Consider the following 87112-nt stretch of genomic DNA (forward strand, 5'->3'; position numbering starts at 1 on the left):
CGGGCAAGTACAGGCTGTCGTTATCTTTATAACGAAGATGGATCATTTCCGTCGGCACACCCTGGATGTCCATGATCTTGAGGCCCTCGTAAATGCCGACGCCATGGAGCTTGTGAACGACGAAGTCCCCGGCCTTCAAATCGCCAAAGGTAACGGCATTAGCTCGCTGAGCGAGAGTGCCCTTTGTCTGATAGTCCCGGCGAGCTTTCTTGTGGCCCCAAAAATCCGAATCTCTAAGAAAAACGATTTTGTCTGGGTTAGATTTAACGGTTTCAGGCCAAGGCCCAACAAACAGATGCACAAGATTTGGATTTCTCGACTGGGCATCCTGACAGGTGGTCCAAGGCAAATGAATCAACTCAAAAACCTCTGTATCTAACTCGCACTTCTCCAGTAACAAGTTGATCCGACTGGCACTGCTTTGCGAGTGAGTACAAATAAAAACAGCAAAGCCATCCTCTTTAAGCTGGGTGATCTTTTCCCTGATGTAGGGGATTTGCTCGGCCGGCTTATTGAGCAGTGCAACGGCCTGCTTGCGGAACTCAGCCATGTCGGGTGCGGGGTATTCAATGATGTTGGCAAAATCTTCCTCTTCAGAGCTCCATTCTTCAGCAAGGTGTATTTTAGAAAAATCAATACGGCGAGTACCCCCGGGCCAGGGCGCTTGCTCCAGGCTGTCGTACAAATCTTCAACTGAAGGGCGGATAACAGCGGATGGAGAGCCTAAGTAGTCGGCCTTCATGGACTCGCGGGTTAAATCGTGATGGCGAGCAACTTCGAGGGGGTCGACAGTTGTCACGGACAAATCACAGCAGAAATGGTCTAAAGGAGATACTGCCTGAGGATAAAAACAGCGCAAAAGAAACTCCACTCCGGGGAAAAACTGACGCTGGGTGAGAGAGTGAAGGACCATTTCGATTTCGCTACTGTCAATCTCTCGGTCCCGAATGGTCGCCCGGTACCTAGCAATGACATCCTGGAGATGGTCTTCGTCGTAAACGATTTCCCGAGGGGGCAATAATACCATCTCACTAAGATCGCCGTCCTCGCTGCGTTGGGTTTCAGGATCAAACGGGCGAATGGATTCGACTTCGTCCCCAAAAAGCTCAAGTCGAGTGGGTTGGATGTGAAAGGGGGAGTAGATGTCCAAAATTCCGCCGCGAAGGGCATAGCCGCCGACCTCATCTACCACGCTGACATTTTGGTATCCAAGTAGACCAAGCTGTTTATAAAAGTCCGAGTCGAGAGACTGGCCCTTTCGAATCCGCAAGGTCCTACGCGACAAATCATCGAACGGGAGAGTCCTTTGCAAGAGGGCCATCACCGAGGAAACAAAGATCTGGCCGGGCCTAGCCTCTTGAGCCGCCGCCAGCCACTTAATCCTTTGCGCCGTCACCCTGGGATTGGGGTACAGATTATCGTAGGGACTAACGTCAAAACCGGGAAGGACATAAACAGGATGTAGGGGTGTAAAAAAGGTCAGTGCCTCAACGAAACGGACCACATCGTCGTCTGTGGGAAGGACCACCAGTCGGGCCTTCCCCCCATCCCAGGGAATTGAATCCGCGACCATGCCCGCAGCCAAGGTGTACGAGGTCGTTCCCACAACATGGAGATTGCGGGTGGAATCCTTTTCCCAGGCATGAGCCACCAGGGTCCCTAAACGAGGGTGCCAAGGTTCGGCGGGATTTGTCTTGGTACCCATTGCGGGACTACCAATTGATGGAGTTGGTACGTCCTTGAAATCCATTGATTTGATCACACTTAATTCACCGCACCAAAAATGCAACACATTTTCCAGAGCCGCTTAATGCAAGGCACCAAACGTCACTGGTTGGGGATCAACTGTCGATTGGGGAAGGAATGATATCTTCTTGAATCCATTGAATTATCTTGGCCTCTTTCGCCGCACTCTGTATATATAGAGGCTCAACAACCATGTCCTGTTTTTTGCTCGGAGTGTGGCATGTCACCCATGGTAACCATTCTTGTTCTTGGCGTCTTTGTCGCCCTTTTTGGAACAGCATTAATCGTAGTTTCATCCCTGTTGGGACCCAGACTTCCACAAGCAGAAATGAAAAAGCGGCCCTATGAGTGTGGGCTCGAAGGCGAGATTAAGAGCGACACCAAAGTTCCGGTGAAGTTTTACTTAACCGCCATTCTCTTTATCCTTTTCGATATCGAAATCATCTTCATGTATCCATGGGCGGTTGCCTACGGGGATTATCTTTCTGCCGGCAAGGGTGTTTACATTTTTATCGCCATGGCGGTCTTTTTGGCGGTGTTTATTTTTGGACTTCTTTGGGAAATCAAATCGAAAGCCCTGGAGTGGGAATAAATGGGACAAGACATATTTGAGATTTCAATCAACGCCATCAAGATGGTGTTGATTTTTTTAATGATGGTGCAAATTGTGCCCGTGTTGGTGTGGGTTGAAAGACGAGGCTCGGCCTTTATTCAAAATCGTTTGGGACCTAACCGAATCGGACCTTTAGGGTTGACTCAGCTTTTGGCTGACGCGGTCAAATTTTTGTTCAAAGAGGAGTTTCTTCCCGACAAGGCTCATCGCTTTTTGTTTTATGGCGCGCCAATTGTTGCGCTCATCCCAGGGGCCCTGGCGTTTGGATCCATTCCCCTTTCTATGCCGATTCAGCTGGAACCCTTTCAGCAGATGATTTTTGGATTCAATCTTGAAACCACCAAGAACTACACGTTTGCCTTTCAGAGCTTTGATATAGGTATCGGAATTGTCTTTGTCTTGGGCGTCTCATCCCTAGGAGCCTATGCGCTCCTCATGGCCGGGTGGAGTTCAAACAACAAGTTTTCATTGATGGGTGCCTTACGAGCCAGTGCCCAGATGATCAGTTACGAGTTGGCCCTTGGCCTGTCTCTGGTTGGAGTTTTGCTACTTTATAACACATTCACCTTCTCAGACATGATTGCCATGCAACAGGGGCCGCTTACTATCTCCTTTATGGGATCAGACAAGGTGGTTTCCTTTCTGCCAAATTGGGGAATCTTTTTTCAACCGCTTGGCGCCATCATCTTTTTTGCAGCCACCTTCGCCGAAACCAACCGCTTACCCTTTGACCTTCCAGAGGCAGAGGCCGAACTGGTCGCAGGGTATCACACCGAGTACGGTGGATTAAAAATGCTCATGTTTTATATTGGCGAGTATGGCCATATGTTGGTGGCGTCTGCATTGATGGTCACCTTCTACTTTGGTGGCTATAACATCCCGATGATTGAGCCGGGTCAGATTGTTGAGCACTTTGTTGGCCACGGATTATCAAATAATCAGGCCAATGTTTTGTCGGCTTTTTTGCTTCATGGAGTGTTTTTTATTAAGGTTCTGATCTTTTTATGGATCTTTATTTGGGTGAGATGGTCCTTGCCCCGTTTTCGTTATGATCAGCTGATGGATTTAGGCTGGAAGACCATGCTGCCATGGGCCCTGGGTAACACCATTGTAACGGCGGTGGTGATCCTGATTCTTAGAAACAAGTGGGTGCAATAGTGGAAACCAATATTCTGTTTTATGCTCTATCGACAGTTATTGTTCTATTTTCCTTTTTTATGCTGATTTCTGCCAATCCGGTTTATTCGGCTCTTTTTTTGGCGCTGACTATGATCGGTCTTTCGGGTGTGTTCTTTTTGTTAAATGCTTATTTTATCGCCGGCGTTCAGCTCATTGTCTACGCAGGAGCCGTGATGGTTTTGTTCGTCATGGTTCTCATGCTTTTTGATCTTAAAAAAGAGGTGGCGGCCTTTAGCCGGGGTCTTATGTCGGGGATCATTAAGCTCGTGTCCGCCGGCGCACTGTTTGGCCTTGTTGTGGGTGCAGCCAAACACTCCACCGAAATGATGATGTCGGGCCCACCAGAGGAAACTGCTGGTTTGGGCTATGCCGTTGAGATGAAGACCATCGCAAACCTGCTCTTTTCAAAATATCTATTGGCGTTCGAAGTTTTGGGAATTTTGTTGCTGTTGATCGCGGTTGGTGTTGTTGCCGTTTCTCGCTCCAAAGGAGGCACCCATGCTCGCCCTTGAAGGCCTAAAATATGTGGGGCTGAATCATTACCTGGTTCTGTCAGGAATTCTCTTTACGATCGGGATGGTCGCAGTTCTTATGCGGCGAAATGTGATCGTCATACTTATGGGCGTGGAGCTTATGCTCAATGCGGTGAATTTAAGCTTTGTGGCCTTTAGCCACTTTACCGCCAACATTCACGGCCAACTGATGGTGTTTTTTGTCATGACGGTCGCGGCAGCCGAGGCAGGCGTAGGTCTGGCCCTAGCTGTGACTGTATTCAGACGATTTAAAGAAGTGAACATTCGATCTTTTGAACAACTTAAAGGCTAAGGCATTTTAATGAAGACCACATTCCTTTTTGCCATCTTACTTGCGGCGCCCTTGGTTGGATTCCTTTTTAACGGACTTCGTTTTAGAAGCAAAAATGGCACTCTGGCCGGTACAGTGGCTTCGGCAGCAGCTCTGGTGTCTTTTGTGTGTTCGGCGGTGTTGGTTGCCAAGCTTGCGGGCCTTCCTGTTGGTGATCGAGTCCTCACCGCTCACTTTTTTGATTGGCTGGCGGTAGGCAGCTTTTCGGTGGGCGCTTCGTTTTTGGTAGATCAAATCAGCGCCATTATGGTGTTGGTTGTGACCGGGGTTGGATCTTTGATCCATGTTTTCAGTATCGGCTATATGTCCCATGACGAACGCCCGTCCAAGTACTTTGCATACTTAAACCTATTCCTGTTCAATATGCTTCTGCTGATTTTGGGTGACAATCTTTTGGTGATGTTTGTTGGCTGGGAGGGTGTGGGACTTTGTTCCTATTTGCTAATTGGCTTTTGGTTTACGGACAGGGAAAAGGCAGCTGCCGGCATGAAGGCATTTATCACCAACAGAATTGGTGATGCCGGGTTTTTGCTGGGGATCTTTTTGATCTTTGCCACGTTTGGCACGGTGACCTTTGCCGAGCTTCTGCCGATGCTTCCAGCTGAGGCAGAAGCCGGGTGGACGGGCCCAATTACCCTGGCCTGTTTATTCTTGTTTGTCGGTGCCACCGGCAAGTCTGCTCAGATTCCTCTATACGTGTGGCTTCCTGATGCCATGGCTGGACCAACGCCGGTTTCGGCACTCATCCACGCGGCAACCATGGTAACTGCCGGGGTTTACATGATGGTGCGCCTGAGTGGTCTGTACATTCTGGCCCCAAATGCCATGATGGTGGTGGCAATTGTGGGGGCCTTGACGGCCTTAATGGCTGCCACCATTGGTATGACCCAATGGGATATCAAAAAGATTCTCGCTTATTCGACCGTGTCTCAATTGGGCTATATGGTATTGGGTGTGGGTGTAGGTGCATTTATGCCAGCCATGTTTCACCTGATGACTCATGCTTTTTTTAAGGCCCTGATGTTCTTGGGTTCAGGAAGCGTAATTCATGCCATGCATGAGGAACAGGATGTAAGAAAAATGGGCGGACTGGCCAAGGCCATGCCCATTACCTATTCGACATTTATGATGGGTTGGTTGGCGATTATTGGTCTTCCGCCGTTTGCCGGCTTCTTTAGTAAGGACGAGATCCTTTGGTATGCCTGGAATCTGCCTGGAGCCGGACCCTTATTTTGGATTGTTGGTGTCGTGGGAGCTGCGGCAACGGCCTTTTATATGACGCGATTAATGGCCTTGGTCTTCTGGGGCAAAAGCCGAGTTCCCTCGAACATTCATCCTCATGAATCTCCACCAACGATGACTGTTCCTTTGATCATCCTAGGATTTTTGTCCGTTGTTGGTGGTTGGATCGGCATTCCCCACGTGATTTCGGCTGTGCTGCCGGGACATCCGCCAAACCTGCTTGAGGGTTGGCTTTCCCCTGCATTGGCCAAGCTTCCCCATGAAATTCACGGTACGGCATTGCTGGAGTGGTCCCTAATGGGGATATCGGTTGGACTGGCTGGACTGTCTGCCTGGTTTGCCTATGACTCTTACATCAAAAAACCGGATCGGCCGAAAACCATCACCGCCAGGATTAAGCCTGTCTATGAACTGGTAAACGGAAAGTACTGGGTGGATGAGTTTTATTTTGGACGTATCATCAACCCCCTGGTCGATATCAGTAAAGGCCTATGGGCGTACATTGATGTGAATTTTATTGATAAGGCTACTTATTCAGTTTCGGATCTGGTCAAGAGTGCCGGAAATGGAATTCGGGCGATGCAGAATGGTAACCTTCAGCATTATGCTTTAATGGTTGCCCTTGGTCTTGTCCTAGTCATGGTATTTGCTCTTTGAGGTGTTAAATGTTGCTGACGACTTTGGTATTTCTACCCCTTGTAATGGCATTGGTGCTGATGCTGATACCCAGCGAAAGAATGCTCAGACCGATGGCGTTGGGTTTTGCGGCTGTTGAATTTGTGCTCAGCCTGGCGCTTTTTCTTCGCTTTGACCCCGGCCTTGCCGGATTACAGCTGGTGGAAATGCATCCCTGGGTGAAGTCAGTTGGCATCAGTTACTTCTTGGGTTTGGACGGGATCTCCTTTTGGCTGGTTCTTCTCACCACCTTTTTAACCCCCATAACGATCTTGGGGGCATGGACGGCTATTAACAAACGGGTACGGGCTTTTTTGGTCTCCATGTTTGTGCTGGAAACCACCATGTTGGGCACCTTTGTGGCCATGGACGCGGTGCTGTTTTATACCTTTTTCGAGGCATCACTGCTTCCCATGTACTTCATTATCGGTATTTGGGGTGGCGAACGCAGGATCTATGCAACCTTGAAGTTCTTTATCTATACGATGGTGGGCTCCCTGTTCATGCTATTGGGGATTATCGCTTTGATGTTCTATGCCCAGGATCAGCTCGGATATATGTCGGCAAGTCTTGTCGACCTTTATAAACTTAAGATCCCCTTCGTTGCAGGCGAGTTTATATCCACCCAGACACTATTATTTTTTGCCTTTTCGCTGGCATTTGCCATTAAGGTTCCGGTTTTTCCATTTCATACATGGCTACCAGATGCTCACGTGGAGGCACCAACACCAGGTTCAGTTATTCTTGCTGGCGTGATGCTAAAAATGGGCACCTATGGTCTTCTGAGGTTTTCCATTCCCCTTTTCCCAGAGGCGGCGACCTATTACTCCTGGGTATTTTTACTGATTGGTGTGGTTGGTATCATTTATGGTGCTTTGGTGGCCATGGTTCAGCCAGACATCAAAAAGCTTGTTGCCTATTCCTCGGTTTCCCACATGGGCTATGTGGTGTTGGGCCTTTTTGCCTTTAATACGTATGGAATTTCTGGTGGTCTTTATCAAATGCTCAATCATGGAATTAGCACGGGAGCGTTGTTTTTGTTGGTGGGTATGATCTATGAGCGAACCCACTCAAGAGAGATCAGTCGCTACGGTGGTCTGGCTTCCGTCGCGCCAATTTTTACGATTGTTTTTATGATCATCACCCTTTCGTCTATTGCCGTTCCCATGACCAATGGATTTGTCGGCGAGTTTTATATTCTTTTAGGAAGCTTCCTCAGCTCCCGCTCCTATGCCTTTTTTGCCGTCTTTGGTGTGGTGCTGGGTGCGGCCTATATGTTGTGGATGGTGAAGAGAGTCTTCTTTGGTGAAAAAGGGGAAATCGTACAGAAATATGAATCGGCGGGACTGGATATTAACCTGCGGGAGTTTTTGGTTCTCGCGCCTCTGGTCGTGTTGGTTTTCTGGATGGGCCTTTTTCCCAACCACTTCCTGCGCTGGACAAAATCGAGCATCGATCATTTGCTGGAAAACCGTCTGAATTACGAACTACCGGTTGTCGATCATAAGGCAAAAAAGAGTCCCTTTGCCGTCAGTCAGGACTTCCCTTCGTCCAAAGACGGGGAATTGGAGCAATAAATGGACATTAATTTCAGCGTTGTTGATCTTATTTTAGTAAGCCCTGCGATTGCCCTGTTTATCGTAAGCTTGATACCCCTAAGCCTGAAGGCCTTTCGCGGCAACCGTGTTCCCCGGCCTATGACGGTGATCCTCTATTCCTATATTGGTCTGATTGCTGCCGCCGGGCTGGCTGTGGCGAATTATGGAGTGAACCAAACGGCCTTTGAAAAGGCCTTGGTTTTCGATGGGCTATCGAGCTGGTCAACCCTGTTGATTGTGGTGTCAACGGCCTTTGGATTGTTGTTTGCTAAAGAGAACTTGGCCACCAACACCAAGCAATTTAGTGAGTTGGTATTTTTAATACTCAATGCGGCAGTTGGCATGATGCTGGTGTCATGGGCCAATGATCTCATAATGCTGTTTATTGGTATCGAAGTGATGTCCTTATGCTTGTATTTAGCCGTGGCACTTAGTTTGGAGGATCGCCTGTCTAAAGAGGCGGCCTTTAAGTACTTTGTGCTGGGAAGCTTTGCCTCGGCGATTTTTCTTTACGGCGTGGCCTTTATCTTTGGCACCACGGGTAACACGTACCTGTTGGAGCTTTCGGAAATTGGCTCGGAACTCATTAGCACCAATCGGCTTTTCCTTTTTGGCGTGATCATGCTGATCGTGGGCCTTTGCTTTAAGGTTTCCATTTTTCCATTTCATGCCTGGACCCCTGATGTTTACCAGGGCTCATCAACACCAGTGACCGGATTTATGGCGGCTGGGGTAAAGGTGGCGGTGTTTGTGTCTTTCCTACGAGTTGTGGCCACTCAGATTCTCAATGGCGAAAGAGCCGAGGATTTGGTTTTCGCACTTGAGTGGTTAGCGGTATTCACCATGCTGGCGGGCAATATTGCGGCTATTTTGCAGAATAATCTCAAGCGAATGCTGGCTTACTCCAGTGTGGCCCATTCTGGCTATGTGTTGGTGGGCATTCTGGCTGCCGGAGTGGGTGATTTGGGGCATCTGGGGGCCTCGGGCGTGATGTTTTATGTACTTGGCTATGCGGTTATGACCTTGGGTTCTTTTGGTATCATAAGTTTGTTTGAAAAAAGCGAGAACTCAGAGCTTGAGGTGGCGGATCTGAAAGGGCTCGCAGTTCGCCATCCGTGGTTGGCCCTTTGTCTTGCGGTTTTCCTTCTAAGCTTGGCCGGAATCCCACCGACCGTGGGATTTTTTGGCAAGTTCTTCCTGTTTTCGGCAGCAATTAAGCAGGGCTTCTTTTGGCTGGCCGTGTGGGGAGTTTTGAGTTCGGCCATTAGCGTTTATTACTATTTGAAACCTATTGTTTATATGTACATGAGTGAAGGCGAAGCCCTGGAGGCACCCATTGGCCGTCAGTTTTCCAGGTTAGCAATCTTTGCCTGTGCCTTTTTGGTGATCGCCGTGGGTCTGTTCGCCAATCCTTTTTACGAAATGATTCGCAAGAGTGTGATTGGCTTGTTCTAAAAGGTTCCAGGTCCTCAACTGATATGCAGAGCAGCATAATAGATCCGAATGAGGGCTCATTATATTGCTCTGCATATCAGTTGAGGACCTGGAACCTTTTAGAACTTAGATATTGTACTGCCTCAATGTGGCCATGGCGCACTTGAAGCCAGTCCGGACGATCTTTGAGAGAACCTTGGGGTTCAAGCTGAAGTGATCGAAAAAGAACATTTCGTAGTCTTGTGGGCTGGGATGAATATAGATGTAATCCACGTCCGGCTTGTAGTTAGTCCGGGAAATCAAAATCTCCATGAGTTTTTCCCGATGCTCAGCCGGCATTTCCGCCTGACGTAAGTAGCCATTAACAGCATTGATGAGGCCCCGTACTTCTTGCTGGTGCTCAATATGTTTAGCGATCTTCTGTTGCACCACTTGATAGAGGGCTTGATTGGCAATCATGGGCATTCCGTATTCGTGGAGTGATCCCATTTCTTCATTAAAGTGATAGGGCTGAATCGAATAGGACGAAATTACCAGGTCAGATCCATGGTCAGCAGCGACGTGAGTGGAAAGGGTGTCACGGATCTCGCCATCGAAGAAGTAGATCTCTTTTCCCGAGCGATTGGTGATACCATACGGGGAAAAGACAGGGGGCAGGCTGGCCGAGGCCGCGACGGCCTCACTAATTTTGGCGTAATCTGCATACTTGATCGTCTTGTCTTTTTTGGTTTCTTCAAAGGCACCAAAGACAACCTTGCGCGAATGATTAAGCTGGGTTGCGACAATAAAGAGCTGAGCATTTAGGGCATGGAAATCATTGGAAAGAAGGACGTTGTCGCGCAAATAACGCTCAATATTATCGGTGGTGAAGATCCCATTGACCTTAACACCTCTTTTCAGAAAGACCTCAAGACCCCCTGAAATAATTGGCTTTTTACGAAACATCTTGGGCAAAATCCGGGTGGGATTGCCAGCCCGAATATTGAGGGAAAAAATATCGCGATAGGAGAGGGGCTTTAGGTAAGCTCCTGAAGTTTTCTTTCGCCATATGGGGGATTCCAGTCCGGCGCCTTGAGTAAAAGCGTGAATGATCGCATCCACATCATAGCCAGCGGCTAAAAATGTACTGATGACGGAGCCAGCACTTGAACCCACATAGGTTTGGAATGTGAGTGGGGGCTTGGGTGGGGCAACCTCATCAGTGTCCTCACCAGCATTTTTGAATCCTCCGGAAAACTTGAAGCCCTTTTCTCTAAGGGCTAGGCAGACCCCGATATGGAAGGCCGCGGCCTTCACACCGCCACCGCTCAGGACCAAAGATGGATGCTTTTTTTCACTCAGGCGCATAGCAAAACCATCCTAAACAAAATCCTAAGCTAGGGGAACTCTTATTTTGGTGACCAGCAAAATTGCCAATAAATTGCAGTATTTATGGGCCGTGACTAAGCTGATCAGCGGATCTTGGTGACTACCCAGGTGGTGCGGATGATCAGTCTGGCTAGGCCTAAGGATCAGGTCTGGCCATGCGACTGGAGTCCAGCCTGCCTAGGCAAGAATAGTCTCCAAGCCTAATCAGACAAAGGCCCAGAGATGAACAGCCTTGGCCAAACTTTCTTTACAAGCCCTTGTCCTATGGTAGATTTGACTAGTCAGAAGGGAGGTCATGTTTGACCAAGTCAGATTGGATCAGTTTATCAGACTACTCAGGGAAGTATAAAGTGAGCGTCTCCACCCTGAGAAGGCGGATAAAGGACAAATCAGCTGAGTACCGCTTTGATGAGGGCAAGTACTGGCTGCGTGACACCCCGTTGAAGAATCACTGTGTGAAGGAAAATAGCAAGGCTTCTATCGCCCCCCCACAAGGCGAAGCTGAGCTGGCTGCCAAGGCCATTCCTTCCGCGGATTCCACCCCCTTGATTCAGGATCTTCCGCTGAATCAAGGGGCAGACTCTTCTTCCCAGGTTTGGATGACGGCTCAGGCCCTTCTCCAGGAGATCAAAAAAGCCTATATGGTGATCCTTCAGGAAAAGGAAGAACAGATCATTCAATTGAAGGAAGAAGTAACAGATCTCAAAACCCTTGTTCGGGTGCTCGAGCAAAACAATGATCGTCTCTCCAAAGAAGCGGAGACAAAATCCAACACTCCCCAGCCGGGCTCGGGTGATTGGATGTTTTCCCTGGATAAATAAAAAGCGCCTGAGGTTAACAGGCGCTTAGAGGTAAGCAAATTTCACTCACGGAGGGTGAGTTCTACGCGGCAGAAGGATTTGCAGAAATCTTCTGTTTTTTGCCGCCTTTTCCTGGTTCCTTCTTCTTCTTGGCTTTTTTATCAAAGGCCAGAGCGAAGACTTCATCCAGGTTCTCGACAAAGATGAAATTCATCTTCTCTTTAAATTCACTTGGGATATCGGCCACGTCCTTCTTGTTCGCCAGAGGTAGAATTACTTTTGTGACCCCGTGGCTAAGTGCAGCCAAAGCCTTTTCCTTAATGCCGCCAACAGGCAGGACCCGACCAGACAAAGTGATCTCTCCAGTCATGGCAACATCTTTGCGAACAGGCGTATCTGTCATAAGACTGATCAAACAGGTCGCCAGAGTAACTCCGGCTGAAGGACCATCTTTGGGAATAGCTCCAGCAGGCAAATGCACATGGCATTCAAACTGGTCAAACCAATCGTCCTCAATTCCAAGTTCGGCATAATGAGATTTGGCGTAGGACATCGCTGCAGTCGCAGATTCCTTCATGACGTCACCCAATTGGCCTGTTAGGACCATGGAGCCCTTGCCTTTAAACTTGAGTGCCTCTACATAAAGGATTTCGCCCCCAGCCTGAGTCCAGGCCAATCCAGTACAGATGCCAACTTGATTTTCCTTAAGTTTTTCATCACGAAGGAATTTTGGAGCGCCCAGTAGGTCTGTGACTTTCTCGGCATCAATAACCACCTGATCCTTGAGTCCCATCACATATTTTTTGGCGACCTTGCGACAAATGGATCCAATTTCGCGCTCCAGATTTCTCAACCCAGCTTCGCGGGTATAGTGAGAGATCAGGAACTGAATACCTTCGTCAGTAAACTCGATATTCTCTTTGGTAATTCCATTTTGCTCAATCTGTCGATCAATCAGGTGCTTTTTGGAGATCAACACCTTGTCATTTTCGGTGTAGCCAGAGATATTGATAACTTCCATGCGGTCACGGAGTGCCGGGGGAACATTTTCCAATACGTTAGCCGTCGCAATAAACAAGACGTTACTGAGATCAAAATCTACGTTCAAATAGTTATCGCGGAAATTGGAATTCTGCTCAGGGTCCAACACCTCAAGCATAGCAGCACTTGGATCGCCGCGAAAATCCGACCCGAGCTTGTCGATCTCATCTAAAACAATCACAGGATTATTTGTCTTAACATGTTTTAGGGCCTGCACAACTTTTCCAGGCATGGCGCCGACATAGGTGCGCCGGTGACCGCGAATCTCGGCCTCATCCTTAACTCCTCCAAGGGACAGGCGGAAATATTCTCGTCCCATAGATCGAGCGATACTCTTGCCCAAAGAGGTCTTTCCCACACCCGGAGGGCCAGCAAAGCACAAGATTGGACCTTTCAAATCCTTGTCCTTCAGCTTTCTGACGGCGAGAAACTCAAGGATGCGATCCTTAACTTTGTGAAGGTCGTAATGATCTTCATCAAGTATGCGTTGTGCACGGTCAATTTCCAAATTGTCTTCGGTCGAGCGACTCCACGGCATTTCGACCATCCAGTCCAGGTAAGTGCGAACCATGGATGCTTCACTGGCATCAGGGTGCATGCGCTCAAGGCGGGCAAGTTGCTTAATGGCTTCAGTTTGAACTTCCTCGGGCATGCCGCAGGTCATGACTTTTTCGCGAAGCTCATCCAGTTCCTCGGTCTTTGAATCCGCATCACCCAGCTCATTCTTTATAGCACGCATTTGCTCGCGCAAAAAATACTCTCTCTGACTCTTGGACATTTCATCCTTGGCCGTATTGCGAATTCGAGCCTGCATCTGCAAAACTTCAAGTTCGTTGGCCAGGATTTCATTCACAAGCTTCAGTCGCTCTTTAGGGTCCTGGGTTTCGAGAACATTTTGGGCGTCAGAAACCTTCAGTCCAAGGTTTGACGCAATGAGGTCAGCTAAACGTCCGGGATCAGTCACATCATCTAATACTAATAGGATGTCTGGCGAAAGCATGCGGCCGAGAGCAATAATTTTTTCCAATTGCTCTTTCGCATTTCGAATCATGGCTTCAAATTCAATGGCCGTCCCAGCGGGACCGGCTTCATCTATCTTTTCGACTTCAACTTCAAAGTTGGGCTTGGATTTACAGTATTGAGTGATGCGACCCTTGGAAATACCTTGGATAAGGATTTTCACCCGTCCATCAGACAGCTTCCTCATGCGCATGATCATGGCGATGGTGCCTACCCGATAGATAGAGCTTTCTGTCGGGTTCTCCTCGGTGATCTCCTTTTGCGAGGCCAAAAAGATTAATCGATTCTTGGCGAGGGACTCCTCAACTGCACGAATCGATGATTCTCTGCCCACATACAATGGAAGAATCATGTAAGGAAAAACCACAATGTCCCGGACAGGAAGCATGGGAAGGTTTTTTGGTATTTCTATCACTTTATCATCGAAGTTCATATGGCCTCCGCTATGGCGGGAAACTACTTTGCTTACCTATTTTACTTTTCGGTTCACTAAGCCAGGTCTTTAAGGGAAAAAGCGCAGAAAAGGTCCGGAATTCACTGAAACAACGCAGGTTTTTTCATTTTTTTGGTGTTAAAATTTTGACGAGTCCAGGTCCTGATATAGTCTGTTAAGACTCATGCCGAGGGATTTCCATAAGAAATATTTCTCTGCGATATAAATTTAGATTTTCTTTTTGGCGTCGATTTTAGCGAGCTGTTTCTCGATATTTAACAGCTTTAGCGATCTTTCCCGCGTGGGCAGGCCCGCAGACTGGCTCCTAGAGCCATTAAGAAGCTCTGAGCGTTCCTTGATTAAGAAGTCTTTTTTCGGTGCCAGTTTACCCATACCCCAAAGCGTCTGAATCCGAATAGGTGAATTTGGACCAAAACCTAGCTCCAATCCCTAGAGGGTGTCACTACCACTCGCGGCAAAAAAAAGAGGGGCCTGTCGGCCCCTCTAAAGGAGGATCACATGAAAAAACACACTTCTCTTATCTGCCAAATCTCGAATGTGGGGACTCTCTCATCTCAGCCCCTTCGATGCTCAAGCGGGTCCAGGGAATTGCTAATAGACGCTGCGCCTCGATCGGCTCCGCGGTTTCCTCGCAAAAGCCAAAGGTTCCAGTTTCAATGCGGGCGAGCGCCGACTCGATCTCCATCAACTGCAGCCGCAGTCGATTCTGATTAGTGAGATATTGGTTTTCAGCCAGAGTCCTCATGGTTTGGTCAACTTCGTCGCCGCGGTCGTCACGATTTTCGTAATCGGCCCGGTTAATGCCAAACCTGTTAAGTGTCTCTGACTTTGCGGACAGTAGCCGCGCCTTGCACTCTTCAATGAGAGTAGCTGATAAACGTTCCATTTTTGCCCCTCCCTCTGTTAATGGGCTTTGTGCCGGCAGATCCGGACTCGCCTTCCGTTTAGGAAGGTGTTGCTATGACGCCAGAGGGGGGCTGGGCGGTTAAAAAGTCCTCGAAAAAATTGGTTGTTACGGAATTTTGGCTACTTACGTGCCTTTTTGGCCTGCCGCCACCGGCCGATTTGGCCCTTTTCGACCGTCAGGGGAACTAGTGGGCGCTCCACTTCACGGCTGCCATTCATAAACAAGGTGCCAAGAGAGCCCCGGAAGGTCTTTAGTTCAGCTAGACTTTCGGCAAGACCAACGCGAGTGCGCTGACCCTTTTCAATTAGCTCGCGAATCATCAGGCCGGCGTCGTAGCCTTGAGCCTCCAGGAGTCCGGGCTCCTCACGAAAAGTCTTGTGGAAGTCCCGATAAAAATTTGAGCGCTTAAATTTCGAGTCAGTAGAAAATACCCCATCTACAAAAATGGAGCCCTCAACAAACCGCTCTCCCTTGCGCACCAAACCCGAAGTGTTCCAAATATTAGTACCAAGAAGTCGTACTTCATTGACCTCCTGATAGGCCAACATTGGAGCAATTTGGCCAACGGCCGTTGTTCCATCGGGAATAAAAAGGGCGTCGAAATCAATAATCGGAGGCAATAACTCCCCAGGAGGCGACTTCCGGCCGCCGACAGCCTTGGTCTTTTTTTGCCATTCACGCAAAGCATGTTTGTATTCGTCAACCCGATCTTCCAAGTAGTAGGTTCCCACCAGGCGCTGGACCGCGCCGCTGAAGTCCGTTTCTTTTGGGTTATACGTCTGGGCAGCAGCAATCACTCCACCTCGGGCGAGAACCTCATCCCAAAATAAATTAGAGTACTCAACCCCATAAGCATCATTCGGATACAAAATGGCAAATCGTTTATGGCCAAGGTCCTCCATTGCGACCCGAACCAGCTGCCGCACCTGCATTTCACTAGTGAGAGCATTTCTAAACACTGTCGGTCCAATATCGGTAATTCCAGCCTTTTGAGAAAGAGCAATACTGGGCACTCCCAACTCGTCCGCCTTAGATGCCACTGCGACGGCCGTCTTTGAAGCCAAACTGCCAACCATGGCGATGACGTGGTCTTCGGTGACGAGCCTTTCCACAGCTCTTCTTGCTGCATCAGGGTTGCCCTCACTATCAATGACGGCTAACTTAATTTTTGAGGGCTGGGGACCAAATACCCCAAGGCCCAACTGAATTCCCCGTAGGGTTTTATATCCAAAACTTTCAGCTTTGCCGCTTAGGGGTAACACGGCCCCAACGGTGAAAGGTTCAACCCTTCGTCGGGCTTCAATCTGTTCAAGAAGGTGAGTGGCGCGCTCCGAGAGCTCAGTTTCAGGAGCCAACTCCACGGTCTCCTGAAGAAAATCCTTGGCCTTCCAAAAGTCCCGTTGCTCAAACAAAAGAACACCAATTCGAAGCACCGCAAAACTGCGAACGAAACCAAACTTCTTATCCTCAGCGACGATTTCCAAATCCTGATCACTCAAATGAGATTCGACATAGTCAATAGCGCGGTTCTTGAAAATTTCCCGCTCTTTGGGATCAGGCTCTTTCTCCGACAAATATATGAGTGCTCTCAGGGCATCAATTCGATCCCCGACCTCGCTGAGGACCTGAAACCGCAGGCGGTAGATCTCCAGTCGTGTTTGGTCATTGAGCCCCCTCATATCAAGGCATTTGTTCGTCAGACTGAGGACCTCATCGTAGCTTCCGGTTCTGGCCAAGGACTTCGCAGCTCCCAGCAGAGCATCGGATTCCCGAGGGCTAAAAATATCGCTGTTAACAACAGACATATAGGATTCATAGGAATTCCTAAAATCCCGCTTTTGGAAATAGATCTGACCCATCATCATATAGGCGTCATCGGCCACATCCGTATCCGGATGATCTTTCACAATCTTTTTGAGCTTGCCAAGGGCCCGGTCATGGGCGCCGGCGGCAACATCAATTTGCACCTTGGAAAGAGAATCCTGAACTGAGGGTGCTGCTTTGACCGGAGGCTTTTTCTTAGGAGCAACTGCACAAGATGCGACAATCACTCCAAGAGCGAGGGCGAGAAAAAAAATAGCTAAGTTATAGATACGTCTCACTGGCGAGATTTTAGCACCTTACTAATATTGGTCATAAATTCAGCTACAAGAGGAGATTTTTGCGTCAAATGCTTCATTTGTCCAATGACTTTCCGGTCCTCTTCCGACAGGTCTTTGGGAATATCCACAATGACTTTGATCAGCATATCACCTTGGCCATACCCACCAATGTCCGGGAAGCCCTTGTTTTTGAGACGAAAAATCTGTCCCGGATGGGTTCCTGGAGGAACACGCAGGCTTGCTTTGCCTAGTAGTGTCGGAATCTCAATTTGTGTTCCGAGGATGGCGTCCACAAAAGAGATGGGTAGGTCCATGAGAATGTTATTTTCTTCTCTGCGAAACAGGGGGTGGTCCTGCAAATTGACAATTACATAGAGATCGCCCACGGAGCCACCCTTTGGAGCCCCATCTCCTTCGCCGCGGAGCTTAAGTCGTTGTCCATTCTTCACCCCAGAGGGAACCGTGATAGATAATTTGGCGCTGTCTTCCTTTCCGCCACGTCTCCGAACAAATGAAATTGTTTTCTCACATCCCTTGGCTGCTTCTTCGAGAGTAATAGACAATGTGTAACGTAAATCGGCACCACGTTGGCGATCAAAGCCCCCTGGGGTCGGTCCACCACCAGGTCCGGCACCCTTTTTGCGGCCAGAAAAAATATCACCAAAAAAGTCATTAAAGATATCGTGAAAAGAGTCGGGGTCTTGAGAATTAAAGCCCTCTCCTCCATAGTTTCCACCAAAATCCCGGAAGCCACCAAAACCTTTGCCAAAGGGGTTCTGTCCATGAAAACCACCGGCCTGAGCGCCGACCTGTCCAAACTGGTCGTACATCTGGCGCTTTTTTGGATCGCGCAAGACCTCATAGGCCTCACTGACTTCCTTAAATCGATCTTCGGCCTGTTTATTACCGGGATTTTTGTCAGGATGATATTTGAGCGCAAGTTTTCGATAGGCCTTCTTGATGTCCTCAAGGGAGGCTGTACGAGAGACTTCTAAAACGCTGTAATAGTCACGCTTGGACAAAGTATTCCCCGCTTATTCCTAGTTTTCTTTGTTCGAAATCTCTCTGGCGACAACAACCTGGGCGGGACGAATCACACGATCATGAAGTTTGTAGGCACGTTTGAAAACCTGCGTGATGTGCCCCGGCGGTATCTGATTCGTTTCTTCGCTACTGAGAGCCTCGTGAAGAGTAGGATCAAAGGCCTCACCGCTGGGGTCATGCCCACTAACACCAAATCGCCCCAAAGTATTGCGCAGCTCTTCAGAGGTGAGCCGCACCCCATCGACGAAGCCATTCATGTTCTCTGGAGTCACTTCTGTCGCCAGCGCTCTATCAAAAATATCCAGCACGTCGAGTAATGCCAGAATGAGTCGTTCAGAACCATACTTAACGAGATCGGAACGCTCCTTGATCATTTGCTTCTTGTAGTTATCGAACTCAGCGCGAAGATAAAGATAATCGTTCTTCCACTGAGTGGATTCACCACTATCAGCTGAGCTAGAGTCAACGGGCTCATCGCCGATCATTTCAATTTCCATATCATCATTGAGGTCGTCCGCCCCATTTCTTGAGCCGGACCCCTTTTGGTGATCATCTGCCGACAACTTGGCCTCCTGAGGTTAATCTCACCATCGTAATAGCAAATATGGGCCGGATGAAGAGTTTGTCAATGCGTCAAAAGTCTTCCTTTATGCGGCCGGAATGTGGAAAATCCTCCTCAGAAAACGTCGTTTCCAAAAAAACTCTGTTGCTGAGGTGAACTCCTTGTTTGCTCAATGTCCAACCATCAGGCCCAGGTACAATCAGTTCCGACACAGAGGGCGACTGGAGCCTCCGGTGGACGAGCTCCAGCCCTTGGGCGCCGAACCTAGAGTTAAGGCCCTCTCTCAATAGGCCTTGGCTGCGCCGCAAGGATGTATGGCAATAGTCTGTAAGAGCCTCGTGGGCCTTGAGAATCTCGAACTGCTTTTTGGGCGGGTAGCTTAAAGGGGCCTGGGCCTCATAGGCCTCCATTGAGTTTGGATTCCAAAACCTTTGTCCATATGGCAATCCAGGCCTATACGAGTGAGCACTCAGGCCAATTCCCCAGTAGGGCTGATCAGACCAATAGAGAAGATTGTGTGCAGACTCCCGGCCTGGGCGACTGAAATTGGAAATCTCATATTGGAGGAGTCCCATGGTCGAGAGCCGCTCCTGAATCAGCGCAAACATCTTAATCTGTTTGTCGTCCGAAGGGCGATTGATGGCCATTGGGTGACCACTGGGGACCGTTAGGCAGTAGGCGCTTAAATGCGGCGGGTCATACTGTTGAACTATGTCGAGGTCAAAGGTGAGCTGCTCAAGACTTTGGTTAGGCAAGGCAAACAGCAGGTCAAATGAGTAATTCACCCCATGGTGAGCCAAGAAGTCTAGAGTCCTGTGAGTGTCCTGCGCATTATGCCGACGGCCACAAAGGGCCAGTAAGCCGTTGTCAAAGGTCTGGGCGCCAACACTAAAACGATTCACTCCGGCGTCGCGGTATATACGAAATTTTTCAACATCAACCGTCGCCGGATTAATCTCAATGGTAACTTCCGATCGACTCGACAGGGGAAAGCCTACGTTGGCAAGCTCATTTATAATGGCTACAATATGTTCGGCAGGAACAATACTTGGGGTTCCACCGCCAAAATACAAGCTGGCGAGTTCTGTGGAATCAAAGATCTTTGCTCGGGACCGGATTTCTGTCAAAACAAGTTGAAGATAATCCTCTGGAGGTCTGATTTCGCTCTGTTCAAAGGTGGTAAAATCGCAATAGCGACACCGCTGGAGACAATAAGGAATGTGAACATAAACGCCAAAGGCCATGGAAGGTATTTAATAGATGTTTAAGAAATTTCAATTGAAAAACGGTCTACAGGTTCTGCTTGTCGAGAGTAAAAAATCCCCGGTGGTATCAGTCCAAATGTGGGTCAAAACCGGGAGTGCCGATGAACTCAAAGGTGAGGAGGGAATCAGCCACTTTATCGAACATCTTTTGTTTAAAGGCACAAGGAAGTTTGGTGTCGGCGAGATCGCTTCAACGGTCGAGGGTTCGGGGGGAGAACTAAACGCCTACACATCTTTTGACCAAACCGTCTTTTACATCACCATATCAAAGCACTTCGCAGATACGGCCCTTGAGTGCATTTCTGACATGATGGGCTTCCCACTTTTTGATGAGGCTGAGATTGATAACGAACGCGAGGTGGTTCTAGAGGAGATCAAGCGCGGAAAAGACAACCCCCATAGGCAATCCAGCCAACTGCTTTTCAGTTCAGCATACAAAAAGCACCCCTATGGCATCCCCGTCATCGGCTATGATAAGGTGGTTAGTGGAGTTTCAAAGAAGGCCCTCCTCGACTATTACCATAGTCGTTACGTACCTAAGAATATGACCCTGCTAGTAATTGGCGACTTCGACAGTCAGGAAATGAAATCAAAAGTTACAAACTATTTTTCTGAACTAAAAGAGTACAGGCTTCGCAAATCACAAAGAAAGAAAGAGCCAAAGCAAGAGTCAGCTCGGGTCAAAGTCCAACAGACGGCCTTTGAGGAATCACTGCTAAATGTGGCTTGGAAGGTGCCGGGGATCAAACACAAAGACATTCCGGCACTTGAGGTTTTGGCCCTGGTCCTCGGACAGGGCGACAGTTCTCGCCTCACCCACCGGCTCAGGCTGCAAAAACCACTGGTCAACTACATAGGCGCAAGTTGCTTTACCCCCTTTGAGCCAGGTTTCTTTGCCATTTCTTTGTCCACGGCCAGAGAGAATCTAGAGGAAGTTCTGGTCGCCCTAAGTGAAGAGATCGAATCAATTCTCAAGGCTCCACCCGGAGGGGAAGAAATCCGTAAGGCGGTCGTGAACTTGGCAAGCGAAGAATTTTACTCAATGGAGACCGTCGATGGCATGGCCAGGAAGTTCGGTTCCTACGAGCATCTTTACGGAGACTACAAGTATTTCAATGAATTTATGAAGGCCGTATATGCCCTGACTCCCGAGGACATTCTGGCAGTTGCGAGAAAATATCTTAAGCCTGAGACCATGACGGTGACGATGACTACCCCACGGGGAGAGAAGGAAGCAGAAAAGGCCCTTAAGCGTTGGGCAAAAAAATTTGAAATCCCTAAGAAGGAAAGAAACTCAAGGGAAATATCCTACAAAAGGCCTCCTCGCCTAAAGTGGAAAATGTCGGCTTCAGCACCTGCGGATCCGGAGTTACCTGTTAAGCAGCAGCGAAAAGATGGTGTTCTTATCTTAAGAACCGCTCACGAAACTCCGGTGGTAAATCTCCGCTGCGGGTTTAGAGGTGGCTTGAGGCAGGAGCCAGACGGTAAGTCCGGACTGACGGAGCTGCTTTCCCGTTGCTGGGCAACATCAACGAAGTCGTACTCGGAACAGGAAATGTACAAGTCAGTTGAGTCAATGGCCGCGAGTTTGTCAGCTTTTGGCGGACGGAACACAGCGGGCCTCAGTCTTACGGCCATGTCGGGGTATTGGGACCAGGCCTTAGATCTTTTTGAAAGTGTACTGGTGGAGCCAAACTTTCCCGAGGAAATTGTCGATCGGGAAAAAATTGTCATGTTGGAGCATCTAAAAAATCGCAATGACAACCCTGCACAGATAGCGATCTTGCGTTATATGGAAAACATGTTCGGAGATCACCCTTATGGAAGGGATCCCCTGGGGGATGTTGAATCAATATCTAGCCTTACAAGTGAGGATCTCAATCGACACTATTCAAGAATGGTAACGAGAAAGAACTTTGTAGGTGTGTCCTCTGGAGATATGGATGGAAGCATTTTGAATCAGCGTCTAGACAAGTACCTCTCAGAGTTGCCTGCTGGAGATAAGATTCGCGACCACTACCAGTTTTCACCTAAAACGGAAGATGTAAGAACATTTGAGAAGAGTGAAAAGGAGCAAACGCACATTGTCTATGGATTTCCTGGCCTCACCTTTTCAGACCCGCGACGATATAGCCTACAGGTACTTCAATCTGTATTGGCAGGTCAGGGGGGGCGACTGTTTATTGAACTTCGAGACAAGGCCTCACTTGCCTACTCCGTGGCGCCCTTGAGAATGGAGGGGCTCGATGCTGGATATTTTGGAGCCTACATTGGTTGTTCCCCTGAAAAGGGCCAAAAGGCCATTCAAATGATGGAAGCTGAATTCAAGAAACTTTGTGAGACCACTGTTGCTGATCAGGAGCTGGACAGGGCCCGGCGCTACCTGATTGGTCGTCACGACATAGATTTGCAAAAGAACTCAGCAGTGACGGCGGCAATCTTGTTTGATGAGATCTACGACGTCGATTTTAGGGAGACGTATAAATACGCGGAGAAAATTAATGCGGTCACGGGAGAAAGCCTGCGTGACTTGGCTCAGTTTCTGTTTCAACAGACCTCGGTCATCAGTGCGGTTGGAAGGGAATGCCCATGGTGAGACGCCATAAGGCTCGATTATCTGAAAAATAATTTGTCTCAATGTTTGCGGCCCGGGGTGTTTCAAAATGAAGCAAATCCCGGGTCCTTGGACCAGAGTGAATCGGTCAGACGAAAAAAACCTAATGATCTTGGTAAAATAGAAGTTGATGTGTGCCGAAAGTCTATAGAGGGATGTTTGACCTCCAGGACTGCGACCAAGGAGACTTCCTATGAGCGGCGATCACAAGGGCCCCAAGCCGGACCTCATCACTTCATCAAAGGAGTATTTTGATGAGGCTGTAGGTACAGCCTTGCAAGAGAGACGAGTTCAAGCATCGGTTCCCGCCCGAAGCTATTTGGTCGATCTCCTCGACTTCTACTTGCAGACCGAGAATCTCTTTGAGGAGTCCCCCGAGACTGGCAAAAAGAAAAGTAGCACCTTGGCCGAGATGTATTTAACTGCGGTGAACTCCGAACCAAGCCTTAAGGTGGAAATGCTCAAAAGACTAGGGGACATGAGTCTGTACATCAGCGGGTTTTTTGGCGAGTCGCTCAAAAGAAAGATTGTGGACATTGATTATTATGCCGACATCGGTGGATCAGCCTATGGAAGTCTGGCGAGTATGACCGCTATCGACGAGGTGGCTGAAGTCTACCACGATTTTTCGCATAGGTTCCTTGAGTACGTGGATGTTTTAACCTGTATTAGTGAGAAGTCTTTTGTTGTAAGTCAGGCAGACCTGCTGAGGCTTTATGACCGGTATGTCCTAACTGGATCAAAGCAGGCTCAGGACGAATTGAATGCCAAGGGTCTGGTTGCCCCCACCCCATATGCAAAGAAAGTCATTCGCCAGTAAACGGCTGGTATCCATAAAGAATCCTGTTCTCTCTGATAGACCTTTGGGGCCACATGGGCTAACATTGATCTATGTTTAACATGGGATTTACAGAACTGATTGTACTTGGTGTATTCGCACTGATTGTTATCGGGCCCAAGCAACTTCCCGAGGTGGCCCGAGTCGTCGGCCGCATGATCAATGAGTTTAAGCGAGCCACTGGAGATTTTACGGCATCAATCAGTAACGTTAAGCATCAGGCCAATCAGTATATGCAAAAAACTGAGGATAGTATTCGAGATCATGTTGAAATTGCTAAAAAGGAGATGGCTGAAGCAGCAAATCTCGCTCGTGATGAGGATCTAAACCAGGACTTTCACCATGGAGAACCTGGGGAAGAAAGGTTTCATGCGGATGACAACACCGCACCCCAGGAAAGCGATCCCCCATTGGCGTCCTCGCCAGCAGGGAAGGACAAATCTAAAAAAGATCAGGTATGAATCAGGGCCAAGTGGAACCAAACAATCAATCTCTCGTCGATCACTTGACTGAACTGAGGACGCGATTGGTTTGGTCGATAGTAGCGATTTTTGTAGGCTTTCTCGTCTGCTGGGTATTTAGTGATCTTTTGTTTGATATTGTGCGCAGGCCCATCGCCCCCTACCTTAAGTCGACGACGGGGGGGCTGGTTTTTACTGCTCCCATGGATAAATTTCTCGCCCACATTAAGGTGTCACTGCTTGGGGGGGCCATTTTAGCCTGCCCCTTTTGGATGTTTCAGCTGTGGAAATTTGTGGCTCCTGGCCTATACGATAAAGAGAGAAAGTACGCGGTCAGCTTTATAGGATTTGGCACGGTTCTGTTTTTGACGGGCGTGAGTTTTGTCTATTTCGTGGTCTATCCAATGGCATTTAAGTTTTTAATGACTTTTGGTGGCGAGACGGATGCCCCGATGATTACGATTGGGGAGTACCTATCCTTCTTTGTCACCACCACCCTAGTTTTTGGTGTGGCATTTGAAATGCCGGTCATTTTGGCCATTTTGGGAATGATGGGGATTGTCTCGGGGGATTTTCTCGCCAGGTACCGCAGGTATGCTTACGTCTTGCTTGCGGCGATGTCCGCCATCTTTACTCCGCCAGATGTCCTCAGTATGCTTTTTATGATGGGCCCGATGCTGCTGCTCTATGAAATTTCAGTGCTTCTGGTTAAGATGCTCGCGCAAAATCAAGATAGCCAAAACTCCTAAAGAGTCAGAGTTTCTTTGTATTGGCCAAACACCTGGCGAAGAGCGTCCGAAATTTCCCCTAAGGTGACCTGGTTTTCCACGGCATCGATAAACACGGGCATTAGGTTGTCTGTTCCCAGAGCGGCATTGCGAATTTTCTCCAGATGAGAGTCGACCATTGTTTGGCGTCGGGAGGCTTTGAATTTTTTAAGGCGGGCGATTTGTTCGTTGGCCGTATCTTCAGAAATCTTTAAGGTTTCGATTGGGGCATCGATATCCTGCACAAAATCATTAACACCAACAATAATCTCGCGCCTGGCTTCAACATCCAATTGATACTGGTAGGCCGAGTTTTGGATTTCGTTTTGAATCCAGCCTTTCTCGATACAGGAAACCACGCCGCCCAGACCTTCGATTCGTTCGATGTAATCGTAAGCACGTTTTTCCAGGTCATCGGTCATGGATTCAACAAAATAGCTGCCGGCCATCGGGTCAATCACATCTGTGACGCCGGATTCATGGGCAATAACCTGCTGGGTTCTAAGGGCAATGGTCGCCGCACGCTCAGTTGGCAAGCCAAGCGCCTCATCCATACTATTAGTATGTAGGCTCTGGGTGCCGCCAAGAACTGAAGCAAGTGCTTGCATGGTCACGCGCACAATGTTGTTTTCGGGCTGTTGAGCCGTCAGAGTAACGCCAGCCGTTTGACTATGAAACCGCAGCTTCATGGACTTAGCATCTTTCGCGCCAAATCGTTCTTTCATAATCTTGGCCCACATACGCCTGGCCGCACGAAACTTGGCGATCTCCTCAAAAAAATTATTATGAACGTTAAAGAAAAAACTCAGTCGCCCAGCAAATTGGTCGACGTCGAGGCCACAATCAACAGCGGCCTGAACATAGGTGATGCCGTTGGCAAGAGTGAACGCCAGCTCCTGTACAGCCGTTGCACCGGCCTCGCGAATATGATAGCCGGAAATACTTATGGTGTTCCATTCAGGAATATCTCTTCCACAGTAAGCGAAGATGTCGGTGATAATCCGCATACTGGGCTTCGGTGGAAAAATATAGGTTCCTCGTGCGATATATTCCTTGAGGAGGTCATTTTGAATGGTGCCCCTCAGCTGGCCTAAGGCGACACCCCTCTTGCGGGCGACAGCTGCATAGAGAGCAAGTAAAATTCCGGCCGTGGAGTTGATGGTCATAGAAGTTGAAATTTTATCCAGCGGAAGACCATCAAGGAGGATATCCATGTCTTCGACGGAAGAAATGGCCACACCAACCTTGCCGACTTCACCAGTCGCCATCAGGTGATCAGAGTCGTATCCCATCTGGGTGGGAAGGTCGAAAGCCACACTCAAGCCAGTGGTGCCGCGCTCAAGAAGCATTTTATATCGATGATTGCTCTCGCGGGCGGAGCCAAAGCCGGCATATTGTCGCATAGTCCAAAGGCGACCCCGGTACATTGTTTCCTGAACACCGCGGGTAAATGGAAACTCTCCGGGGGCAGAGTTGTCGCCCGCCCCCTCTTTGTCTGGACTCCAAGAGGACTTGTCGTAGTAAGCGTTTAGCTCAATGCCACTGGAGTTTTTAAATACAGGCTTTCTCTCCCGGGATCTATCGCTCATGATTCAAAGCTGATCAGGACAGTGCCTGCCTCAACGTTGTCCCCTTCTTTAACGTGGATGGACTTAATCTTAACGTCACGGGGTGCGCGCATCTCATTTTCCATTTTCATCGCCTCCATAATTAGGAGGGGCGAGTCTGCGGCGACGTCCTCACCCTCTGCGCAGAGGATATTGACAATTTTTCCAGGCATTCCTGAGTCGAGAGAAGCGCCGCCTCCAAAATTCCCGCCTTTTTTAAGGCTCTCATGAAGCAGCTTTTCCTCGTTAAAGATTCGCACAGTCCGGAAGGAGCCACGAGTGTAAACATTGTATTCGGTGTCGTGTCCAACCACATCGACCAAGTAGGAGCTATTGTTAAAGATCAAACTGATTGTGTCGTCAGCTCTCTGATAATCTAACTTTGGAATTTCGTAGTTGATCCAATCCTGATCCTCGGCCTTAATTGAGACCTTCCATGTGGTCCGAGTTTCATTGACGTTAACTTCGTATTTTGTGTCATTTGATTCGGCTTCAAAATACATGATTACACCCTCAATGATTTTTGTCGGCCCACATCTTTCCATCTGCTAGCCAGGTTAAAGTCGCTAATGTCCCGAGACTTACTGTCCTTATAGGCACTAATGGCTGCCGAAATGAGGAAGACGTGCTCGTCGACAAACATAAAAAGCTGGCGCTGTCGTTTACCTTTGATTTCTTTGTCGATAAACTGAGTCGTATAGGTGCCATCCAAAAACGTCGGATGGTCAAGAATGTTCTTATGAAGAACAATATTGCTCTTTACCCCAGTCAGCATGAACTCAGCTAAGGCTCTTTTTAGGCGGCGAATACACTCTTCCCGACTGTGTCCCCAAACAATGAGTTTGGCGATCATTGGGTCGTAGTAAATTGGGATTTCGTAACCAGGATATGCATAGCCATCTACCCGGACGAAGGGTCCCTGGGGGATTCGACAGCGGCGAATCTTGCCTGGGCACGGAGTGAAGTTGACTGGGTCTTCAGCGCAAATCCGGACCTCAATGGAGTGCCCTTTCTGAGTGATCTCTTCCTGCTTAAAGGAGAGCTTCCTTCCCGCAGCAACAAAGATCTGCTCCTGGACCAGATCGACTCCAGTGACCATTTCGGTGATCGGATGTTCAACCTGAAGGCGGGTATTCATCTCCATGAAGAAGAACTCTTTGGTGCTATTGTCAAAAATAAACTCGACCGTTCCGGCGCCAACGTAGCTAATGGTCTCAGCGGCGCGAACCGCGACGCGACCCATTTCCTCCCGGACCTCTTGTGGTACGGAAATGCTGGGGCTCTCCTCAATGATCTTTTGATTTCTGCGCTGAACAGAACACTCGCGTTCAAAAAGATGAACGACATTACCATGTTTATCTCCAAACACCTGAATTTCAATGTGCTTGGGGTTTTGAATAAACCTCTCAATAAAAACACGATCGTCGCCAAAATAATTTTTGCCTTCAAACTGACAGGCACGAAAGGCGCTGGCCAGTTCATCGGGGCCATGGGCCACGCGAATCCCTTTTCCGCCGCCACCGGCAGAAGCTTTGATCATTACCGGGTAACCAATGCGTTCAGATTCTGATTTGGCATGATCCAAGTCCCGAATGACTCCATCGGACCCAGGAACCGTTGGCACCCCGGCTTCAATCATCAAATCACGGGAAGAGAGCTTGTCCCCCATTGCGATGATATTGTCTGGGGTGGGTCCAATAAAGGTGATGCCCGCCTCTTCAACCTTTCTGGCGAAGTCGGCGTTTTCACTCAAAAAGCCGTAGCCCGGGTGAATGGCGTCTGCGCCACACTCTTTAGCCACGTCAATGATCTTGTCGACAACTAAATAGGACTCCTTACTCGGCCCAGGCCCAATCATATAGGCCCTATCGGCGAGGAGGACGTGAGCACTGTTGCGATCGGCCTCGCTGTAGACGGCAATGGTTTCAATACCCAGCTCCCGACAACACCGGATCACTCGAATGGCGATTTCGCCACGATTTGCAATCAAAACTCGCTTAAACACCATTTCGTTCCCCCTCGGATTATAGCGGAATGTTGCCATGTTTTTTCGGCGGATTGGTGTCTCGCTTGTTTTTTAACATTTCAAGCGAATCAATAATTCTCTTTCGAGTCATGGCAGGCTCAATGACCTCATCCATATATCCCAGCTCGGCTGCGACATAGGGATTGGCGAAGGCGTCTTCATATTGCTTGGTCAGGCGTGCCTTTTCGGCAACAGGATCAGAGGCGTCTTTAATCTCCTGACGAGAAATGATGTTCACAGCTCCGTCCGCCCCCATCACCGCGATTTCAGCCGTTGGATAGGCCAGATTAATGTCTCCCCGCAGGTGCTTGGAGGACATTACGCAATAGGCTCCTCCATAAGACTTTCGGGTGACGACCGTAATCTTGGGAACGGTGGCCTCAGCATAGGCATAGAGGAGCTTAGCGCCATGAGTGATGATGCCATTCCACTCCTGATCGGTCCCAGGCAAAAACCCAGGAACGTCAACAAAGGTCAGGATCGGGATGTTGAAAGCATCACAAAAGCGCACAAAGCGGGCAGCCTTAATACTGGCCTGAATATTCAAGCAACCAGCCAACACCTTCGGTTGATTTGCGACAATGCCAACGCTGCGTCCATTGTATCGGCCAAAGCCAATGAGAATGTTTTGGGCGTAGTGTTTTTGAATCTCGAGGAAGTAACCCTCGTCGACAGTCTTCTGGATGATATCCAGCATGTCGTAAGGTTTCTTGGAGCTGTCAGGAATAACACTGTTCAGCGACTCGTCAATTCTGTCAGGCCGGTCAGTCGTTGGCAGAATTGGAGCGTCATCAAGGTTGTTTGAGGGGAGAAAATTAAGCAGTTCGCGGATCATCAGAAGACAATTGCGATCATCTTCGGTGGCAAAGTGGGCCACGCCCGACTTTGTACTGTGGGTTGAGGCTCCACCCAGCTCCTCTTTTGTAACATCCTCATGAGTGACGGCCTTAATGACATCGGGCCCGGTCACAAACATGTAGCTGGATTCCTTAACCATAAAAATAAAATCAGTCAGACTGGGGCTGTAAACAGCTCCTCCCGCACAGGGGCCCATAATCGCACTGATTTGGGGAACAACGCCTGAGGTGGTTACGTTGCGAAGGAAAATGTCGGAGTAACCGCCCAGGGCTTCAACACCCTCCTGAATTCGCGCCCCGCCGGAGTCGTTGAGGCCAATCATTGGCGCACCATTTTTAACCGCCAAATCCATGACCTTGCATATTTTGTTTGCCTGTGTGCGGCTCATGCTTCCACCAAAGACCGTGAAGTCCTGGCTATAGACGTAGACCAGCTTGCCATTAACACGACCGTATCCTGTAACCACGCCGTCGCCAGGAATCTTTTTTTCGCCCATGCCAAAGTTGTCACAGCGATGGGAAACAAAGCGGTCAATTTCAACGAAGCTTCCAGGGTCCAGAAGCACATCGAGGCGCTCCCTAGCCGTCAGCCGTCCGCCCTCTTTGTGTTTGCCAATTCGGTTTTCACCACCGCCCTGCAAGGCGACTTCGTTTTTGCCTTCCAATTGCCGTAGGCGTGTAGCCGTTAGCGAATCAGTCTCCACTTGCTCCATTCGTTCTCCCCCTCTTATGGGTAGTGGCGCCCGTACAATCTTGGGAATGGAATCGTCTCGCGGACGTGGCTCAGGCCACAAATCCAGGCCACAGTACGTTCAACGCCGAGACCAAATCCCGCATGTTGAAACGTCCCGTAGCGACGAAGATCCAAAAACCAAGCAAAATCTTTTTCATCCAAGTCATGTTCCTTGATCTTTCTTTGCAGAATCTCAAGGCTGTCTTCCCGTTGGCCACCACCAATTATTTCCCCATAGCCATCGGTTGCCAACAAATCGCAACTCATGCTGGAGCCCGGCTGATCAGGGTCTTCTTTCATGTAAAAGGCCTTAATTGCAGAGGGATAGTGGTGAACAAAAACAGGCTTTTCGTGCTTGGAACTGATGATGGTTTCATCAGTTCCGCCAAAATCATCACCAATAACAAAGTTGGGATTTTCCTTTTTAATAATCTGGGCTGCTTCATCGTAGTGAAGGCGCGGAAAAGGTGCCAATACCTTGGCGAGGCCAGACGTGTCCCGCTCCAGGACGGCCAATTCATCTGCCCTATTCTTGATAGTTCGCTGAACAATGTACTCAACGAACTGTTCAGCCAGCTCCATGTTGTCGTAAAGGTCGTTAAAAGCCACCTCGGGTTCAACCATCCAAAACTCGATCAGGTGCCGGCGGGTCTTGGATTTCTCAGCTCGAAAGGTGGGGCCGAAACAGTAAACCTTGCCGAAAGCGGCAGCGGTGGCTTCCATGTAAAGTTGCCCACTTTGCGAAAGGTAGGCCTTTTCATCAAAGTATTGAGTTTCAAACAGCGTCGACGTTCCCTCGCAGGCACTGGGGGTGAAAATCGGAGCATCTGTCAGAGTGAATCCTCTACCGTCAAAAAAGTCACGAATGGCACCGATTACTTCGGCACGAACTCTCAAGGCTGCGTGCTGTTTTCGCGAGCGAATCCACAGGTGACGATGAGACATTAAATAATCAGTGCCGTGTTCCTTGGGTGTAATGGGGTAGTCGACCGAAGGGGATAGAATTTCAAGCTTGGTGGCACCCATTTCAAAACCTCCGGGGCTGCGTTTTTCTTCGCGCACCGTACCCGTGACTTTGACACAAGCCTCTTGAGTCAGGTTGGCAAAGATCTCGAAAGCCTCAGGATCACACTCACCGCGAAAATAGATGCATTGGCAAATGCCGGTGCCGTCGCGAAGGAGGAGAAATTTGATCTTCCCGGAAGACCGAGTGTTATGGACCCAGCCGCGTAGTTCGACGGTTTGTCCAACATGGTCCTTTAAATCTGAAATATACGTCTTCATATGCGCCAACTGCTCTATATAATGGGTGATTTTCAACAAAGTAAGATTCCTACCATGCCAAATCCGGCAAGATCACCCAAAAAAGAGGCCATTTGTGCGCGCATTGGACGCAACGCAATATCTTAGGGGAGGATCGACATAATGGCGTGGCCGATATCTAGGCGTCCCTGTGAAGAATTTCGATAAAGAGCATCGAACTTCACTGTCGACAGCAGAATTTGTCTGATTTCACTGGCCGAGGCCTGGGGGCGGGTGCTCCAGATAAGGGCCGCGGTCCCAGCCACAAAAGGAGTTGCCATGCTGGTGCCTGTGGAGGACCGATAGCCACCTCCAGGTACTGTGCTGACGATTCGAGAGCCAGGTGCAAACAGGTGAACTCTCGAGTCCCCGTAGTTGGAGTGGTCAGCCATCAGGTCAAGATTGCCTGTAGATCCGACGGTGATTTGGGCAGGGTAGTTGTAAGAGGCGGGGTATTCCTTATCAACGTCAATGTTAGTAGACCGGTTGCCTGCAGCGGCCACGAACAAAATGTTATGGTTGGCAAGTGATGCAATCTTTTCGCCGAGAATTTGAGAGCATGGCGCCCCACCCCAGCTGGCATTGATAATTTTGGCTCCCATCTTGACCGCATAATCAATGGCGCGAACCGCATCGCCGAGGGTGCCCCCTCCAGTTGCATCGATAAAAGTCAGAGGGAGAATGGTGGCACCAGGCGCCACGCCCTGGACATGACCTGTTTGATGAACAATATCCGAGTGTTCGGCGGCAATAATACCGGAGACATGGGTGCCGTGAAAGGAGTTGTCGTAGACATGAGGAGAGTTGGCGACAAAGTCATAGCCAGAGACATCATCAATAAAGCCATTGCCGTCGTCGTCTACGCCATTTGAGGATTTGTCTTTTCCGGACGGATCGAGTCCGGACTCGCCGGGGTTTTTGTAGACGCGACCAGCGAGATTGGGGTGGGTGATATCCACGCCAGAGTCAATGACGGCAACCAAGATATTATCGCCGCGGACGTTCTTTTGCCAGGCGACGGAGGCATCAATGCGTTGGGTTCCCCAGTTGTCAGGGTAATCATACAGACTCGATGACTCCAGCTCAGCGTCGACGCGAACAACCTGATCCGCCTCAACAAAGTCAATCTTCTCCAGCTGTGGCTCAACAAAATCATCAATGAACTGAGCCCTTGAACTGCCGGCCTCAGTCGTCACGTGGCCGTTGCGCCAGCGAACAAGATACTGCCCAGGTACTGCTGTGGCCTGACATTCGTTGGCCGTTTTAGGAAATACGGTCTCACCGGAGCGAGGTTTGTCGCATCCGGTGAAAGCCGCAACAACAACTAATTGGGCAACAAAAATGTAAGCACGAGTGACATCCATGTCCAACGTTCCCCCTCCGTGGAGATTCTCGCACCCCCTGTATTATTGTGGTTATCCGGGCCCAAAATGGTTAGTCCGGATCCAATGAAATCGAGAATAGGAGAGGGTTTCTTCTAAACTGGACCTAGGCTGGATCTGGGCCATAATGACTGCTTTGGGTCCCTATAAGTGAGGGGTTTTAGGGCAGGGACAAGGACCAGGATTGGACGGCCTTTAAGAATTTCTGTCGGTGATGAATATCATTAAATAGGACGTCATCAATCACAGGAATTCCGGCTTTGAGCAGTTGGACCTCCTCAGCAAAGATGCCTGCACCCTGGCCGATGGGACTGCGAGCTGTATCATACGCTTGTGTATCATGCAGTCCGCAGCTTGGTGATCTGGACTTAAAGACAAATCCGCATACATTTGGGTGATTCCCAAAAAATCGATAGGCAGCCTGCCGCAGGCGAGTGCTGTAATCCACCCTGTAGTCACAGCGGAGGCGGGCCGATGGTCTCTGTGTAGGAGCGAATACCAAATCAATTGGCTCACGGGGAGTGGGCAGGCCAATGTCGACTTCCGGGCACACGGCAATCAACTCGAAGCCCTGCTCTTGCAAGTCAATCACGTGTCCGTTTTTTCTATTGCCCCCATCGTAACGGACGTTTTCACCCAAAAGGCAGCTGCTTACGGCGATTGAAATGGTGTTAGTGACAGTTGATCCCCTCACCCCTAAGCAATCCTGGCCAAGAGTTTTGCCAATTCATTTTTTGCAGAATCAACGACGACATTGGCGTCAAAGAATAGGTGTTGAGAGCTTCTCACCACCGCCTCTCCATGAATAAAAACGTCGCGCACGTCTCGACCGCTGCAGGAGTATACGAGGGCCGAGTAGGGGCTTTCAACCGTAGCCACGCTGGGGTGGCTACGATCAACAATAACGATGTCGGCCAGTTTTCCAGCCTCTAGGGAGCCAAGGTCCTTTTCACGTCCAAGGGTTCGGGCCCCTGCCAGCGTAGCCATCTCAAAAGCCTGTTCCGCCGGCAAGCTTTCGGGGCCAAACTTAGGCTTTTGAAGGAGGGCCGCGAGTCTCATCTCCAAAAATGGGTCCATGGTGTTGTTACAGGGGGCTCCATCGGCGCCAAGGGAGACAGTCATTCCTGCTTCTAGATAGCGCGAAATCGGAGCGATGCCACTGGCAAGTTTAAGGTTTGAGCTTGGACAGTGCACGAGCTTCGTTTTGGTCCCCACCATTTTTCGAACTTCGCCTCCGGTCAGGTGAACGCCGTGAACGATGACCGACTGGGGGCTGAGGATGCCTAGGTCATAAAGAAAATCGACGTTACTGCGTCCCGTTCTCTTTTTTACCAGAGCAATCTCATCTTTGTTTTCCGAGGCATGAGTGTGAATCAACAGGTTGTGGTCTTTTTGCAGCTCGACCGAAGCGCGGAGAATTTTTTCTGTACAAGAAACCGCAAACCGTGGGCAAAGTGCGTATTCGGTTAGGGAGTTCTTCTGATGCCACATTTTGATAAGTCGTTCACACTCCTCAAGTGACTCTTTGGTTTCCATGTAAAGAGGACCTGAAGTGCTTTTTAGGTCGGCGAGGCAGTTGCCACCCCAGTAGCGCATTTTTGATTGAACGACGGCTTCAAAGATGGCGTCCGTATGACGGGTTGAGGCCATATCGAGGATCGCTGTCGTGCCCAGTCGTTGCATTTCCAGCAGGCCGACGACAGCAGAAGCATACATGGAATCATCGTTGTGAGAGGACTCAAAGGGCCAAATCTTCTTCTGCAACCAATCGAGAAGGGCCATGTCGTCGGCCAATCCGCGAAACAGCGCCTGGCAAAGGTGGGTGTGGGTTTGAATCAGTCCCGGGATAACAAAGCACCCATGGGCATCGATGACCTTCTCCCCGGGTAGGGGCTCAAGGTTAGTCTCAAGCTGCTGAATGGCCGGCCCGCTTAGGCGCAGGTCTCCCACGAAGACCCGGCGCCCTGGATCCATGGTCACCAGAGTTCCACCTCTGATAAGAGTGGAGGGAGCGGAATTCATAGTTCCTCGACAAAGGAGCGCAAGAATTGGCTAAACTGTGCCTCGACCATCTTAGCCGTCTCTTTGACCTCTTCATGTGTCAGAAGAGTTGGTGACAGGCCCGCCGCCAAGTTGGTGATGCAACTAACGCCCAGAACTTTTACTCCCATGTGGCGGGCAACGAGCGCCTCCGGAACGGTACTCATGCCAACAGCCCCCCCACCAATTTGGCCGAGGTAGCGAACTTCGGCCGGCGTTTCATAGGTGGGACCACTGACGCCGCAATAAACGCCCTCATGAAAAGAGACACCCATTTTATTCAGGATGGCAATGAGTTTGGCGCGCAATTCACGGTCATAGATTTCTGACATGTCGGGGAAGCGCGGCCCCCACTCGTCCACATTTTTCCCACGCAATGGATTGTAACCCATGAGATTGATGTGGTCGGTGAGAACCATAAAATCTCCCGGCTTCATTTTAGGAGAAAGTCCGCCAGCGGCGTTAGTAAGTACCAGTGATTCGATTCCCAAGTCGGCCAAGACGCGAGTAGGGAGGACGACGTCCTCGGGCGAGTGACCTTCATAGTAGTGAACCCGCCCTTGAAGAACGGCTACCGGGGAATCACCTAAATTTCCCAAAAGGAGTTTGCCTGGGTGCCCGTCAACTGTTGGGGGTGGAAAGTGGGGTAAGTCATTAAATGAAATCTCACACTCGACATCTATCGAAGAACCAAAGGCCGCCAGTCCCGAGCCAAGAGTGATCCCCACCCGGGGCTTAAAAGAAGATCTCTTGCGAATGTAATCGACGGTTTCCCGAACTCGTTTTAGCTCAGACATAAGATACCCACCTAAGAAAGAATTTCTGCAATTAGTTTTTCCGGCTTCGGCAGATCTGAGGATAGAGACACAGCCGCGATGAGCTTGCTCCGCACCTCTTCAATGCGCTTGCTTGAGTTGGCGTGAAGAACAAAAAGGGTGTCGCCTTTGGCAACTTGGTCTCCGACCTTCCTCATGCATTCAATACCTGTTCCCATATCAATGACATCGGATGATGAAAAGCGGCCGGCTCCAAGTAGCAAAGAGCTGACGCCGATGGCTTCGGTGTTCATTGTCGAGATAAATCCATTATCACAGGCGCACACATCCTCAACAATTGAGGCCTTGGCGAGCGGCCCGGTTTTGGGAGCCCCTTGTCTCGCGCACAGGGCTTCGAAGGCATTAAGCGCCTCGCCGGATTCGAGCTTGTCTTCAGCTAATTGCCGGGCGTCGCCGATGGTCGGGCAAATCCCGCCTAAGACGACCATCCACGAGGCCAACTCCAAGCTCAACTCACGGGTGTCTGCAAAATATTCTTCTCGTTCGCCACGCATAATGGACAGACATTCCTCAACTTCCAAGGCATTGCCAATCGCCCGGCCAAGGGGTTGATTCATGTTGGTCAAGAGGGCCACCACTTTGACGCCGTTGTGTTCACCAATAGATTTAAGCAGTGTCGCCAGTTCTCGCGCTTGATCCAGCGTTTTCATAAATGCGCCACTGCCAAACTTAACATCCAGAACCAATCCTGAAAGCCCCTCGGCGAGCTTTTTGGACATGATACTGCCGCAAATAAGAGGCAGAGACTCCACGGTCCCTGTTACATCTCTGAGCGCATAGAGCTTTTTGTCGGCAGGGCAAATGTCATCCGTTTGGCCGACGAGGGCAAGACCATACTCGGCGACTCGGGTTTGAAATTCATCGAGGGTCACCTGCACGGAAAATCCGGGAATGCTCTCCAGTTTATCCAGGGTGCCACCAGTGTGACCAAGCCCCCGTCCGGCAATCATGGCCACCGGAACGCCGCAGGCTGAAGCAAGAGGTGCGACGATCAAAGAAGTTTTATCGCCAACTCCTCCGGTACTGTGTTTATCCACAACCGGGCGGCCCAGGTGTGAGAAATCAAGAACCTTACCCGAGTCTCGCATAAAACGGGTGAAAGTAGCGGTTTCCACATCGCCCATCCCCTGGAAGCAAACAGCCATTAACCATGCGGCCATTTGATAGTCGGGAATTTTTCCGGCAGTAAATTGATTGACCAGGAAGTCCAATTCTTCATTGGTATGTTCTTCGCCTCGACGCTTCTTTTTAATCAGCTCTGCAGGGATAAAGGTCACTAGTATTCTCCTTTGGTGACTCTTTTGCCGGTGACAATCGCCACTCCGGAGCTCGTTCCAATGCGACTGGCGCCGGCGCTTACCATTCGTTGCAGTGTCTTAAGATCATGAATTCCTCCGCTCGCCTTGACACCCAATTCATGACCCACAACGGATCTCATGAGTTTAACATCCTCTTCACTTGCTCCAGTGCCAAGAAATCCAGTCGAGGTTTTGACAAAGGCAGCGCCGGCTCCCTTGGCAATTTCACAGGCCAGTTTCTTCTCCAGATCTGTGAGAAGTGAAGTTTCAAGAATCACCTTCACCTTTGCTGGAGTTGAGGCCGCAACGACGTGAAGAATATCCTCCTCGACAGCTTTCGTCTGTCTCGACTTAATGGCACCAATATTAATGACCATATCGATCTCATCTGCCCCAATGTCACGACACCATGCTGCTTCAAACGACTTAACAGACGTGGAGGAGGCTCCCAAGGGGAATCCCACGGTGGCGCAAATCTTGACATTTTTACCGGCGAGCAACTCGTGGCAATTGGGAATCCAGAAGGAGTTTACACAGACAGCGTAGAAGCCGTGGGTAATGGCTTCATTACAGTGGCGGCTGATGTCCGCCCAGGTGGCTTCAGGCCTCAGCAGGGTGTGATCAATAAGCTGGGCAAAAGAGCTGCCGGGCGTCAGTTTGCCAGATTCACTCACGGGGAGTTTCCTCCTAATTCACAAATATCTTGCAAATGGAAATAGCACTTCTAAGGTATCTCTATGAAGGTTTGTCGTCAGTTTTTAGTTTCAGGGCTAGTTCAGGGCGTCGGCTTCCGCGCCTTTACCTCTAGGGAGGCCGGTAAGCTGAACATCTTCGGTTGGGTTCGTAACCTGGCTGATGGTCGAGTCGAGGCGATCGCGTTTGCTCCCCAAGATGTTTTAGCTGAGTTTGAACAAAAGTTGCGCAAGGGACCTTTGGCATCTCGGGTGGAAGATCTTATTGTAGTAGATGTAGAGTATGATGAAATACTTGGCCCATTTTTTATTTTAGATGACGGGGAGGCTCCGTGGCAGTGAAAGCTCTAGGGCTGGTGATGGCAATTATCCTTTGTCTGAGTGTGGGAGCCCCAGCGGCCGAAGCCCAGTATCCAAATAACAATAACTCACAGCAGGCCACAGCGATCGGTCCAAGAAAACAGCTGGCGACCATCATCTTCTCTGGATTGGCGGGGGCGATCTTAGGCCTTAGCACTTTAAGCTTTTACGGTCGTCCCCAGGACAAACTGTCTAACATTGCCATAGGTTTTGCCGTGGGAATCATTGCCGGCACAGTGTACACGACCTATCAGGCCGCAACAAAACCCAAAACCTACTTCGAGACCATGCTGCCACAAACGGAACAGGAGCAAATGATGATCTCTCAGGCCATGGTGATGCCGGATCAAGATCTTTCCCAGCTACAGTTAAAATGGGAGTGGGATTTTTAGCCGGCTTTTTTCTTGAAGCCAAAATTCTTCAAAAGATTACCCGCCCCGCTGCTAGCGGGAGGAGGGCTGGCGCTGGTGCTGGTGATTTTGACACCGCCACCGCCACCGCCGCCAGGTGGTCTGCCAGGAGGACCGCCTCCAGGGGGCCGTTGACCCGGTTGGCCCGGGGGACGCTGCTGAGGTGCCGCCGCGGACGGGCTGGGAGCAGCAGACTCCTCTTTTTTGGCGTCTTTGTGAATGCCGAGGAAGATTTCTCCCTCTTCGACGGAGATCTTGCCTTCCTTCATAAGAGCACGAATTGAACTATCAAAGGTCAGCATGCCGTGAGAGGAGCCGGTCTGCATGGCTGAAGGAATCTGGAAAGTCTTGCCTTCACGAATCAGATTCCCAACAGCATGGGTATTGACCAATACTTCAAGGGCCGCCACTCGGCCCGGTTTGTCGGCGCGAGGGAAGAGAGTCTGGGCGACAACACCCCTTAAGCTTTCCGCAAGCATGACCCGAACCTGAGCCTGTTGCCCTTGAGGGAACACGTCAATAATTCGGTCGACAGTTTTAGCCGCACTATTGGTGTGAAGAGTACCAAATACCAAGTGACCGGTCTCAGCAGCGGTCATGGCCAGGTGAATGGTTTCCAGGTCTCGCATCTCACCCACAAGAATGATGTCGGGATCTTCACGAAGGGCGGCTTTAAGGGCATTTGCGAAGGACTTTGTATGGCTGGTGACTTCCCGTTGGTTAATCAGGCACATCCGATTTTCATGCACAAACTCGATGGGATCTTCAATGGTCAAAATATGCTCTTTGCGTTCACAGTTGATGGTGTGAAGGAGAGCTGCAAGAGTCGTTGACTTGCCTGATCCCGTGGGCCCGGTAACCAAGATCAATCCTCTGGGAACTTCAACGAGTTTCAGCAGGGACTCTGGTAGTCCAAGCTCATGGACAGTCTTAATTTCCTCCGGAATCACACGGAAGACGCCGCCCATCCCCCGGCGTTGCATAAAGACGTTCACACGAAAGCGACCGAGGCCTTTGATGGCGTAACTGCAATCCAGTTCCCATTGTTCGACGAACTGTCGCTTTTGCTTGTCATTGAGAATTTCAAAAATCAGAGCTTGAACGTTTTCGTTGGTCAAAGAAGGGTGCTCAAGACGAACCATTTCGCCATGAATGCGCAGAATGGGAGGAGCACCCGAAGACAAATGCATATCCGAGGCATTTTGCGCCACCATCACTTGAAAGAGTTTGTCGATCTGAGCCATCCAGCCTCTCGAAGTCGATAAATGTCGATTTTCCATTCAATTGATCGGCGTCATTGTCCCTGAGCTTAATGATTTATGGCCGACGCAACGAGCCATCGCGGCGTGCATCCAAAAGACCACTTGTGAATTGGAGATATTTGATATTATTGTGTTTTTTGGCATTCTTGGAGTGAGAAAGTGAGTTGAACTCAAACAGGGGCGAGCTGATTGTCGGCGGAAATATTGATTAATGTTCGGCCCACCCAGACCCGGGTGGCCTATGTCGAAGATCGTGAGCTCGTGGACCTCAAGATCGAGCGGCGGACCTCCCCAACTTTGGTCGGATCCATCTATCGTGGCCGAGTGATGCGGGTACTTCCAGGAATGCAGGCATCCTTTGTTGATATTGGTTTGGACCGCGCAGCCTTTCTCTATGTTGGTGATGTGCGCACCGACCAACATGCGGAAAAAAATCTCTTCGATGAGGCTCCCGGACCCAAGGAAGAGGACCTGGTAATAGAGGGCAGCGAAGAGGAAGAAGAGGAATCAAAGGTTAATATCCAGGATCTTCTCAAAGAAGGGCAAATCATCCTGGTTCAAGTGGCCAAAGATCCTTTGGGAAGCAAGGGTGCGCGAATTACCACCCATATTTCTCTGCCCGGTCGCCACCTGGTCTTTATGCCGACGATCAACCACCTTGGCATTAGCCGCCGAATTGAGGATGAGGGTGAGCGCGAACGCTTGCGGACCATGGTGGAAAAGCTCCAGCCGAATGGAGGGGTCATTGTCCGTACCGCAGGGGAAGGGGCGACTGAAAAGAGCTTAGGTGAGGATTTAGACTACCTCCACCGCCTGTGGAAAGAAATCGAGAAGAATTACCAAAAGGGAAAGGGCCAGGGCCTTATTCACTCGGAAATGGACGTTGAGCTGCGGGCTCTCCGCGATATGCTCAACGAGAATGTGGAAAAGGTGGTGGTAGATCATAAAGAGGCCTTTGAGAAGGTGGGCAATTTTGTGACTCACTTTATGCCCAAGTTCAAAAACAAGGTGGAACACTATCGCGGCAAGTCTCCTCTGTTTGACTCCTACGAAATCGACCTGGAGATTTCCCGCTCATTGGGGCGCAAGATCTGGCTGAAGTCCGGCGGCTATATTGTGGTGGACGAAGCGGAGGCACTGGTGGTCGTGGATGTGAATACGGGAAGGTTCGTCGGCAAAAAAGATCTGGAAGACACGATCCTTAAGACCAATATGGAAGCGGCCAAAGAGATCGCCCATCAGCTACGCATTCGCAACTGCGGTGGGATCATCATTATTGATTTCATTGATATGGAAAAGGTCCTCCACCGGGAAAAGCTCATGGTTTTTCTCCAGGATCAGCTCAAAAAGGACAGGGCCCGCACCACCGTGCTGGCCATGTCAGACCTGGGCTTAGTGGAAATGACCCGCAAGCGAATTCGGCCCTCTTTGGTCTCAACCCTTTGCCAGCCCTGCCCCTATTGCGACGGTAATGGCTATATTAAGCAGAGAGTCACGGTCGCCAATGAGATCTTCAGCGCTCTCGAGCGGGAGGCGCGTCGTCCGGGCACCAAGGCCACGACGGTGGTGCATTGCCACAGTGACATTGCCGATTGGGTGTACAGCGAAGAGCAAGAAACCCTTGAATTCATTGAAAAACGCCTCGGGCACTCGATTGCCTTTAAGGTCGAGCCGGCCTACCACCTGGAGCAGTATGAAATTATTACAGTGTAGGCGGGAGGAGCTCTTGGGTGGGGGCTCTGCCGAGATGACCCAGGGCTTAAATTGGGGCCCAGGAATCCCATCCTAATTGAGTGAATTTATTGACAGATCTTTTGCGCCGTGGCAGATACTTCAAGCTTACGACCTGGTTTTGGAGGTAGTTGAAGATGTACGCCATTATTCGTTCCGGCGGGAAGCAATACAAAGTTAAGGCTGGAGACACCTTGCGTGTCGAGAAGCTGGAAAAAGAGCTTGGTTCGGAATTTGATCTTGATGAAGTTTTGGTAGTCAGTGGTGACAAGACCTTTGTTGGTGAGCCCACTGTTCAGGGTGCGAAAGTAACGGTTGTTGTAACCCGTCAGACAAAAGCACCCAAGGTGATCGTTTTTAAGAAGAAGCGTCGCCAGGGATATCGCCGTATGCGTGGTCACCGTCAGCCCTATACAGAGCTGTTCGTAAAATCGATCACCAACCCAGAAGGCCAAAGCACTCAGGCAGACAACGATGCGCGTGTATTTAGTCCCGAGAAAAAGGCTGCCCAGATTGAAAAGGCTAAAGAGGTTCGTAAGGCCAAAAAGGAAACCGGACCTAAGCGCAAGGAAGTAAAAGCGTCTAAGAAGACTGCGGCGGCTTCTGGTACAGCGAAAAAAACGGCGGCTAAAAAAGTGACCAAGAAGAAAAAGAAGGCTGCCAAAAAGACGGCTAAGAAAAAAGCCGCGAAAAAGAAGTCAGCCGCTAAGAAAAAGACGGCGACGACTAAAAAGACAGCAAAAAAGAAAACGACTAAGAAGAAGGCCTAATTAGGGCCTCTTCGGGTCAGTGAAGTTTGATTTGAATTTGAACGTAACGTAGGGGTGCTCAATGGCATCGAAAAAAGCAGCAGGTAGTACGAAGAACGGACGCGACAGTCAGAGTAAACGCTTAGGTGTTAAGCGCTTTGGTGGCCAGTTGGTTAATCCTGGAACCATTATCGTGCGCCAGCGTGGGACCAGATTTCATTTGGGTAACAATGTGAAAATGGGTCGTGATTTCACCATCTATTCGATTATTGAAGGCTTGGTGAAGTTTGAGCGCATCACAAAGTCCCGCATGAAAGTTAGCGTTTACCCGAAAACGGCCTAACTGTCCGACACAGTTTTAATGAGCCTGGTGCCGACAGGCTCAAAAATGTCCAGGCATCCCTTTATTTTGAGGATGCCTGCAGAACCAAACTAGGCAAAATCATGAAATTTATCGACGAAGTGACCTTAGCTGTGGCCTCTGGCAAGGGAGGACCTGGGTGTGTGAGTTTTCGTCGTGAATCCATGGTTCCCCGCGGAGGCCCTGATGGGGGGCATGGTGGCAAGGGCGGCGATGTCCTTGTCCGCGTCAATCCCCATCTTAACTCCCTCTTGGACTTGCACAATCTAAAGCGGCTTTCGGCTGAGAATGGCCAGCCCGGAATGGCCGAAAAAATGGACGGCAGGGCGGGTAAGGATCTGGTCATAGATGTTCCAGCAGGAACAGTCGTCACCGATGAGTCGGGAAATGTTCTTGTCGATATGGGAGAGGTTCAGGAGACCGTCCTGTTGGAGGGAGGCCTGGGTGGAAAGGGTAACACCTTTTACAAGACCTCGGTCAATCAGGCACCAGGGATTGCCCAAAAGGGGATGCCAGGTGAAGAGCTGGTCATCCACTTAGAGCTCAAGCTCATTGCTGATGTGGGCATCATTGGCTTCCCCAACGCCGGGAAGTCGACCATTATCTCGGTGATTTCAGCAGCTAAGCCGAAGATTGCCGACTATCCGTTTACCACTCTGGTTCCCAACTTGGGCGTTGTTCGCTATGGAGATGCGGATTCATTTGTTGCCGCAGACATTCCGGGTTTGATTGTCGGGGCTCACAAGGGTGTTGGGCTTGGCTCTCAGTTTTTACGCCATATAGAGCGGACCCGAGTGTTTGTCCATGTCGTCGATGCCAGCGAAATGAGCCAGAGGGACCCGGTTCAAGATTATAAAGATATTAACGAAGAGCTAAAGCTCTACGATGAAATGCACCAGAGTAAGGAGGGCTATTGGCCCCTGTCCGATCGCCCTCAGGTGGTGGTGTTAAATAAAATGGACGTCGTTCCTGAAGAAAGAGAGCACCAGTTGGTTGAGGAGTTCAGGCGTATGGGTGTCACTGCTTTACCGGTGTCTGCGGCGACGAGAAAGAATATTAAGGAATTGATATTTGCGGCTGGTAGCCATGTCATAAAAGGGGATCAGAGTGAGTGATCGAATTGGAATTTTTGGCGGCACATTTAGTCCATTTCACATGGGACACTTAAACAGCCTTCTAACCGTGGCGGGAGAGCTGGAGCTCGATCAAGTGAGAGTCATTCCCGCCTATCAGAGTCCAAATCGCCCCCGTCTCGAAGGGCCTAATCCGGAGGAGAGGCTGGCTTTGGTGCGGCTTGGAGTGTCTTCCTACTCCCCACTGTTGGTCGCTGATGACCGCGAGGTTCAGCGTGGCGGCGTGAGCTATACTCTAGACACGGTTCAGGATCTTCGTTCGGAGTTCAAGACCGAGAATTTGTTTCTTATCATTGGTGCAGATCAATTCGAAAACTTCGACCATTGGAAGGCTTTTACAGAAATTCTTCAGGAAGTCGACCTAGTCGTCACCACACGTCCGGGCTTTGAGTGGCCGGAAGGGCTCGAAAGCTTTCCTCCCGGTCTTCGCGGTTTGGTCAAAAAAAATGATGGCAAAGTGATCGAACTCGCGACGAGTAAAAAGATCTATTTTGTGAAACTCAATGACATAGATGTGTCCGGATCGGAGCTTCGACGTCGGTTGCGCTCCGGAGAATCACTCGATGGCTTGGTTCCGGAAGGCGTGGACGAAATGATCCGCGAAAGGGGTTGGTTCGAGGATCTTCACAAGAAGGTGGAGAACTACCTGGAGTTAACGCAGGAGATGGGCCGCATTCTCAACGAAAAGAATGCCATTAACGTCGTCGGATTTGATTTAGGAGAGACGCATTTTCCCGCTCAATTCACTCTGGTGGCCTCGGGATCTAACACTCGGCAAACCAATGCCATCGCTGAGCACTTGATGAATCAGGTTCATCAAACCTATGGGTTTTGGCCTCAGAATATTGAGGGGCAGTCTGAGGGGCGCTGGGTGGTGCTTGATTATGGGGCCCTGATTGTGCACATCTTTTACGACTATGCCCGTGCCGAATACAAAATTGAGGACCTTTGGGCTGACGCCGGTCGAGTAGTTATTCACGATCCCCATGCGGCCTTTCGAAAACCTGGGGATAAGCCGGGGCCTCGTTCGTGAGAGCAGCCCTCCTCTTTGTTCAAACGAGCAAAGACAGCTGGCATCAGGACTCGAACCAAGTTTACTTGGAAAAAATATCGAGGATGCTTCCCTTTGACGTGGTTGCGGTTAAGTCGGACAGTTCAGGCCGCAAGGAAAAAGACCGCAAGATTACGGCTGAAGACTCGCGCCTGCTAAAGGTACTGTCCCCTGATGACTGGGTCATTGCCTTTGATGAAAAGGGCAAGACGTTCTCATCCTCCAGAGAGTTCTCCCAATTTTTGGTAAAGAAGTTGGAAATGGGAAAGGCTCGCGTGGTTTTTATTATTGGTGGAGCATTTGGACTCGGGCCTGAGGTTCGGGCGAGAGCCAATGAGTTCATCAGCCTGAGTCCCCTAACCATGAACCACCAGGTCGCAAGCCTTGTCGCCCTTGAGCAGATCTATCGTGCTCTGACGATTTGGAAGGGCATTCCTTATCACAATGAATAATAGCCCTTAGGGTGTTGTCCGGGAGCAATCGGACGGCCGGAGTCCTTGAGCCACTTTTAAAGTAAAATCTGCAAATGGCATTGCTTGCATGAGATGTTCGGCATGTGGAAGTTCAAGCAACTCATCAGATGTTGTCCCCTCTGTGGATGGCTGTGGACAGAGCAGAATGGGCTTTGCAGGAGCTGTTGGTCCTACCTGCTGAACCAGCGACTAAAATCTTTCCAGCAAAACAGAACAATGGATGGAATCCAGACGCGTAGCCTGTTTGATTGGGGAAGTCACAATGATGCGGGTATTCGCCGACTGGTACTTAGCCTCAAGGGCGGAGCGGGTGATAGGGCTCTCTGGAGAGAACTTTCCGTCGCTTTGGCCCGTTCGTGGATAGAAGCTCGCGAAGGCCATGGGTGGGTGATAGTGCCGAGTCCCCCGAGGAAACATGGGCATGAGGACCATGCGGTACTCTTGGCCCGAATGCTTGGGAATCTACTGGGAATTGAAGTCAGACCTGCTCTGCGGAGAAGAGACTCGCGTCGGAGGCAAAAACGACTGGGGAGGCTGGCCCGCCGGGCACAATCCCCTCACGACCAGTTCGAGGTCATTGATCGAGGTAATAAATACAGGCGAGTCTTATTTGTCGACGATGTCGTGACGACGGGGGCTACGGCCACAGGCGCCTGGGAGAGCCTTGGGCGCCCCAAGCACTTTCAGGTTTGGTCCATTGCCCGTAGGCTGTCTTGCCGACCTTGAATGGGTCTGATAAAACCTGATGAATATTAACGCTTAGGGGATGCCAATGATTTTTAAAGCGACAAAATCCATGCCACAGATGATTTTGACTTTGGCTCTGATTCTCATGGTTCCTCTTGCCTGCGCGAGTGCAGCCAAGGACAAAAAAGAAGGGGGCGAGGAGCCCGAGGAGGGGATCAGCCTGATGGCAGGCGAGGAATCCAGTTCTGCGGAGTCTCTGCAAGCGGATGAATCTGAAGAAGGGCCCGCTTCTGCGGCTGAAGTGGAAGTAGACAAAAAGACGAAAAAACAGTTGAAGAAAAGGACTAAAGGGACTGAGAAGGCCAAGGTTCAAGAAACGGAACCTAAGGTCGAGAAAGCCGAACCAGAGATTGCTCCAGAAATCGCATCGATTAAGGAGGTGGTAAAGAAGTATCAAACCACCCGAGCGGTTGGCATGAAGGTTGAAAAGAAAGTTCACCTAGCTCTAATGGACGAAGAAAAGACCGGCAAGGGTCGACTGTGGTACTCAAAGGGACGCTTGAAGATGGCGATCGCCAAACCAGAAGATTCCTTGTTGGTGATGAATGATGACATCATTTGGGTGGTCAGCAAAATGCCAGAAGAGTTTGGCGGCGCCATTCAGGTGACCAAGATGAAGGCGGCCCAGCTAAAGAAGTCCAATGCTCTATTGGCGGTACTTTTTGGCGATGAAGCCGTCTGGGATAGGTTTGAATTGTTGAAATCAGACACGAAGAAGGGCCGCTTGACGGTCGAATTGAAGCCACGGAAGGAAGCTCATCTGGCCGATGTGATGAAAGTAAAAGTTCAGGTAGACAACAAGGCCAAGAAAATTACAGAGATTGCCTATTGGGATGAGTTGGAAAATGAAACTTTGTATAGGTTTTCGGATGTTAAGTTTGGAGTCCGCCTGTCGAGTGGACATTTTAAATACAAGCCTCCGTCAAATGCGGATGTGACGGAAATTTAATCTGAGGTAATGGTGACCGGGCCAAAGCAGAATCGCGGATCTTCAAAAGTTCATTTTGTCAGCCTTGGTTGTCCCAAGAACCTGGTTGATTCCGAAATCATGTTGGGTTCGCTGCTCAGCGAAGGCTATGAGGTTTCGGAAAACCCTGAGGAAGCCGAGACGATTGTCATTAATACCTGTGGTTTTATTGAGGACTCAAAAAAGGAATCCATCGAAAAGATCTTGGAAATGGCGGAACTCAAAAATTCGGGCAAGCTCAGTCGCCTGGTGGTGGCGGGATGCTTAACCCAGAGATATAAAGATGAGCTGGTTGAAGGCTTGCCCGAGGCGGATCTCTTTGTGGGCTCTGGGGAGTTTCAAAACATTGCTCGTATTCTGCGCGAGTCGCGTGCGGGCAACAAAGAAAAACGATTTTATGATCTTCCTACTTATTTGCAGGAAGACTCGGCTCAAAGAATCAACTCCCAACCAAAGCACCGGGCCTATCTTAAGATATCTGAAGGGTGCAAAAAACGCTGTGCCTTTTGTGCCATTCCAATGATTAGAGGCAATCTTCAGTCGCGGCGCTTGGGCGGTATCGTCAGTGAGGCCAAGCTTCTGGTGGCTGGAGGGGTTAAAGAGCTGATAGTGATTTCCCATGACTTTACGGATTATGGCTGGGATCTCAAAAAGCAGTCCCCTGGGGCGATTGAAAACCCCGTGGAGCTGTTGCGGGCTTTGTCGGAGCAGTCGGGTGCCGAGTGGATTAGAGTTCTCTACATGTATCCTGATGGAGCCACGCCGGAGCTGGTGAAGCTCATTAAAGAAAAAGACAATTTGGTTAACTACTTCGATATGCCACTTCAACACATTAATAACAATGTCCTGAAGAGAATGAATCGCCGGATGACAAGAGAGGAAATCGAAGAGGCACTGGAGAGAATTCGCATAGAAATTCCGGATGCAGTTGTCCGTACCCAGTTTATTGTCGGCTATCCCGGCGAAACGGAAGAGGAGTTTGAGGAGCTGCTGGAGTTTGTTCGTCAGCAGGAGTTTGATCGCGTGGGCTGCTTCATGTTTTCCCAAGAGGAAAACACCAAGGCTGGAACTCTTGAGGATCAAGTCGACGAGGGAACAAAGCAACGGCGCTTTGAGCGGCTGATGAAGGTACAAAAAGAGATTAGTCGGCGAAAGCACAAGGCCTTCATAGGTAAAACTATTCGAGTTTTAGTCGAAGGAGTCAGCGAAGAGACGGAATTGCTCCTTCAGGGCCGTCATTCTCAGCAGGCGCCTGAGATCGATGGGGTCACTTACATCAGCAGTGGAGAGGCTCATCCCGGAGACATGGTGGATGTAAAGATCACTGATAGCCACGACTATGATCTGGTCGGGGAGATTGTTGACTGCGACGCAGAAGGCTAAATAGTCGAGACCTCAGGGTTTATTGTTGACAGCACTGGTCATGTCTGGCTCGATTAGAGGAGGGCAGCGGGAGGCAACATGTTATCAGGCAACTTAGTCATGCTGTTTGTCTATTCAGTCGTGATTTTCTTTGTAGTGAACGCTCTCGTTAACTAAATACGACTGTACACGAATCAGACAGTTTATCTTTTCTACCTGTAAAATAGTTTCGGCATTCATAAGTCGTTGAGGTTAGGCTGCTTCTTGGTTATCTCAGATATGCTAGCCGAACCCCTAATTTGACAGAGATCATGCGCCTAATATCCTTAGTGTACCTTATTCTGATTGTTCTATGGGCTGGTCAGGCTCAGGCACTGGATTTTCCGAAGTTGTTTGAGAGCGCCAAGGTCCTGCCTGTCGGGCAAAGCACTTTTTCAGTATCCATGAACTACGCCCCTCTTGATCAGGAGATTAATGGGTCAAGCCTTGATTCTCGCAACACGGAAAGACTTCTTCGCGAGGTCAGTTGGGGGGAATTGATCGCCAATACGCCTGAGGCCAACAGGGGCGCCCTGAAGGAGCTTCAGCAGCAAAGTGGACAAAAGGACTCTGATGTTCTCGCCCGGGAGTATGTTCGCGCCACGGGCTATCGGGTGGCGCTAAAGCCCTTTTGGGGATTTGGTCTGGGCGACAGATGGACCGTTGGGGCCCGGGTGCCGCTTATTATGGAAAGCAGGGATGTGGTGCGCAGGATGGAATGGACTGATGTTCGTCCGAGCGGAATGAACTTACTGGGGCATCAGGCGAGCTCTGGATTGGGTCGAATCCAGGCAGCATCCGTAACTGGTCCAAGCTCGATTGAAGGGTTTGACTCTGGATGGCGGTACCACATTGGCGATGTGGAGATCATGGGTCAATATCTCATGGCTGAGGGGTTGGGATGGGCCTGGGCACTTAGGCAAAAGCTTGTTCTCCCAACCTCACCCCCCCCGGACCCCTACAACCTAGACCCCATTCTCACCAACGAAGGGCAGACAGATTTGGGTTTGGATTCCTTGGTCGAGTGGAGGGTGACAAGGGACTGGAGCCTATTGGCTTCTGCAGGTTATCTGGTTCAGTTACGGGATCGGGTGGCCATGAGGATTCCAGATGACCGTAGAGCTTTTATGCAGGGGGGAGTTGATCGGGATGTTGAGCGCAACGCCGGAGATATCGCGACGGCGGAGCTGCTCCTTCGCTACTCGCTGGGAAAGACCCTGCAGATCAAGGCCGGCTATATGTACTCGGAGAGACAAAAGGATGAATTTCAGGGCAAAGCATTCTCGGCTGACCGATATGCCTATTTGGCCGAAGGCACCGAACAAAAAGTAACAGTGGGACGACTTGGGCTCAGTTATATTCCCAGGGAGCTGACTCGCTTGTGGGCGCGACAGCTGAGGTTGCTGGCGGCACATGTAGAGATGTATTCCCTCATGGCGGCACGTTCGGGATCTCCGGACCCCATCACCGAACTGGGTCTATCCTTCTCCTACTGAGCAAAAATAAAGATGTCTCTGTAATTTCGGCCCTTTTCGTCGGAGTCCATGCCGTACCCGATGACGAACCGATCATCTATGGTCCGGCCTACATAATCCGGCTTAATCGGAAGCTCTCGTCGGGCGGGTTTATCAAGGAGGGCGACAATCTTAAGAGAGGCCGGGCGAGAGGCAATAAGTCTCTGCTCTAAAAAGCTCAAAGTTCTCCCGGCATCAATAATCTCCTCAATTATCAGTACGTGGCGATTAGAGATATCCATTGAAATATCTTTGATGATTTTGACATTTTGACCTCGGGGAGAGGTTAGGTGCACAAAATCCACAGTTTGAGGCAAGCGGATCTTTCTCATCAAATCGGCAACAAACAAAACCGAGCCCTTAAGGGGGCAGATGAGGACGATATCCTTGCCCTGATAATCCTGTTCGATTTCTTCAGCCAGGCGGCCGACCATCTCATCGATCTCAGCCGCAGAAATGTAAGAAATCATATTGTCGCGCAGTTGGCCCATCTTTTACCTCAAAGGTTTAATAAGTCAGAATTTTTTGTCACTTCCACAGACTGAGCCTGGGCCAAAAGCCGTTTGGCCTCTGGGTGTTCAGGTTCGCGCTGAATAACAGCTTCCCATTGGGCCACCGCCTCGGGCACCTGTCCGGAATCATAAAAAAGCTGTCCCAACCGAATACGAGCTGTAACAAATGCGGGGAAGTCGCGAACGAGATTTCGCAGCTCTTTAATAGCCTTGGTGAAATCCTCAAGCTTAACGAAGCACTCGGCAATTTTCATGGTCAATTCCGGTTTGCGCGCGGATAGACTTAGGGCTTTAAAGTACTGTTCAAGTCCTTCCTTGGTGCGACCATATCGGCAGTAAAGCTCGCCCAGCTCATCATGTTTGATGGCCAACTTTTCGTTGATATAAGGATCGGAATCGGTCTTTTGCCGATCTAACATAGCCTGGGCTTCTTCAAAAACTTTTCGGCCCTCGTCATAACGGCCAAGGTCATTGAGAATAATGCTCAGGCCAATAGACGCATCTGTGAAAGAGGGCTGAATCTCCAGGGCCCGTCGAAAGGCGCGAATGGCTTTATTGAACTTGCCTTGATCGTAGTAGATGGTGCCAAGCATGTGAAAGATATCAGCAGTCTTGGTGCCCCTGAGGATGAGCTGATTCAGCAGCGGTTCAGCGGCCGAGTATTTATTGAGCTTAAAATGCTCCTTGGCCGCGCTAAGAAGCTCGTCTTGGTTATCGCTGTAATTCATTGCCAATTTCATCCTTTAGTTTTTTGGCTTCGCTGGAGTCTGGGTGCTGTGAAATTAACCGATCGTACAAAGAGCGGGCCTTAGGCAAATCCTTTAACTTGAAGGAGCTAAAGGCGGCGCCGTAAAGAGCTCTGGGTTCATAGCCCAAATTTGGGTACTCGGCTAACAAATCTTCGAAGCGGCCAAGAGCACTGTCGAACTGGTCTCGGGAAAAATAGAAATCAGCTATGTACAGTTCTTTGTTGGCAAGCTTTTTCAAGCAGGCCGTTTTGTGTTCGTTGGCTTTGGTGACAAACTCACTTCGAGGAAAGGATTGAATCACCTCATTGAAATAAAGAATCGCCTTCCCCGCTAAGGAGAGGTCCCGGTCAATCGTTTCAGGAAGCTGATTGTAGTAGCTCATGGCGAGGCGAAAAGTGACGTAGTCTATCTTAGGGTGACGGGGATGAAAGTCCTTAAAAATCTGATAAGCACTTTGAGACTCAATATAACTTTCTCGTTTATAGTGAATGTCCGCCACACGAAGTTCGGCTTCCAAAGCCAGTTTGCTGTAGGGGTGTTTATTCTTGACGTCCATGTATTGTGCGATGGCCTCTTCATAGCGCTCGTCTTTTTCAAAGCGCTGGGCGTACTCGAACGAACCCTCGGCCGTATTGGCGTCAATCTTTTCGGATGTTGAACAGGAGGAGACAAGGGCAAGGGCTAATAAGGCTGTAAACCATGACAGAGTTTTCATAGAGGGCAGTCTAATGTTCGGCGGGTCACTAAGTCAATAGAGATGGAGCTTCCGGGTGCCCCCCATTTGCTCCTAAAGCCCTGATAATACAAAGATTTTAAGTTCTAAATCCAGTCAAATGAAGGTAGACGCTGGTTATAGTCACCTTAAGGGCGCTGGCGACAGGGATCGAAATCAGCATTCCCAGGACGCCCATGAGCTGTGCTCCGATGATAATCGCAATAACCACCGTAATTGGGTGGAGATCGACGATTTTGGCCACCACCATGGGAATGAGAAAAAGGGCATCCACAATCTGTGCGGCAAGGTAGACCATCATAACTAAAAACAGGCCGAGAGTGGATTCGCCGTTAATCAGGGCGATGATCAGGGCCGGGACGGCGCCAATGAATGGGCCAATATAGGGAATCAGGTTGGTGAGGGCGGCGAATATTGCCAAAAGCGTTGCGTACCTGGCGCCGAGAACAAACAGTCCTACCCAAACGACCACGCCAACAAAGGCAGCCTCCAGAAGTCTGGCGCGAACAAACTGACCGATTTGGCCATTAATCTGGGAATATAGATTTAGCACCATTTCAAATATATTATTTGGGACCATGGCGAGAAGAATTTTTGAAAACGTTCGACCGTCTTTGAGGAGAAAAAAGGCAAAAAACGGAGCCAGAATAAGAGTGGTAAACAGCTTAGTGACCAAGGTGGGGAGATCTTCAAAAATCGAGGACGTCCAGCCGAGAAGGGTGGTCTCTACCTGATCACTGATGTCGACAGTAAACAGCGTGCCGGAAAATGAGGCCAGCCGCTCCTCTGTGTCTTCGATCATGCGGATAGTCCCCTCAATATACTTGGGCAGCTCTGACTTGAGGCTTGTTACCTGATCAGAGATAAATGGGAAAGTGGCTGAAACTAACCCTCCAAACAAAAGGGTCACCAAAGCAAATACTATAATAATGGCAAGAATTCGGTGGATACCCTTTCGCTCGAGAAAATTAACCACGGGGCTTAGCATATAGCTAAACACAAAGGCTAAAAGCGACGAAACCAACATGTTCTCAACGGTTAAGAGGATAACAAAGAAAAGACCGATCACGCCAAGGAAGGAAACCAAGCGGATCAACTGCTCGCGCTGCAGGCGGCGGGCAAAAGTGGTTTTTGACGTCATTCCTGATCCTGTTGATTCAGATTTCGAATTTCCCTTCTCAGGCGGGTGACTTTGTCGGCGGTTTCCTTCAGTCGTCGACCGAGAACTTCGCCAAGGCGACCTAAAATCTTCACCCCAGTCGAGGGGTTGCGCTCTACAATTTCCATAAGGTCGGGCTTGAAGAATCCAATCAGCGTTGTCTCTTCGCAGGCGACAGCGGTTGCCGTCCGACGCCCCTTCTCTTCAACCAATGAAAGTTCGCCAAAAAAATCCCCTGGCCCGAGACGGGTAATATGGACAGTGCCGGCATCCCTGTCTTGGACCTGAGGGTCTTCGACAAAAATGTCCACCGTTCCCCGGGCTAAGATATACATACCAATTCCGATTTCGCCTTGCTTGAAAACGGTCTCGCCCGGATGGAAGGTTCTTACGTGGACAAGGTCGCGCAAAAACTGAAGTTCTTTCTTCGATAAAGATTCAAAAAGGAAGTTGCGGCCAAGGACTTGGCTAACGTCATTACGCTCTTCGGCCCGACGAAAGATGTTATCCCATAAGGTGTTTACCATGGTCTGCGCCCCGAAGAGTGGAAGAGGGATTCAGTTCGTACCCAACCGGTCAATCCACCAGGGTAGGTGACCTGCGCCCAATCCTTAATCGCTTGTTTGATTATAACCTCATGACCCTCGAGCAGTTCAAACAGACTTGCATCTTCTAGACTTGGCCCCGAGTGTACATCTAGCCGCTTAGTTATCACCGTCGCCCGGGGCTGAAAAGTGTCATAGGCCTTAGTGGCTCCCAGGGAGGCGAATCCCAAAAAACCTAAGATACAGAGGATGCCAAAATAGGGAATTGCCGGCAGCGGGGTTTCGTAGCGAAGTGAATCCCGTCTTCGCGCCCAGTAGCGAATGGTGAACACTCCGCTTAAAAGAAGAAATAGGGCGTTAAAAGCCAGCGCCCGGTTTAGAGAAATTCGCGACAAAAGGTCTGAGCGGAAGGCTTCCCAATTGTTCATGGCTCCCGAATTAAGGGGACCCATTTGCTTTGCGGCGAACCGCAAGGCCTGACGAGCCAGGGAAAAATCAGGATCAACGTATAATGCCTTGCGCCAGGCGCCAACAGCCCGGCCTCTTTGATCGAGCTGAAAGTCGGTGAGTCCCAGGTTGTATAAAACAAATTTGTTATCAGGGGACTTTTCCAAGGCTTCGAGGAACAGGCCCTGGGCTTTTGTCAGCTCACCTTTTTGGTAGCTTTGTAAGCCAGACTGATAAATGTCTGCCGCAGAATCCCTTGAGGCCGTTATCTCTCCAAATGCAGGGGCGGAGGTGGCTAAGAAAAGAGTGAGTCCAGCTGCCAGTTTGTGAAGTTTATGCATGAATCCTAGTCTAGAAAGAATGGGCATTTTTGTCTATCCCGGGCCATCAGTTTTTGCAGAGTGGCTGTGTGCCATGAGTTGCTGCAACAAGGGTCCTGGGAGTAGACTTTGAGGACTTTTGAGAGGAATGAGGAGACTATGAAAAAACTGATTGGGTCAGAAATTGAAGGCTCTGAAAAAATCAAACAATTGGTGAAGAACCTGGTTGCCGAGGTGCAGTCCCAGTGTCAAAGAATTGAAACCACAAAAGACGCTGAGGAGTCCCTGTTGTCCTCCCACAAGGAGTTGGTGGAGCGGTTTGGAAAGTTTCGCGGTCGTCCACTCTATTACCCATACATTGGTTCAGGTGCAGGCAAAGGTCCATATGTGGAATTGACAGACGGAAGCGTCAAGTTGGACCTCATTAATGGAATTGGCATTCACATTATGGGACACAGCCATCCGGAAGTGATGGAAGCGGCAATCATGGGCAGTCTTTCGGATGTCATTATTCAGGGAAATCTGCAGCCAAATATGGAATATGGTTTGATGTCGCAAAAGCTGGTGGAGTTAGCCTCACCCAAGAGCCGGCTCCGCCATGCCTGGGTGACAACAAGTGGGTCGATGGCCAATGAAAATGCATTGAAGGCATGTAGACAAAAACTAAGTCCTGCGCGAAAGGTGATTGCCTTTGAAGCAGCATTTGCAGGCCGAACAACCATGATGGCTGAGATCACAGACAACCCAGGGTTTAAAGTTGGCTTACCTGAGTACAATGAGGTCCTGCGATTGCCGTTCTATAATAAAAAAGACCCGGCCAGCATCGACAAAACTCTGTCCGCATTGAAGCGTCATATTGGTGAAAACCCAAAGGACATTTGCGCGTTTATGTTTGAACCGATGCAGGGAGAGGGTGGCTACAACGTGGCACCGAGGGAGTTTTTTATTCCCCTGTTTGACGAGTGCCGTAAGGCGGGAATCTTGATTTGGGCAGACGAGGTACAGACCTTCTGTCGAACAGGGCAGTTCTTCGCTTTTGAAACCTTGGACTTTGGCGACTACATCGACGTGTGTACGGTGGCGAAAACATTGCAAAGTGGGGCGACGCTTTATACTGAGGAAACCAACCCACAGCCAGGTCTTATTGCCGGCACGTTTTCTGGATGCGGAAGTGAGTTGCGTGCGGGTCTTGAAATTCTCAACATCCTTGAGAACCAGGGTTATATGGGGCCGTCAGGAAAGATTGCCAAGATCCATAATGAATTTGTTGGTATGCTCAACACTCTCAATGAGACGACCTGCAAAGGCCTGCTCCAGGAGGCTGGGGGCCTGGGCCTTATGGTGGCAGTAACTCCCCTGGACGGCAGCAAAGAGAAGCAAGGTGAGTTGCTCAAAACGCTTTATAAAAATGGACTGATGGCATTTGGTTGTGGTCGTGGGCCCTTCCGCCTTCGGTTCCTGTTGCCAATGATCATGACCTCCCAAGATATCGCTAGTGCCGGAAAGCTGATTGAAAAATCAATTTTGGAGCTTGCTTGAGTTTTATAGATAGTTGCCGAAGGTTGATTGCCATGGACACAACTCCGTCTAATGGCAATCGGTCCGCCGTAGATTTTCTGGCCAACTTGGCTAAAGAGTTTGGCTTTGCGGTTGACGTCCAGTCTGAGTCTTTGAATGGCCTGGAGCAGGCCAATATCATTGCTCGGACAGGAAGCAAACCTGTTCCCGGGGAGTTCATGCTTCAGACCCATTTGGATACTGTTGATCCAGGGACCTACTCTCTGTGGACCAAAACGGAAGCAAATCCCTTTAATGCCAGCATCTACGATCGAGAGCTTTTTGGTCTGGGTGCCGCTGACACTAAGTTAGATTTTCTTTGCAAGCTTTTTGCGGCCAAGGAATTTGTTGGCCGGGATCTTAAGCGACCAGTCGTTGTCGTCGGCACCTATGGGGCGCAATCGGGCATGGCGGGAGCAGTTAGATTGGTGAGAAAAAAGAAAGTCATGGCAAGCTATGCGCTGATTGGTGAGCCAACGAATTTAAAAATAATGTCCTCTGGCAAGGGAATGGCTGTCGTTCAGGTGAAGATACCCTTTACTGATGAGGAGAGGGAGTATAGATCTCGGCACGATACCGAGGAGAGCAGCTCTTCCCAGAGTAAAATGTTTTCTGGGCGGGCAGCCCACTCAATGGCACCCCATCTTGGGGATAGTGCGATCGTAAAGATGTTTTCGTTTCTGCAGCAGCTGCCAGCTGGAATAGCCGTAATGGAGTTGGATGGCGGCATCAACTACAATTCGGTACCTTCAAGTGCCTATCTGGAGTTCGATTTGGTTGGCGGACTGCGATCGACTGTGGCGGAAAAGATTTCTGCTATCTGGCGGGTGGTGTTGGATCTTGAAAAGGAATTTAGAAACTTCAAAGAGGATGGCTTTATCTACCCTTTTCCTTCCCTCAACATCGGTCAAATCAGAACCCTTGAGGAGGGAATCGAGGCCACGGGCAGTTGCCGCATACCACCCACCGTTAAAGAGGATGTGTACGAGGGGTGGATGAGTCGGCTGGACAAGGTCTGCCGTGACGTCGGGGCAGAGTTTAAGATTTTGGATTATAAACCGTCCTTTGAATCCAGCCCGGGATTAGATTTTGTTATTAGCTGCCAGTCTGTGCTTAACGATCTGACTGGAGAAGCTCGCTTAGGGAAGCTGGCTGCGAGCACCGAGGCCAGTGTTTTCAATCGCTTAGGAATCGAGTGTTTAGTTTTTGGTCCGGGCCAGAGCGTCGGGAACTCCCATGAGCCTAACGAGTCCGTTAATGTCGATGAGTTAGAGACGGCAAAGAACTTTTATGGCCGGGTCATCGAAAAGGTGTGTTTATGAACTTTGTGGTTCGCATGGCTCAGCCCAAGGATGTCCAGGCTCTGTATGAGCTGGCAAGGCAGTTTACCCTACTAAACCTCCCGGCCGACAAAAAGGCTCTTATCAGAAAAGTTGAACTCAGTGGCGAGTCGTTTCGCGGAAAAAGGGAAAAGCGAGATGCCGAGTATATCTTTGTAGTTGAGGATCTGGAAAGTGGGTTTATTGCCGCCAGCGCACAAGTGTTGGCAAAAAATGGAATTCCCAAGTCCCCAAATTACAGTTTTGAAGTGCTAAAGAAGGAACGCTTTAGTCAGGAGTTGGGAATTGGGTTTATTCATCAGATCCTTCGATTAAGGATCAACGAGGATGGTGCCACAGAGTTGGGTGGCTTGGTGGTTGATCGCGGATACCGCCGCCGCCCCGAGAAGGTGGGAAAAATTGCGAGCCTCACCCGATTTGCCTATATTGCTCTTAATAGAGATCGCTTTGAGGAGGACCTTCACGCAGAGATGGCGCCGCCTCTTACCGATGAGGGGCGAAGTGAATTTTGGGAATCCTTGGGTCGGCGCTTTACAGGCATGCCATACAAGGAGGCTGACATCTTAAGCCAACAGAACAACAGTTTTATTCGCAGCCTTTTTCCCGAGGAGGATATTTACCTGTGCCTTCTTGATTCAAAGGCCCGGTTGGTGCTTGGGCGCGTGGGTGAGGAAACCCAGGCGGCCCTTCATATGCTTGAGGGTCTGGGTTTTAAATATAAAAATGAGGTGGACCCGTTTGATGGTGGACCCCATCTTGGGGTGCGAACGGATGAGGTCGCGACCATTAAAAATGGTGCCGTGTTTGTGGCGGCAAAACAAGAGGGTGCGCCATTTGATAAATTAGGTGTTTTAGGATCTGGAAAGGACCAGCGATTTCGCGGCGGGGTCTCTCCCTATGGAGTTGAAGGGGAGAAGGTGTTTTTGCCAGAACAGGCCTGGCAGGCCCTCAAGGTAAAAGAAGGATCAGAGATTTTTGTCTCACCACTGTGAGATTGGAGGAATCATGGCGAATGGATCTACATTTGAATTTCTTGGTGATTTTATTGATGGACGATTTGTACTTGGCGACAATCCAGACGGTGAATGGCAGGTGCAGAGCCCGGCCGATCTAAAGGAAAGAGTCATCTCACCAACCTATTGCAACGATCATGTTGATCGGGCCTGTTCGGCTGCACGCAAGGCCTATAAAGAATGGAGCCATAGCAAATATGAGGATCGCCATTCCTGCTTGTTAAAGTTGCGGGATCTGTTTGTGGCTCACGAGGAACAAATGGCGGAGGCCATTTCACGAGAAACAGGAAAACCCCTTTGGGAGGCGAAAACAGAAGCCAAGGCACTGGCGGGCAAAGTGACCGCTACGGCCGATCATTCAATGAAGTTGATCCAGGAAGAGAGGGTGGAAGGGGCCTTGCCGGGGGTCGACGGCTTTATTCGTTACAAGCCCAGGGGCGTGATGTCCGTCATCGGCCCATTTAATTTTCCGGCGCATTTAGCCAATGGCCACATTGTGCCGGCTCTTTTGACGGGCAACACAGTGGTCTTCAAGCCCAGCGATAAAACCCCGGCGGTGGGCCAATTGATGGCGCAAATTTACCAGAAGGCGGGTTTTCCAAATGGCGTTTTCAATCTGGTTCAGGGAATGGGGGACACCGGCAAAAGGTTGGCGGGTCACGAGTGGGTTGACGGGGTGCTGTTTACCGGCTCCTACGAGGTTGGGCTCAAAATCAAGCAGGAAACCCTAAATCATCATTGGAAGATTCTGGCCTTGGAAATGGGCGGAAAAAACAGCTCGGTCGTTTGGAAGGATGCTGACCTTGAGAAGGCGATCTATGAGACAGTGGTTGGAGCCTTCCTGACATCTGGTCAGCGATGCAGTTGTACGAGTAAGATCCTTCTTCATAAAGATATCTACGATCGATTTCTGGAGACTTTTTACGAAACAGCCAAGAAGTTGACCATCGGCTATTGGCGAGACAATCCGTTTATGGGGCCACTTATTAGCGCTGATTCGGTAGAGAAGTACATTCGCTTTCAAGAAATTGCCAAACGAGAGGGTGCTGAAAGCATGATGCGCGGCAAGGCCCTTGATCTTGATCACGATGGTTACTATGTGACCCCCAGTATTAATTTGGTGAGCGAATTTGATCCTAAGTCTGTGTATCAAAAGAGTGAGATCTTTGGACCCAATGTGGCTGTGTACAAGGTTGAAGATTTTGATCAGGCTATTGAGATTACCAACTCCGGGGGTTATGGGTTGGTCATGGCCTTGTTTAGCAAAGACAGAACTCTTTATGAAAAGGCGCTGATTGACGCCAAGGTCGGCCTTTTGAACTGGAACCGGACGACAAACGGAGCGAGCTCAAAACTACCCTTTGGGGGCATGGGCAAGTCTGGGAATGACAGGCCTTCGGCCCATTTTGCTGTCAATTATTGCACCGTTCCCGTCGCTAGCCTTGAGGATATGGGAAGTTTTGATCATTCTAAGGTTATGCCGGGAATCAACTATCAGTTTAAGGGATAGGTGGTGAAGAAGTTTGTAAGCATTTTGGTATTACTGGGTTTCGTAGGCCTTGTTTTCATGGCTTGGCAGGGGTTTGCCTTTTTGAAAATCGGACCCCAGTCGGCATCGGAGGCAGTGGTTTTTGAGATTCCCAGGGGCACTTCATTCCGGGCAGTGAGCAAGAGACTCGAAGATGGCGGCCTCATCAACAACCAGTGGATGTTTCTGGTTGTCGCCAAAGTGACTGGCTATACCACCAAAATGAGAACGGGTGAGTACCAGCTGGACAAAAATATGCCGCCCATGGAGATTTTGGAAGCAATCTCCTCAGGCAAGAGCATCAATTATCCATTCACCATTCAAGAAGGCCTTAATATGTATGAGATAGCCGAGCTGCTGGAGCGGCAAGGCTTTGCAAAGCGAAAAGACTTTTTGAAAATGGCCCAGGATGAAAAACTAGTTTCGAGCCTGCTCGGTGAAAAACAACCGTCTTTAGAGGGGTATCTGTTTCCCGAGACCTATAACATCACGAAATACACGACGACCAGAGAGATTTTGGAAATGATGGTGAAGAACTTTTTGGCGGTCTGGAAGGACGTCGAGGCCCAGTCTAAGATGAAGCTGCCTAGGCATAGGGCGGTCATTTTGGCGAGCATTATCGAAAAGGAAACAGGTGCCGAGGAAGAAAGGCCGTTGATATCATCTGTATTTCATAACCGCATACGCCGTAATATGCGTCTACAGAGCGACCCCACCATCATCTATGGCATTGCTGAACAGACTGGGGAGATGAAGAAAAATATCACCCGAGACGACATCAAAGCCTATACGCCCTACAACACCTATCGGGTCAATGGCTTACCTAAGGGTCCGATCGCAAACCCAGGAAGAGAATCCCTTTTGGCGACATTAAAGCCGGCATTGAGTAAATATCTGTATTTTGTAAGCCGTAACGATGGGACTCATGTTTTTTCCGAAACACTGAAAGACCACAATAGGGCCGTTCGGGACTTCCAGTTGAACCGCCAGGCGCGGGAGGGAAAATCCTGGCGCGATCTTCACCAAAAGCGTAATACCAACTAAGGTCTCTGAATCAAAGGCCTTAAGGGTTGGATTTCAGTTGATACCGAATTAACAGATACTGGCGAACATTTCCCAGGTTCTGTACAGATCGGACCTCAAATCGGTTTGGATCACTCAAACGATAAAAAGAGAAATCGCTGGCCTTTGATTGGTAGAGCTTATGGGGGCTGGCGGGTTTTATCTCACCCTCTGGTTCAGCGAACTCTTTGCTGAGAAAATTATCTTTAAAATGAATTTGGTATTTACGCATTGAGAATGAAGTCTTTCCGCCAGCATCGACCTGCATTGAATCCATACCATAGACGGCGGTTAACAATTCCATCTTAGGGGCGACACCGCGAACACAAACGTTAGAGGCAAAAGGCTCTCCCTTTGGTCCAACATCCTCTTTAACATGAATTTTGATATCTTCCTGGGTATCCCAATAATAAAACTCGGCCCCGGCATATTCATAAAGGCCTTGAATCAATTGATTATCTTTTGGATCAAGAGAGATTTTCTGGTTACCCTCAGTGCTCAACTCCAGGGCAATAGGCTCATAACTATTGGGGCAGTGTTTTCCGCGTGGACGGCTACGACCAGAACTTCCGCAGGCGGATACAAAAACGGAAACAACAATAAGAATGAGTAGATTTCGTGACATGATTCCCTCCGACCGCCCATAATACCCTGCGTCACGCGGCTGTCAAGGGTTTTAGTGGAGCAAATTCGCCACTAATTACCCATTCTTAACGCGGCACAGGAGTCGTCTTTGGCTCCAACTTAAGGGTTTCAACATTGAGTCGATAGACATTGAGGTGAGCCATCAGGTTGTCATCAAAGCTGGGGGCGAGGATTTCAGGGACGTCATCACCATCCACGTCATGAATAAAGAGATTTGATGTTCTGCCGGCAAAGCTAAAATATCCATCCCGGCGATCAGGCAATTGGATGCGATCGATCAACGGTCGGGCTCCATTTTGATTGCGACCGTAGACCTCAACAAACAAGCCATCGTTGGTGCGCACCTTTATGACCCGAGATGCGGGGAAGACATCAAGATAAGGGCCGGTCGCGGAAGACAGCACTTCACGGTACTGTTTGTGAAAAATGCCTCTCAAATAAGAGCGAATGTCAGGATGAAAAACACACAGAAGTCCGACGAGGAATATCCCTAAAAAGACCCCTCGGCTAATCACCTTGATGGTCATCTTACCCTTTGGGCTCTGGAGGAATTCCGATAAGTAATCCAAATCCATGGCTCATTCTATCAGCTGCCGCACCAGTTACCAACCGAGAGGAAATTCTCCTTCACCTTGGTTAAGTCTAGCCAATGCGAGCAACAAATGACAGCTGCCGGCCTGATTGGGCACCGTCTCTGCGGTAGGAATGGTGGCTTTTACTGGTGAAAGTATCTATGGGTAGACAGTTGATGGCCTTGAATCCCAAATGCTGAAGTTGACCACTCGCTAAATAGCCCAGGTCCAAATAGGCTTTTTCGGGGCGAGCATGGTGACTAAAGGCCAACTGGGGGTCTAGCGAATAGGAATCAATCCAGGGAGCAAAGGCCTCGACAACCTCCTGACCGACTTCGAAGGATTTTTTACCGATGTGAGGGCCAATAAAGACAGACGCCTGACTGGGATCGATCTTTAAGCGGCGGACTTCCATCAGTATTCCATGTGCTAAACCTCTCCAGCCCGCGTGAATGGCAATTGCCATTTGATTGGTCGTCATCATGATGGGTAAGCAGTCCGCGGTCTTTATCAATAGAGCCTGGCCGATCTGGGAGCTAAAATGGGCATCCGCCTCGGTTGGCCTGTTTGAGGCATCTACCCATTTGGTAGAATGAATCTGATTAATGCTACAAAAAGCGAGTTCAGAAAATGCCTCAGTAAGCAGGGGTAGGCTTACATTGTTGTTGCTGTAGAAAACCAGATGAGAAGAGGTTTTCCAGACATGGCCGATGTCCTGATTGCGAAAATAGAAAACCTCAAACACCTGACAGCCCCATCTCACCCAACAGATTCTGCATATCCGTCGGCCAATCCGAGACAAAGCTAAGGAGCTTTCCGGTTTTTGGATGTATAAAGGCCAGTTCGCGGGCATGAAGTCCGATCCGACCGAGATTCGAAATCTGCTTACGAAGGCTGACACTTTTAAGATTTTTTGCCCTAGTCACCCCACCATAAAGGGGGTCACCAACAATAGGGTGTCCGAGTTCAGAAAGATGAACTCTAATTTGGTGAGTCCTTCCGGTTTCCAGTCGACATTCGACCAGGGAAAAGCCGCCAGCTGACTGAGACAGAACGCGATAATGCGTAACGGCCCGTTTACCATCGGTCCCCTGTCCCCCCAGTGAGCCTGGAATGGAGGCAAAGCGCTTGCGATCCGTTGGGTGTCGTTTGAGTCGGGAGCAAAGTACACCCGAAGGTGATTTGGGATGACCAAAAACCGCGGCCTGATAAATCCGATGGACGGTTTTTTCACGAAACTGTTTCGCCAAAAAAGCATGAGCGCTATCATTTTTTGCGACAACCAGTACACCGCTGGTATCTCTGTCCAGTCGATGGACAATGCCAGGTCGATTTTCCTGAAATCCCATGGATAAGTTTTTGACGTGAAAAATCAGGGCATTCACCAAGGTGTCGTCGGTGTGACCCAGGCTGGGGTGAACGACAAGGCCGGCGGGTTTATTGACTACGACCACGTCACTATCCTCATACAAGAATTCCAGAGGAAAATCGTAGGGGACAAGGTCAGATTCCTTCTTGGGTGCAGGGAGGTGAACTTTGACTCGGTCGCCAACCTCTGGTTTGAAAGAGGGTTTTAGCTTCTTTCCCTCGCAGGTGATCAGGCCCAGTCCACACAACTGGGCGGCGCGGGATCTGGATTGAATATGAGGATGGTCAGCAAGTATCTTGTCCAATCGAATTCCGGACTGTTCTTCGGAAATTGCGATCTCAAAATCATCGCCAGTGGAAGACACATTAACCTTTGGCGTTGCGCAAAATGCTCATATAGGAGTCAGCGACAAGCTTTTCGTCCAAGCCAAGAATGCGGGCAAACTGAACAATAAAGCCGCGAACAAAAACAGGAGCCGGGAGAGCATCATAATCATTGGTCTCCACAGCACTCAAATATGTCCGGCTGATGCGGGTCTCTTCACTCATCTGATCAAGATTAACATGTTTATAAAGGCGAACCTTCTGCAAGAAAGTCCCATCAAATTGACTGCGCTGCTTGATTTCATGTTCAAAGGTGTCATCTATTTCATAGACGCTAAACCGAGTCCGCCCAAAGCCCTCGGGCAAAGACTCTTTTTTCTGAGGATTGGCCATCCGCGCAGGACCAGCCGAAACATCTCGGCCCATTTTTGGAGCCGCTCGCGGAGGCCCGGCCTCGGGTGGTTGAAAATCTGGCAAGTCATCCGCTCTCGCAGGGTTCGCTTGCGGAAGGGAGTGATGAGAGCCAGCTTGCTGAATAAGCTGTTTGTCGTAATCTTTGCGGCGAGACTGATTGCTGAGGGTAGAAAAAGCCTCCTCAATGAGATTCATCAATTCGCGGGCTTCCTCACGCGTAAACATGGAGTACAGGGCTGGGCTATCAGGTGAATAAGTAGCCTTAGCCCTATGATAAGCGGTATGGATATCCTGTTGAGTCGCATCGGGCGACACTTCGAGAATCTCATAAAATGTCTGTTCGACGAGACGGTTGCTCATTAATTTAAAATTATAGCACAGCTTTCTTGGCTTTCGGGCCTGCGATTGTTCGTGCTATCCCTAATAATTGAGCATAAACCCGGCTATGGGGATATTCCAGCAGGAGATGTCTCTTTTTGCGAAGCGACTGCCATACTGCATTATCATACTCAAGGTGGCCCAGGAAGTGAGCATTGATGCCAAAATACTTGCGACAAACGCTTTCGATTGAGGGTCCAAGTGCGACTTCGCTCATGGTTCTCACCTGGTTGAGGACAATGTGTATGTTGAGCGTACTCATCAGCTTGGCCAGGCGCTCGCCATTTTCCGGGTCCTTTTTAGAGACAAAGTACAAGAGATCAGCGGGTGAGCGAATGCCATGTTCGCTCTTGTTGGCCATTAGGTCGCCAATCAGATTGCCGAGATTGAGTTGAAATTCATAACGCTTAATTTTGCGAAAGAAGGCTGATTTTATGAAGCGGTAAGCGTTTTCAATGCTCGATGGATCTGGGGTCACAGCGAGAATCTGTTCAGGCGCCATGAGGAAGAAATCCAAAGTTGTACTATGTGTTCCGGCACTTAAATCAAGAATAATAAAATCAGCTTTCATATGAAACAAAGAGGACATGATCTGGCTTTTGTGAACATCAGTGATATTGGCCATATCCAGAGAATCATTGGAACCACTGATCAGTCTGAGGTTTTGATGTTTTGTTTGTAGAGCCAGTTCTTCAAGGTTAGCAACCCTACCCTGGAGGAAGTCGTTCAATGATCTAGGGGAAGGCTCTTCTCCAAGGCTGGTGTGCAAGTTCGCGGCGCCCAGATCCAAGTCAACGAGGATCGTATTATAACCAAGGTGGGCGAGAAATATTCCCAGTCCCGAGCTAAAAAAGGATTTACCCACTCCACCTTTGCCGCCTCCGACGGCAATAATCCGCGCCTCAGGACTCATGGTCCCGCGCAGGTAATATACCTTTTGCTTATCCTGCAATGCGGACATCTTCGCTCTCAGATTTTTGGCAATGGCTTCAACAAGCCGCTTCTTAACTTCTCTTCGGCTTCAGAAGCGCGAATATAAAGGGCTTTTGCCGTTTTCCAGGGTTGCAGGTCCTCTGGACGAAGGTCTGATATCAATCTCGGAGCAAAAATCGCAATCCTTGGGTCGTCCGGTTGGTGCTCGTCACGCACAAGCCGATCGATAATTTCTTTAGGGATCATATCCTTGTAGGCCGCTAGGCCATCGCCGACACAAAGAGAGCTTTCTTCCACTAACCCTCCGAGTTTGTCCAACGTCCAGGCTGTCGGGGAAACCTCTTCGACCAACTCCTGGCTTTTGGTCCAGCGGTATCTGGCTCCATAGACCATGTTTTTGTAGGCATTGGTCAAAGTCACAATGGGAAGGTCTTGATGACTGGTGCTCAGGGCCAGGGCCTTTAAGCTACTGAAGCAATAAACAGGCTTATCAGTCGAATAGGCGAGTGTGCGAATAACATTGAGGGCAACTCTTATGCCCGTAAAGCTTCCTGGTCCGACACCAACAGCAAAACAATCGAAGTCTTCAATCTTCCAGCCCGACTCCTCAAGAGCCTTTCGCACATATTGGGTGACAACCTCGCTATGGGAGTTTTCACGACGCCACTCGCGAAAGGTGTTGTTCTCGGCAGCCCCAAGAGGCATTTGGTATTGAACCAGAGCCAGGCCCCCAAGAGGGCCACTGGTCTCTAGAATCAGTGCTCGCTTCACTTATCCGAACCCTTTACAAATCGATCACCAGGGAGAGGCGACGATGCTTGTAATGTCATTAAAAAGGGACAGTACCATAAGTGAGATTAAAAGAATAAGGCCAACCTGCTGGGCAATCTCCATTTTTCGCATGGAAAGAGGAGCCCCTCTTAGTGCCTCGATTGAAAAAAATACCAAATGGCCACCGTCGAGAATAGGAACAGGCAATAGGTTAATCAAAAACAAGTTGATGGAAATAATCGCCATCATTCGCAGAAAAGCCGAAATTCCAACCTCAAATGATTGGCTGGCCACACGGCCAATGGTGATAACGCCACCAATATTTTTGTGTGAAACCTGTGCAGTGACGATTCTCAGAAAGCTTACGGCAATGGCTTTAGTCCAAAAAATGGTTTTATCAAAACCAAACTTCATGGCCTCAATCGGGCCCGAGACCCGAAACATCACCGGCTCTCCCGGGGTCTCCAGAATTGCGGGAATAATACCGACCGTGAACCGCTGCTCCTCCTGCTGGCGACGATTCATGACACCCGTCATTTCTGGAGTGATGTCCAGCTCCACGGAGGTTCCCTGTCGAATAACGGTAAAGTGAATCGACTTGTCATCGGCTTTGTAGGCCTTCACCGTCTGCAGAACATCCTTCCACTGTTGAACGGGTTCGCCATCAAGGGCTAATATCTTGTCGCCGTCTTTAAGACCGGCCTTAAAGGCAGGGGTATCCTCTTTCACCTTTAATAGATAAAGGTCAGGGCGCTCAAAACCTAAAAGGTCAGTCAGTGACTGCTCGGGTCCGCGGGAGGCAAGTGCCTGCTGAAAATTGTTGAGTACGACAGTACGTTCCTCGGTCTTCTTTTCGGGCACATAGGAGCGCACTTTAAAAGTGAGTTGATCTTCGGAGCTCAAACCTGCAAAAATCGATTCAAGCTCACGAAAGCCGTTCACTGTCTGGCCATTGACTGAAGAAATAATATCCAAGGTTTTAAGGCCCGCCAGAGCAGCTGGGGAGTCCTTATCCCTAAGACCAACAATTGAAGCACGGCCAGCAGTCGTCAGGCCGGGAATCTGGGCCACCTGGTTATCAAGTGACAGGATATTGTCATTAGGAACCCAAACAGGAGTCGCCTTAACAAAAACTTCTCCGTCAGTCCCGGCTCTCAAAATTCGGAACTCTATCTCCCTTTCAGGGGAGAGTTTGATTTTCTCATCAACCTGTTGCCAGTAGGTCACGTCCTGGCCCTCAACACTGAGGATTTTGTCGCCGGAGCGAAATCCAGCAGCATAAGCGGCACTGTCGGTGTCCAAATCGCCGATGTCCGGGCCGGGAACTTTTTCTCCATTGATGCCGACAGCAACAAAAAGAGGGATGGCAAACAGGAAGTTCATCAATGGGCCGGCAAGGACAATGGCGATCCGTTGAGAAACGGGCTTATAAAGAAAGGCACGGTTTTGCTCCTCAGGGGGGACTTCTGCGGTTGGGTCGTCGCCATACATTTTAACGTAACCACCAAGAGGCACTGCGGAGATGCAATAAGTTGTGTCGCCCTTTTTGTGCTTCAATATCTTTTTGCCGAAGCCAAGACTGAATACTTCGACACGAACGCCACACCATTTGGCGACAAGAAAGTGACCGAGCTCATGCACAAAGATGAGGAGGCCAAGAAGAATCAGAAAAGGCCCAATGGCCGACAACCCGGACTGTAACCAATTAAGTAGAATATCCATTGGGCTATTTTAATGTCTGTGAGAGCGAGGCTAAAGAAAAATCAAAAGAAAACACCAAGGCGTCTCTTTTCAACATGAATTTTGCTCCTTTTACCGACTTCGGTCCAAGACAGGTTGACGCAGGCATTAAGGAAGCGGAGCAACTAAAGGGCCCACTTGGAGACAAGATAAATGACCGGTGCCGCAAAGTAGATTCCGTCCAGGCGGTCAAGGACACCTCCGTGGCCGGGCATGATTTTGCCCGAGTCCTTGACCCCACAGGTCCTCTTGAGAAGGGACTCAAATAAGTCCCCGGACTGAGCAAGAAATCCAGCGACGGCCGCTCCCGGGAGAATCACCACTAAAGAAGGCGAACCAAAAAACCACGCCCCCAAAATACCAGCACTCAGCACCGATCCAGCCAGGCCACCGACGGCACCGGCGACGGTTTTTTTAGGTGATACTTCGGGCATTAGTTTTTGTTTGCCAAATTTGAGACCAGCAAAATAAGCAGCGGTGTCACCAGCAAAGACTACTGCCAAGAGCAGAACAAACCACTTGATGCCATTTCCGCCCAAAAGAGTGCGAATAGCAAATGACGGCAGGATCGCCGTGTAAACAAAGCCAACAAGCGAAGAGAAGAAGAGGCTGCGAATGAGCAAAATGGGAGTGGATCGATTGAGGACCCATAGAACAGCCGACAGATAGATCACTGTCGCCAATCCAAAGGCCGTGAAACCCTCGTTGAGCCCAAGAAAAGATAAGGCCAAAAACAAAAAGACGGAACAGCCAACGTAAATGACTCTTAGGTTTCCAGGTAATGAGTGCCCAGGCAAAAAACCAATATCCAGATACTCCACCATGCCAAGCAAAAGAACAATGGAAGAGAGGGCGGCCAAACCCAGAGCGCCAGCAAAATATCCGGTAAAAATAAGGGCGACGACCGCGATGACTGCAGAGACGACACGGGCTTGAAGAGCGGCGTAGCGGTTATTCAATATTAAATCTCGCCCGTCGTTTCGCTCGGCTTTGTATCACCAGGCCACAACTGAGCCGAGGTTTTGCCAAAGCGACGTTCTCGGCCACCGAATTCAAGAATTGCAGAATCCAAATCACGAGTACTGAAGTCCGGCCACATCTTATCAACAATGAGAATCTCGCTGTAGGCCGCCGACCAGAGGAAGAAATTGGAAAGGCGAGACTCCCCACTGGTGCGAATGATCAAATCTGGATCAGGTAAAAAGGAGGATTCCAGATGTGAGGCAAACATTTCTGTGGTGATCTTGTCCGGATCTAGCCGCCCTTCTTTTGCCATTTGTGCCAGGTTTCTGGCGGCATCAGTGATCTCCTGGCGGCCACCGTAGCTGAGAGCAAAAGTCAGGGTCATGCCGGTGCAATGATCTGTTTCGCGAATTGTGCGCAGTACGGTTTCCCTTACGGACTGGGGCAGGCGATCAATATTACCAATACAGCGAAATTTGATATTGTTGCGAATCAGGTTATTGCGCTCACGATTCAGACGCAAAAACAACAGCCGCATCAAGAGGTTGACTTCCTCAGTGGGACGCAGCCAATTTTCCGTACTAAAGGCAAACAGGGTTAGGTACTTAATGCCTCTTTCAGCACAGTTCTCAATAATCGACTTGGCAACCCGTGCTCCGCGCACGTGTCCAAATAGTCGGTTGTGGCCGTGGGATTGGGCCCATCGACCATTGCCGTCCATAATAATGCCAATGTGATTAGGAACGCTCACCAGGATTCTCCGCCAATTAAATAGTCATCAGCTCTTTTTCTTTGTCATCAGCCGACTTGTCGACTTTCTTAATGTAGTCGTCAGTGAGCTTTTGAACGTCTGATTCCATTTTCTTTTGCTCGTCTTCGCTAATGGTCTTGTCTTTGCCAGCCTTTTTCAGCGCCTCATTGGCGTCCCGGCGGGCCATGCGTACGGCCACTCGGGCATCCTCAACAATCTTCTTAATTGTTTTCACCAACTCTTTACGGCGCTCTTCAGTCAAATCGGGGAGGCGTAGGCGAATGACCTTACCGTCGTTCTGAGGGCTCATACCTAAGTCGCTCTTCACGATGGCGGCTTCAATTTCCTTCAACGTCGACGCTTCCCATGGCTGGATCAAAAATGACTTTGCATCCGGGCAGGAAACTGCGGCCACCTGGTTAAGTGGAGTGGGGTTGCCGTAGTAATTCACCTTTACCACGTCCAACATCGACACCTGGGCTCTGCCAGTGCGAACCTTTTTGAGTTCCCCACCAAGAGAAGACAGGGCCTTTTCCATGCTATCTTGAGTTGCCTTAATTAGAGTTTCGACCATTGTTCCCCCAATCGTTATTCTACAACTGTTCCAATCGCCTCACCGGCAATAGCCTTTGCCACATTGCCAGGAGTGTTAAGATTAAAGCATACAATAGGAAGTTTGTTGTCCATGCAAAGGCTGATGGCCGTTGAGTCCATCACCTTTAGGCCCTTGTTTAACACGTCAATATAGGTGAGGCGGTCAAACTTTTTGGCGTCATTATGAACAACCGGATCCTTATCGTAAATGCCATCGACCTTGGTGGCCTTAAGGATTACATCAGCGTTAATCTCCATGGCTCTCAGGGCGGCAGCCGTATCGGTAGTGAAGTAAGGATTTCCCGTACCAGCGACAAAGATCACCACCCGGCCTTTTTCCAAATGACGGATCGCGCGCCTGCGAATGTAGGGCTCTGCGATCTCAGCCATGCCGATAGCCGTTTGCACACGAGTTGAAAGATTATGCTTTTCGAAGGCATCTTGCAGGGCCAGGCCGTTGATAACGGTGGCCAACATCCCCATGTAATCGGAGCTGGCTCGGTCCATTCCCTGGGCGGAGGCAGCGACACCTCTAAAAATGTTGCCGCCACCAATGACGATACCAATCTCTGCGCCAAGCGCATAGGCCTCAGATACATCGGAAGCAACTCGCTCCAAGATGCCGCCGTCGACGGTGCTGGTTTTGCTCGCAAGAGCTTCCCCGCTGAGCTTAAGAAGAACTCGGCGATACTTGCTTTTTGCCAATGCCCTTATCCTTTAATTTGTGCAGCCACTTCTTCTGCGAAGTTCTCCTGCTTCTTCTCCAATCCTTCGCCCAACTCATAGCGAGCAAAGCGACGAATCACGATGTTCTCACCAATTCTGGCAATGACTTCCTGAAGGTACTTTTCAACAGTAATGTCGGGATTCTTCACATATTTTTGGCCCATCAGGCAGGTCTCGGCCGCCCATTTGGACATTTGGCCATCCAAAATCTTGTCTAGAAATTCGGCTTTTTTGCCCTCTTCCAGAGCCTTGGCCTTCAGGACTTCGCGTTCTTTGCTGCGAACATCTTCAGGAATCTCGTCTTCACGAACATAAGAGGGACCCAAAGCTGCGATGTGCATGGCGATGTCGTTAACAAACTTTTGGAATTCCTCGTTGCGGGCAACGAAATCAGTTTCGCTGTTAACTTCAAGTAAAACACCAATACGTCCGCCAGCATGGATGTAAGAGGACACGGTGCCCTCTGCGGCGATTCGGCCCGCTTTTTTGGCGGCTTTACTGAGTCCCTTCACGCGCAACCATTCAACGGCTTTTTCAAAATCACCGTCAGACTCCTGCAGAGCCTTTTTACAGTCCATCATTCCTGCACTTGTTTTCTCGCGCAGCTCCTTCACTAAAGAAGCACTGATTGTCATAACTAAAATCCTCTTGGTTTTTTGTTCAGGTCAATTTTTGTTCAAGTTTCAATGACGTTGGCACTTAGAAAAAAGCCAGGGTCTTGCCCTGGCTTTTGTATGTCCAATGCCTTATTCGGGCGATTCCTCAGTCTCGGCAGTTTCGGCCGCAGCCTCAGTTGCCTCTTCGCCAGGAGTTTCAAGCTCAGCTTGAATCTCAACTTCGTCAGCCAAGCCAGCAGCAACCAGTTTGCGACCGCGGCTTACTTTAACAACAGAAGGTCCACCCTCGTCGCTAGTTGCAGCGGCGGCGGGAGCGGCTTCTGCAGCTGCAGAAGCTTCCTTGGCAGCAGCCTCTTCCTTGTCCACCTGGTTACGCATCTTCTCTTCCCAAAGCTTGGCGCCTTCCATGAAGCTGTCAGCAATCAAATTCGCAAACAACTTAATGGAACGAATGGCGTCGTCGTTTCCAGGAATCGGATACTCAATCTCACCAGGATCAACGTTGGTGTCGGCAATTCCCACGACAGGGATGCCAAGACGATGAGCTTCTTTAACAGCAATATGTTCTTTGTTCAGGTCAACCACGAACATGGCAGAAGGAGCGTCCTTCATTTCGCGGATACCATCGAGGTATTCCACCAAGCGGGTGTATTCCTTTTCGATGCGAGCGCGCTCTTTCTTGGAGAAATAATCCAGCTCGCCCTTTTCGCGCATGCGATCGATCTTCTTCAGGCGATCAATGCTCGATTTAATTGTTTGGAAGTTCGTCAACATTCCGCCCAGCCAACGCTTAGTCACGAAGTACTGACCACAACGCTCAGCTGCTTCACGAACAGGCTCAACAGCTTGCTTTTTGGTGCCGACAAAAATCATGCGTCCACCATTGGCAGCAACGCCCTTAACAAACTCAGCCGCGCGGCGAGCAAGTCCGACAGATTTTTGTAGATCGATAATGTGAATTCCGCCCCGGTCAGTGTAAACATAGGGCTTCATTTTGGGATTCCAACGTTGGGTTTGGTGGCCGAAATGCACACCCGCATCCAACATCTCTTTCATGGTCACGTTGGCCATATTGTACCTCTCTGGTTTAGCCGCCTTCCCCTTTGCCCCGGAGGGACCAAAGAAATGGGGAAGTGTGTAGTTAAAAAAAGCTGGATACTGTTAACACGAACTATTGGGCAGGGCAACAATTTGAAGCCATCAAAGGCTGCTAAAGCTGAGTTCCCAGGCAAGGGCAGGGCAAAGCGTATCTATTTGAAATAATTAAAGTAAAGCCGATCCCTCGGTGTCAGCCGCAGACGCGCCTAGAGATTGGTCCGCCCAGGTGAGGGCCTCCTTGGCCGCCTTCAGGGCTGCGGGCAGGGGCAAAAGGGGCCAAAGGGTCGGGTGGGCCAGGTACATTTGCGGCAGATCTGGCAGGACCCCGAACTCTTTAAGTCCCAGGTCCACTAGGCCGTGGGAGTTGAACTCAACAATGATTTTCTCGGCCACGACGTCTTCAAAAAGGTCAGAATAGGCCCTTTTGATTTGCTTCTTCATTTCGCGAAGGGTGTTGGCAATTTGTTCGGAATCATCGGCTAGTTCTGTGGGGAGAAGGCCCATCCACACGGAGCACTGACCCGAGTTCTCCTCGGCGCGAGGGGCGAAGAACCGGCCCACAGTTGGTTCATAGTCATCTTTGCTGCCATAGAGAAAGTGCAGGGACCGGGACTGCTGGTGTACTTTTGAGTGGTGAAGGTGCAGGTAAACGGAGGTCCACAGTCGAGACTTGGCCATTCTTTGCCGAACCCGTCCGGGGACAAGATCGATTTCCAAATCGTCGAGAAGCTGACGAGAAGGGAGACAATAGACAACCTGGCGGCCAAAAATAGTTTTGGCACCATTAATGGTCACGGCCATGCCCGTGTCAGCAGGCTCAAGGCCCGTCAAAACACTGCGGGTAAAGGCCTCGCCTTGATACTGAGCAACCAGTTGTTCGACCCAGATCGAAGGGGATTGGGCCAACTCCAGCAATTGGTTTTGGTTATACGCAGACAAGACGTTGAGACTGAGAAACTTACGGTCGCCAAAGCCCACGAATGTTTTAAAGCTTCCGGAATCAAAAGTTGCAGGTGGGGCCTCAATGGTTTCGCTGTTCACCGGGGTGCCGAGAGATTCCTGCAGCCATTGAAGAAGTTCAGCGGACTCCTCGCTTGCTGGCATCAGGGCCAAGTCGGATTCCATAGTTTGGCCATTGACGGAAAAGGGGCGCAACGAACCGCCGAGTTCATCACTCTCCTCAACCAAGGCAACGGACTGACCGCGCAACTCAAGGCCTCTGGCGACAATAAGTCCTGTCAGGTGCCCACCAATGACTATCGTATCGAACAATTCAGATTTTTTTGCTGATGCCATAGGCCTACGTTCTATGAGCCTGGGGTGGTTTTCAAGAAATTTCCCGAGACTGCTGATTAAAAGGGCTTTTGCGGCTGAGATAGGCGCTCCGCACAATAGCGGAGCCAGGGTTTCAGGCGATGTTGTAAAAAAGGTGATTGACGAATGACTCCGGCAATTGGCGGGGAGATTCGGTAGTAACAATAAACCAAGGCGCGGCCCGAGGGGGATTTCCTCAGGACGGTGTCTCGGTACCGGCGTAAAAGTAGGACTTCGCGGGCATAGGGATCATCCCCATAGACTGCAGTGGCAATGAAACACTTGCCGCGCATACCTCCGGATGACCTTAAAAACTCGCGAATAATATCCGGGTGTTTTGCTGAGCGGACAAAGGCCTCAGCACGTTTAACAATGTCTGGATAAATAGTGCTGAACTTCACAAACTGGGCAAGTTTGGCCGCGGCCTTGCGTTGGCGATCACCGTAACGGGGACTCATATCGTAAATGCGCAACAGATCCCAATAAACGGAAGTGATGATCGTCATTTCCTTTGAGCGTTTTGAGTTGTTAAAGATCCCGGGGTCCAATTGCCCAGGTTTCTTGTTGTAGACGATCTCTAAAACGCGCAGGTACTTTTCGTAGGAGACAGCGGCTTCCGAATAGGCCTTTTGGTTCATCAGCGAGCGGGCTTGCTTAATGAGATTTACCCGGCTCTTCCATAGCACAGCCCGGTTTTGTTCGCGGGCCTGGGCCTCCATGCGCAGCTTCATGCCTTTGGAGACGCTGCGGGTGAGTTCATCGTAACACTTGGGGCAGGCCGAATCAGGAATTTGGCTGGGATCAACAGTTCCCTGGAGAGCGAGCCTCATGCCGGGCTCGATCTTGAGGTGCTCCTCGGTTGGGGTGCCACATCGAGAGCAGGGTTTCATTTTCGCAGCCATCATTCGTCATCCCACATATAGAAACAATCCCACTTATTTTATCGGGAATGGCCCCCATTGGCCAAGGTTGTTTCACCGGATGGCTAGACTAGAGGAGATTGACCGGATCGATGTCGGTTAAGATCTTCACACCTGAGGGAATCCACTTTTCATCACCAAGGGCCTGGCGACAGAGACCAGCCAAGCGGGCATGGTCAGGACTTTTGATTAGGATCTGAAAGCGAAACTTCCCTCTAAGTTTGGCAATTGGCGCCGGCGCAGGACCTAAGATCTGGAGTTCGCGGTAGACCTCATGGTTTTGCTGCAGATACTCACAGCGTTTGCCCAAAAACTCAGCCGCAGACAAAGTGCGGCTTTCACTGTTACCCATAATGCGAAATGAGCACAGGCGCCCGTGGGGAGGATAGCGTAATGACCGCCTGGTCTTTAGTTCCTCATCAGCAAAACCCACATAGTCGTTGTTGCAGGAATACAGGACACTGAGGTGCTGAGGATTATAGGTCTGTATCACCACCTGGCCCGGCAGCTCAGAATGCCTTCCCGCCCGGCCGCCAACTTGAATCAAAAGTTGGAAGCTGCGCTCGGCGGCGCGAAAATCAGGAAGATTAAATCCCACATCGGCCATCACCAGGCCCACGAGATTCAGGCCTTTAAAGTCCAAGCCCTTGGCAATCATCTGCGTACCAATGAGCAGATCCACGTCCCGGTTTTCGACGGAAGAAATCAAATCCTCAAGGTCTTCACGGTTTTGGATTTCATCCCGATCAGCCCTGGCAATGCGAAGATTCGGGAACAAGCGAGCCATATCGGTTTCCAAAAGCTCAGTTCCCAAGCCCAAGGGTCCAACTTCAATTGATCCGCAATCGCGACAGGTTTCGTTAAGGCGCTCGTGATAATCACAGTAATGACACACGAGATGGTTTTTTCCATGCAAGGTCAGAGAGATGGAACAGTTAGGGCACTCGTATGTCAGGCCGCAAGAAGGACAAAAAACATATTGGGCCACGCCCCGGCGGTTCAAAAATAAGGCCGCCTGGTCCTTTCGCTCAAAGCAATCCACCAGCTTATCGAATAGAGTCTGGCTCAACCAAAAGGGAAGTTCAGTTTCAGAAGGCTCCTGTCTTCTTTGGTCTCGTTCGTGGCGCATGTCCACCACTTCAACTTCGGGCATTTTTCTTTCCGCCACCCGGTGACTCATGGTGTGCAGTTGAAACTTGCCAAGGCGGGCATTGTGCCAGGATTCCAGACTTGGGGTGGCGGAGCCCAAAACGATGGGACAGTCGTGCTCTTTGGCCAACATGATGGCCGCGTCCCGAGCGTGGTACTTAAGCTTTTCATCTTGTTTAAAGCTGGGCTCGTGCTCCTCGTCGATCACGATCAATCCGATGTCGGGAATGGGACAGAAAAGGGCCGAGCGCGCGCCGACGAGAATCTTTTTGTCCCCATCGATCACGCTCCACCACTGATCTGTCTTCTCTCTTTCGGTGAGGTGAGAGTGAAGAACCGCAAGTTGATCGGGAAAGCGATTGGAAAACCGGCGCAGTAACTGCGGAGTCAGAGAAATCTCCGGAACGAGAACCAAAACTTTTTTACCGGCCGCCAAGGTGTCTTGAATCAATCGCAAATAGACCTCGGTTTTACCCGAGCCAGTCACACCATGAAGAAGGTGGGTGGAAAAGCCAGGCTGGGCATGAATCTGGCCTAGCACGGTCTGTTGTTCTGCAGTCAAATTCAGCTCAGCTTCTGGGGTTGGCTCGGGAATGGGCGAACTCTTGCGCGATCCCCGGCCGCCTTTCTTGAGCGGCGGAAAACACAAAGAGGCCACCTGGCCCAGGGGGTAGAAGTAGTAACGGGACAGCCATTCAAGCCAAGCCAGGGTGGGCTCAGGCAGCAGAGGCAAATCGGCACTCACCGACTCAATGGGTTTTACCACAAAGTCGACTTTGTCACGGCTTAGTCCGACGACGACGCCATCCACTTTGCGCTTTCCCAAGGGAACTTTAACCGCCTGTCCGCGGACAACGGCGCCCAGGTTTTTCGGCTGCCCATAGGAAAGAGGCCCCGGCAGGGGAGCGTCCACGGCAACAGAAAATAAGGTTTGGTCGGAAATCTCGCTCATCGAAACCGTTTATAAAATTCGGTGACGGCCTCAATCTCCGGAAGCTTGATCGCCACAGAGGGGTCTTTGCCAAAATCCAGACTGGCATCGGTCAAAAGCTTATTAATCGTACCAGAGCTGGGCAGAGGTTTAACGCTCACCACCTGGATCTGAACCTGGCGATTTTCCCAGGAGACTGTCGATTGGTTGGCTAATGACAGGCTATTGGCGTACTGAGAGTAAGAGTTGGCAGTCACGGTCGCCTGAGAGGGAAAGCGAACCTTGCGAATGAGAAAGTGATCTTGCTCAATCCACATTCCCGGCAGGGCCTCATTGGCACCGGCCGGAGTAGGCTCGCCAACGGCGTAAGCCACGGAACCGCCGATGCGCGACAGGCGCACATATGGCTGAGGTTTGCGAGGCTCGTTGGGGTCAAAGGCCTTGACCTTTTTCTTTGGCTTATCGTCTTCAAGAATTTCAGTGGGCGCCATCTTGGCCGCAACCATCATGGGCTTGATATTTTTTTGAAAGCGAAAGTGAAAGTATGGTTCAAACCACTCGTCGCTGGGGCGAGATACTTTTTTTGCGCCGTTGGGGTCAACGTAAAACCTGCGGTTACCATCATATATGAAGGTCATGGCCACCAGACCCTCAAGGCGTTTGCGACCGCGCACTTCAAGGCGCATTTGATTCTCGCCCTTGATATACCAGGTTTCTCTTACGACCAGGGCCTCGGGTTCCTCCTGAAGAGTGACATCCTGAATGATCTGATAAACGCCGCGGCCGTGGTTCTCAGCCGTTCTCGACATGATCATTTTAAAATCGGGGATGTAGGCCTGGGCCGAGGGAATCAAAAGGACAAACAGGAGTAGGCTTAAAATTGAAATGTGCTTCATGGTTCAACCTCAATATTCAGTTCAAAGTCCTTTGGCAAGATCCTTCAGGTAGGATTTGAGCTTGCTTCCGATTTCCGGATGCTCAAGTCCCAGCTCAATGTTTGCTTGCAGATAACCAAACTTGTCGCCCGCATCGTAGCGGCGAGCAGAAAATGTTGTGGCGTAAAGACCCTCTTGCTCAGCAAGCATGGTCATGCCGTCCGTCAATTGAATCTCGCCAATCACACCGGGCTTGACCTTTTGCAGGTGCCCGTAGATGGCTGATGAAAACACATAGCGACCCGGCAGGGCAAGGCGTGAGGGTGCTGCCTCCGGCTGGGGCTTTTCCACCACCGAGGTGACTTTGTAGAGGCCGTCCTTCTCGCCTGAATAGGCGACGATCCCATACTTTTTCACTTCCTGTGGTTCCACTTCCATCACCGCCACCGTGCTCACCCCGGTCTCCTTAAAGCAATTCACCAGTTTCCCGGTGACTGTAGGTTCGCCGTCTCTGGTGTAGGTCAACTCATCTCCCAGGAGAACGGCAAAGGGCTCGTCACCAACCACGGGTCGGCTGGCCAAGACAGCGTGACCAAGGCCGCCGGCTTCAAGCTGGCGGATGCTAATGATGTTGGCCAAAGACTTAATACGCCTAACTTCGTGAAGCAGATCCTCTTTGCCGCCTTTTGCCAGTTTGTCCTCTAGTTCATAAGAGGTATCAAAGAAGTCCTCAATGGCGGTTTTGCCCCGACCGGCGACGAGAACGATGTCTTCAATGCCGGCCCGCACGGCCTCCTCAATGATGAAGAGCAAAATGGGCTTATCAACCAGAGGAAAGAGTTCTTTGGGTACGGTCTTCGTCGCCGGAAGAAATCTGGTTCCAAGTCCGGCCACAGGAATTACGGCTTTTTTTACGGTGTTAGGCATAGAGAGAAGAAATCACAGGCGGCCTGCAATGGCAAGAAAAGGGCTGCCCCACTTCGGTCCAGCAAAATGGGGCCATGCCCTTGATTTATTTTGAGAATGTGCCGAAGAGAAACTGATGTTCAGCGGTTGATCGATGGTCAAATTTGTAACGGGGTATGGCTGGCGCAAAGCCCCATGAGTTGGCGGTTAAACCTTGAAATTTCATGTAGTTACCAAAATTTTTGGGAAACTAATCTCAGTCGCAGTTGCGAATCCTGTCGGCACGGGATGTGCTTTATCACATGGTGTAGTGGGGGATAAGGCATGAGGCTGGGTACATTCTGGATCAAAATGAGACAAAACCGTGGATGGGTCATGCGCCTGGCGACGACCGCAGGCACGTTGACGTTTCTTTTGCTCTTCGTCTTTCAAAACTGTGCCGACCCTCTTGATCTTGCTAATCAAGACTCCCTGAGTTTTACCAATCAATTGCCATTTGCCTATGATACGGAACTCGACACCATTGCCTATATGTCGTGCTCAGAAATGGGGACCGACTACAATTCACGGGCATTTTTTACCTTCCGAGCTGGGGCCTATGGAGCTAACACGGGCCTGCGTTTTAGCGATTCCTATTTGTCGGCCACCAAGAACTTCACTCCTGGTCAACGAGCTGACGCCTTAGCGCAGAGTGAAATCAATGCTTCATCCATTCTTCAGCTCTCCGTCCGTCAGCGCAGCGATGCTCAAAGTATGTTGGCGTCCTCAGGCGGTGGATCAGTTCAGGAGAATAAAGACTATTCGAATCTGTTGGCAGCCTTAGACAGCCCGGCCATTGCTGAGCGGTTGGCGAGCTTGAGTGAGAACAATCGGATCAATTACTTCTCTGGAGTGTCGGGACTCTCCGGCCGCCTGATTGAAGGAAGCCTCCGTTACATGGATTCCGAAGTGGCGGCAGGAAGTGTGCGCGATCATTTGCGTGACGTGGGACTTTTGACTTTGACTTACACTGATGTCATGCAGACAGGGGGCATTGCCGCCAAAAGCCCAGACAACAACGACCGCAAAAAGGCCTATGGCAAAGGCTATCAAATTGATTTTCGCATGGGCTTTGGCATCGACAAAAACAATGCCACCAACCGCCCAGTGTTCACTCGCGGTATTCACCGGGTGATCAACAGTATCCAAGAGGTGGATCTGCAGCGAAGATCACCCACCGAGGCCAACTTGAGGCCTTGGGATTGCTCCAACTCTTACACCTTTATCATCGTTCGTCCTCAGGACGTGGATTCGGTTAAAACCGCATGTTTGCGAGTGGCAGATCCGCTCAATCCCACGGCCCAGGATCGTCCGGCACTTGAAGCCATTCGCCGGGTATTGCGTCCCGAAGACTGGTGGGTGGACCTCTCCCGCCGTTGTGTCATGCCTAAACAGAGCAACGGATTTTGTTACGGACGAGACACCAATGGCTCACTAGACATCAAGTATGACGGTGGCGATTGCACCGGTGACGGCATCTCCTGCCCTCATTACATCAGTGTTTGTGTGCGGCAGTAGTTTTCCTGGGGCTTTCGCCCACCTGTGTTTCGTAATCGGTGTATCTAACCCGTAACCCGTGTTCCGTAATCCGTAAACGTTTCCGTGCCGGTTTCCGTTTTTGTGGACGGCACCGTCTACAGTGACGGAGACGGTAAACTGTCGTGGCACCGTGAACGGGTTGCTGGTTACGGGTTACGATCGCGGGATTCGTTCCTTTGTGGCAGTGGTGTGGCCCACCATTCTCCGTAACCCGTGATCTGTAATCCGTAAACGTTTCCGTGACGGTTTCGGTATCCGCAACAGTAACAGTAACAGTAACTGTAACTGTAACTGTCACGTTTACGGGTTACAGGTTACGCAAACGGAAATTCCTCCTTTGTTGCGTTCGTTGGTCCCCTTTTTCCGTAACCAGTAAACCGTAACCTGTTAGCGTTTCTGCGACAGTTCCCGTGTCCGGGCCGGGATCCGTTTTCCTTTGTTGCAGTGGTTGGCCCACCATTTTCCGTAACCCGTGATCTGAATCCCGTAAACGTTTCCGTGTGTGTGTCGGTTTACAGTCACGGATTCGGAGGCTGTCACTGTCACGTTTACTGGTTACGGGTAACGTTCACAGGACTTGTTCCTTTGTCGCAGTGGTTGGCCCACCTTGGGGTGATGGCCAACACACTTTACAAAGGAAGTTAAAATGACTCAGAAGAAATGCGAATACAGATTTAGATCATTGGATTTGGCGGTGGAGTTTTGCCAGCAGGTAAAGCTGTTGAAGATGCCGATTCATCTGCGGGATCAGGTGCTCCGGGCATCTTCATCCGTTGCGCTGAATCTCGCCGAGGGGAGTGGTAAACCCAGCGCAAAAGACAAGCGGCGGTTTTACTCGATTGCCTTGGGCTCCTTACGCGAGTGCCAAGCGATACTGAGAATCGAAGGCATCAATGACCAAAAGCTCATTGACCTTGCCGACCATCTAGGAGCCTCTGTCTTTAAGCTCACCCTCGGGACCTAGCGGGGAGAGTGCTCAGTCAGGCTCCGGAAAAGACTGATCTCAATCAAAATTGAGTGGAAATCCTGGGCCTACTCCAAGCGAGCTTTCCAAGATTGAAACAAGGCCGTGAAAAAATCCTCAGATTTCCTCAATGGCCTAATCTGATTGGGTTTGGTCGTTTTCAGGGGAGACTTAATGGTGGTTAAGTGCCTGATATCAACAGATCTCATTTTGGCGGGGTATTGGAAACCTTGAGTTGCTCCCTTAAGATGGAGTCTTCACAAAATAAGAACGACTTCCCGTGTTTTAAAGTGGCACGTTGACGGGATAAAAAGGGAGAAGTCATGGCGTTTGGAGTTGAGAGAGCTTGCGGTCGTAGCAGTAGTTGGTGGTTTGTTGTTACTTCAATTACTTTCAGAGCCTTTTTTGTGCTCTTGGCTTTTGGGTTCTTTGGGCCAGAGGTTTCCTACGCCAAGATGGGCCACTGGTTTAAGCATGGCCCATCGGTCGTTCAGCCACCTAGTGATTCGCATAACCAAGAGGCACCGGAAGATCTCGATCTCGTCTGGGGCCCTGAAACTTTCCATGGCCGCATCTTCAAGCCTCACACTCAAACGCAAAGCCTTGATCTAGCCAGGGGGGGGGTATCTCCTTGTTATTGAAAACGGTCTTCCGGTTGAATTAGGTTCTTGTCCGAAAGAGCGAAGCTTAGTTTCGCTTGTTTGCCGAATCAAACAAGGGCTTGCAGCCTTTAAAACTCTGTTTACACGCGTTCACGCGGGCCATGTGTGGCTCAATCAGAATTTGATCCTAACTCCGGGAAGTCTCAACATCACCACTCAGGAAGTTCGAATCCCAATTGACCTCACTGAGGATAAATCCACTTTGTCTTTAAAGCTTAAAGGCTTTCCAGGCTCATTCGTAAAAGTGAGCATTTATGGCGAAGGCTCTAATCAGCCTCCTATTTTAAACCTAACCTGGAGTTCCGATCAGCCTCTTGAAGACGAAGTGGTGCTCTTTGATGCCATGGCTTCTACCGATCCTGACGGGTCGGTGAGTGAGGTGCATTTTGACTGGGGTGACAATACTTCAAGCACGGGATTTGTGGCCGAGCACTCGTGGCAAGTGGCAGGAGTTTATGTCGTGACCGTGACGGTTACCGACAACGATGGGGCGCAGATTTCGGTACCGATTGAGTTTACTGTGCTGCCAAAACCAAAACCCCCAAGTGACGGCGGAGGCCTCTTTTATGTGACCAAATCAGACGGTCTACCGGTCAGGGTTCATCTCAGTACAAGCTTTCCTATTGTAGATGAAGACAGCGAGATAGTGAGCTACACATGGGCATTTGGCACAGGAAAAACTCTGACTCTTTATCCCCATGAGACCGATTCTTATGCCACTATTGAACACTTTTATCTTGAGGCTGGTGATTATTCCGTCAGCCTTACGATCACCGACAGTCAAGGGTTGACGACTAAGACTTCACGGACGATCAGCCTTGAGGACAATCATCTTCCCGTCCCTCACTTTTCCGTCAGCCAAGTGGCCGAGGGCAGCGGGGTAAGGGTCACCTTTGATGGCAGTCAAAGCTACGACCCCAATGGCGACGAAATCCGTTTTAGATGGCGATTCGGGGACAACACTCCTGAAGTCATTGGTACGGATCAAGGTGTCGTGAGCCACCTTTACGCTCAGCCAGGGGAGTACCTTGTACGCTTACGGCTCAGAGACTCTAAGCTTGGCCGGAGTGAGGTCTTTGCCAGGATTCAAGTAGGTGGCGCAGATAACTTGGCCCCTATTGCTGTACTAACTCCCTCGCCACTTTTAGGTCCAGCCCCCCACGGAGTGACCTTTGATGCCAGTCAGTCCTTTGATTTGGACGGGTCTATTTCTCATGTGGAATGGAACTTTGGCGACCATTTGTCGGTGATTAATGAAGCTATGGGTTTAACTGCTCATCACACGTACAAATCTCCGGGAGCCTATTATGGCAGTGTGACGGTCATCGACAATGAGGGTAAATCGTCCACTCAGTATTTTGAAGTGTTTGTTCCTTTCGAAGAGGGCTCCGTTCCGCCTGTTCTTTTAAGTATCTATGATTTTGGTAAAAACAGTGTGGAGTTTGACGGGTCAAACACCAAGCTTCCCATCCTTGGGCAACTGCAGAACTTCTTTTGGTATTTCGGCGATTCCACATTCGAAAGGGGCAGGTTTCAGTGGCACACCTATCCTGGAAGTGGTGAATATGAAGTGGTGCTCCATGCCTTTGATGTCCTGGGAAATCGCTTTTATGCCAAATCAACCATTCAGGTCTCAGGCGAAGGCAGTGAATCACTCATTGCAACTTTTGAGCAAAATGGCACATCAATGAACCTTGGTGAGGCCGTTCAATTTGATAGCCAAAGTTCAGTCGTTCCATTGGCAGGTCCCATCGAAGCCATTTGGGATTTTAATGACGGCAGGGTATTACGCGGAAACTGGGAGAACCTCAAACAAGTGAGTCATACCTATCAGGCCAATGGGAGCTACAAGCCCACGTTGACTCTGACCACCGCCCTGGGCCAAACGGCCATCGCCTACGGCATGGTTCATGTGGTTTCAGGGGTTCAGCCCGTAGCGGTCATTGAAGCCTCGGCCCGTATTGGCCGAGTTCCTTTTGTGGTCACTTTAGACAGTTCCAAGTCCTATGACCCGGACGGAGAAATCAGTCGGACCCTATGGCACTTTCCTAGCGGGGGTTTTAGCCAGTCCGCCATAACGACCTATACGATTTCAGATCCGGGAAAGTATTTTGTTGAGCTGTTAGTCGAGGACAATCAGGGGAATATGAACTCCCAGTGGATGGAGTTTGTGGCGTTTTCTGAAGAGGTTCCACCTGGGAACTTGCCACCCGTGGCGCAGATCTCTCCGGTTGGCGGTTTTATCGACGCCCCAGGAGCTTATTACCTAGATGCCTTGGGCTCCCATGATCCCGATGGGGAGATCGTTCTTTACGAATGGAGATGGAAGGGGCAAGTCCTTCAAGGCTCAGGTCCTTACATAAACTTAAGCCAGGAGTTTCCCTATCTCGATGATTTGGTTTTGATCGTCTATGACAACTATGGGGCATCGAGTACGGCTTCGCAGAGAATTCTCTTTCTGCAAAGGCCCGATCCTCCAAATAGTGACTTTATGGTGAAAGGCCCCTGGGGTAGTGAGCTTGGTCTGGCAAGCGAGCAGGACGGGGCCCATGAGCTAGGAGATCTGACAACAAGGCTGATCTTTGAGGCCTTGTTAGACCCAGGCCAAGGAAGCTTTGAGTGGAAGGTCAACGACGTGCCGGTGGGGACAACACGGGAACTGAATTACCTATTTTCCCGACCCGGGACACACACGGTGAGTCTTGTTGCCACTCATAATGGTCAGCCATTGCCTACTCAAGCCTACCAAGTGGAAGTTCCCGTTGAGGCCTGCGTGAATGATCTTGAGGGCAACATGTGTCTTTTGGCCTTTGAAGCCCCACAAAACAAACTCCCCAAATCTGCTCAGATGTTGACAGTCTTTGAGGGGACGGGGCAACTGCAGTTTAACCAAAGCCTGCAAGATCTTAGAGTTGAACTCCTCTATGATGAGTCCTTGGATCAGGACCCCGTTGACCTCACAGCACAAATGCTTGTGACTCCCATTGGACAGATTCAACTTCAGGCCCAGACCATTCGGGATCTGGTTACATCTACACAAAAGCCCTTTCGCATTTACGTCGGCGCTGATCTTGGAGAAGGTGTTGTTGGTCATGGATTCACAGCACCCATCACCTTGGCCTCATCCATCACGTTCACCTCGGGAGCGACAGATCTTAGCTTTACTCTGGCCCACGAAAACCTCAGCCGAACCACCCACACGATTGGCTCTAGTCAATCGGTTGTGATCGAAGATCTGGAGCCTGGAAAATACCTTGTCGTCGGTGAATCAAGCTATGGCTACATTCACGGAGGGTTTGAGGTTTCGCCTGATTCGAGTATTGAAGTAAAGTTACTTCCATCAAGTCCTGATAATTTGTACTGGAGTGTTCAAGTTCAGAGCCAGGGTCTGATGATGATGTCGGCCCAGCGGGGTTACTGGGATCCGCCGCCGCTACCACCCTTGGGACTTGATCCCGAGGTTTTCTCGCCCTACGCCACGCCCTTCTGGTCGACGAGCCCTCACCAGCCCGTGCGGCTGACGAAGAACTCTCCCAGAAGTATCCATTGCACAGCGGTTGATCGAGCTTGGAATCTAGAGGAAAGGCAACAAATTGCGCGGGCAAAGCAACTGAGCCAGAAGATTAGCCTCAAGGTTTATGAGTTGGGCGTCAAAGAATACGAAGCATATACGCTTGCTCAGGCAATCTACGCCGAGTGCCTGACCTATTCGCCTGATACGTCCCAATATGCACACTGTATGAACGCTTACAATGAGGCTACAAGAACGCAGTCAGCCTATGCTCAAAGGGTTGCTGAAGAAACAGCTAAGGCCGCAAACTTAGCCGAGGGATTGGGCTATCCCGTTGATCCTTATATGGGAGACACTTCAAATCAGCCTCCAGTTGAGATTCCCAAAGGGAACCCAATTGCAAAGGTATCGGTTATGGCGTTTATCGATTTCTCAAGAATGGAAGGTGGTGTTTTAAAGAGAGTAAGTGGTGAAAAATTGGTCATTGAATTGAATCCCGGAAATTTGAGAGCCGTTGACCTTGCGTATCCCACCTTTAAGGCATTCAGTATTCCAGAAACTATATTTCAGAAAGTTGAAGACTATGATGAAGTTACAATAAGATCGATAGATTTCAGGACGGCTGGAGGTTCGAATCAGCAATTGTATGCAGGCTGTGTCTACGATTCAGTCCCCGAGCCCTACATTCAAGGAGTTACCGCTGGTAAAGTAAATCGCGATTATGCAATGGGCATATTGACAATACCTCAGAGTCACTTTTTGCCTTTATCTGTTGATGGGTCCAGCTCTGGGGGTCATCATAACCCTTACAACGATTACAAGCCCAAAAGAGAATGGGCCGTGTCTTTTAAAGTCGCTCCGAGTATCGGTTTTTACTGGATTAACCTAACTGGAGCAAAGATTTTAACGAAGTATGGCGCTGTTCTCTCCGAGGATATCACTGTTGAGCAGAATCTGTATTCGACGTACACGTATTACAACAAACCAGAGCTGAAACTTAAAATCGGTAACATTGAGCAAGCTTTGGGGCCTGACGCTCTTCGGGCGGCGACATTTGATTCGCTTGATCTTGTGTTTGAGTTAACAGGAAAAAAGGTGAATCAAAGAGGAGAGGAGGTTGGTGATTTCAAAACGACGCGGACAATTCAGGTCACCCCACTTTATGACGGAAAGAAAGTAGGTGCTCCGATGTATGGTGGGAGGATATCCATGTATGCTCGTGCCGAACTGATTCGCACGCTAGACGTTCTTAATCAGAGCTTTAATGTCAATCAAGTAGCTGCTCTACAGCTGCCAGTGAATCTAACTAAGTACCCGTGTGTTAGCTTGGATGTAGATTGCGGTTCAACCATGAATCTTCAAGTAAATGACGCGAGTCTGCCTTTCGGGGGTGAATTCGTTGTGCCGAAAATAAAAAACCCCACTAAGCTTCAGAGACTCCACTCATCACACCGAGATGGGCAAAAGATGGACCTTCGCTTTTTTGGTGATCTAGAGTTTTATGAAGGAACATGTTATGGGTCCGTTCCGTCAGGTCCAATTTATCTCGATCCTGAAGTATCAATTGAAATCCCACCTGAGGCCACGGATGATTTTGAAAGGACCTGTGAAAGGATTGAATATCGAGGTCCAATTGTTGATGGGGTGCAGAAGGTTTTGGATGTGGCTGATTACTTGCGGTGGCGGAAGGTTTGTGTGGCCCAAGGAGAGACATCGGCTGGCTGTGTTGACTCAAAACCCACCCGGCAGATGACAAGGTTTGCTAAATGGGTTTTAATTAATAGGAAGGCCTTTGATTGGCTGACGAAGAATACCGCTGGCTTTGATTATTTAATGTCGTCAGGCCAAGGGGCGACGTGGAATTTTCCTGGGATTGAGAGTGTGATGACGAGTCCGAGTCAATTGCAGAGAGATCGT

78 protein-coding genes (1 of these 78 only partly in view) are annotated in these 87112 nt (G+C 49.9%); 31 read left to right on the top strand and 47 right to left on the bottom strand.

All coding sequences use genetic code 11. The features are described 5' to 3' along the window. Nucleotides 1-1705 carry the beginning of a transcription-repair coupling factor gene (mfd, locus tag H6624_14110; GenBank protein MCB9085476.1) on the bottom strand. Its footprint begins 1859 nt before the window's first position, so only the first 1705 of its 3564 coding nucleotides appear in the window; it begins with the start codon at nucleotides 1703-1705; its stop codon lies beyond the left edge, outside the window. A 261-nt stretch (nucleotides 1706-1966) separates the two neighbouring features. Between mfd and H6624_14115 the strand changes: the two genes are divergently transcribed. Genes H6624_14115 through H6624_14145 form a run of 7 tightly spaced genes read left to right on the top strand, consistent with a single transcriptional unit; the run spans nucleotide 1967 to nucleotide 9372 of the window. Then, nucleotides 1967-2338 (top strand): NADH-quinone oxidoreductase subunit A, encoded by a 372-nt coding sequence (locus H6624_14115; GenBank protein MCB9085477.1) that lies wholly within the window; start codon nucleotides 1967-1969, stop codon nucleotides 2336-2338. Continuing rightward, nucleotides 2339-3517 (top strand): NADH-quinone oxidoreductase subunit H, encoded by a 1179-nt coding sequence (locus H6624_14120; GenBank protein MCB9085478.1) that lies wholly within the window; start codon nucleotides 2339-2341, stop codon nucleotides 3515-3517. A gap of 59 nt (nucleotides 3518-3576) precedes the next feature. Continuing rightward, nucleotides 3577-4050 (top strand): NADH-quinone oxidoreductase subunit J, encoded by a 474-nt coding sequence (locus H6624_14125; GenBank protein ID MCB9085479.1) that lies wholly within the window; start codon nucleotides 3577-3579, stop codon nucleotides 4048-4050. After that, nucleotides 4037-4363: an NADH-quinone oxidoreductase subunit NuoK gene (gene nuoK, locus H6624_14130; GenBank protein MCB9085480.1), complete on the top strand. Its 327-nt coding sequence runs from the start codon at nucleotides 4037-4039 to the stop codon at nucleotides 4361-4363. The genes H6624_14125 and nuoK overlap by 14 nt, the downstream gene beginning before the upstream one ends. Before the next feature lie 9 nt (nucleotides 4364-4372). Continuing rightward, entirely contained in the window at nucleotides 4373-6301 is a 1929-nt protein-coding gene (gene nuoL / locus H6624_14135) for an NADH-quinone oxidoreductase subunit L (protein ID MCB9085481.1), read from the top strand. An 8-nt stretch (nucleotides 6302-6309) separates the two neighbouring features. Beyond that, nucleotides 6310-7896, top strand: a complete 1587-nt coding sequence (locus H6624_14140) for an NADH-quinone oxidoreductase subunit M (GenBank protein MCB9085482.1) — start codon at nucleotides 6310-6312, stop codon at nucleotides 7894-7896. After that, the gene (locus H6624_14145) at nucleotides 7897-9372 is read left to right on the top strand and encodes an NADH-quinone oxidoreductase subunit N (GenBank protein MCB9085483.1); all 1476 of its coding nucleotides are present in this window, start codon (nucleotides 7897-7899) and stop codon (nucleotides 9370-9372) included. Between the two features lie 105 nt (nucleotides 9373-9477). Here H6624_14145 and H6624_14150 read toward each other — a convergent pair whose 3' ends face one another. Beyond that, nucleotides 9478-10698: a patatin-like phospholipase family protein gene (locus H6624_14150; GenBank protein MCB9085484.1), complete on the bottom strand. Its 1221-nt coding sequence runs from the start codon at nucleotides 10696-10698 to the stop codon at nucleotides 9478-9480. Between the two features lie 320 nt (nucleotides 10699-11018). On the opposite strand from H6624_14150, the gene H6624_14155 reads away from it, so the two are divergent. After that, a complete protein-coding gene (locus H6624_14155; protein MCB9085485.1) occupies nucleotides 11019-11540 on the top strand; it encodes a hypothetical protein in 522 nt (173 codons plus the stop codon). Nucleotides 11541-11601: 61 nt separating this feature from the next. Here H6624_14155 and lon read toward each other — a convergent pair whose 3' ends face one another. The 7 genes from lon to hemW all read right to left on the bottom strand — a co-directional run bounded on the left by lon (nucleotide 11602) and on the right by hemW (nucleotide 19893). Further along, nucleotides 11602-14013: an endopeptidase La gene (lon, locus tag H6624_14160; protein ID MCB9085486.1), complete on the bottom strand. Its 2412-nt coding sequence runs from the start codon at nucleotides 14011-14013 to the stop codon at nucleotides 11602-11604. Nucleotides 14014-14241: 228 nt separating this feature from the next. Then, the gene (locus H6624_14165) at nucleotides 14242-14406 is read right to left on the bottom strand and encodes a hypothetical protein (protein ID MCB9085487.1); all 165 of its coding nucleotides are present in this window, start codon (nucleotides 14404-14406) and stop codon (nucleotides 14242-14244) included. A gap of 145 nt (nucleotides 14407-14551) precedes the next feature. Continuing rightward, entirely contained in the window at nucleotides 14552-14920 is a 369-nt protein-coding gene (locus H6624_14170; GenBank protein MCB9085488.1) for a TraR/DksA family transcriptional regulator, read from the bottom strand. A 140-nt stretch (nucleotides 14921-15060) separates the two neighbouring features. Further along, complete coding sequence (locus H6624_14175) at nucleotides 15061-17043, bottom strand: penicillin-binding protein activator (protein ID MCB9085489.1); 1983 nt, start codon at nucleotides 17041-17043, stop codon at nucleotides 15061-15063. Then, entirely contained in the window at nucleotides 17040-18065 is a 1026-nt protein-coding gene (locus tag H6624_14180) for a DnaJ domain-containing protein (protein MCB9085490.1), read from the bottom strand. The genes H6624_14175 and H6624_14180 overlap by 4 nt, the downstream gene beginning before the upstream one ends. Before the next feature lie 18 nt (nucleotides 18066-18083). After that, nucleotides 18084-18650, bottom strand: a complete 567-nt coding sequence (locus tag H6624_14185) for a nucleotide exchange factor GrpE (GenBank protein MCB9085491.1) — start codon at nucleotides 18648-18650, stop codon at nucleotides 18084-18086. Nucleotides 18651-18720: 70 nt separating this feature from the next. Beyond that, nucleotides 18721-19893 carry a radical SAM family heme chaperone HemW gene (hemW, locus tag H6624_14190; protein MCB9085492.1) on the bottom strand — a complete coding sequence of 391 codons (1173 nt, stop codon included), beginning with the start codon at nucleotides 19891-19893 and terminating at the stop codon, nucleotides 18721-18723. 16 nt (nucleotides 19894-19909) lie between these two features. Between hemW and H6624_14195 the strand changes: the two genes are divergently transcribed. The 4 genes from H6624_14195 to tatC all read left to right on the top strand — a co-directional run bounded on the left by H6624_14195 (nucleotide 19910) and on the right by tatC (nucleotide 24576). Beyond that, nucleotides 19910-22510: an insulinase family protein gene (locus tag H6624_14195; protein MCB9085493.1), complete on the top strand. Its 2601-nt coding sequence runs from the start codon at nucleotides 19910-19912 to the stop codon at nucleotides 22508-22510. Between the two features lie 211 nt (nucleotides 22511-22721). Then, the gene (locus tag H6624_14200; GenBank protein ID MCB9085494.1) at nucleotides 22722-23348 is read left to right on the top strand and encodes a hypothetical protein; all 627 of its coding nucleotides are present in this window, start codon (nucleotides 22722-22724) and stop codon (nucleotides 23346-23348) included. 71 nt (nucleotides 23349-23419) lie between these two features. Beyond that, nucleotides 23420-23827, top strand: a complete 408-nt coding sequence (locus tag H6624_14205) for a twin-arginine translocase TatA/TatE family subunit (protein MCB9085495.1) — start codon at nucleotides 23420-23422, stop codon at nucleotides 23825-23827. Beyond that, nucleotides 23824-24576 (top strand): twin-arginine translocase subunit TatC, encoded by a 753-nt coding sequence (tatC, locus tag H6624_14210; protein ID MCB9085496.1) that lies wholly within the window; start codon nucleotides 23824-23826, stop codon nucleotides 24574-24576. Before H6624_14205 ends, tatC begins: the two co-directional genes overlap by 4 nt. Here tatC and H6624_14215 read toward each other — a convergent pair. From H6624_14215 to deoC, 11 genes are all read right to left on the bottom strand, one after another. After that, nucleotides 24573-26183, bottom strand: coding sequence for a methylmalonyl-CoA mutase (locus tag H6624_14215; protein ID MCB9085497.1), 1611 nt, complete (start codon nucleotides 26181-26183; stop codon nucleotides 24573-24575). The genes tatC and H6624_14215 overlap by 4 nt on opposite strands. Continuing rightward, on the bottom strand, nucleotides 26180-26704 hold the full coding sequence (locus H6624_14220) for an acetyl-CoA carboxylase biotin carboxyl carrier protein subunit (protein MCB9085498.1): 525 nt from the start codon (nucleotides 26702-26704) through the stop codon (nucleotides 26180-26182). The genes H6624_14215 and H6624_14220 overlap by 4 nt, the downstream gene beginning before the upstream one ends. Nucleotides 26705-26706: 2 nt before the next feature. Continuing rightward, nucleotides 26707-28206 (bottom strand): acetyl-CoA carboxylase biotin carboxylase subunit, encoded by a 1500-nt coding sequence (accC, locus tag H6624_14225; GenBank protein ID MCB9085499.1) that lies wholly within the window; start codon nucleotides 28204-28206, stop codon nucleotides 26707-26709. Between the two features lie 19 nt (nucleotides 28207-28225). Further along, the gene (locus tag H6624_14230) at nucleotides 28226-29797 is read right to left on the bottom strand and encodes an acyl-CoA carboxylase subunit beta (GenBank protein ID MCB9085500.1); all 1572 of its coding nucleotides are present in this window, start codon (nucleotides 29795-29797) and stop codon (nucleotides 28226-28228) included. A 14-nt stretch (nucleotides 29798-29811) separates the two neighbouring features. Beyond that, complete coding sequence (gene asnS, locus H6624_14235; GenBank protein MCB9085501.1) at nucleotides 29812-31101, bottom strand: asparagine--tRNA ligase; 1290 nt, start codon at nucleotides 31099-31101, stop codon at nucleotides 29812-29814. Between the two features lie 122 nt (nucleotides 31102-31223). Further along, entirely contained in the window at nucleotides 31224-32483 is a 1260-nt protein-coding gene (locus H6624_14240) for a S8 family serine peptidase (GenBank protein MCB9085502.1), read from the bottom strand. Nucleotides 32484-32661: 178 nt separating this feature from the next. Then, nucleotides 32662-33195, bottom strand: coding sequence for a DUF523 domain-containing protein (locus H6624_14245; protein ID MCB9085503.1), 534 nt, complete (start codon nucleotides 33193-33195; stop codon nucleotides 32662-32664). A 2-nt stretch (nucleotides 33196-33197) separates the two neighbouring features. Next, nucleotides 33198-34523, bottom strand: a complete 1326-nt coding sequence (locus H6624_14250) for an amidohydrolase family protein (protein ID MCB9085504.1) — start codon at nucleotides 34521-34523, stop codon at nucleotides 33198-33200. After that, a complete protein-coding gene (locus H6624_14255) occupies nucleotides 34520-35338 on the bottom strand; it encodes a purine-nucleoside phosphorylase (GenBank protein MCB9085505.1) in 819 nt (272 codons plus the stop codon). The genes H6624_14250 and H6624_14255 overlap by 4 nt, the downstream gene beginning before the upstream one ends. An 11-nt stretch (nucleotides 35339-35349) precedes the next feature. Beyond that, the gene (locus H6624_14260) at nucleotides 35350-36645 is read right to left on the bottom strand and encodes a thymidine phosphorylase (GenBank protein MCB9085506.1); all 1296 of its coding nucleotides are present in this window, start codon (nucleotides 36643-36645) and stop codon (nucleotides 35350-35352) included. Between the two features lie 8 nt (nucleotides 36646-36653). Next, nucleotides 36654-37331: a deoxyribose-phosphate aldolase gene (gene deoC / locus H6624_14265; protein ID MCB9085507.1), complete on the bottom strand. Its 678-nt coding sequence runs from the start codon at nucleotides 37329-37331 to the stop codon at nucleotides 36654-36656. 81 nt (nucleotides 37332-37412) lie between these two features. Between deoC and H6624_14270 the strand changes: the two genes are divergently transcribed. Together H6624_14270 and H6624_14275 are read left to right on the top strand one after the other, a co-directional pair. After that, nucleotides 37413-37709, top strand: a complete 297-nt coding sequence (locus H6624_14270; protein ID MCB9085508.1) for an acylphosphatase — start codon at nucleotides 37413-37415, stop codon at nucleotides 37707-37709. Next, nucleotides 37700-38119: a hypothetical protein gene (locus H6624_14275; protein MCB9085509.1), complete on the top strand. Its 420-nt coding sequence runs from the start codon at nucleotides 37700-37702 to the stop codon at nucleotides 38117-38119. Before H6624_14270 ends, H6624_14275 begins: the two co-directional genes overlap by 10 nt. Here H6624_14275 and H6624_14280 read toward each other — a convergent pair. Next, nucleotides 38116-39381 carry a type IV pilus twitching motility protein PilT gene (locus H6624_14280; protein ID MCB9085510.1) on the bottom strand — a complete coding sequence of 422 codons (1266 nt, stop codon included), beginning with the start codon at nucleotides 39379-39381 and terminating at the stop codon, nucleotides 38116-38118. The genes H6624_14275 and H6624_14280 overlap by 4 nt on opposite strands. Nucleotides 39382-39588: 207 nt before the next feature. Between H6624_14280 and H6624_14285 the strand changes: the two genes are divergently transcribed. The 6 genes from H6624_14285 to H6624_14310 all read left to right on the top strand — a co-directional run bounded on the left by H6624_14285 (nucleotide 39589) and on the right by H6624_14310 (nucleotide 44876). Beyond that, entirely contained in the window at nucleotides 39589-41112 is a 1524-nt protein-coding gene (locus H6624_14285) for an Rne/Rng family ribonuclease (GenBank protein ID MCB9085511.1), read from the top strand. A 155-nt stretch (nucleotides 41113-41267) separates the two neighbouring features. Further along, the gene (rplU, locus tag H6624_14290; GenBank protein MCB9085512.1) at nucleotides 41268-41900 is read left to right on the top strand and encodes a 50S ribosomal protein L21; all 633 of its coding nucleotides are present in this window, start codon (nucleotides 41268-41270) and stop codon (nucleotides 41898-41900) included. 61 nt (nucleotides 41901-41961) lie between these two features. Continuing rightward, nucleotides 41962-42222: a 50S ribosomal protein L27 gene (gene rpmA / locus H6624_14295; protein MCB9085513.1), complete on the top strand. Its 261-nt coding sequence runs from the start codon at nucleotides 41962-41964 to the stop codon at nucleotides 42220-42222. A gap of 101 nt (nucleotides 42223-42323) precedes the next feature. Further along, nucleotides 42324-43355 (top strand): GTPase ObgE, encoded by a 1032-nt coding sequence (gene obgE, locus H6624_14300; protein ID MCB9085514.1) that lies wholly within the window; start codon nucleotides 42324-42326, stop codon nucleotides 43353-43355. After that, nucleotides 43348-44406, top strand: a complete 1059-nt coding sequence (gene nadD / locus H6624_14305; GenBank protein ID MCB9085515.1) for a nicotinate (nicotinamide) nucleotide adenylyltransferase — start codon at nucleotides 43348-43350, stop codon at nucleotides 44404-44406. Before obgE ends, nadD begins: the two co-directional genes overlap by 8 nt. Continuing rightward, a complete protein-coding gene (locus tag H6624_14310; GenBank protein ID MCB9085516.1) occupies nucleotides 44403-44876 on the top strand; it encodes a 23S rRNA (pseudouridine(1915)-N(3))-methyltransferase RlmH in 474 nt (157 codons plus the stop codon). Before nadD ends, H6624_14310 begins: the two co-directional genes overlap by 4 nt. A gap of 210 nt (nucleotides 44877-45086) precedes the next feature. Here the strand turns inward: H6624_14310 and H6624_14315 are convergent, their stop codons facing one another. After that, nucleotides 45087-45329: a hypothetical protein gene (locus H6624_14315; GenBank protein MCB9085517.1), complete on the bottom strand. Its 243-nt coding sequence runs from the start codon at nucleotides 45327-45329 to the stop codon at nucleotides 45087-45089. 340 nt (nucleotides 45330-45669) lie between these two features. Between H6624_14315 and H6624_14320 the strand changes: the two genes are divergently transcribed. The 3 genes from H6624_14320 to H6624_14330 all read left to right on the top strand — a co-directional run bounded on the left by H6624_14320 (nucleotide 45670) and on the right by H6624_14330 (nucleotide 49508). After that, nucleotides 45670-46593, top strand: a complete 924-nt coding sequence (locus tag H6624_14320; GenBank protein ID MCB9085518.1) for an outer membrane lipoprotein carrier protein LolA — start codon at nucleotides 45670-45672, stop codon at nucleotides 46591-46593. 9 nt (nucleotides 46594-46602) lie between these two features. Next, complete coding sequence (gene rimO / locus H6624_14325) at nucleotides 46603-47994, top strand: 30S ribosomal protein S12 methylthiotransferase RimO (protein MCB9085519.1); 1392 nt, start codon at nucleotides 46603-46605, stop codon at nucleotides 47992-47994. A gap of 290 nt (nucleotides 47995-48284) precedes the next feature. After that, the gene (locus tag H6624_14330; protein MCB9085520.1) at nucleotides 48285-49508 is read left to right on the top strand and encodes a hypothetical protein; all 1224 of its coding nucleotides are present in this window, start codon (nucleotides 48285-48287) and stop codon (nucleotides 49506-49508) included. Here H6624_14330 and hpt read toward each other — a convergent pair. From hpt to H6624_14360, 6 genes are all read right to left on the bottom strand, one after another. Then, nucleotides 49502-50017, bottom strand: coding sequence for a hypoxanthine phosphoribosyltransferase (hpt, locus tag H6624_14335; GenBank protein MCB9085521.1), 516 nt, complete (start codon nucleotides 50015-50017; stop codon nucleotides 49502-49504). The two genes, H6624_14330 and hpt, sit on opposite strands and share 7 nt — an antisense overlap. Before the next feature lie 8 nt (nucleotides 50018-50025). Further along, nucleotides 50026-50766, bottom strand: a complete 741-nt coding sequence (locus H6624_14340) for a tetratricopeptide repeat protein (protein ID MCB9085522.1) — start codon at nucleotides 50764-50766, stop codon at nucleotides 50026-50028. Continuing rightward, nucleotides 50750-51502, bottom strand: a complete 753-nt coding sequence (gene bamD / locus H6624_14345; protein MCB9085523.1) for an outer membrane protein assembly factor BamD — start codon at nucleotides 51500-51502, stop codon at nucleotides 50750-50752. Before bamD ends, H6624_14340 begins: the two co-directional genes overlap by 17 nt. A gap of 97 nt (nucleotides 51503-51599) precedes the next feature. Further along, nucleotides 51600-52661, bottom strand: coding sequence for an AI-2E family transporter (locus H6624_14350; protein MCB9085524.1), 1062 nt, complete (start codon nucleotides 52659-52661; stop codon nucleotides 51600-51602). Continuing rightward, entirely contained in the window at nucleotides 52658-53206 is a 549-nt protein-coding gene (locus H6624_14355) for a cyclic nucleotide-binding domain-containing protein (GenBank protein ID MCB9085525.1), read from the bottom strand. Before H6624_14355 ends, H6624_14350 begins: the two co-directional genes overlap by 4 nt. After that, nucleotides 53200-54012 (bottom strand): SH3 domain-containing protein, encoded by an 813-nt coding sequence (locus H6624_14360; GenBank protein MCB9085526.1) that lies wholly within the window; start codon nucleotides 54010-54012, stop codon nucleotides 53200-53202. The genes H6624_14355 and H6624_14360 overlap by 7 nt, the downstream gene beginning before the upstream one ends. A gap of 138 nt (nucleotides 54013-54150) precedes the next feature. On the opposite strand from H6624_14360, the gene H6624_14365 reads away from it, so the two are divergent. The 5 genes from H6624_14365 to mltG are packed head-to-tail and all read left to right on the top strand — an operon-like array spanning nucleotide 54151 to nucleotide 60473. Next, nucleotides 54151-55530 carry an aminotransferase class III-fold pyridoxal phosphate-dependent enzyme gene (locus tag H6624_14365; GenBank protein ID MCB9085527.1) on the top strand — a complete coding sequence of 460 codons (1380 nt, stop codon included), beginning with the start codon at nucleotides 54151-54153 and terminating at the stop codon, nucleotides 55528-55530. Continuing rightward, nucleotides 55527-56870: a M20/M25/M40 family metallo-hydrolase gene (locus H6624_14370; GenBank protein MCB9085528.1), complete on the top strand. Its 1344-nt coding sequence runs from the start codon at nucleotides 55527-55529 to the stop codon at nucleotides 56868-56870. The genes H6624_14365 and H6624_14370 overlap by 4 nt, the downstream gene beginning before the upstream one ends. Further along, the gene (locus H6624_14375; protein ID MCB9085529.1) at nucleotides 56867-57880 is read left to right on the top strand and encodes an arginine N-succinyltransferase; all 1014 of its coding nucleotides are present in this window, start codon (nucleotides 56867-56869) and stop codon (nucleotides 57878-57880) included. Before H6624_14370 ends, H6624_14375 begins: the two co-directional genes overlap by 4 nt. 13 nt (nucleotides 57881-57893) lie before the next feature. Further along, nucleotides 57894-59411, top strand: a complete 1518-nt coding sequence (locus tag H6624_14380) for a succinylglutamate-semialdehyde dehydrogenase (protein MCB9085530.1) — start codon at nucleotides 57894-57896, stop codon at nucleotides 59409-59411. Between the two features lie 57 nt (nucleotides 59412-59468). Continuing rightward, the gene (gene mltG, locus H6624_14385; protein ID MCB9085531.1) at nucleotides 59469-60473 is read left to right on the top strand and encodes an endolytic transglycosylase MltG; all 1005 of its coding nucleotides are present in this window, start codon (nucleotides 59469-59471) and stop codon (nucleotides 60471-60473) included. Between the two features lie 19 nt (nucleotides 60474-60492). Here mltG and H6624_14390 read toward each other — a convergent pair whose 3' ends face one another. The 19 genes from H6624_14390 to galU all read right to left on the bottom strand — a co-directional run bounded on the left by H6624_14390 (nucleotide 60493) and on the right by galU (nucleotide 78501). Continuing rightward, on the bottom strand, nucleotides 60493-61116 hold the full coding sequence (locus tag H6624_14390; GenBank protein ID MCB9085532.1) for a hypothetical protein: 624 nt from the start codon (nucleotides 61114-61116) through the stop codon (nucleotides 60493-60495). Nucleotides 61117-61201: 85 nt separating this feature from the next. Further along, nucleotides 61202-61711, bottom strand: coding sequence for a hypothetical protein (locus H6624_14395; protein ID MCB9085533.1), 510 nt, complete (start codon nucleotides 61709-61711; stop codon nucleotides 61202-61204). A 67-nt stretch (nucleotides 61712-61778) separates the two neighbouring features. Then, on the bottom strand, nucleotides 61779-62453 hold the full coding sequence (locus H6624_14400; protein ID MCB9085534.1) for a polyphenol oxidase family protein: 675 nt from the start codon (nucleotides 62451-62453) through the stop codon (nucleotides 61779-61781). Next, on the bottom strand, nucleotides 62446-63441 hold the full coding sequence (locus H6624_14405; GenBank protein MCB9085535.1) for an RluA family pseudouridine synthase: 996 nt from the start codon (nucleotides 63439-63441) through the stop codon (nucleotides 62446-62448). The genes H6624_14400 and H6624_14405 overlap by 8 nt, the downstream gene beginning before the upstream one ends. A gap of 1 nt (nucleotide 63442) precedes the next feature. Continuing rightward, nucleotides 63443-64174, bottom strand: coding sequence for a helix-turn-helix domain-containing protein (locus H6624_14410; protein MCB9085536.1), 732 nt, complete (start codon nucleotides 64172-64174; stop codon nucleotides 63443-63445). 10 nt (nucleotides 64175-64184) lie between these two features. Next, nucleotides 64185-65153: an AAA family ATPase gene (locus H6624_14415; GenBank protein MCB9085537.1), complete on the bottom strand. Its 969-nt coding sequence runs from the start codon at nucleotides 65151-65153 to the stop codon at nucleotides 64185-64187. 8 nt (nucleotides 65154-65161) lie between these two features. Continuing rightward, nucleotides 65162-65896, bottom strand: a complete 735-nt coding sequence (gene tsaB / locus H6624_14420; protein ID MCB9085538.1) for a tRNA (adenosine(37)-N6)-threonylcarbamoyltransferase complex dimerization subunit type 1 TsaB — start codon at nucleotides 65894-65896, stop codon at nucleotides 65162-65164. A 24-nt stretch (nucleotides 65897-65920) separates the two neighbouring features. Further along, the gene (gene rseP, locus H6624_14425; protein MCB9085539.1) at nucleotides 65921-67618 is read right to left on the bottom strand and encodes an RIP metalloprotease RseP; all 1698 of its coding nucleotides are present in this window, start codon (nucleotides 67616-67618) and stop codon (nucleotides 65921-65923) included. A 143-nt stretch (nucleotides 67619-67761) separates the two neighbouring features. Then, entirely contained in the window at nucleotides 67762-68595 is an 834-nt protein-coding gene (locus H6624_14430) for a phosphatidate cytidylyltransferase (protein MCB9085540.1), read from the bottom strand. A gap of 2 nt (nucleotides 68596-68597) precedes the next feature. After that, a complete protein-coding gene (locus H6624_14435) occupies nucleotides 68598-69350 on the bottom strand; it encodes an isoprenyl transferase (GenBank protein ID MCB9085541.1) in 753 nt (250 codons plus the stop codon). A 16-nt stretch (nucleotides 69351-69366) separates the two neighbouring features. After that, nucleotides 69367-69924: a ribosome recycling factor gene (gene frr, locus H6624_14440; GenBank protein ID MCB9085542.1), complete on the bottom strand. Its 558-nt coding sequence runs from the start codon at nucleotides 69922-69924 to the stop codon at nucleotides 69367-69369. 14 nt (nucleotides 69925-69938) lie between these two features. Further along, a complete protein-coding gene (locus tag H6624_14445; GenBank protein ID MCB9085543.1) occupies nucleotides 69939-70649 on the bottom strand; it encodes a UMP kinase in 711 nt (236 codons plus the stop codon). Nucleotides 70650-70654: 5 nt separating this feature from the next. Further along, complete coding sequence (gene tsf, locus H6624_14450; protein ID MCB9085544.1) at nucleotides 70655-71305, bottom strand: translation elongation factor Ts; 651 nt, start codon at nucleotides 71303-71305, stop codon at nucleotides 70655-70657. Nucleotides 71306-71416: 111 nt separating this feature from the next. Next, complete coding sequence (rpsB, locus tag H6624_14455) at nucleotides 71417-72358, bottom strand: 30S ribosomal protein S2 (GenBank protein MCB9085545.1); 942 nt, start codon at nucleotides 72356-72358, stop codon at nucleotides 71417-71419. A 192-nt stretch (nucleotides 72359-72550) separates the two neighbouring features. Further along, nucleotides 72551-73681 (bottom strand): hypothetical protein, encoded by a 1131-nt coding sequence (locus H6624_14460; GenBank protein ID MCB9085546.1) that lies wholly within the window; start codon nucleotides 73679-73681, stop codon nucleotides 72551-72553. Between the two features lie 56 nt (nucleotides 73682-73737). Beyond that, nucleotides 73738-74604 (bottom strand): hypothetical protein, encoded by an 867-nt coding sequence (locus H6624_14465; GenBank protein MCB9085547.1) that lies wholly within the window; start codon nucleotides 74602-74604, stop codon nucleotides 73738-73740. Nucleotides 74605-74689: 85 nt separating this feature from the next. Continuing rightward, the gene (gene priA, locus H6624_14470) at nucleotides 74690-76711 is read right to left on the bottom strand and encodes a primosomal protein N' (GenBank protein ID MCB9085548.1); all 2022 of its coding nucleotides are present in this window, start codon (nucleotides 76709-76711) and stop codon (nucleotides 74690-74692) included. 5 nt (nucleotides 76712-76716) lie between these two features. Further along, nucleotides 76717-77595, bottom strand: coding sequence for a hypothetical protein (locus tag H6624_14475; protein ID MCB9085549.1), 879 nt, complete (start codon nucleotides 77593-77595; stop codon nucleotides 76717-76719). Between the two features lie 21 nt (nucleotides 77596-77616). Continuing rightward, a complete protein-coding gene (gene galU / locus H6624_14480; GenBank protein MCB9085550.1) occupies nucleotides 77617-78501 on the bottom strand; it encodes a UTP--glucose-1-phosphate uridylyltransferase GalU in 885 nt (294 codons plus the stop codon). A gap of 303 nt (nucleotides 78502-78804) precedes the next feature. On the opposite strand from galU, the gene H6624_14485 reads away from it, so the two are divergent. The 3 genes from H6624_14485 to H6624_14495 all read left to right on the top strand — a co-directional run. After that, nucleotides 78805-80037 (top strand): hypothetical protein, encoded by a 1233-nt coding sequence (locus H6624_14485; protein ID MCB9085551.1) that lies wholly within the window; start codon nucleotides 78805-78807, stop codon nucleotides 80035-80037. A 667-nt stretch (nucleotides 80038-80704) separates the two neighbouring features. Next, on the top strand, nucleotides 80705-81022 hold the full coding sequence (locus tag H6624_14490) for a four helix bundle protein (protein ID MCB9085552.1): 318 nt from the start codon (nucleotides 80705-80707) through the stop codon (nucleotides 81020-81022). Nucleotides 81023-81787: 765 nt separating this feature from the next. Further along, nucleotides 81788-87112 (top strand): PKD domain-containing protein (locus tag H6624_14495; protein ID MCB9085553.1); only part of this gene is annotated, 5325 nt, incomplete at its 3' end.

It is taken from the genome of Pseudobdellovibrionaceae bacterium (genome assembly GCA_020635075.1).
GTDB lineage: Bacteria > Bdellovibrionota > Bdellovibrionia > Bdellovibrionales > UBA1609 > JADZEO01.

Coding starts and splice junctions, on each gene's coding strand:
- H6624_14115 (MCB9085477.1), top strand. CDS start 1,967: ATGTCACCCATGGTAACCATTCTTGTTCTTGGCGTCTTTGTCGCCCTT.
- H6624_14120 (MCB9085478.1), top strand. CDS start 2,339: ATGGGACAAGACATATTTGAGATTTCAATCAACGCCATCAAGATGGTG.
- H6624_14125 (MCB9085479.1), top strand. CDS start 3,577: ATGCTGATTTCTGCCAATCCGGTTTATTCGGCTCTTTTTTTGGCGCTG.
- nuoK (MCB9085480.1), top strand. CDS start 4,037: ATGCTCGCCCTTGAAGGCCTAAAATATGTGGGGCTGAATCATTACCTG.
- nuoL (MCB9085481.1), top strand. CDS start 4,373: ATGAAGACCACATTCCTTTTTGCCATCTTACTTGCGGCGCCCTTGGTT.
- H6624_14140 (MCB9085482.1), top strand. CDS start 6,310: ATGTTGCTGACGACTTTGGTATTTCTACCCCTTGTAATGGCATTGGTG.
- H6624_14145 (MCB9085483.1), top strand. CDS start 7,897: ATGGACATTAATTTCAGCGTTGTTGATCTTATTTTAGTAAGCCCTGCG.
- H6624_14150 (MCB9085484.1), bottom strand. CDS start 10,698: ATGCGCCTGAGTGAAAAAAAGCATCCATCTTTGGTCCTGAGCGGTGGC.
- lon (MCB9085486.1), bottom strand. CDS start 14,013: ATGAACTTCGATGATAAAGTGATAGAAATACCAAAAAACCTTCCCATG.
- H6624_14165 (MCB9085487.1), bottom strand. CDS start 14,406: ATGGGTAAACTGGCACCGAAAAAAGACTTCTTAATCAAGGAACGCTCA.
- H6624_14170 (MCB9085488.1), bottom strand. CDS start 14,920: ATGGAACGTTTATCAGCTACTCTCATTGAAGAGTGCAAGGCGCGGCTA.
- hemW (MCB9085492.1), bottom strand. CDS start 19,893: ATGGCCTTTGGCGTTTATGTTCACATTCCTTATTGTCTCCAGCGGTGT.
- H6624_14195 (MCB9085493.1), top strand. CDS start 19,910: ATGTTTAAGAAATTTCAATTGAAAAACGGTCTACAGGTTCTGCTTGTC.
- H6624_14200 (MCB9085494.1), top strand. CDS start 22,722: ATGAGCGGCGATCACAAGGGCCCCAAGCCGGACCTCATCACTTCATCA.
- H6624_14205 (MCB9085495.1), top strand. CDS start 23,420: ATGTTTAACATGGGATTTACAGAACTGATTGTACTTGGTGTATTCGCA.
- tatC (MCB9085496.1), top strand. CDS start 23,824: ATGAATCAGGGCCAAGTGGAACCAAACAATCAATCTCTCGTCGATCAC.
- H6624_14215 (MCB9085497.1), bottom strand. CDS start 26,183: ATGAGCGATAGATCCCGGGAGAGAAAGCCTGTATTTAAAAACTCCAGT.
- H6624_14220 (MCB9085498.1), bottom strand. CDS start 26,704: ATGTATTTTGAAGCCGAATCAAATGACACAAAATACGAAGTTAACGTC.
- H6624_14230 (MCB9085500.1), bottom strand. CDS start 29,797: ATGGAGCAAGTGGAGACTGATTCGCTAACGGCTACACGCCTACGGCAA.
- asnS (MCB9085501.1), bottom strand. CDS start 31,101: ATGAAGACGTATATTTCAGATTTAAAGGACCATGTTGGACAAACCGTC.
- H6624_14240 (MCB9085502.1), bottom strand. CDS start 32,483: ATGGATGTCACTCGTGCTTACATTTTTGTTGCCCAATTAGTTGTTGTT.
- H6624_14250 (MCB9085504.1), bottom strand. CDS start 34,523: ATGAATTCCGCTCCCTCCACTCTTATCAGAGGTGGAACTCTGGTGACC.
- H6624_14255 (MCB9085505.1), bottom strand. CDS start 35,338: ATGTCTGAGCTAAAACGAGTTCGGGAAACCGTCGATTACATTCGCAAG.
- H6624_14270 (MCB9085508.1), top strand. CDS start 37,413: ATGAAGGTTTGTCGTCAGTTTTTAGTTTCAGGGCTAGTTCAGGGCGTC.
- H6624_14280 (MCB9085510.1), bottom strand. CDS start 39,381: ATGGCTCAGATCGACAAACTCTTTCAAGTGATGGTGGCGCAAAATGCC.
- rplU (MCB9085512.1), top strand. CDS start 41,268: ATGTACGCCATTATTCGTTCCGGCGGGAAGCAATACAAAGTTAAGGCT.
- rpmA (MCB9085513.1), top strand. CDS start 41,962: ATGGCATCGAAAAAAGCAGCAGGTAGTACGAAGAACGGACGCGACAGT.
- obgE (MCB9085514.1), top strand. CDS start 42,324: ATGAAATTTATCGACGAAGTGACCTTAGCTGTGGCCTCTGGCAAGGGA.
- H6624_14315 (MCB9085517.1), bottom strand. CDS start 45,329: ATGGTCCTCATGCCCATGTTTCCTCGGGGGACTCGGCACTATCACCCA.
- H6624_14320 (MCB9085518.1), top strand. CDS start 45,670: ATGATTTTTAAAGCGACAAAATCCATGCCACAGATGATTTTGACTTTG.
- rimO (MCB9085519.1), top strand. CDS start 46,603: ATGGTGACCGGGCCAAAGCAGAATCGCGGATCTTCAAAAGTTCATTTT.
- H6624_14330 (MCB9085520.1), top strand. CDS start 48,285: ATGCGCCTAATATCCTTAGTGTACCTTATTCTGATTGTTCTATGGGCT.
- hpt (MCB9085521.1), bottom strand. CDS start 50,017: ATGGGCCAACTGCGCGACAATATGATTTCTTACATTTCTGCGGCTGAG.
- H6624_14340 (MCB9085522.1), bottom strand. CDS start 50,766: ATGAATTACAGCGATAACCAAGACGAGCTTCTTAGCGCGGCCAAGGAG.
- bamD (MCB9085523.1), bottom strand. CDS start 51,502: ATGAAAACTCTGTCATGGTTTACAGCCTTATTAGCCCTTGCCCTTGTC.
- H6624_14350 (MCB9085524.1), bottom strand. CDS start 52,661: ATGACGTCAAAAACCACTTTTGCCCGCCGCCTGCAGCGCGAGCAGTTG.
- H6624_14355 (MCB9085525.1), bottom strand. CDS start 53,206: ATGGTAAACACCTTATGGGATAACATCTTTCGTCGGGCCGAAGAGCGT.
- H6624_14360 (MCB9085526.1), bottom strand. CDS start 54,012: ATGCATAAACTTCACAAACTGGCAGCTGGACTCACTCTTTTCTTAGCC.
- H6624_14365 (MCB9085527.1), top strand. CDS start 54,151: ATGAAAAAACTGATTGGGTCAGAAATTGAAGGCTCTGAAAAAATCAAA.
- H6624_14375 (MCB9085529.1), top strand. CDS start 56,867: ATGAACTTTGTGGTTCGCATGGCTCAGCCCAAGGATGTCCAGGCTCTG.
- H6624_14380 (MCB9085530.1), top strand. CDS start 57,894: ATGGCGAATGGATCTACATTTGAATTTCTTGGTGATTTTATTGATGGA.
- mltG (MCB9085531.1), top strand. CDS start 59,469: ATGGCTTGGCAGGGGTTTGCCTTTTTGAAAATCGGACCCCAGTCGGCA.
- H6624_14390 (MCB9085532.1), bottom strand. CDS start 61,116: ATGTCACGAAATCTACTCATTCTTATTGTTGTTTCCGTTTTTGTATCC.
- H6624_14395 (MCB9085533.1), bottom strand. CDS start 61,711: ATGGATTTGGATTACTTATCGGAATTCCTCCAGAGCCCAAAGGGTAAG.
- H6624_14410 (MCB9085536.1), bottom strand. CDS start 64,174: ATGAGCAACCGTCTCGTCGAACAGACATTTTATGAGATTCTCGAAGTG.
- H6624_14415 (MCB9085537.1), bottom strand. CDS start 65,153: ATGTCCGCATTGCAGGATAAGCAAAAGGTATATTACCTGCGCGGGACC.
- rseP (MCB9085539.1), bottom strand. CDS start 67,618: ATGGATATTCTACTTAATTGGTTACAGTCCGGGTTGTCGGCCATTGGG.
- frr (MCB9085542.1), bottom strand. CDS start 69,924: ATGGTCGAAACTCTAATTAAGGCAACTCAAGATAGCATGGAAAAGGCC.
- tsf (MCB9085544.1), bottom strand. CDS start 71,305: ATGACAATCAGTGCTTCTTTAGTGAAGGAGCTGCGCGAGAAAACAAGT.
- rpsB (MCB9085545.1), bottom strand. CDS start 72,358: ATGGCCAACGTGACCATGAAAGAGATGTTGGATGCGGGTGTGCATTTC.
- H6624_14460 (MCB9085546.1), bottom strand. CDS start 73,681: ATGGCATCAGCAAAAAAATCTGAATTGTTCGATACGATAGTCATTGGT.
- H6624_14465 (MCB9085547.1), bottom strand. CDS start 74,604: ATGATGGCTGCGAAAATGAAACCCTGCTCTCGATGTGGCACCCCAACC.
- H6624_14475 (MCB9085549.1), bottom strand. CDS start 77,595: ATGAAGCACATTTCAATTTTAAGCCTACTCCTGTTTGTCCTTTTGATT.
- galU (MCB9085550.1), bottom strand. CDS start 78,501: ATGCCTAACACCGTAAAAAAAGCCGTAATTCCTGTGGCCGGACTTGGA.
- H6624_14485 (MCB9085551.1), top strand. CDS start 78,805: ATGAGGCTGGGTACATTCTGGATCAAAATGAGACAAAACCGTGGATGG.
- H6624_14490 (MCB9085552.1), top strand. CDS start 80,705: ATGACTCAGAAGAAATGCGAATACAGATTTAGATCATTGGATTTGGCG.